At 68.4% G+C, this 114,221-nt stretch carries 110 protein-coding genes and 1 riboswitch (2 of these 111 running past the window's edge); of the genes, 82 read left to right on the plus strand and 28 right to left on the minus strand.

Going from position 1 to position 114,221, the window contains the following annotated elements; genetic code table 11:
• The 3 genes from ACFTS5_RS00255 to cofC all read right to left on the minus strand — a co-directional run.
• A protein-coding gene (locus tag ACFTS5_RS00255) for an NUDIX domain-containing protein (protein WP_378628239.1) crosses the window boundary here: on the minus strand, positions 1–85 show its 5' end (the start). The gene continues 836 nt to the left of window position 1, outside the view; 85 of the gene's 921 nt are visible here — the first part of the coding sequence; the start codon lies at positions 83–85; the stop codon falls past the left edge of the window.
• Positions 86–108: 23 nt separating this feature from the next.
• Positions 109–2,277 (minus strand): RNA degradosome polyphosphate kinase, encoded by a 2,169-nt coding sequence (locus ACFTS5_RS00260; protein ID WP_378626304.1) that lies wholly within the window; start codon positions 2,275–2,277, stop codon positions 109–111.
• A gap of 72 nt (positions 2,278–2,349) precedes the next feature.
• Positions 2,350–3,021: a 2-phospho-L-lactate guanylyltransferase gene (gene cofC / locus ACFTS5_RS00265; RefSeq protein ID WP_378626305.1), complete on the minus strand. Its 672-nt coding sequence runs from the start codon at positions 3,019–3,021 to the stop codon at positions 2,350–2,352.
• 31 nt (positions 3,022–3,052) lie between these two features.
• Here cofC and ACFTS5_RS00270 point away from each other — a divergent pair, with 31 nt between their 5' ends.
• Complete coding sequence (locus ACFTS5_RS00270; protein ID WP_378626307.1) at positions 3,053–4,048, plus strand: NAD(P)H-dependent glycerol-3-phosphate dehydrogenase; 996 nt, start codon at positions 3,053–3,055, stop codon at positions 4,046–4,048.
• 44 nt (positions 4,049–4,092) lie between these two features.
• Entirely contained in the window at positions 4,093–5,184 is a 1,092-nt protein-coding gene (locus ACFTS5_RS00275; RefSeq protein ID WP_378626309.1) for a D-alanine--D-alanine ligase family protein, read from the plus strand.
• 66 nt (positions 5,185–5,250) lie between these two features.
• Here ACFTS5_RS00275 and ACFTS5_RS00280 read toward each other — a convergent pair whose 3' ends face one another.
• The gene (locus ACFTS5_RS00280) at positions 5,251–6,006 is read right to left on the minus strand and encodes a DUF3515 domain-containing protein (protein WP_378626310.1); all 756 of its coding nucleotides are present in this window, start codon (positions 6,004–6,006) and stop codon (positions 5,251–5,253) included.
• A 119-nt stretch (positions 6,007–6,125) separates the two neighbouring features.
• Between ACFTS5_RS00280 and ACFTS5_RS00285 the strand changes: the two genes are divergently transcribed.
• Genes ACFTS5_RS00285 through ACFTS5_RS00295 form a run of 3 tightly spaced genes read left to right on the plus strand, consistent with a single transcriptional unit; the run spans position 6,126 to position 8,126 of the window.
• Positions 6,126–7,130, plus strand: a complete 1,005-nt coding sequence (locus ACFTS5_RS00285) for a thiamine-phosphate kinase (protein WP_378628240.1) — start codon at positions 6,126–6,128, stop codon at positions 7,128–7,130.
• A gap of 11 nt (positions 7,131–7,141) precedes the next feature.
• Positions 7,142–7,825, plus strand: a complete 684-nt coding sequence (locus ACFTS5_RS00290; RefSeq protein ID WP_378626311.1) for a uracil-DNA glycosylase — start codon at positions 7,142–7,144, stop codon at positions 7,823–7,825.
• A gap of 49 nt (positions 7,826–7,874) precedes the next feature.
• Positions 7,875–8,126, plus strand: coding sequence for a hypothetical protein (locus ACFTS5_RS00295; protein WP_266291645.1), 252 nt, complete (start codon positions 7,875–7,877; stop codon positions 8,124–8,126).
• A gap of 200 nt (positions 8,127–8,326) precedes the next feature.
• Here the strand turns inward: ACFTS5_RS00295 and ACFTS5_RS00300 are convergent, their stop codons facing one another.
• From ACFTS5_RS00300 to rpmB, 3 genes are all read right to left on the minus strand, one after another.
• On the minus strand, positions 8,327–9,115 hold the full coding sequence (locus ACFTS5_RS00300; RefSeq protein WP_378626314.1) for an enoyl-CoA hydratase/isomerase family protein: 789 nt from the start codon (positions 9,113–9,115) through the stop codon (positions 8,327–8,329).
• 9 nt (positions 9,116–9,124) lie between these two features.
• Positions 9,125–9,631: a GNAT family N-acetyltransferase gene (locus tag ACFTS5_RS00305; RefSeq protein WP_378626315.1), complete on the minus strand. Its 507-nt coding sequence runs from the start codon at positions 9,629–9,631 to the stop codon at positions 9,125–9,127.
• A 99-nt stretch (positions 9,632–9,730) separates the two neighbouring features.
• Complete coding sequence (gene rpmB, locus ACFTS5_RS00310) at positions 9,731–9,922, minus strand: 50S ribosomal protein L28 (protein WP_011210730.1); 192 nt, start codon at positions 9,920–9,922, stop codon at positions 9,731–9,733.
• A 313-nt stretch (positions 9,923–10,235) separates the two neighbouring features.
• On the opposite strand from rpmB, the gene ACFTS5_RS00315 reads away from it, so the two are divergent.
• Complete coding sequence (locus tag ACFTS5_RS00315; protein ID WP_378626316.1) at positions 10,236–12,152, plus strand: DAK2 domain-containing protein; 1,917 nt, start codon at positions 10,236–10,238, stop codon at positions 12,150–12,152.
• Positions 12,153–14,411, plus strand: a complete 2,259-nt coding sequence (gene recG / locus ACFTS5_RS00320) for an ATP-dependent DNA helicase RecG (protein WP_378626318.1) — start codon at positions 12,153–12,155, stop codon at positions 14,409–14,411.
• A gap of 13 nt (positions 14,412–14,424) precedes the next feature.
• Here recG and ACFTS5_RS00325 read toward each other — a convergent pair whose 3' ends face one another.
• Positions 14,425–15,849, minus strand: a complete 1,425-nt coding sequence (locus tag ACFTS5_RS00325; RefSeq protein ID WP_378626319.1) for a short-chain fatty acyl-CoA regulator family protein — start codon at positions 15,847–15,849, stop codon at positions 14,425–14,427.
• 353 nt (positions 15,850–16,202) lie between these two features.
• Between ACFTS5_RS00325 and ACFTS5_RS00330 the strand changes: the two genes are divergently transcribed.
• Genes ACFTS5_RS00330 through ACFTS5_RS00340 form a run of 3 tightly spaced genes read left to right on the plus strand, consistent with a single transcriptional unit; the run spans position 16,203 to position 19,787 of the window.
• The gene (locus ACFTS5_RS00330) at positions 16,203–17,726 is read left to right on the plus strand and encodes an MmgE/PrpD family protein (RefSeq protein ID WP_378628241.1); all 1,524 of its coding nucleotides are present in this window, start codon (positions 16,203–16,205) and stop codon (positions 17,724–17,726) included.
• A complete protein-coding gene (gene prpB / locus ACFTS5_RS00335; protein ID WP_378626320.1) occupies positions 17,726–18,640 on the plus strand; it encodes a methylisocitrate lyase in 915 nt (304 codons plus the stop codon). Before ACFTS5_RS00330 ends, prpB begins: the two co-directional genes overlap by 1 nt.
• A 4-nt stretch (positions 18,641–18,644) precedes the next feature.
• On the plus strand, positions 18,645–19,787 hold the full coding sequence (locus tag ACFTS5_RS00340; RefSeq protein WP_378626321.1) for a bifunctional 2-methylcitrate synthase/citrate synthase: 1,143 nt from the start codon (positions 18,645–18,647) through the stop codon (positions 19,785–19,787).
• An 85-nt stretch (positions 19,788–19,872) separates the two neighbouring features.
• Here the strand turns inward: ACFTS5_RS00340 and metE are convergent, their stop codons facing one another.
• On the minus strand, positions 19,873–22,143 hold the full coding sequence (gene metE / locus ACFTS5_RS00345; protein WP_378628242.1) for a 5-methyltetrahydropteroyltriglutamate--homocysteine S-methyltransferase: 2,271 nt from the start codon (positions 22,141–22,143) through the stop codon (positions 19,873–19,875).
• Between the two features lie 136 nt (positions 22,144–22,279).
• Positions 22,280–22,477, minus strand: a riboswitch (cobalamin riboswitch).
• A 290-nt stretch (positions 22,478–22,767) separates the two neighbouring features.
• Between metE and ACFTS5_RS00350 the strand changes: the two genes are divergently transcribed.
• Genes ACFTS5_RS00350 through coaD form a run of 3 tightly spaced genes read left to right on the plus strand, consistent with a single transcriptional unit; the run spans position 22,768 to position 27,215 of the window.
• The gene (locus tag ACFTS5_RS00350) at positions 22,768–26,166 is read left to right on the plus strand and encodes a pyruvate carboxylase (RefSeq protein ID WP_378626323.1); all 3,399 of its coding nucleotides are present in this window, start codon (positions 22,768–22,770) and stop codon (positions 26,164–26,166) included.
• On the plus strand, positions 26,163–26,726 hold the full coding sequence (gene rsmD / locus ACFTS5_RS00355; protein WP_378626324.1) for a 16S rRNA (guanine(966)-N(2))-methyltransferase RsmD: 564 nt from the start codon (positions 26,163–26,165) through the stop codon (positions 26,724–26,726). Before ACFTS5_RS00350 ends, rsmD begins: the two co-directional genes overlap by 4 nt.
• Before the next feature lie 3 nt (positions 26,727–26,729).
• On the plus strand, positions 26,730–27,215 hold the full coding sequence (gene coaD / locus ACFTS5_RS00360; RefSeq protein ID WP_056811926.1) for a pantetheine-phosphate adenylyltransferase: 486 nt from the start codon (positions 26,730–26,732) through the stop codon (positions 27,213–27,215).
• On the opposite strand, the gene ACFTS5_RS00365 is transcribed toward coaD, so the two are convergent.
• Complete coding sequence (locus ACFTS5_RS00365; protein WP_378626326.1) at positions 27,212–27,757, minus strand: GtrA family protein; 546 nt, start codon at positions 27,755–27,757, stop codon at positions 27,212–27,214. The two genes, coaD and ACFTS5_RS00365, sit on opposite strands and share 4 nt — an antisense overlap.
• 252 nt (positions 27,758–28,009) lie before the next feature.
• Here ACFTS5_RS00365 and ACFTS5_RS00370 point away from each other — a divergent pair, with 252 nt between their 5' ends.
• The 10 genes from ACFTS5_RS00370 (at position 28,010) to ACFTS5_RS00415 (ending at position 38,258) form a co-directional block, all read left to right on the plus strand.
• A complete protein-coding gene (locus tag ACFTS5_RS00370; protein ID WP_378626328.1) occupies positions 28,010–28,783 on the plus strand; it encodes a DivIVA domain-containing protein in 774 nt (257 codons plus the stop codon).
• Between the two features lie 98 nt (positions 28,784–28,881).
• Positions 28,882–29,487: a DUF177 domain-containing protein gene (locus ACFTS5_RS00375; protein WP_364401610.1), complete on the plus strand. Its 606-nt coding sequence runs from the start codon at positions 28,882–28,884 to the stop codon at positions 29,485–29,487.
• Positions 29,488–29,567: 80 nt separating this feature from the next.
• Positions 29,568–29,750, plus strand: a complete 183-nt coding sequence (rpmF, locus tag ACFTS5_RS00380; RefSeq protein ID WP_040708879.1) for a 50S ribosomal protein L32 — start codon at positions 29,568–29,570, stop codon at positions 29,748–29,750.
• A 24-nt stretch (positions 29,751–29,774) separates the two neighbouring features.
• A complete protein-coding gene (gene rnc, locus ACFTS5_RS00385) occupies positions 29,775–30,506 on the plus strand; it encodes a ribonuclease III (RefSeq protein ID WP_378626330.1) in 732 nt (243 codons plus the stop codon).
• Positions 30,507–30,509: 3 nt separating this feature from the next.
• Positions 30,510–31,370, plus strand: coding sequence for a bifunctional DNA-formamidopyrimidine glycosylase/DNA-(apurinic or apyrimidinic site) lyase (mutM, locus tag ACFTS5_RS00390; RefSeq protein ID WP_378626331.1), 861 nt, complete (start codon positions 30,510–30,512; stop codon positions 31,368–31,370).
• Between the two features lie 64 nt (positions 31,371–31,434).
• Positions 31,435–32,016 carry a dihydrofolate reductase family protein gene (locus ACFTS5_RS00395; protein WP_378626333.1) on the plus strand — a complete coding sequence of 194 codons (582 nt, stop codon included), beginning with the start codon at positions 31,435–31,437 and terminating at the stop codon, positions 32,014–32,016.
• Positions 32,017–32,021: 5 nt separating this feature from the next.
• Positions 32,022–33,059, plus strand: coding sequence for a PHP domain-containing protein (locus tag ACFTS5_RS00400; RefSeq protein ID WP_378626334.1), 1,038 nt, complete (start codon positions 32,022–32,024; stop codon positions 33,057–33,059).
• A gap of 94 nt (positions 33,060–33,153) precedes the next feature.
• Complete coding sequence (locus ACFTS5_RS00405) at positions 33,154–34,662, plus strand: PstS family phosphate ABC transporter substrate-binding protein (RefSeq protein ID WP_378626336.1); 1,509 nt, start codon at positions 33,154–33,156, stop codon at positions 34,660–34,662.
• Positions 34,663–34,947: 285 nt separating this feature from the next.
• Entirely contained in the window at positions 34,948–36,117 is a 1,170-nt protein-coding gene (locus ACFTS5_RS00410; RefSeq protein WP_378628243.1) for a glycosyltransferase family 4 protein, read from the plus strand.
• Positions 36,114–38,258, plus strand: a complete 2,145-nt coding sequence (locus tag ACFTS5_RS00415; RefSeq protein ID WP_378626337.1) for a glycogen debranching N-terminal domain-containing protein — start codon at positions 36,114–36,116, stop codon at positions 38,256–38,258. The genes ACFTS5_RS00410 and ACFTS5_RS00415 overlap by 4 nt, the downstream gene beginning before the upstream one ends.
• A gap of 53 nt (positions 38,259–38,311) precedes the next feature.
• Here the strand turns inward: ACFTS5_RS00415 and ACFTS5_RS00420 are convergent, their stop codons facing one another.
• From ACFTS5_RS00420 to ACFTS5_RS00435, 4 genes are all read right to left on the minus strand, one after another.
• Positions 38,312–39,181 (minus strand): potassium-transporting ATPase subunit C, encoded by an 870-nt coding sequence (locus tag ACFTS5_RS00420; protein ID WP_378626338.1) that lies wholly within the window; start codon positions 39,179–39,181, stop codon positions 38,312–38,314.
• Between the two features lies 1 nt (position 39,182).
• A complete protein-coding gene (gene kdpB, locus ACFTS5_RS00425; RefSeq protein WP_378626339.1) occupies positions 39,183–41,318 on the minus strand; it encodes a potassium-transporting ATPase subunit KdpB in 2,136 nt (711 codons plus the stop codon).
• Between the two features lies 1 nt (position 41,319).
• Positions 41,320–42,990 carry a potassium-transporting ATPase subunit KdpA gene (gene kdpA, locus ACFTS5_RS00430; RefSeq protein WP_378626340.1) on the minus strand — a complete coding sequence of 557 codons (1,671 nt, stop codon included), beginning with the start codon at positions 42,988–42,990 and terminating at the stop codon, positions 41,320–41,322.
• An 83-nt stretch (positions 42,991–43,073) separates the two neighbouring features.
• Positions 43,074–43,157: a potassium-transporting ATPase gene (locus ACFTS5_RS00435; RefSeq protein WP_067449012.1), complete on the minus strand. Its 84-nt coding sequence runs from the start codon at positions 43,155–43,157 to the stop codon at positions 43,074–43,076.
• A gap of 273 nt (positions 43,158–43,430) precedes the next feature.
• On the opposite strand from ACFTS5_RS00435, the gene ACFTS5_RS00440 reads away from it, so the two are divergent.
• The 10 genes from ACFTS5_RS00440 (at position 43,431) to smc (ending at position 54,552) form a co-directional block, all read left to right on the plus strand.
• Positions 43,431–43,595, plus strand: a complete 165-nt coding sequence (locus ACFTS5_RS00440) for a hypothetical protein (protein WP_378626342.1) — start codon at positions 43,431–43,433, stop codon at positions 43,593–43,595.
• Complete coding sequence (locus ACFTS5_RS00445) at positions 43,592–46,114, plus strand: ATP-binding protein (protein ID WP_378626343.1); 2,523 nt, start codon at positions 43,592–43,594, stop codon at positions 46,112–46,114. Before ACFTS5_RS00440 ends, ACFTS5_RS00445 begins: the two co-directional genes overlap by 4 nt.
• A gap of 121 nt (positions 46,115–46,235) precedes the next feature.
• On the plus strand, positions 46,236–46,907 hold the full coding sequence (locus tag ACFTS5_RS00450) for a response regulator (protein ID WP_378628245.1): 672 nt from the start codon (positions 46,236–46,238) through the stop codon (positions 46,905–46,907).
• Positions 46,908–46,997: 90 nt separating this feature from the next.
• The gene (locus ACFTS5_RS00455) at positions 46,998–47,441 is read left to right on the plus strand and encodes an OsmC family protein (RefSeq protein WP_378626344.1); all 444 of its coding nucleotides are present in this window, start codon (positions 46,998–47,000) and stop codon (positions 47,439–47,441) included.
• Entirely contained in the window at positions 47,438–47,773 is a 336-nt protein-coding gene (locus tag ACFTS5_RS00460; protein ID WP_378626346.1) for an acylphosphatase, read from the plus strand. The genes ACFTS5_RS00455 and ACFTS5_RS00460 overlap by 4 nt, the downstream gene beginning before the upstream one ends.
• A gap of 238 nt (positions 47,774–48,011) precedes the next feature.
• Entirely contained in the window at positions 48,012–48,551 is a 540-nt protein-coding gene (locus ACFTS5_RS00465) for a hypothetical protein (protein ID WP_378626347.1), read from the plus strand.
• Positions 48,552–49,715, plus strand: a complete 1,164-nt coding sequence (locus ACFTS5_RS00470; RefSeq protein ID WP_378626348.1) for a glutathionylspermidine synthase family protein — start codon at positions 48,552–48,554, stop codon at positions 49,713–49,715.
• A gap of 35 nt (positions 49,716–49,750) precedes the next feature.
• The gene (locus ACFTS5_RS00475) at positions 49,751–50,206 is read left to right on the plus strand and encodes a DUF350 domain-containing protein (protein WP_378626349.1); all 456 of its coding nucleotides are present in this window, start codon (positions 49,751–49,753) and stop codon (positions 50,204–50,206) included.
• Positions 50,207–50,293: 87 nt separating this feature from the next.
• Complete coding sequence (locus tag ACFTS5_RS00480) at positions 50,294–50,770, plus strand: DUF1707 domain-containing protein (RefSeq protein WP_378626350.1); 477 nt, start codon at positions 50,294–50,296, stop codon at positions 50,768–50,770.
• 155 nt (positions 50,771–50,925) lie between these two features.
• Positions 50,926–54,552: a chromosome segregation protein SMC gene (smc, locus tag ACFTS5_RS00485; protein WP_378626352.1), complete on the plus strand. Its 3,627-nt coding sequence runs from the start codon at positions 50,926–50,928 to the stop codon at positions 54,550–54,552.
• A gap of 29 nt (positions 54,553–54,581) precedes the next feature.
• Here smc and ACFTS5_RS00490 read toward each other — a convergent pair whose 3' ends face one another.
• A complete protein-coding gene (locus tag ACFTS5_RS00490; RefSeq protein ID WP_378626354.1) occupies positions 54,582–55,502 on the minus strand; it encodes an NmrA family NAD(P)-binding protein in 921 nt (306 codons plus the stop codon).
• Between the two features lie 123 nt (positions 55,503–55,625).
• Between ACFTS5_RS00490 and ACFTS5_RS00495 the strand changes: the two genes are divergently transcribed.
• Positions 55,626–56,399: a TetR/AcrR family transcriptional regulator gene (locus ACFTS5_RS00495; protein WP_378626355.1), complete on the plus strand. Its 774-nt coding sequence runs from the start codon at positions 55,626–55,628 to the stop codon at positions 56,397–56,399.
• Here the strand turns inward: ACFTS5_RS00495 and ACFTS5_RS00500 are convergent.
• Positions 56,383–56,772: a DUF2237 family protein gene (locus tag ACFTS5_RS00500; protein WP_019048221.1), complete on the minus strand. Its 390-nt coding sequence runs from the start codon at positions 56,770–56,772 to the stop codon at positions 56,383–56,385. The genes ACFTS5_RS00495 and ACFTS5_RS00500 overlap by 17 nt on opposite strands.
• A gap of 154 nt (positions 56,773–56,926) precedes the next feature.
• On the opposite strand from ACFTS5_RS00500, the gene ftsY reads away from it, so the two are divergent.
• From ftsY to ffh, 6 genes are all read left to right on the plus strand, one after another.
• Positions 56,927–58,441 (plus strand): signal recognition particle-docking protein FtsY, encoded by a 1,515-nt coding sequence (gene ftsY / locus ACFTS5_RS00505; protein WP_378626357.1) that lies wholly within the window; start codon positions 56,927–56,929, stop codon positions 58,439–58,441.
• A gap of 314 nt (positions 58,442–58,755) precedes the next feature.
• Positions 58,756–60,102 (plus strand): ammonium transporter, encoded by a 1,347-nt coding sequence (locus ACFTS5_RS00510; protein WP_378626359.1) that lies wholly within the window; start codon positions 58,756–58,758, stop codon positions 60,100–60,102.
• A gap of 5 nt (positions 60,103–60,107) precedes the next feature.
• Entirely contained in the window at positions 60,108–60,446 is a 339-nt protein-coding gene (locus tag ACFTS5_RS00515) for a P-II family nitrogen regulator (protein ID WP_067449485.1), read from the plus strand.
• Between the two features lie 91 nt (positions 60,447–60,537).
• A complete protein-coding gene (locus ACFTS5_RS00520; RefSeq protein WP_378626361.1) occupies positions 60,538–62,982 on the plus strand; it encodes a [protein-PII] uridylyltransferase in 2,445 nt (814 codons plus the stop codon).
• Between the two features lie 132 nt (positions 62,983–63,114).
• Positions 63,115–63,429 carry a hypothetical protein gene (locus tag ACFTS5_RS00525; RefSeq protein WP_245914691.1) on the plus strand — a complete coding sequence of 105 codons (315 nt, stop codon included), beginning with the start codon at positions 63,115–63,117 and terminating at the stop codon, positions 63,427–63,429.
• Between the two features lie 80 nt (positions 63,430–63,509).
• The gene (gene ffh, locus ACFTS5_RS00530; RefSeq protein WP_378626362.1) at positions 63,510–65,075 is read left to right on the plus strand and encodes a signal recognition particle protein; all 1,566 of its coding nucleotides are present in this window, start codon (positions 63,510–63,512) and stop codon (positions 65,073–65,075) included.
• Positions 65,076–65,178: 103 nt separating this feature from the next.
• On the opposite strand, the gene ACFTS5_RS00535 is transcribed toward ffh, so the two are convergent.
• Positions 65,179–65,970, minus strand: coding sequence for a 3-oxo-5-alpha-steroid 4-dehydrogenase (locus ACFTS5_RS00535; RefSeq protein WP_378626363.1), 792 nt, complete (start codon positions 65,968–65,970; stop codon positions 65,179–65,181).
• Positions 65,971–66,074: 104 nt separating this feature from the next.
• Here ACFTS5_RS00535 and ACFTS5_RS00540 point away from each other — a divergent pair, with 104 nt between their 5' ends.
• The 6 genes from ACFTS5_RS00540 to trmD all read left to right on the plus strand — a co-directional run bounded on the left by ACFTS5_RS00540 (position 66,075) and on the right by trmD (position 70,204).
• Entirely contained in the window at positions 66,075–66,893 is an 819-nt protein-coding gene (locus tag ACFTS5_RS00540) for a nuclear transport factor 2 family protein (protein WP_378626365.1), read from the plus strand.
• Positions 66,894–67,014: 121 nt separating this feature from the next.
• A complete protein-coding gene (locus tag ACFTS5_RS00545) occupies positions 67,015–68,109 on the plus strand; it encodes an amidohydrolase family protein (protein WP_378626366.1) in 1,095 nt (364 codons plus the stop codon).
• Between the two features lie 209 nt (positions 68,110–68,318).
• Positions 68,319–68,756 carry a 30S ribosomal protein S16 gene (rpsP, locus tag ACFTS5_RS00550; protein WP_378626367.1) on the plus strand — a complete coding sequence of 146 codons (438 nt, stop codon included), beginning with the start codon at positions 68,319–68,321 and terminating at the stop codon, positions 68,754–68,756.
• Positions 68,756–68,998: an RNA-binding protein gene (locus ACFTS5_RS00555; RefSeq protein WP_056811833.1), complete on the plus strand. Its 243-nt coding sequence runs from the start codon at positions 68,756–68,758 to the stop codon at positions 68,996–68,998. Before rpsP ends, ACFTS5_RS00555 begins: the two co-directional genes overlap by 1 nt.
• Entirely contained in the window at positions 68,999–69,523 is a 525-nt protein-coding gene (gene rimM, locus ACFTS5_RS00560; protein ID WP_378626368.1) for a ribosome maturation factor RimM, read from the plus strand.
• Positions 69,524–69,526: 3 nt separating this feature from the next.
• A complete protein-coding gene (gene trmD / locus ACFTS5_RS00565; RefSeq protein WP_378626369.1) occupies positions 69,527–70,204 on the plus strand; it encodes a tRNA (guanosine(37)-N1)-methyltransferase TrmD in 678 nt (225 codons plus the stop codon).
• 1 nt (position 70,205) lies between these two features.
• On the opposite strand, the gene ACFTS5_RS00570 is transcribed toward trmD, so the two are convergent.
• Together ACFTS5_RS00570 and ACFTS5_RS00575 are read right to left on the minus strand one after the other, a co-directional pair.
• The gene (locus tag ACFTS5_RS00570) at positions 70,206–70,574 is read right to left on the minus strand and encodes a VOC family protein (RefSeq protein WP_378626370.1); all 369 of its coding nucleotides are present in this window, start codon (positions 70,572–70,574) and stop codon (positions 70,206–70,208) included.
• 396 nt (positions 70,575–70,970) lie between these two features.
• Positions 70,971–71,816: a LuxR C-terminal-related transcriptional regulator gene (locus ACFTS5_RS00575; protein ID WP_378626371.1), complete on the minus strand. Its 846-nt coding sequence runs from the start codon at positions 71,814–71,816 to the stop codon at positions 70,971–70,973.
• 96 nt (positions 71,817–71,912) lie between these two features.
• On the opposite strand from ACFTS5_RS00575, the gene ACFTS5_RS00580 reads away from it, so the two are divergent.
• The 16 genes from ACFTS5_RS00580 (at position 71,913) to ACFTS5_RS00655 (ending at position 88,054) form a co-directional block, all read left to right on the plus strand.
• Positions 71,913–73,523, plus strand: a complete 1,611-nt coding sequence (locus ACFTS5_RS00580; RefSeq protein WP_378626372.1) for an AMP-binding protein — start codon at positions 71,913–71,915, stop codon at positions 73,521–73,523.
• Positions 73,523–75,136, plus strand: a complete 1,614-nt coding sequence (locus ACFTS5_RS00585) for an AMP-binding protein (protein WP_378626373.1) — start codon at positions 73,523–73,525, stop codon at positions 75,134–75,136. The genes ACFTS5_RS00580 and ACFTS5_RS00585 overlap by 1 nt, the downstream gene beginning before the upstream one ends.
• A gap of 98 nt (positions 75,137–75,234) precedes the next feature.
• Complete coding sequence (locus ACFTS5_RS00590; RefSeq protein WP_378626374.1) at positions 75,235–76,416, plus strand: alpha/beta hydrolase family protein; 1,182 nt, start codon at positions 75,235–75,237, stop codon at positions 76,414–76,416.
• 47 nt (positions 76,417–76,463) lie between these two features.
• Entirely contained in the window at positions 76,464–78,845 is a 2,382-nt protein-coding gene (locus tag ACFTS5_RS00595) for a Tex family protein (RefSeq protein WP_378626375.1), read from the plus strand.
• A gap of 28 nt (positions 78,846–78,873) precedes the next feature.
• The gene (locus tag ACFTS5_RS00600) at positions 78,874–79,752 is read left to right on the plus strand and encodes a hypothetical protein (protein ID WP_378626376.1); all 879 of its coding nucleotides are present in this window, start codon (positions 78,874–78,876) and stop codon (positions 79,750–79,752) included.
• A 157-nt stretch (positions 79,753–79,909) separates the two neighbouring features.
• A complete protein-coding gene (gene rplS, locus ACFTS5_RS00605) occupies positions 79,910–80,251 on the plus strand; it encodes a 50S ribosomal protein L19 (RefSeq protein ID WP_062986944.1) in 342 nt (113 codons plus the stop codon).
• 86 nt (positions 80,252–80,337) lie between these two features.
• A complete protein-coding gene (gene lepB, locus ACFTS5_RS00610) occupies positions 80,338–81,102 on the plus strand; it encodes a signal peptidase I (protein WP_378626377.1) in 765 nt (254 codons plus the stop codon).
• Positions 81,103–81,238: 136 nt separating this feature from the next.
• Positions 81,239–81,943 carry a ribonuclease HII gene (locus tag ACFTS5_RS00615; protein WP_378626378.1) on the plus strand — a complete coding sequence of 235 codons (705 nt, stop codon included), beginning with the start codon at positions 81,239–81,241 and terminating at the stop codon, positions 81,941–81,943.
• A gap of 46 nt (positions 81,944–81,989) precedes the next feature.
• Positions 81,990–82,295 carry a DUF2469 domain-containing protein gene (locus tag ACFTS5_RS00620; RefSeq protein ID WP_011210678.1) on the plus strand — a complete coding sequence of 102 codons (306 nt, stop codon included), beginning with the start codon at positions 81,990–81,992 and terminating at the stop codon, positions 82,293–82,295.
• Between the two features lie 91 nt (positions 82,296–82,386).
• Entirely contained in the window at positions 82,387–82,743 is a 357-nt protein-coding gene (locus ACFTS5_RS00625; protein ID WP_378626379.1) for a YraN family protein, read from the plus strand.
• A complete protein-coding gene (locus ACFTS5_RS00630) occupies positions 82,743–84,251 on the plus strand; it encodes a YifB family Mg chelatase-like AAA ATPase (protein WP_378626380.1) in 1,509 nt (502 codons plus the stop codon). Before ACFTS5_RS00625 ends, ACFTS5_RS00630 begins: the two co-directional genes overlap by 1 nt.
• Complete coding sequence (gene dprA, locus ACFTS5_RS00635) at positions 84,248–85,429, plus strand: DNA-processing protein DprA (protein ID WP_378626381.1); 1,182 nt, start codon at positions 84,248–84,250, stop codon at positions 85,427–85,429. Before ACFTS5_RS00630 ends, dprA begins: the two co-directional genes overlap by 4 nt.
• Positions 85,430–85,651: 222 nt before the next feature.
• Positions 85,652–86,575, plus strand: a complete 924-nt coding sequence (locus ACFTS5_RS00640; RefSeq protein WP_378626382.1) for a tyrosine recombinase XerC — start codon at positions 85,652–85,654, stop codon at positions 86,573–86,575.
• Positions 86,576–86,988: 413 nt separating this feature from the next.
• Positions 86,989–87,354 (plus strand): YidH family protein, encoded by a 366-nt coding sequence (locus ACFTS5_RS00645; protein WP_378626383.1) that lies wholly within the window; start codon positions 86,989–86,991, stop codon positions 87,352–87,354.
• Positions 87,351–87,650, plus strand: a complete 300-nt coding sequence (locus ACFTS5_RS00650) for a DUF202 domain-containing protein (RefSeq protein WP_378626384.1) — start codon at positions 87,351–87,353, stop codon at positions 87,648–87,650. The genes ACFTS5_RS00645 and ACFTS5_RS00650 overlap by 4 nt, the downstream gene beginning before the upstream one ends.
• Positions 87,651–87,712: 62 nt before the next feature.
• Entirely contained in the window at positions 87,713–88,054 is a 342-nt protein-coding gene (locus ACFTS5_RS00655) for a hypothetical protein (RefSeq protein ID WP_378626386.1), read from the plus strand.
• A gap of 31 nt (positions 88,055–88,085) precedes the next feature.
• On the opposite strand, the gene ACFTS5_RS00660 is transcribed toward ACFTS5_RS00655, so the two are convergent.
• The 3 genes from ACFTS5_RS00660 to ACFTS5_RS00670 all read right to left on the minus strand — a co-directional run bounded on the left by ACFTS5_RS00660 (position 88,086) and on the right by ACFTS5_RS00670 (position 90,043).
• Positions 88,086–88,598: a DUF1990 family protein gene (locus ACFTS5_RS00660; RefSeq protein ID WP_378626388.1), complete on the minus strand. Its 513-nt coding sequence runs from the start codon at positions 88,596–88,598 to the stop codon at positions 88,086–88,088.
• Positions 88,599–88,659: 61 nt separating this feature from the next.
• On the minus strand, positions 88,660–89,202 hold the full coding sequence (locus ACFTS5_RS00665) for a M23 family metallopeptidase (RefSeq protein WP_378626389.1): 543 nt from the start codon (positions 89,200–89,202) through the stop codon (positions 88,660–88,662).
• 103 nt (positions 89,203–89,305) lie between these two features.
• On the minus strand, positions 89,306–90,043 hold the full coding sequence (locus ACFTS5_RS00670; RefSeq protein WP_378626390.1) for a hypothetical protein: 738 nt from the start codon (positions 90,041–90,043) through the stop codon (positions 89,306–89,308).
• 416 nt (positions 90,044–90,459) lie between these two features.
• Here ACFTS5_RS00670 and rpsB point away from each other — a divergent pair, with 416 nt between their 5' ends.
• The 5 genes from rpsB (at position 90,460) to ACFTS5_RS00695 (ending at position 94,921) form a co-directional block, all read left to right on the plus strand.
• On the plus strand, positions 90,460–91,350 hold the full coding sequence (gene rpsB, locus ACFTS5_RS00675) for a 30S ribosomal protein S2 (protein WP_062989975.1): 891 nt from the start codon (positions 90,460–90,462) through the stop codon (positions 91,348–91,350).
• A 252-nt stretch (positions 91,351–91,602) separates the two neighbouring features.
• Complete coding sequence (gene tsf, locus ACFTS5_RS00680) at positions 91,603–92,427, plus strand: translation elongation factor Ts (RefSeq protein ID WP_358105503.1); 825 nt, start codon at positions 91,603–91,605, stop codon at positions 92,425–92,427.
• A gap of 168 nt (positions 92,428–92,595) precedes the next feature.
• Entirely contained in the window at positions 92,596–93,324 is a 729-nt protein-coding gene (pyrH, locus tag ACFTS5_RS00685) for a UMP kinase (protein WP_378607015.1), read from the plus strand.
• A gap of 49 nt (positions 93,325–93,373) precedes the next feature.
• A complete protein-coding gene (gene frr / locus ACFTS5_RS00690) occupies positions 93,374–93,931 on the plus strand; it encodes a ribosome recycling factor (RefSeq protein ID WP_101468579.1) in 558 nt (185 codons plus the stop codon).
• Positions 93,932–94,042: 111 nt separating this feature from the next.
• A complete protein-coding gene (locus ACFTS5_RS00695) occupies positions 94,043–94,921 on the plus strand; it encodes a phosphatidate cytidylyltransferase (RefSeq protein WP_378628247.1) in 879 nt (292 codons plus the stop codon).
• Positions 94,922–94,924: 3 nt separating this feature from the next.
• On the opposite strand, the gene ACFTS5_RS00700 is transcribed toward ACFTS5_RS00695, so the two are convergent.
• Entirely contained in the window at positions 94,925–95,296 is a 372-nt protein-coding gene (locus tag ACFTS5_RS00700) for a lipopolysaccharide assembly LapA domain-containing protein (RefSeq protein ID WP_378626391.1), read from the minus strand.
• A gap of 101 nt (positions 95,297–95,397) precedes the next feature.
• On the opposite strand from ACFTS5_RS00700, the gene rlmN reads away from it, so the two are divergent.
• Entirely contained in the window at positions 95,398–96,507 is a 1,110-nt protein-coding gene (gene rlmN, locus ACFTS5_RS00705) for a 23S rRNA (adenine(2503)-C(2))-methyltransferase RlmN (RefSeq protein ID WP_378626392.1), read from the plus strand.
• 44 nt (positions 96,508–96,551) lie between these two features.
• On the opposite strand, the gene ACFTS5_RS00710 is transcribed toward rlmN, so the two are convergent.
• A complete protein-coding gene (locus ACFTS5_RS00710; protein ID WP_378626393.1) occupies positions 96,552–97,355 on the minus strand; it encodes a transglutaminase family protein in 804 nt (267 codons plus the stop codon).
• A gap of 115 nt (positions 97,356–97,470) precedes the next feature.
• Here ACFTS5_RS00710 and ACFTS5_RS00715 point away from each other — a divergent pair, with 115 nt between their 5' ends.
• The 4 genes from ACFTS5_RS00715 to ACFTS5_RS00730 all read left to right on the plus strand — a co-directional run bounded on the left by ACFTS5_RS00715 (position 97,471) and on the right by ACFTS5_RS00730 (position 100,766).
• Complete coding sequence (locus ACFTS5_RS00715) at positions 97,471–97,893, plus strand: uL11 family ribosomal protein (RefSeq protein ID WP_378626394.1); 423 nt, start codon at positions 97,471–97,473, stop codon at positions 97,891–97,893.
• A 52-nt stretch (positions 97,894–97,945) separates the two neighbouring features.
• The gene (locus tag ACFTS5_RS00720; protein WP_378626395.1) at positions 97,946–98,527 is read left to right on the plus strand and encodes a hypothetical protein; all 582 of its coding nucleotides are present in this window, start codon (positions 97,946–97,948) and stop codon (positions 98,525–98,527) included.
• 93 nt (positions 98,528–98,620) lie between these two features.
• On the plus strand, positions 98,621–99,760 hold the full coding sequence (locus tag ACFTS5_RS00725) for a serine/threonine-protein kinase (RefSeq protein WP_378626396.1): 1,140 nt from the start codon (positions 98,621–98,623) through the stop codon (positions 99,758–99,760).
• A 43-nt stretch (positions 99,761–99,803) separates the two neighbouring features.
• Positions 99,804–100,766 carry a LysR family transcriptional regulator gene (locus tag ACFTS5_RS00730; protein ID WP_378626398.1) on the plus strand — a complete coding sequence of 321 codons (963 nt, stop codon included), beginning with the start codon at positions 99,804–99,806 and terminating at the stop codon, positions 100,764–100,766.
• A 63-nt stretch (positions 100,767–100,829) separates the two neighbouring features.
• Here the strand turns inward: ACFTS5_RS00730 and ACFTS5_RS00735 are convergent, their stop codons facing one another.
• On the minus strand, positions 100,830–101,099 hold the full coding sequence (locus tag ACFTS5_RS00735) for a DUF2631 domain-containing protein (RefSeq protein ID WP_378626399.1): 270 nt from the start codon (positions 101,097–101,099) through the stop codon (positions 100,830–100,832).
• A gap of 95 nt (positions 101,100–101,194) precedes the next feature.
• Here ACFTS5_RS00735 and dxr point away from each other — a divergent pair, with 95 nt between their 5' ends.
• The 5 genes from dxr to ACFTS5_RS00760 all read left to right on the plus strand — a co-directional run bounded on the left by dxr (position 101,195) and on the right by ACFTS5_RS00760 (position 107,789).
• Positions 101,195–102,388, plus strand: a complete 1,194-nt coding sequence (gene dxr, locus ACFTS5_RS00740; protein WP_378626400.1) for a 1-deoxy-D-xylulose-5-phosphate reductoisomerase — start codon at positions 101,195–101,197, stop codon at positions 102,386–102,388.
• Positions 102,389–102,535: 147 nt separating this feature from the next.
• Positions 102,536–103,732, plus strand: a complete 1,197-nt coding sequence (locus tag ACFTS5_RS00745; RefSeq protein ID WP_378626401.1) for a M50 family metallopeptidase — start codon at positions 102,536–102,538, stop codon at positions 103,730–103,732.
• Positions 103,733–103,845: 113 nt separating this feature from the next.
• On the plus strand, positions 103,846–105,000 hold the full coding sequence (ispG, locus tag ACFTS5_RS00750) for a flavodoxin-dependent (E)-4-hydroxy-3-methylbut-2-enyl-diphosphate synthase (protein WP_378626402.1): 1,155 nt from the start codon (positions 103,846–103,848) through the stop codon (positions 104,998–105,000).
• A gap of 87 nt (positions 105,001–105,087) precedes the next feature.
• Entirely contained in the window at positions 105,088–105,942 is an 855-nt protein-coding gene (locus ACFTS5_RS00755; RefSeq protein ID WP_378628249.1) for a GNAT family N-acetyltransferase, read from the plus strand.
• A 56-nt stretch (positions 105,943–105,998) separates the two neighbouring features.
• The gene (locus ACFTS5_RS00760) at positions 105,999–107,789 is read left to right on the plus strand and encodes a penicillin-binding transpeptidase domain-containing protein (RefSeq protein ID WP_378626403.1); all 1,791 of its coding nucleotides are present in this window, start codon (positions 105,999–106,001) and stop codon (positions 107,787–107,789) included.
• A gap of 52 nt (positions 107,790–107,841) precedes the next feature.
• Here ACFTS5_RS00760 and ACFTS5_RS00765 read toward each other — a convergent pair whose 3' ends face one another.
• Together ACFTS5_RS00765 and ACFTS5_RS00770 are read right to left on the minus strand one after the other, a co-directional pair.
• Positions 107,842–108,045: a hypothetical protein gene (locus ACFTS5_RS00765; protein ID WP_378626405.1), complete on the minus strand. Its 204-nt coding sequence runs from the start codon at positions 108,043–108,045 to the stop codon at positions 107,842–107,844.
• Between the two features lie 266 nt (positions 108,046–108,311).
• Positions 108,312–108,809, minus strand: coding sequence for a peroxynitrite isomerase (locus ACFTS5_RS00770; protein WP_378626406.1), 498 nt, complete (start codon positions 108,807–108,809; stop codon positions 108,312–108,314).
• A 115-nt stretch (positions 108,810–108,924) separates the two neighbouring features.
• Between ACFTS5_RS00770 and ACFTS5_RS00775 the strand changes: the two genes are divergently transcribed.
• From ACFTS5_RS00775 to ACFTS5_RS00795, 5 genes are all read left to right on the plus strand, one after another.
• Positions 108,925–110,271, plus strand: coding sequence for a TIGR03118 family protein (locus ACFTS5_RS00775; RefSeq protein ID WP_378626407.1), 1,347 nt, complete (start codon positions 108,925–108,927; stop codon positions 110,269–110,271).
• A 256-nt stretch (positions 110,272–110,527) separates the two neighbouring features.
• Positions 110,528–110,971: a hypothetical protein gene (locus ACFTS5_RS00780; protein ID WP_378626408.1), complete on the plus strand. Its 444-nt coding sequence runs from the start codon at positions 110,528–110,530 to the stop codon at positions 110,969–110,971.
• Between the two features lie 201 nt (positions 110,972–111,172).
• Positions 111,173–112,081, plus strand: a complete 909-nt coding sequence (locus tag ACFTS5_RS00785) for a thioesterase domain-containing protein (RefSeq protein ID WP_378626409.1) — start codon at positions 111,173–111,175, stop codon at positions 112,079–112,081.
• Positions 112,075–112,947 carry an ABC transporter permease gene (locus ACFTS5_RS00790; protein WP_378626411.1) on the plus strand — a complete coding sequence of 291 codons (873 nt, stop codon included), beginning with the start codon at positions 112,075–112,077 and terminating at the stop codon, positions 112,945–112,947. The genes ACFTS5_RS00785 and ACFTS5_RS00790 overlap by 7 nt, the downstream gene beginning before the upstream one ends.
• Positions 112,944–113,753: an ABC transporter permease gene (locus tag ACFTS5_RS00795; protein WP_378626412.1), complete on the plus strand. Its 810-nt coding sequence runs from the start codon at positions 112,944–112,946 to the stop codon at positions 113,751–113,753. Before ACFTS5_RS00790 ends, ACFTS5_RS00795 begins: the two co-directional genes overlap by 4 nt.
• Here ACFTS5_RS00795 and ACFTS5_RS00800 read toward each other — a convergent pair.
• On the minus strand, positions 113,747–114,221 hold the 3' portion of the coding sequence (locus tag ACFTS5_RS00800) for a helix-turn-helix domain-containing protein (RefSeq protein WP_378626413.1). The gene runs 404 nt beyond the window's last position; only the last 475 of its 879 coding nucleotides appear in the window; its start codon lies off the right edge, out of view; it ends in the stop codon at positions 113,747–113,749. The genes ACFTS5_RS00795 and ACFTS5_RS00800 overlap by 7 nt on opposite strands.

A 114,221-nucleotide genomic window follows, 5' to 3' on the forward strand; every position in this document is an offset into this window, starting at 1 on the left:
CGCCGATCTCCGGGCCGAGCGCGCCCGCACGCCACAGGACCGCCCCCGCGGCATGGATATTGGGCCGTACACGCGGGTCACGCAACGACGCGTCCTTGCTCTGTGCGCTCACGGCTGATCGGGGCGACGCCGACGCATGAGGAAGGCCTGGTGATCACGCACCTGGTCGGCCTCGACATCGGTCGGACTGGCCTGCCAGGTGCCGTCCGGCAGCAGGATCCAGCAGCGGGTCGCCGGATCGAGCGCCGAATCGAACACCTGCGCGAGCTGAGCGACGAGTTTGGGATCCTTCACCTGCACCATCACTTCGACGCGGCGGTCGAGATTGCGGTGCATCATGTCGGCGCTGCCGATCCAGGTCTGCTCCTGCGCACCGAATTCCATGACCCGGGAATGCTCGAGGAACCGGCCGAGGATCGACCGCACCTCGATGTTCTCGCTCAGACCCGGCACACCCGCGCGCAGGCCGCAGATGCCGCGCACCACGATCTGCACCGGCACACCCGCCTGGGAGGCCCGGTAGAGCGCGTCGATGATCTGCTCGTCGACGATCGCGTTGGCCTTGATCCGGATCCGGGCGGCCGCACCCTGTCCGGCCAGTTCGATCTCGCGATCGATCCGCTCGATGATGCCCGCGCGCACGCCCAGCGGCGCGACCATCAGGTTGCGGTAGTCCTCCTTGCGGGAGTAGCCGGTCAGCGAATTGAACAGGTCGGTGAGATCGGCGCCGATCTCCGGTGCGGCGGTGAACAACCCCACGTCCTCGTACAGGCGCGCGGTCTTCGGGTTGTAGTTGCCGGTGCCGATGTGGCAGTAGCGCCGGATCGTGGAACCCTCGCGGCGCACCACCAGGCAGGTCTTGCAGTGGGTCTTCAGGCCGACCAGGCCGTAGACCACGTGCACGCCCGCCTGTTCCAGCTCGCGCGCCCATTTGATGTTGGCCTGCTCGTCGAAGCGGGCCTTGATCTCGACCAGCGCGACGACCTGCTTGCCCGCCTCGGCGGCCTCGATCAGGGAATTGATGATGGGGGAGTCACCGGAGGTGCGGTAGAGCGTCTGCTTGATCGCCAGTACCTGGGGGTCGGCCGCGGCCTGTTCGATGAAGCGCTGCACGCTGGTGGAGAAGGAGTCGTAGGGGTGGTGCACCAGCACATCGCCCTCGCGGAGCGCGGCGAAGACGTTGCGCGGGGTCTCGCGCTCGCCGAAGGCCGCCGGAGTGGCCGGAACATACGGCGCGTCCTTGAGTTCGGGGCGGTCGACACCGTAGACCTGCCACAGGCAGGACAGGTCGAGCAGGCCGGGCACCTGGATCACATCGGCGGGGTCGACCTCGAGCTCACGTAACAGCAGCTCCAGCATGTGCTCGGTCATGTCGTCGGAGACCTCGAGGCGCACCGGCTTGCCGAAGCGGCGGCGGGCGAGTTCGCGCTCCATCGCCTGCAGCAGGTCTTCGTCGCGGTCCTCGTCGACCTCGAAGTCGGCGTTGCGGGTGATCCGGAACGAATGCGTCTCCACCACGGTCAGACCGGGGAACAGCAGGTCGAGGTGGGCGGCGATGAGGTCTTCCATCGGCAGGAACGCCGCGATCGCCGACGGCGCGCCGGTGCGGCGCACGCGCACGAAACGGTCGACGTTGTCGGGCACCTTCACGCGGGCGAAGTGCTCACCGCCGGTGCCGGTATCGCGCACGGTCACGGCCAGATTCAGGCTCAGGCCGGAGATGTAGGGGAACGGGTGCGCCGGGTCGACGGCGAGGGGTGTGAGGACCGGGAACACCTGGTCGGTGAAGTAGTTCGACAGGCGTTGGCGCTCATCGTCGTCGAGGTCGCTCCAGCCGATGATGTCGATGCCCTCGACGGCCAGCGCCGGGTTCACCGCGTCGATGAAGACCTTCGCGTGCCGCTCGGCGAGCTCCTGGGCACGGGCGGTGATCATCTCCAGCTGTTCCGACGGTGAGCGACCATCGGCCGAGCGCACCGACAGGCCGGTCTCGGCACGGCGTTTCAAGCCGGCCACACGCACCATGTAGAACTCGTCGAGGTTCGACGCGAAGATCGCGAGGAATTTGGCTCGCTCCAGCAACGGCAACGAGGCGTCCTCGGCCAGGGCCAGGACACGGGCATTGAAGTCGAGCCAGCTCAACTCGCGGTTGAGGTAGCGATCTCTGGGCAACCGCTGCGCGCTCGCGTCACCGCCCGAGGCGAGGGCGGCCGCAGGTGGCGGGGAAATCGGGGGCAGCTGCTTGATGGTTTCCGTATCGCTCACGAGATCAATCATCCCTCGAGGAACGGGCGCCGCGCATCACGACATTGCACGATTCGTTCCGACCGGTCCGATTGTGGCGATCAGCTAGCACACGGTGCGAACGGGATCACTTCTGTGCGATGAGAATCCGAATTCACGCAGGGTCGATGTGGTGAATTCGCCGACGCCGAGCGTGCGGACGAGCTCGAGATCCTCGGGGGTGTCGACATCGCAGCGCAGGCCGGGCCAGTGCCCGAGCAGCGGCACGGCGCCGTCGTCGCGGTGTGCGCGCGCGGAATCGGCGCCGAAGCGGGGCGACAGCGGTGCGGTGGTGTCGCGGATCAGCAATGCGGCGGTGCCGGTACCGGTGTGATCGATCACCACCGATCGCGCGCTGACGGCGACGGCGAGCACGTCGGCCAGTTCGGACGGGCGAAGAGCGGGCAGATCCGCCTGCAGCGCGAGCAGCGCGGTGGGTCCGTGGCGATCGCGCACGTGGGCGGCGCCCGCCGCGAGCGCGGTGTTGAGCGGGTCGGCACCGGCCGGTGGCTCATCGATCACGTGCGCGCCGAGCTCGTGCGCGCGGGCGGCGACCAGCGGATCGGGAGTGACCACGGTCAGCGACGACAGCTCGGGCACCGCGGTGGCGGCAACGGCGGTGTCGGTGAACATGGCGAGCACGAGCTGGGCCCGCTGCTCGGTGCTCAGCACGTTCGCCAGCCTGCTCTTGGCCCGGCCGATGTGTTTGACCGCCATCACGGCGTGCACGGTGTGCATGGTTCCGATCCTTGCATGGCATATTGGGCTGATGACGAGGGCGGCGGTTATGGGTGCGGGGTCGTGGGGTACGGCGTTCGCGAAGGTGTTGGCCGAGGCGGGGACAGACGTGACGATCTGGGCCAGGCGGCCCGAGGTGGCGCAGGCGCTCGACACCGAGCACCGCAATCCGTTCTACCTGCCCGGCGTGCAGTTGCCGCCGGTGCGGGGAACCGATGACCATCGGGTCGCGCTGGACGGGGCGGATCTGGTGGTGCTGGCGGTGCCGTCGCAATCGTTGCGGGCGAATCTGGATCTGTGGAAGGGCGATATCGGGTCCGACGCCACGCTGTTGAGTCTGGCCAAAGGGATCGAGACCGGCACGCTGCTGCGGATGAGTCAGGTGATCGCGGAGGTCACCGGGGCCGAGCCGGGGCGCATCGCGGTGTTGTCGGGTCCGAATCTGGCGCACGAGATCGTCGAACGTCAGCCCGCGGCGACGGTGATCGCCTGCTCCGACACCGAGCGGGCCGGGGTCGCGCAGCGCGCGTGTGCCACCGGGTACTTCCGGCCGTACACCAATACCGATGTGATCGGCTGCGAGATCGGCGGTGCGTGCAAGAACGTCATCGCGCTCGCCTGCGGCATCGCGTCGGGAATGGGATTGGGCGACAACACGGCGGCCAGCCTGATCACGCGCGGGCTCGCCGAGGTGATCCGGCTCGGGGTGGCGCTGGGCGCGCAGCCGGTGACGCTGGCCGGGCTGGCGGGTGTCGGCGATCTGGTGGCTACCTGTACCTCGCCGCTGTCGCGCAACCGGTCCTTCGGGTACGCCCTCGGTGCGGGCGGCACGATGAGCGCCGCGCAGGAAGCGACCAATGGGCAGGTGGCCGAAGGTGTGAAGTCGTGCACATCGGTGCGGGCGCTGGCCGCCGAGCACGGGGTGGAGATGCCGCTGACCGACGCGGTGCACAGGGTGTGTCATGAGGGGCTATCGGTGAGCGAGGCGGTCGGCAGCCTGCTCGGCAGGCGGATCAAGCCCGAGTAAGGGCGATAGCGCCATGGCGGCGAGAACCTACTACGGTGACGTTCATGACGGAACGGATCAGGGTGGCTGTGGTGTTCGGCGGGCGCAGCAGCGAGCACGCCGTCTCGTGCGTGTCGGCGAGCAGTGTGCTGCGCAACCTCGATCCCACCCGCTACGAGGTGGTGCCGATCGGCATCACCCCGACCGGCGGCTGGGTACTGGCCGACGGGATCGGCGAGCTGGCGCTGAGCCACGGCGTGCAACCACAGGTCGACGCGTCGGGAACCGCCCTCACGCTCGCCGCTGACCCCGGCCGCTCCGGTGCGCTGGTCGCTCTCGACTCGAGCGACGTCCTCGGCAATGTCGATGTCGTGTTCCCGATCCTGCACGGGCCCTTCGGTGAGGACGGCACGTTGCAGGGCATGCTCGAACTGGCCGGGATTCCCTATGTCGGCGCGGGCGTGCTGGCCAGCGCGGCGGGCATGGACAAGGAGTTCACCAAGAAATTGCTGGCCGCCGAGTCGTTGCCCGTCGGCGTGCAGGTCGTGCTGCGGCCGGGCACCGAGACCCTGTCCGAGGCCGACCGGGCCCGGATCGGCCTGCCCGCCTTTGTGAAGCCCGCGCGCGGCGGCTCCTCGATCGGCATCACCAAGATCACCGATTGGGCCGATCTCGCCGCGGCCATCGCCGCCGCCCGCGCGCACGACCCCAAGGTGATCATCGAAGCGGGCATCGTCGGACGCGAAGTCGAGTGTGGCGTACTGGAATTCGCCGACGGTGAGGTGCGTGGCAGCGTCGTCTCCGAGATCCGCATGCCCGATGCCGACGCGGCCGCGCCCGAGTTCTACGACTTCGCCACCAAATACCTCGACGACGTGTGCGAATTCGACGTGCCCGCCAAGCTCGACGACGACGTCGCCGACGAGATCCGGGAGCTGTCGGTGCGTGCGTTCCGCGCGCTGGACTGCCAGGGGCTGGCGCGGGTCGACTTCTTCGTCACCGAGAACGGTCCGGTGATCAACGAGATCAACACGATGCCCGGCTTCACGCCGATCTCGCAGTACCCGCGGATGTGGGAAGCGACCGGTATCGACTACCCGACGCTGGTGTCGACGCTGATCGAGACGGCGCTCGCGCGCGGAACCGGGCTGCGGTAGTTCTGTTCGGCCGCAGGGCTTTCGGCGGGGTCGTGCACGAAAGCTCTACGGCGCCAGTCGATTAGCTCAGAGTTCGCCCGGAGTCGGTTCGCGTGCGGGCAGATTCGCGGTGATGATGTCGGACACGGTCTGCACCCCGCTGGTGCCGGAGCCGTCGGGGACGGTCAGTGCGATGTAGGTCTCGCGGTCGACGGCGAACCAGGTGCCGGTCTTGCCGACCTCGTCGCGGATTTGGAACCACTTCACGCCGTCGATCACCGTCAACGGTGACGCGCGGTTGAACTCGAGGGGGCGGTCGAGGCCGCAGCGCAGCGTGATGGGGTCGCCGCCGTCGGGGAGCTGCCAGGCGCGGGTGGCCGGCGGGGCGGGTTCGACGAGGGTCGACTTGGTGTAGTCGCCGAGATCGGCGGGCAGGGCCGGGAGCAGTGTTTGACAGGCGGGGCCGTCGGCCGCGGGAGCCGGAACCGGGCCGAGGGCGAGGGGTTCGCGTTCGACCGGGGCGCGCAGGGCGATGAAGGCGGCGACCAGGACGGCGACGATCAAGACGACGGGCAGGGCGACCGCGGTGGCGATCAGCGCGGGGGAGTGGTGTGACTCGAGGTCGGCATCGTCGGAGTCCTCGTCGCCGGAATCCGAATCGTCCGCGTCGCTGTCTGTGTCGTCGGCGAGGCCGGGCTCGACGGCGGGTTCCGGGTGGACGTCTTCGCCGGACGACGGTGAGTCGTCGGACGTCGGCTCAGCGTCGGACGAAATCGCGTCGGCAGCGGCGGTGTCGTCGGGAGCGGTCGCCTCGTCGCGATCCTCCGGTGTCGAGTCCGCCATAGCTGTGTGGTCCTTCCGTTCGCTGGTCCGCCTGCACCGTCGGTGGTGCCCGATCGCCTCCGAAAGGGTACCGTCGGGGCGATTTCGTCGGTCAGCAGCACAGCGGGAAGGGGTCGGTCATCAGCGAGGACAGCCGTCCGCAGACGGTGCGTGAGCTGGGCGAGTTCGCCTTGATCGACCGGATCAACGCCGGTCGGGAGCAGGCCGCGCACGTGCTGCTCGGCCCCGGTGACGACGCCGCGCTGGTCGCGGCGCCCGATGGGCGGTTCGTGGTGAGCACCGACATGCTCGTCGAAGGCAGACACTTCCGCCTCGACTGGTCCTCGCCCGTCGACATCGGCCGCAAGGCGATCGCCCAGAACGCCGCCGATGTGGTGGCGATGGGCGCGCGGCCTACCGCGTTCGTGGTCGCGCTCGGCTGCCCGGCCGACACCCCCGTGTCCGTGGTCGAAGGGATCGCCGACGGAATGTGGATCGAGGCCGGCCGCGCCGGGGGTTCCATCGCGGGCGGCGACCTGGTGCGCAGCGATCAGCTGGTCGTCTCGGTGACCGCGTTCGGCGACCTCGGCGGACAGCCCGCGATCACCCGCTCGGGCGCGGTGGCCGGTGACATCGTCGCCGTGGCAGGCGAACTCGGCTGGTCCGGCGCCGGGCTGGCCGTCTTGACCGGCGACGCGGACCTCACCGATCCCGAGTTCACCTACGCCCTTGCGACACATCGTGTTCCGCAGCCGCCGTACGCGGCGGTGATCGACGCGTTCGGCGCGCACCCCCCGACCGCCCTGACCGATGTCTCCGACGGACTGCTCGCCGACCTCGGGCATGTCGCCGCCGCCTCGCACGTCGCGATCGACGTGCACAGCGCGGCACTGACCGACCCCGAACTGTCGGCCCTCGCGAAATTGCTCGATGCCGATGCCGCGCAATGGATTCTGGCCGGCGGCGAAGACCACGCCTTCGCCGGAACCTGGCCGGCCGAGGTGGCGCTCCCCGCGGGCTGGCGGCCGATCGGCATAGTAACCGCAGGCAGTGGCGTCACGGTCGACGGCGTGGCACCCACCGGCGGCACCGGCTGGGAATCGTTCCGTGGGGCGGACGCCACGCCCACCGGCGACGAACGATAGGTTGTGCGGTCATGGGTGCCAAACCACTGTCGGAGATCATCGATCCGGGCTGGGCCCGGGCACTGGAGCCGGTCACCGACCGCATCAGCGAAATGGGCGAGTTCCTCCGAGAAGAGAACGCGGCGGGCCGCGGCTATCTTCCCGAAGGGGAGAACGTGCTGCGCGCGTTCCAGCGCCCGTTCGACGCGGTGCGCGTGCTGATCGTCGGCCAGGATCCGTACCCGACACCGGGCCACGCGATGGGACTGAGTTTCTCTGTCACACCGCAGGTTTCGCCGGTTCCACGCAGCTTGTCCAACATCTTCGCCGAATACAGCAAGGACCTCGGCTTCGATACGCCGACCTGTGGAGACCTGAGCCCCTGGTCGGATCAGGGTGTGCTGCTGCTGAACCGGGTACTCACCGTCACCCCCGGCGCGCCCGCCTCGCACCGGGGCAAAGGCTGGGAAGCGGTCACCGAGCAGGCGATCCGGGCGCTGGTCGACCGTGACGAGCCGCTCGTGGCCGTGCTGTGGGGCAACGACGCCCGCTCACTGAAGCCCACACTCGTCGCCGCCGAGGTGCCCTACGTCGAATCGGCGCACCCCTCACCGCTTTCCGCCTCGCGCGGGTTCTTCGGTTCACGACCGTTCTCCCGGGTCAACGAACTGCTCGACGAACTCGGCGCCGACCCCGTCGACTGGCGGCTGCCCTGACCCGGGGCGTCGCCCGCACCAGAAGAGAATGATGAAGGAGCACAACCCGATGCACATCTCCACCGTTCGCGCTGCCCTCGCGACCGCCGCCGTCGCCGCCGCCATCACCGCGGGCGCGGGCTCGGCCACCGCCGCAGGCCTGCAGCTCGAGCCCTACAACGAGCAGGCCGCGCCGGTGGCCACCACTCAGGTCGGCGAGGAATGGACCTCCACCGGCACCTCGACCATCTCCTCGGGCGTGAACGCGAAGGTGACCTGCCTGCTGCAGAACACCTTCAGCGCCCTCGGTGCTGCGTGTTAGAGCGGCTGGCGCCGCGGGGTTTTCGGCCCTGAGGGCCTCGCATCCGAAGGGCGATACTGCGCCTTCGGCGTTCCGTCTCGCCCTTCGGATGCGAGGCGGCCGAAAACCCGTGGTGGCTGACACCCGGCGTGGCGTTGGTCGCGCCGGGTGGTCAGTTCAGTCGCGGGAGTTGGTGACTTCTACGTCGGAGTTGGTGGCTTCTAGGTGAGGCCGACGTAGTTCGGCTTGCGCTTGCCTACGAAGGCGTCGACGCCTTCGCGGCCGGTGTCGCTGTTCGCGGCGGCCGAGATGCTGTCGCGTTCGGCGTCCAGCTGCTGGTCCAGAATCGCTGTAGGCGACTGGGCCAGCAGTTTTTTCATGGCCGAGTAGGTGGCGCGGGGGCCGTTGACGAAGGTCTGTGCCAGCCGGAGGGCTTCGGCGCGGATGTCGTCGTCGGCGACCGTGCGGCTCAGGATGCCGAGGCGGACGGCTTCGTCGGCGTCGAGGACGGCGTCGGTGAGCAGGATCTCGCTGGCGCGGCCCAGGCCGACGATGCGGGGGAGCAGCCAGGACATGCCGCCGTCGGGGGACAGGCCGATGCCGGGGTAGGCGGGGCGCAGTTTCGTGGAGGGCCCACCGATCGCGATGTCGGCGGCGCAGACCAGGCTCATGCCCGCACCCGCCGCCCAGCCCTGCACCGCGGCGATCACGGGAACGGGGGCGGCCGCGAGCGCGCGGACGAACTCGTGGAGTTCGTCGGCCAGCTGGTGCAGATAGGCGCCGCGGTCATCGGCCCCGGCGAAATTGCGGACATTGCCGCCTGCGCAGAAGTTCGCGCCCGCGCCGGTGAGCAGGATCGCGCCGACCGACGGGTCGAGGGCGCGCAGGGCCGCGGTGCCCGCGTTGATCAGGTCGAAATCCATCGAGGTGCCCGCGGCGGAGGTGGCGATGGTCAGCTGGAGCACGCCGTCGATGATCTCGGCGGCGGCGACCGGTTCGGTGGTACTCATGGCGTCACATTAACCCGGCTCGCGTCGCCACAATTGTTCGGGCAGCAGGGTGAACGGGTCGGTGCGGCGGTTGCCGGTGTCGGTGAAGCCGTGCCTGCGGTAGAAGGCGTGGGCACGCGGATAGTCGGCGAAGACCCAGAGGGTGCACGGCGATCCGGGTGCGGCCGCGTCGATCAGGGCGTCGGCGATGCCGGTGCCGTGCCAGGCGCTGCGGACGTAGAGCGCTTCGAGTTCGGCCTCGGTGGACGGGCACCGGTCCGCCGGGCGGTCGGGTACGGGCCGATCCCGCCCGGCGGCGAAACCGACCAGGCGGTCGCCGGCCAGCGCGACCGGCAATCGGTGGGTGCCCGCGGCACGACGACGTTCCCAATTGATCGCGGAGCGTTCGAGGTCGAAGCCGTCGAGGATGTGGCGGGGGACGAGCGCACCGTAGGCCTCACGCCAGCTGGCGATGTGGCACGCGGCGAGTTCGGCGACCCGGTTCGCCGTGAGCGGCGCGATCCGCCAGTCAGACACGGCGCGCTCGTTCGACGGCGCGGGGCCGTTGTACGACAACGCCCCGGATCACCCACGAGGGGTGCCGGGGCATTGTCGGCAGAATGTACGGGCTGAAAATCAGCCGCGGACGACCTTGCCCGCCTTGAGGCAGGAGGTGCACACGTTCATCCGGCGGGTGTTGCCAGGGGCAACCTGCGCACGCACGGTCTGGATGTTCGGGTTCCAGCGACGGTTGGTGCGCCGGTGCGAGTGCGAGACCGACTTCCCGAAACCGGGGCCCTTGGCGCAGACGTCGCAAACGGCAGCCATGTCGCGAGCTCCTTCATGTCATAAGCGGACAGCGGCGCACGTATGCCCGCTGAACCGGAAACTGATGTCGTCAAATGCCTTGCCGACTGTCGTCGGCCAGCGCAGACCCACGTGGGCCGCACAAAGCAACCCTGCAAGACTAGCGGGCCGGGCCTCGAAGTTCCAAACCGGGTATCCCGGTCGACCTGCCGAGCACAGCCCGGCTGAGGGCCCGTCCGAGGTCAGCGTACCCCGGTCGGTAGCTGCCGCTAACCTGGCGTGCGTGCTCGGCGCGCGGGTACGCAGAACGGGGAGCGAGGTGGCGGTGGCGCACGTGCGGGAGTCTCTCGACGGCCCCGATCTGCTGGTCTGGGCCCGCGGTTGCCGCACCGACCTGGAGCTACGCCGCGCGGAGATCGACGCGCTCAACGTGTTCCCCATCGCCGACGCCGACACCGGGACCAACCTCCTCGCCACCATGCGAGCCGCGGTCGCGACGGCCGAGCGGGCCGTGCTCGACGCGGAGGACGCCACGTCCCACCGCGTCGCCCAGGCCTTGGCCCGCGGTGCCACCACGGGCGCGCGCGGAAACTCGGGCATCATCCTGTCGCAGGTCCTGCGCGGGATCGCGGAGGCCGTTGTCGCTGGTCCGTTGACCGGTGTGCGGCTGCAGGAGGCATTACGGCGGTCGGCCGTGCTGGTGCGCACGGGACTGAGTGCCCCGGTCGAGGGCACGATCCTGACGGTTCTCGACCGCGCCGCCGCCGCGGCCGCCGAGGTCGCCGAACCCTCCCTGGAAGAGGTGGCCCGCGCCGCCGCCGAAGGTGCCGCGCGGGCACTGAGCCGGACTCCGACCCAGCTGGGTGTGCTGCGCGCGGCGGGAGTCGTCGACGCGGGGGCGCGCGGGCTGCTGGTGTTGCTCGACTGCCTCGTGACCGAGGTCTGCGGTGAGGCACCCGCGCGAGTCAGGTACACGCGGGGCGAGCGGGCGGACCAGGGGCCGCATCGGCGGCCGGACGACGGCAACGAGCAGGCAGTGACGCTGCCCGGCGGGTCCGGTGACATCGATCACGGACACGAGGGGGAGGCCGATTCCGACGGCCGGGAGCGCCGGATACTCGACACCCGCGACGACCACGATCATCGTGATCGGGACGCTGATCCACATTTCGAGGTCATGTACGTGATCTCCGGCACCGACGAGACCGCCGCGGGTGGGCTGCGCGATCGACTCGCCGTTCTCGGTGATTCGGTGGTGGTGGTCGGCGACGGTGACAGCACCTGGTCGGCCCATGTGCACTGCCGCGACGCGGGGGCGGCGATCGAGGCCGGGCTCGCGGTGGGCACGGTGACGAGCATTCGGATCGAGAGTTTCGCGGTGACCGCACCCCACCGCGGCCACCACGAGCACGGCACCGACTGGCTCGCCACTCAGCACGCGCGGGGCAGCGACAGCGCGCGCGACGCCTCCGCGCTGTGTGAGGCGGTTGCGAGTGGTACTGGCAATCGACTGTCCCGTCCCGTGGGCCGAGACGTCGTATCCGCCACCGGAGATGGCCGCGCCGTCGGCGACCACACCGCCGGCGATGTCCTCGCGGACCGCGGCGTCCTGGCGGTGGTCGCCGGCGCTGCCGCCACGCGCCTGTTCGAAGACGCCGGCGCGGTGGTGTTGCGCGGGGATCGGCAGGTCGATACGAGCACTCTGCTGACCGCGATTCGGCGGATGCCACATCGTGAAGTGCTCGTGTTGCCCAACGGCGCCCTGCCCGCGCAGGAACTCGTCGCCGTCGGTGTGGCCGCCCGTGACGGGTCGCGTGATGTGTTGTTGCTGCCGAGCGCGTCGATGGTGCAGGGCCTCGCGGCGCTGGCGGTGCACGATCGCGGACGGATCGCGGTGGATGACGCGTTCGCGATGTCGGAGGCTGCGGCGACCATGCGGTGGGGTGCCCTGCGGGCTGCCCGGGTGCGGGCCCTGACGATGGTCGGAATGTGTTCTCCCGGTGACGGACTCGGGCTCGTCGGCCAGGATGTGGTGGTGATCGACCCCGATGTGGTCGGCGCGGGACGCATCCTGCTCGACCGGATGCTCGGTCTCGGTGGGGAATTGGTGACGCTGCTGATGGGCGCCGATACGGGGCCCGAGCTGGCGCAGGTGCTCGCCGAGCATGTGACGGCCGGTTTCCCCGGCGTCGAGGTGGTCGTGTATTCCGGTGGACAGCAAGCGGATCTGGTGCAGATAGGGGTCGAGTAGATGGCGACGTTGAGTGACCGGCTCGACCATGTGCTGGGCGTCAAGGCGGCCGACCGGCTGACCGAGGCGTTCGACATGACCACCGTCGAGGATCTGCTGCGCCACTATCCGGTGCGCTACGCCACGCAGGGTCAGCCCCTCACCGAGGAGGAGCCGGAGGAGGGTGCGCACATCACCGTCATCGGTCGCATCACGAAAACCGAACTGCGCCCGATGAAGAACCGGCGCGGCTCCCTGCTGAAGGTGCAGCTCGACACCGGCGCCCAGCGTCCACTGGAAGCCACCTTCTTCAACGGCGACAAGGTGCGGTATCTGGTGAAAGAAGGTGTGCGAGCGATGATGTCGGGCACCGTGCACTGGTGGCGTCCCGACCGCTGGAACCTCTCGCACCCCGACTACCTGATCCTGCCCGACAAGGCCGAAGCCGGCGTGGAGGAACTCACCTCCGTGCGCGGCAGCGGCGCGCTGCGCGGGCTGGCGCAGAGCGCGAAAGGCGCGGGCGGAGTGGATGCCTCGTTCTTCGAGCGCGAATTCGTCCCCGTGTATCCGGCGACCGCGAAGGTCCAGAGCTGGGACCTGCTCGCCTGCATTCGCCAGGTACTCGACCAGCTCGACCCCATCGACGACCCGCTGCCCGCCGACCTGCGCGAGGAGCGCCGACTGCTTCCGCTCTCGGAAGCGCTGCGCCTGATCCACCTCCCTGAGCACAAGCTCGATATCGAGAAGGCCAGGGACAGGCTTCGTTTCGATGAGGCGCTCGCCTTGCAGCTCGTGCTGGCCGAACGCCGCCACGAGGTGGAGGGCCGCACCGCCCCCGCCTGCCCGCCCTCGGCCGACGGCATCGCCGCCACCTTCGACGAGCGCTTGCCGTTCGAGCTCACCGAAGGCCAGCAGCAGGTGCTCGCGGAGATCTCCGAAGACCTCTCCCGCACCCGCCCGATGCACCGCCTGCTGCAGGGTGAGGTGGGTTCGGGCAAAACGATCGTGGCGCTGAACGCCATGCTCCAAGTCGTGGACTCGGGGCGTCAATGCGCCCTGCTCGCGCCGACCGAAGTCCTCGCCGCCCAGCATTATCGGTCGCTGCGGTCGATGCTCGGCGACCTCGGCAACGCCGGCGAACTCGGCGCCGCGGAGAACTCGACGAAGGTCGTGCTGCTCACCGGATCGATGTCGACGGCCGCGAAGAAGGCGGCCCTACTGGACGCGATGACCGGTGAGGCGGGCATCGTCATCGGTACCCACGCGCTGATCCAGGATGCCGTCGAGTTCTACGACCTCGGCCTCGTGGTGGTCGACGAACAACACCGCTTCGGAGTCGAACAGCGAGACGCGTTGCGTGCCAAGGCGAAAGACGGCATCAGCCCGCACCTGCTGGTGATGACCGCGACCCCGATCCCGCGCACCATCGCGATGACGACACTCGGCGATCTCGAAACCTCCACGCTCACCCAGCTGCCCAAGGGCCGTTCACCGATCGTGTCGAAAGTTGTTCCGCGCAAACTGCACCCGGGCTGGGTGGATCGTGCCTGGGAGCGCATCGTCGAGGAGGTCGGCCAGGGCAGACAGGCCTATGTCGTCTGTTCGCGCATCGGCGAGGATCCCGACGCGCCACCGGCCAAGGGGAAGAAGGCAGAGAAGGAAGGGCCGACCACCGCGGCCGCCGTGGAGATGTACGAGACGCTGAGCGCCGGTCCGCTCTCCGGTGTGCGCGTCGGGCTGCTGCACGGCAGGCTACCGTCCGACGAAAAAGACCACGTGATGCGCCAGTTCAACGACGGCGCCATCGACGTGCTGGTCTGCACCACGGTCGTCGAGGTCGGTGTCGACGTGCCGAACGCGACCGTCATGGTGATCGTCGACGCCGACCGGTTCGGGGTGAGTCAGCTGCACCAGCTGCGCGGTCGCATCGGCCGAGGCAAGCATCCGGGCCTGTGCCTGCTGGTCACCGATGCCGCGCCGGGCGGGACCGCGATGGCGCGGCTGGAGGCGGTGGCGGCGACGACCGACGGCTTCGAACTCTCGGTGCTCGACCTGCGGCAGCGCCGCGAAGGTGACGTCCTCGGCTCGGCGCAGTCCGGTACCGCCCGGTCGTTGCGGTTGCTCTCGCTGCTCGACGACCTCGAGGTGATCACCGCCGCACAGGAACTCGCCCGCCAGGTCGTCGCCGAGGACCCGGGTCTGGTGAATCATCCGGGCTTGGCGGGCATGATGCACGCCGCCGTCGACGGCGAACGCATCGAATACCTCGCCAAGTCCTGACACCCGCGCGGTATCAGCGAGGTAGACGCGGGTACGGCAGGTCGGTGCTGGTGTGTTCGGTCACCGACAGCGGCCGCCCGATCTGCGGGAACGCGCGTTGCGGGCACGACGGTCGCTCGCACACCTTGCACCCGGCCCCGATCGGCACCGCGACCTGTGGATCGTCCAACTGCAGCCCCTGTGAATACACCAGCCGGTCGGCGTATTCGATGTCGCAGCCGAGTCCGATGACGAAGTTCTTCGACGCCGCCCCGAATCCCTGCGCGGCGGCGGGGGTGGTGCGCGCGATCCACAGGTACCGGCGGCCGTCGGGCATCTCCGAGATCTGGGTGAGGATGCGTCCGGGGTGCGCGAACGCCTCGTGGGTGACCCACAGCGGGCAACTGCCGCCCACGCGGGAGAAGTGGAACGCGGTGGCGGACTGGCGTTTCGAGATATTGCCGGCCCGATCGGTACGCACCAGGAAGAACGGCACGCCGCGCTGACCCTGCCGCTGCAGTGTGCTGAGCCGATGGCAGACCGTCTCGAAGCCGACTTCGAACCGCAATGCGAGCAGGTCGACGTCGTAGCGCAGTTCCTCGGCCGAGCGCAGGAACCGGCCATAGGGCAGGATCAGCGCGCCGGCGAAGTAGTTGGCCAGCCCGACCCTGGCCAAGGTGCGGGATTCGCCGGTGAGCGCCCGGGATTCGGCGAGCACGTTGTCGATCTCGCGGCCGTAGAGCAGCAGGCCGAGGGTGGTCGCGATCTGGAAGGCACGCTGCCCGGGGCGCAGTCGCCTGGCCAGGGTGAGGGTTCGGGTGTCGGGGTCGTAGTGGCGTTTCGGGATGGCCGGGTCGGCGCCGTCGCCGCGGACCAGCACCGTGACGCCCGCGCGTTCCTCGGCGATCCTGGCCAGCTGACGATCCAGCGAGCCGATGCTCAGACCGGATTCCTCGAACAGCTGCTCGGCGGCATGGTCGAGGGTCGAGATGTGGTTGCGGTGGTCGTAGAAGAAATCGCGTACGTCCTCGTACGGCATGGGGGTGCCCGGCGCGCCGGCCGGTGTGTCGACGCGTGAGGACAGCAGGTCGAGCTGGTCGGTCGCCGCGCGCAACCGCCGGTGCATCGCGATGACGATGCGCGCCACCTCGGGCAGCCGGGTCGCCAGTTCCTCGACCTCGGTGATCGGGGCGGTGTCGCCGCCGCCCGCGGCTTCCACCAGTACCTCGTGCAGGTCCGAGACCAGCCGCGCGTCGGAGTCGGCGGCGAAGAACTGCACGTCCAGGTCGAAGGTCGAGTTGAGTTTCAGCAGAACAGGAATGGTCAGCGGGCGCTGATCACGCTCGAGCTGATTGAGATAGCTGGGTGAGAGGTCCAGCGACTTCGCGAGCGCTGCCTGGGTCATCCGCCGTTCTTCGCGCAGCCTTCGTAGCCTGGCCCCCGCGTACATCTTCCGCACGTCGCAGATCCTAACGCGAGCTGTTCGCAATGTTTGCTCAAAGTGGCGAATGCCTCGGGAGAAGTCCAGTCCCGCAAGGGATTTTACCTGTGTCTACCCGTGCGTAACATGCGAAGTCGCGGTCGGCGGCAGGTGCGACCTCGGGCTGCGGTGACCGAATTGCCGCCGAGGGTGCCCGCGCGTTCTCTGCGTGGTTGCCGGGAGAATCAACCATAGCGCTTCGGTATCACCGTTCCGGCGGTGATCGCCGATCTTCGCAATAGTTGCTGATCTGTCGCCCATCGCACGCAAAAATACGCTTGTTCAGCCCATATCCAGCGATAGATCCAGTGCGTAGCGTGCGAACCATGGCAATGAAAACCCATATCGTTCGCAGCGTCGGGGCCGCCGAGGACTTTCCGCGGTCACAGCATCTGGCCACGCTGATCGCCGAGGTGGCCACCGATCCGGTGGCGGTGACCGGCGAGGTCACCGACATGATCGTCAACCGCATCATCGACAACGCCGCGGTGGCCGCGGCGTCGGTCCTGCGCGGTCCGGTCCGCACCGCCCGCGCGCAGGCGTCGGCCCATCCACTGTCCGCCGCCTCGTCACGCCACGGCGCCACCGTCTTCGGACTGCCCGGCGCGCAGCGCGTTTCACCCGAGTGGGCGGCGTGGGCGAACGGGGTCGCGGTGCGCGAGCTCGACTTCCATGACACGTTCCTCGCGGCGGAGTACTCGCATCCGGGCGACAACATCGCGCCGATTCTGGCCGTCGGCCAGCACACGGGCCGGTCCGGCGCCGAGCTGATCCGCGGGCTCGCCACCGGCTACGAGATCCAGATCGACCTGGTGCGCGCGATCTGCCTGCACGAACACAAGATCGACCACGTCGCTCACCTCGGCCCGTCGGCCGCCGCGGGCATCGGCACGCTGCTCGGTCTCGATACCGAGACCATCTATCAGGCCGTCGGCCAAGCAGTGCACACCACGACTGCCACCCGGCAGTCCCGTAAGGGCGAGATCTCCAGCTGGAAGGCCTATGCCCCGGCGTTCGCCGGGAAGATGGCCGTCGAGGCGGTCGACCGGGCGATGCGTGGTGAAGGTGCGCCGGCGCCCATCTGGGAGGGTGCCGACGGCGTGATCGCCTGGTTGCTCGGCGGCACCGATGCCGAATACCAGGTGCCGCTGCCGACTCCGGGCACGGCCAAGCGCGCCATCCTCGACAGCTACACCAAGCAACACTCCGCCGAATACCAGAGCCAGGCCCCGATCGACCTCGCCCGCCGACTGCGCGAGCGGATCACCGACACCGCCCGCATCGCCTCGATCGTGCTGCACACCAGCCACCACACGCACTACGTGATCGGCACCGGATCCGGCGACCCGCAGAAGTTCGATCCGCACGCCAGCCGCGAGACCCTCGACCACTCGCTCCCCTATATCTTCGCGGTCGCCCTCCAGGACGGGACCTGGCATCACGAGCGCTCCTACGCGCCCGAGCGCGCCCAGCGACCCGACACGGTGGCGCTGTGGCGCAAGATCTCCACGGTCGAGGATCCCGAGTGGACGCGCCGCTATCACGCGACCGACCCGGCCGAGAAGGCCTTCGGCGCCCGTGCCGTGGTGACTCTCGACAACGGCGAGGTGATCGTCGACGAACTCGCGGTCGCCGACGCGCATCCACTGGGCGCGCGGCCGTTCGCGCGCGAGCAGTACGTCGAGAAGTTCCGCGTCCTCGCCGACGGTGTCGTGACGCCCGCCGAACAGGACCGTTTCCTCGATGCCGCCCAGCGCACACCGGAACTCGGCGCGGAGGAGCTCGATCAACTGAGCTTCACCGTCGACCCCGCGCTGTTCGACCGGCTGCCCACCGCACGGGAAGGACTGTTCTGATGACTGTTGCCGGATTGCTCGCCGCGCACACCACTGCCGCGCAGAAGCGCGCGAGTTTCCGCGCCGGGCTGGCCTCCGGGCGCCTGCAACGACTGCCGGGAGCGGTGAACCCGCTGGTGGCCAAGCTGATCCAGGAGATCGGATTCGACGGCGTCTACGTATCGGGCGCGGTGATCTCGGCCGAGCTGGCACTGCCCGATATCGGCCTGACCACGCTCACCGAGGTCGTCGAGCGTGGCCGCCAGATCGCCCGCGCCACCGATCTGCCCGTCCTCATCGACGCCGACACCGGCTTCGGTGAACCGATGAACGCCGCCCGCACCGTGGCCCTGCTGGAGGACGCGGGCCTGGCAGGTTGCCATCTGGAGGACCAGGTCAACCCGAAACGATGCGGCCATCTCGACGGCAAGGCGGTCGTCGACACCGCCGAGATGGTGCGCCGCATCCGGGCCGCGGTGGCGGTGCGCCGTGATCCTGACTTCGTGATCTGCGCCCGCACCGACGCGCGCGCGATCGAGGGTCTCGACGCGGCGATCGAGCGGGCGAGAGCCTACGTCGACGCGGGCGCGGACCTGATCTTCACCGAGGCGCTGGCCGAGGAGGCCGAGTTCGCGAAGTTCCGTGCCGCCGTGGATGTCCCGCTGCTCGCGAACATGACCGAATTCGGCAAGACGCCGTTGCTGAGCGCGCGGACACTGACCGACCTCGGCTACAACGCGGTGATCTACCCGGTCACCACGCTGCGCCTGGCGATGGGCGCGATCGAAGACGGTCTGCGCGAGATAGCCACGGCTGGAACGCAATCAGCACTACTGGACCGGATGCAGCACCGGTCTCGGCTCTACGAACTGCTCGGCTACCGGCACTACAACGCATTCGACTCCGGCATCTTCGACTTCACGGTGAGTGAGTGACGCCATGACCAGCGGACAGACAACGCAACCCGCCATCGCCAAGGGTTTGGCCGGGGTGGTGGTCGACACGACGAGCATCTCCAAGGTCGTCGCCGAGACCAACTCGCTGACCTACCGTGGCTACCCGGTACAGGACCTGGCCGCGCGCTGCGGTTTCGAGGAGGTCGCCTACCTGCTGTGGTACGGCGAACTCCCCGACGACGGTCAGCTGCAACTGCTCTGCCAGCGAGAACGGGCCCAGCGCCGGATCGATCGGTCGGTGCTCGCCCTGCTGGAGAAGATGCCGCAGACCTGCCACCCGATGGACGCCGTCCGCACGGTCGTGAGCTACCTCGGCACCGAGGACGCGGCCTCCGAGAGCACGAGTGAGCGCGAAAGGCTGGACTCCGCACTGCGATTGACCGCGCTGCTGCCGACGGTGATCGCGACGGCGATGCGCAGGCGCCGGGGGCTCGACCCGATCGCACCGCACTCCCAGCTCGGTTTCGCGGAGAATTTCCTGTACATGTGCTTCGGCGCGGTACCGGATCCGCGGATCGTGCGCGCGTTCGAGATCTCGCTGATCCTCTACGCCGAGCACGGTTTCAACGCCTCGACCTTCGCCGCTCGCGTGGTGACCTCCACCGGCTCGGACTCCTACAGCGCCATCACGGCGGCGATCGGCGCCTTGAAAGGGCGGCTGCACGGCGGCGCCAACGAGGCGGTGATGCACACGATGCTGGAGATCGCCGACCCCGCGCACGCGAAGGCGTGGATCGCCGAAACCCTCGAGGCCAAGCGCAAGGTGATGGGCTTCGGGCATCGTGTGTACCGCAACGGCGACTCCAGGGTGCCGACGATGAAGGCGGCCCTCGACGAGGTCGCGGCGGTGACCGGGGGACAGCACTGGGTCCGCATGTACGACGAACTCGCCGCCGCGATGGCCGAGAAGACCGGCATAGCGCCGAATCTCGACTTTCCGGCAGGGCCTGCCTACTACCTGATGGGCTTCGACATCGAGATGTTCACGCCGATCTTCGTGATGAGCCGGATCACCGGCTGGACCGCGCACATCGCCGAGCAGTCGGCCGCCAACGCGCTGATCCGGCCGCTGTCGGAGTATCACGGCGTGGCCCAGCGTGCGGTTCCGGTCGCCAGGGCGAGCTGAACCGAGCCACTGCCCCGGACGGAAATCTCCGTCCGGGGCAGTGGTCTGTGTGCCGCTCACCGTCGCGGTGGTCAGCTCCCGTCGGTCAGCGCAGTGCCGCGGCGGCCGTCACCAGATTGCGCAGCGACGCCTCGACCTCCACCGGTCCGCGGGTCTTCAGGCCGCAGTCCGGATTCACCCAGAGCCGTTCGGCCGGAACGGCTTTCAGCGCTGCGGACAGGGAGATCGTGATCTCCTCGACCGACGGCACCCGCGGCGAGTGGATGTCGTAGACGCCAGGCCCGACACCGAGCGCGAAACCGGCCGCGTTCAGATCGTCGAGGACCTCCATGTGCGAGCGCGCCGCCTCGATCGAGGTGACATCGGCGTCCAGGCCCGCGATCGCCGAGATGACCTCGCCGAACTCCGAGTAGCACAGGTGCGTGTGCACCTGGGTGGTGTCGGCGACGCCCGCGGTGGCGAGACGGAACGAGTCCACCGACCACCGCAGGTAGGCAGGCTGTTCGGCCGCGCGCAGCGGCAGCAGCTCGCGCAGGGCGGGCTCGTCGACCTGGATGATCCGCGCGCCCTGGGCTTCCAGGTCGACGGTCTCGTCCCGGATGGCGAGCGCGACCTGGCGGGCCGAGTCGTCCAGCGGCTGGTCGTCGCGGACGAACGACCACGCCAGAATGGTCACCGGGCCGGTGAGCATGCCCTTGACCGGCTTGGTGGTCAGCGACTGGGCGTACCCGATCCACGACAGCGTCATCGCCTCGGGCCGGGTGACATCGCCGAACAGGATCGGCGGACGCACGCAGCGGGTGCCGTAGGACTGCACCCAGCCCGCCTCGGTGACGGCGAAACCGTCGAGCAGTTCGGCGAAGTACTGCACCATGTCGTTGCGTTCGGGTTCACCGTGCACCAGCACGTCGAGACCGAGCTTTTCCTGCAGGGTGATCACGTCGGCGATCTCGGCCCGCATCCGCCGCACGTACTCGGCGTGGTCGATCTCGCCCTTGCGCAGCGCGGCACGGGCCAGCCGGATGGTCGAGGTCTGCGGGTAGGAGCCGATGGTGGTGGTCGGCAGCACCGGCAGGTCGAGGTGATCACGCTGCAGGGCGCGACGCTCGTCGGCGGGGGAGCGGGTCAGGTCGTTCTCGTCGAGCGCGGCCAGCCGGCCGCGGACCTGGTCGTTGTGCAGACGCGGATCGGTCCGGCGTGAGTCGGCGGCGGCGCGGGCCGCGGCCAGCTCGTCGGCGACGGCGTCGGCACCCGCGGTGAGGGCGGTGGCCAGGACGCGCACCTCGCCGACCTTCTCGGTGCCGAAGGCCAGCCACGAGCGCAGCCGTTCGTCCAGCCCGGTCTCCGGGGTCAGCGAATACGGCACGTGCAGCAGCGAGCACGAACTCGACACCGCCACCGCGTCGGCGCTGCCGAGCAGGTCGTCCAGGGTGCCGAGGGTGGCGTCGAGGTCGGCGCGCCAGATATTGCGGCCGTCGACCACACCCGCCACCACGAGCTTGCGGGACAGCGCGGGCAGTGCCGCGACCGCCGAGACGACGGCGCCCGCCGTGAAATCGAGAGCGATACCCTCGATTTCGGTGTCGGCCAGCGCCGCCAGTGCGGCATCGGGGTGCCCGAAGTAGGTGGCGACCAGGATCGCGGGGCGGTTCTGCGCGGCCGACAACGCACCGTAGGTCTGGCCGACCAGAGCGAGCTCCGCCTCCGTCAGGTCGGTGACCAGCACCGGCTCATCGATCTGTACCCACCGCGCGCCCGCGTCCGCCAGCTGGGCCAGCAGGTCGAGGTACAGCGGCACGAGCTCGGGCAGCCGCTCCAGCGCGGCGCCGTCGACGGCCTTGGCGAGCTTCAGGAAGGTGATCGGACCGATCACCACCGGCCGTGCGGGGACCCCGAGCTCGATCGCCTCGTCGAGTTCGGTCAGCAGCTTGCCCGGGTGCAGGGAAAAGGTGGTGGCCGCGTCGATTTCGGGCACCAGGTAGTGGTAGTTGGTGTCGAACCACTTGGTCATCTCCAGCGGAGCGACCGCGTCGGTGCCGCGCGCGGCCGCGAAATAGCGGTCGAGCGGATCGGCGATTGCGGCGACCCGCGCCGGCAGTGCGCCCAGCAGCTCCGCGGTGTCGAGCATCTGGTCGTAGTAGGAGAAGGTGCCCACCGGCACCGAATCCAATCCGGCCGCGGCGAGTTCGGTGAGCTGGGCGCGACGGAGCTGACGGCCGACCGCGTGCAGATGCGCGGCATCGGCGCGGCCCGCCCAGTAGGACTCGGTGGCGCGCTTGAGTTCCCGGTTCGGGCCCACTCGCGGTAGACCGAGAACCGTTGCGGTGAACGGGGTATGCGAAACAGTCACGGAGATTCTCCAGTGTCGTGCAGGGAGAGCCGCCGCCTTTTCGCGGGCACACGCCACACAGCCGACAGAGTCGCGAAAAGATCCGACAGGTCGGCATCGGTGGTCCGCGCGCCCGATCCACGAGGCGGTGGCCGCCGGATACGGCGTATCCGGCACAGTCGGCAGGTCTTCGGACTCGCGGGCACCGGTCGTGTGATCGACCGACCTACTGGCCGTCGCTTCCCAGGCGTGCAGCCCAGTGCTGATGACGGCGGTCGTTCCTGCTCACCGCTGCGGGACAGTCCCGGATTCTCACCGGGTTCCCTCTCACCCGATGCGGAACATGATCCGCACCCGGGTTTCGACGCCTGCGCGGGAGGTCGGGGCTCCGACTCTTCCACCGCGCACGCGAACCAGCTGCCCGCTCAGCATAGGCCCTCAGCGGGGCCACGGGTCACCGCCCCATCCCGAACACGGCCGTGACCTGCGGTTGCGCCCACGCCGTCCGTGCGCACCGCGCACCGCTGCGCACGGTGAGATGTGACGGCCCGATGAACGCAACTTCGCAGGTAGGCAGGTGTGCGGTGTGAAGATTGCTGCGAAGCCACCTTGCGTGTCCGGCCCCGGCTCGTGGCCGGGTACCGTAGGCCAATGTTCTCGAAAGTCTTGGTCGCAAATCGTGGTGAGATCGCTATCCGTGCCTTCCGCGCGGCCTACGAACTCGGCATCGGAACGGTCGCGGTGTTCCCGTACGAGGATCGCAATTCCGTGCATCGCCTGAAGGCGGCCGAGTCCTATCAGATCGGCGAAGAGGGTCATCCCGTTCGCGCGTATCTGTCGATCGAGGCCATCATCGACGCAGCGGTGGCCGCCGGCGCCGACGCGATCTACCCCGGCTACGGCTTCCTGTCGGAGAACCCCGACCTCGCCGCGGCCTGTGCCGCCGCGGGCATCACCTTCATCGGCCCCACCGCCGAGATCCTGGAGATGGCGGGCAACAAGGCCACGGCCATCGCGGCGGCGAAGGCGGCCGGACTGCCGACCCTGAAGTCCAGCGAGCCCTCGGCCGATATCGACGAATTGCTCACCGCCTCGGCCGAACTCGAATACCCGATCTTCGTCAAGGCCGTCGCCGGTGGCGGTGGTCGTGGCATGCGCCGGGTGGCCGCACCCGAGCAGCTGCGTGAGTCGATCGAAGCCGCGTCGCGCGAAGCCGAGTCGGCGTTCGGCGATCCGACGGTGTTCCTCGAGCAGGCGGTGGTGAACCCGCGCCACATCGAGGTGCAGATCCTGGCCGACCAGCACGGCAATGTCATGCACCTGTTCGAGCGGGACTGTTCGCTGCAGCGTCGCCACCAGAAGGTGATCGAGCTCGCGCCCGCCCCGAACCTGTCACCGGAACTGCGCGAGCGTATCTGCGCCGACGCGGTGGCCTTCGCCCGTCAGATCGGCTACATCAACGCGGGCACCGTGGAGTTCCTCCTGGACGAGCGCGGCAACCACGTGTTCATCGAGATGAACCCGCGCATCCAGGTGGAGCACACGGTCACCGAGGAGATCACCGACGTCGACCTGGTGCAGTCGCAGCTGCGCATCGCGGCGGGCGAATCCCTCGCCGACCTGGGGCTGAGCCAGGAGACGGTGCAGATTCGCGGCGCCGCCCTGCAGTGCCGCATCACCACCGAGGACCCGGCCAACGGCTTCCGCCCCGACACCGGCCGCATCACCGCCTACCGCACCCCCGGCGGCGCGGGCATCCGCCTCGACGGCGGCGCGAACCTCGGCGCCGAGATCGGCGCCTACTTCGACTCGATGCTGGTGAAGCTCACCTGCCGTGGTCGTGACCTGCCCGCCGCGGCCGCGCGTGCCCAACGCGCACTGGCCGAATTCCGCATTCGCGGCGTGACGACCAACATCCCGTTCCTGCTGTCGGTGCTCGACGACCCCGATTTCCAGGCGGGCCGGGTGACCACCTCGTTCATCGACGAGCGTCCCGAACTGCTCACCTCGCGTGGGTCGGCCGACCGTGGCACCAAGATCCTGACCTATCTGGCCGACGTCACCGTCAACAAGCCCAACGGTGACCGCCCGACCACGGTGTACCCCTACGACAAGCTGCCCGCTGTCGACCTCACGCTGCCGCCGCCGGACGGTTCGCGCCAGCGTCTGCTCACTCTCGGACCGGACGGCTTCGCGAAGGCCCTGCGCGAGCAGAAGGCGCTCGGCGTCACCGACACGACCTTCCGTGACGCACACCAGTCGCTGCTGGCCACCCGTGTCCGCACCAACGGTCTGCTCGGTGTGGCGGGTCATGTCGCGCGGCTGACCCCCGAACTGCTCTCGATCGAAGCCTGGGGCGGCGCGACTTACGATGTGGCACTGCGGTTCCTGCACGAGGACCCCTGGGAGCGCCTGGCCGCGCTGCGCGAAGCCGTGCCGAACATCTGCTTGCAGATGCTGCTGCGTGGTCGCAACACCGTCGGTTACACGCCCTACCCGGAACAGGTCACGCGCGCTTTCGTGTCCGAGGCCGCCACCACCGGTATCGACATCTTCCGCATTTTCGACGCGCTCAACAACGTCGACCAGATGCGCCCGGCGATCGACGCGGTTCGCGAAACCGGTACCGCCGTAGCCGAAGTGGCGCTCAGCTACACCGGCGACCTGCTCGACCCGAACGAATCGCTCTACACCCTCGACTACTACCTGAAGCTGGCCGAACAGATCGTCGACGCGGGCGCGCACGTCCTCGCGATCAAGGACATGGCCGGCCTGCTGCGCGCCCCCGCCGCCGCGAAACTCGTGACCGCACTGCGCAGTAACTTCGATCTGCCGGTGCACGTGCACACCCACGACACCCCCGGCGGCCAGCTGGCCACCTACCTGGCGGCCTGGCAGGCCGGGGCCGACGCGGTCGACGGCGCGTCCGCGGCCATGGCGGGCACCACCTCACAGCCCGCGCTGTCGGCGATCGTGGCCGCCACCGCGCACACCGATCGCGACACCGGTCTGAACCTGCAGAACGTGTGCGATCTCGAGCCGTACTGGGAGGCGTTGCGCAAGGTCTACGCGCCGTTCGAGTCGGGTCTGCCCGCGCCGACCGGTCGTGTGTACACCCATGAGATCCCGGGTGGTCAGCTGTCGAACCTGCGTCAGCAGGCGATCGCGCTCGGCCTCGGTGACCGGTTCGAAGAGGTCGAGGCCAAGTACGCGGCCGCCGACCGGCTGTTGGGTCGCCTGATCAAGGTGACCCCGTCGTCCAAGGTCGTCGGTGACCTCGCGCTCGCCCTGGTCGGCACCGGTGTCGACATCGAGGACTTCGCCGCCGATCCGGGCCGCTACGACATCCCCGATTCGGTGATCGGCTTCCTGCGCGGCGAGCTCGGCACCCCGGCCGGTGGCTGGCCGGAGCCGTTCCGCAGCAAGGCGCTGGCCGGGCGTAACGAGCCCAAGCCCGAGACCCCGCTGAGCCCGGCGGATCAGAAGGCGCTCGACGGCTCGTCCGCCGAGCGTCGCGCCACGCTGAACCGGCTGCTGTTCCCCGGCCCGACCGCCGAGTTCAACGCCCACCGTGAGAAGTACGGCGACACCACCGGGCTGTCGGAGAACCAGTTCTTCTACGGCCTGCGCCGCGGCGAAGAGCACCGCGTGCAGCTGGAGAAGGGCGTCACCCTGCTCATCGGCCTCGAGGCGATCTCCGAGCCCGACGAGAAGGGCATGCGCACGGTGATGTGCATCATGAACGGGCAGTTGCGCCCGGTCGCGGTGCGTGACCGGTCCGTCGCGTCCGAGGTGCCCGCGGCGGAGAAGGCGGACAAGAACAACGCGGGCCACATCGCGGCACCGTTCGCCGGTGTGGTCACCCTGGCGGTGTCCGAGGGCGACGAGATCCACGCCGGCGACACGGTCGGCACCATCGAGGCGATGAAGATGGAAGCGGCCATCACCGCGCCGCGCGGTGGCGTGGTGGGCCGGATCGCGACCACCAAGGTGGCCCAGGTCGAGGGCGGCGACCTGCTGGTGGAACTGGTCGCACGCGAGTCGGAATGACACGCATCGTCGCGGGTGTGGCGGGCGGGCGGCGCTTGAAGGTGCCGCCCGCCGGTACCCGGCCCACCTCCGATCGGGTGCGCGAAGCGCTGTTCAGCGCGATCGACGCCCGCCTCGATCTGGACGGGACGCTGGTCCTGGACCTGTACGCGGGCTCGGGGGCGCTGGGATTGGAAGCGCTGTCGCGCGGGGCGCAGCGGGCGCTGCTCGTCGAGTCCGATCGCAAGGCGGGCGAAGTGGTGCGCGCCAATATCGCCGAGCTCGGTCTGCCCGGTGCCGAACTGCGGCTCGGCAGCGTGTCCTCGGTGCTGAAGCAGGCCGCGCCGAGGGCCTACGACGTGGTGTTCTCGGATCCGCCCTACGACGTGAGCACCGACGACGTGATCGCCGACCTCACCGCGCTCGCGAACAACGGCTGGCTCGCGCCGGAAGCGCTGGTGGTGGTGGAACGGTCGAGCCGGTCACCCGAGATCACCTGGCCCGCAGGCTATGTGGCGTTGAAGACACGCAAATACGGGGAGACCAGAGTCGAGCTGGCCGAGTTCGGTGCTAGCGTCTGAGGTATGGCTGCAGCACTGTGCCCCGGCTCCTTCGACCCGGTCACCAACGGTCACCTCGACGTGTTCGCTCGCGCGGCCGCCCAGTTCGACGAGGTGATCGTCACCGTCAACGTGAACCCCAAGAAGCAGGGCATGTTCACCGTCGAGGAGCGCATGGAACTGCTGCGCGAATCCGTCGCCCACCTGCCGAATGTGCGCGTCGCCTCCTGGCAGGGCCTCACGGTGGACTTCGCCAAGCAGGAGGGGATCAGTGCGATCGTCAAGGGCCTGCGTGACGCGGGCGACTTCGGCTACGAGCTCCAGATGGCCCAGATGAACCACAAACTGGCCGGCGTGGACACCTTCTTCATCGCCACCAACCCGTCGCTGAGCTTCCTGTCCAGCTCGCTGGTCAAGGAAGTGGCGGCCTACGGCGGCGACGTGAGCGACATGCTCCCGCCCGCTGTCCACAAGCGTCTGCTGGACCGCCTGGCCGAGCGCAAGGGCTAGGAAGTCGCGGGCAGGCGGAACAGTCCACGCAGGGCGAGGAATCGCATGCCGCCGACCGCGGCGGTGATGGCCAGGACCGTCAGTGCCTGCGTGATGTCACCCAGTCCGGGTGCCCAGAAATCCAGTCCGGCCAAACACGCGGTGGTGATCGCGAGTCCGATCAACGCGATCCCGCCACCTTCCCACTGCGCCGTGAACCAGGTGACCCGGTCGGTGGCGTGGAACGTGAGCTGACGGTGGAATTCGTTGGCGATGACCGTGCTGACCACCGATCCGGCCACATTGGCGATCAGCGGGCCGATGCCGTGCATCGCGAAGAACAGCAGCACATAGGCGATATTGCTCGAGCCGCCGACGAGGGCGAAGCGGAAGAGCTGGGGAAGCGCGCGATCGCCGCGCAGGTACGTGAGCGCGCCCTCGAACTGCGGGCGCAGCGCGGGTGCGACTTCACTCGGCGTCACCACGGGGAACGGACCGGTCCAGGGAGTGAACATGCCCGCGACGTGCGACACCGGACTCCTAGGAGTTTCCAGGAGGGTCATGTTCGACTCCGATCCCAAATGAACAGACGTCGAGGAGTACAACAGCGAAAAAGTTGCGGTGCTTCCCGGCGGACGGCGTTGTCGTGCTTACCGATGGTAGCCGAAGTGGAGGGCTGCACTCCACTTGATATCTGTGCGATCTTGGACACTGTCGCGACACACCGCGACGACATTCGGCGCAGCCGCCCCGGACAGGCACACTGGGCGTCGGCGGTAGTGGTTTCGCCGTGAGTCCGCAGGAGGGTAGTGAGCATGTATCGCGTATTCGAAGCACTCGACGAACTGGTCGCCATCGTCGAAGAGGCGCGTGGCATCCCGCCGACCCGCAGTTGCATCGTGCCGCGCGGCGATGTCCTCGAGCTGCTCGACGACGTCCGCGACGCGCTGCCCGGTGAACTCGACGACGCCCAGGACGTGCTCGATCACCGCGACAAGATCGTCGGCGACGCCCGCAGCGGTGCCGAAACGACGGTCACCACGGCCAATGAGCAGGCACGCACCACCATCGACAAGGCGCGCGCCGAGGCCGATCGCATCCTCGCCGACGCCAAGGACCACGCCGACCGGATGGTCGCCGAGGCCACCGCCCACGCCGACCGCCTGGTGACGTCGGCCCAGGCCGAGGCCGATCAGGTCGTCGCCGACGGCAACGCCGAGTACGACGAGCTCACCGCTCGCGCCCAGATCGACGCCGACCGGGCCATCGAAGCGGGTAAGGCCTCCTACGAGCGTTCGGTCGCCGACGGGAAGGCCGAGCAGGCCCGCCTCGTCGCGCAGACCGAGGTCGTTCGGGTCGCGCACGCCGAATCCGCCCGTCTGATCGACGAGGCCCAGGCCGAGTCCGATCGGGTGCGCACCGAATGCGACGACTACGTCGACGAGCAGATGGCCGATTTCGGCAACAGGCTCGCATCCATGGAGGAGACGCTCAACACCACCCGGCGCTCGATCACCCGCGGCCGCCAGCAGATGCGCGGCGCACCAGCCGCCGAATACCCGGAATACGCTGCCGAGCACCGGCGCTGACCTGTCCTGGCGCCCAGCGCGCGTTTTGAGTTCCGGCGGGGTCCTGCCGTACTGTGGAGTGGTTGCCCATTATCCCCTCGACGGTAAGTGAGTCCGTGATGTCCGCCGGTTCCGGTTCGTCCGCGCGTCCACGCAAGACCAGTGGTCCTGTGTCGGAGGCGGGCTTTGTGCTGGATGTCCGCAATCTCGGCCGTCGGCCGGGAACCATGCGGGAGCTGCGTCGCACGGTCACCGACCACGAGCGGCTGGGTCTCGACCTGATCGCCATCCCGGCCGATGCCGAGGTGGAACTCGATCTGCAATTGCAGGCGGTCTCGGAGGGTGTGCTGGTCACCGGCACGGCGTCCGGGCCGACGGCCGGGGAGTGCTCGCGCTGCCTCGAACCGTTCGAGGACCAGGTGGAGATTCGTCTGACGGAGTTGTTCGCGTATCCGGACAGCACCACCGAGCAGACGACCGAGGATGCCGAGGTCTACCGCATGGAAGACGACCTCGTCGACCTCGAGCCGGTGATCCTCGACGCCATCGGGCTGGAGCTTCCGCTGCAGCCGCTGTGCTCGCCGGACTGCGCGGGCCTGTGCCCCGAGTGCGGTGTGCGGATGGCGATTGCGGGTCCTGATCATGGGCATGAGATACTGGACCCTCGCTGGGCGAAGTTGGCGAATTTTGCCACTGACGAGCCCGGTACCGGCGACCCCGCCTGAGGGTTCCACCACCAAGACCAAACCGCTGCCGCGGCATCTGATGCCGGTGTAGTCAGCGAAAACCAAGAGGAGAAGTAGCCGTGGCTGTTCCCAAGCGTCGGATGTCGCGTTCCAACACCCGGTCGCGGCGCAGCCAGTGGAAGGCCACCGCGCCGACCCTGGTCACCTGCCCGAACCGCGCGTGTGGTGAGAAGACCCTCCCGCACATCGCGTGCCCGTCCTGCGGCACCTACAAGGGCCGCCAGGTCACCTCTGCAGTCTGATCGTTGTAGATCATTCCTAGCAACGTGACAGCCAGTAAAGACAATGTAGGCGCGGCGGATCACGCCAGCCTGCTCACCGCCCTCGGTGTCGACGTACGACCGGAGCTTCTGCGCCTAGCGCTGACGCACCGGTCGTACGCGTACGAGAACGGCGGTTTGCCGACCAACGAGCGCCTGGAATTCCTCGGCGACTCGGTACTCGGCCTCAGCATCACCGAGCGCCTGTATACCGAGCATCCGGAGAAATCCGAGGGTGAACTCGCGAAACTGCGCGCCAGTGTGGTGAACATGCACGCGCTCGCCGAGGTGGCGCGTGGTCTCGGCGACGGCGGTCTCGGTCAGTATCTGCTGCTCGGCAAGGGCGAAGAGCTCACCGGCGGCCGCGACAAGCCGAGCATCCTCGCCGACGGCATGGAGTCGTTGCTCGGTGCGGTGCACCTCGAGCACGGCATCGAAACCGCGCGCGGTGTGGTGCTGCGGCTGTTCGCCGATCTGCTCGAGCGCGGCCCCCGCATGGGCGCCGGCCTCGACTGGAAGACCAGCCTGCAGGAGCTCACCGCCGAACGTGGTCTCGGTGTGCCCGCCTACGAGATCACCTCCACCGGACCGGACCACAACAAGGAGTTCACCGCCACCACGGTGATCGCCGGTCATCCGTACGGTTCGGGCATCGGCCGGTCCAAGAAGGAAGCCGAGCAGAAGGCTGCCGGTACGGCCTACAAGGCGTTGACCGCCGAATCCACAGACAACGCCTGACCCGTGCCCGAACTGCCCGAGGTCGAGGTTGTCCGGCGCGGTCTCGCCGATCACGCCGTCGGCCGGGCGATCGATACCGTCACCGTCACCCACCCGCGGGCCGTGCGCAGGCACGCCGCGGGTGGTGCTGATCTGGCGGCCCGGCTCACCGGGTTGCGGATCGACTCCGCGCAGCGCCGCGGGAAGTATCTCTGGCTCACCTTCGACGAGCCTGACACCGCACTGGTCGTGCATCTGGGCATGAGCGGTCAGATGCTGGTGCAGCCCGCCGACGCTCCCGTCGAGAAACACGCGCACATCCGGGCCGTGCTCGGTGACGGCGCCGAATTGCGCTTCGTCGATCAGCGCACCTTCGGCGGCTGGGCGCTGGCCGACCTCGTCGAGGTGAACGGGACCGTGGTGCCCGATTCCGTGGCCCATATCGCCCGCGATCCGCTCGACCCACTGTTCGATCGCGAGGCCGTGGTCGCGGCCATCCGTGCCAAGAACACCGAGATCAAACGAGTGCTGCTCGACCAGACGGTCATCTCGGGCATCGGCAATATCTACGCCGACGAAGCACTGTGGCGGGCCGGACTGCACGGCACCCGCGTCGCCGCCGAACTCACCCGCCCGGTCGTGCGTACCCTGCTCGACGGGGTCAGCGCGGTCATGACCGAAGCGCTGGCCGTCGGTGGCACCTCCTTCGACGCCCTGTACGTGAATGTGAACGGCGAATCCGGCTATTTCTCCCGGTCACTGGCCGCTTACGGGCGTGAGGACGAACCGTGCGATCGGTGTGCGACGCTGCTGGTGCGGGAACAGTTCATGAATCGGTCGTCGTTTTCCTGTCCGAAGTGTCAACGGAAGCCGCGCCGCCGCTGATCCGGGCACGCTAACGTTTCCTCTGACAGGTCGTGACAGACCGGGTCCGTGCAGGGAGGACGTTATGCGCAAGCTGACCTATTTCGTGGCATCGACAATCGACGGTTTCATCGCCGCCGAGGACGGAACGCTGGACTTCTTCCCGGTAGGCGGTGATCACGGGCCCGCGATCATCTCGCAGTACCCGGAAACCCTGCCCACCAAGGTGCGCGAGGCGCGCGGGATCGCGGCGGGCAACATCTACTTCGACACCGTGATCATGGGCCGCAAGACCCACGACTTCGGGGTACGCACCGGCACCGCCAGCCCGTACGAGCACCTGCGCCAGTACGTGGTGTCCACGACACTGCCCGAATCGCCCGCTCCCGGCGTGGAATTGATCGCCGAGGATCCGGTCGCCGCGGTGCGTGAGCTCAAACGCGAAGACGGACTGGGGATCTGGCTCTGCGGTGGCGGTGAACTGGCGCAGGCGCTGCTGCCCGAGATCGACCAGGTGTTCCTGAAGCTGCACCCGGTGGTCCTCGGCACCGGCAGGCCGCTGTTCGGCGGCGGGGCGAAACTGCCCGCGCCGGAGAAGTTCCGGGTGATCACCAGCCGGGTGTACGCCGACGGCGTCGCGTTCCTCAAGTACGGCCGGATCAAGTAGCCGCGATGACATCGGCGGCGAGTCCGGGTCCGGTGGCGGCACTGCGCGAGGTCGGGTTCTGGCTCGAACGCGGTCGTGCCGAAACACACCGGGTGAAGGCTTACCGCCGGGCCGCCGATGTCATCGCCGGGCTCGCCGAGGACGAGGTGGCCACGCGCGCACGCGAACACAGTTGGCGTGAGCTCGCCGGAATCGGGCCCAAGACGGCGGCCATCATCGAGCAGGCATGTGCCGGTGAGGTTCCCGGCTATCTTGCCGAGCTCCGCGCACAGGCGAAGCCGATCGCGCCCGCGGGCGAAGAACTGCGCAAGGCGCTGCGCGGTGATCTGCACACCCACTCGGACTGGTCCGACGGGGGAAGCCCGATCGCCGAGATGATGGGCGTCGCGGCCGCGCTCGGCCACGAATACTGTGCGCTGACAGACCATTCGCCGCGTCTCAAGGTCGCCAACGGCCTGTCCGCCGACCGGCTGCTGCGCCAACTCGACGTGATCGCCGAACTCAACGAGCAGATGGCGCCGTTTCGCATCCTCACCGGTATCGAGGTCGACATCCTCGACGACGGCACCCTCGACCAGCGGGCAGATCTGCTCGAACGCCTGGATGTCGTTGTCGCCAGCGTGCACTGGCACCTGCGCGACGACAGCGACACCATGACCAAGCGCATGGTCTACGCCGTCGCGAACCCCCATGTCGATATCCTGGGCCACTGCACCGGTCGCCTGGTGGAAGGGTCTCGCGGCACCCGTCCGGAGTCGTCGTTCGACGCCGAACTCGTCTTCGAAGCCTGCCGTCGCTACGGCACCGCTGTCGAGATCAACAGCCGCCCCGAACGCCGTGATCCACCCGGGCGTTTGATCGAGCTGGCCGTCGAGATGGACTGCTTGTTCTCCATCGACACCGACGCGCACGCGCCGGGCCAGCTGGCCTGGCAGGGGTACGGATGCGAGCGCGCGCTGGCGCACGGGGTGACGGCCGAGAAGGTGATCGATACCTGGCCGGTCGAGGAGCTGCTCGCCTGGTGTTCGGAATCGAATGGGTGAAGTCTTGCCCAACAACTGATTTCGATCTCCGATCGGCCGAATCCCGCCTGGTACACATCAACTCGCTGATCGAACTTGTTTAGTGGGGGGATTGATGGATATTCCGGTGGAGCTCATCCTGTCCGCGATCGGCCTCGTAGTGGCCTCGGCGGCGTTCGTCCGCGAATTCGTCCTGGTCGGGCGGCGTCGGCTGGGGTACCGCTTCCAGATGGACACGCCGGTGACCGGCGAGACGGACACCGCGTCGCTGGTCGGTGCCTTGGCGAATCTGAGCACCCCGGAAGCCGGTGGGCCACAGCTGGACCTGGCCAAGCTGTCGGTGGTGCTGGTCCGCGTCGAGAACAGCGGCACGCTCGCCATCGACCCCGACGACTACACGATGAGTGGAACCGATCCACGTGTCGGACTTCATGTCACGTTCCCCGGCCGTGAGGTCATCGGTCTGGCGGTGACCGAGCTGGACGGGCCGCTCTCCGACAATCTCGGCCCCGGATCGGGCATCGGCAAGCGGGCCAGAGGCGAGGGCGAGAACTTCGCCGGCATCATCGATCTGCCGAAGGTGCAGCTCGAACGACGCCAGCACTACAAGATTCTGGCGGTGCTGAAGCGGGTACACGGTGACGGGGAGCCGGCGGAACCGGTGCTGACCGGGCGGGTCAAGCGGGGCAAGGTCGTCGAGACCACGAGTCACTCCGGCCCGTCGAAGAAACTGATGGCGCTGACGGGATTCCTGGTCGCGCTGATCGCGGTGCAAGCGGTACTCGCCCTGCAACCGGACCCGCCACCGCGTGACTGCGCGGAGGGTGAGCTCACCCTGGTCGGTTCCACCGCGATGGCGCCGATGATTCGCACGGCCGCGCAGAACTACGCAAAGACCTGCACCGGAGCGAAATTCACCTTCGACTTCGCGGGAACCTCCAACGGGCTCGTCGAGCTGGTCCAGACCGGCCCGACGCAGGAGATGCTCGCGATCAGCGATGGTCCCAAGGGCAACGGCTTCGACAAACTGATCGAGTATCAATTGGCTCTCAGTTCCTTCTCGATCGTGACCCACCCGGGTGTCGAGCTGCCGAATCTCACGACGCAGCAGGTCCGTGATCTGTACCGGGGAAACATCAAGAACTGGAACCAGATCGGTGGGCCCGATCAGCCGGTGGTGCTGATCGACCGGGAGGCGGGTTCCGGTACCCGAACGGCGCTCGAGAATCGGTTGCTCGAAGGTAACCGCAAGGTGTTCCCGTTCATCCCGTGCGCCGGAAGGCCATCGGAGGGCGAACAATGCGAGGTCAAGACCACCGAGGGGGTGGCATCGTTCGTCGCGCGGACCCCAGGCGCGGTGGGGTACATGGAGACTTCGGCGGTCAGCGGCGAGGTGAAACTCGTCGCGCTGGACGGGGTCAGCGCGTCGGAGGACACCATGAAGATGCGGACATACCCGCTCACGGTGGTGGAGTACGCCGATACACACGGGCAGGTGGCCGGTGATTCGCTAGCGGCTCAGTTCATCGACTACCTGATGCACGGTCAGGGCAGGGCCACTATTCGGGAGTTCGGCAATATTCCGTGCCTCGATTCGGTTGGACAGGCAATCTGTACGCCGTAGACCGCCTCTGACCGCGTAATCTCCTGCCGTGGTAGGGAATCGATATAGAACATTTCCAGCAACACGCTGGTTTACTCTGCGGTAGCGGGGTACGTTCCTTGACGGCCCCTCTGTTCAGACGGGCACCCGAAACGGTGCGCATCGCGTCTGGCCAGGCCAACCATGCCCCATGGACGGCGGTGAAGCTCTCGTCTCCACCTCCGCCGAGGCGGCCATCTCTTGTTCGCGCAAGTGTTGCGAGGTTGCGTCCCTGGAAGGAAGGTCATGAGTACAGACACGTCGGCAATGTCGCCGACCGGTTTGTCCGCGTCCGATCTCTATTCGATCGATCACCACGGTGGTCCCTTGCGGATCGCGATGGTTGTTCCACCGTATTTCGACGTTCCACCCAAGGCCTACGGCGGCGTCGAGGCCGTAGTCGCCGATCTGGTCGACTCCCTGTGTGAGCGCGGCCATCACGTCACCCTGTTCGGTGCGGGTGTCGACGGTACCCAGGCGGATTTCGTTCCGCTGTGGGACCGGATCCAGCCCGAACGGCTGGGCGACCCGTTCCCGGAAATCGTGCACGCGCTGCGGGTGCGCCGCGCCATCGAGCGGCTGGCCGATACCGAAGGCATCGACCTGGTCCACGACCACACGTTCGCAGGCCCGCTGAACGCGCCCGCCTACGCCAATCTCGGGCTGCCGACAGTGGTCACCGTGCACGGCCCGGTGCAGGACGACTGCTACCGCTATTACAAGGAACTGGGCGAGGAGTGCTCGCTCGTCGCGATCAGCGACCGTCAGCGCGCGCTGGCGCCCGATCTGCCGTGGGCGGGCCGGGTCCACAACGCGCTGCGTCCTGATCAGTGGCCGTTCCAGACCGAGAAGCAGGACTACGCGCTGTTCCTCGGCCGGTTCAGCGACGACAAGGGCCCGCATCTGGCGCTGGACGCCGCCCACGCCGCCGGCATGCCGCTGATCCTGGCGGGCAAGTGCAGTGAGCCGCCGGAGAAGGCCTATTTCGAGAAGTTCGTGCAGCCGCGGATGACCGATCAGGATCAGATGTTCGGTCTCGCCGACGCGGCCGCCAAGCGTAAGCTGCTCTCCGGAGCTAAGTGTCTGCTGTTCCCCATTCGATGGGAGGAGCCGTTCGGCATGGTGATGATCGAGGCGATGATCTGCGGTACGCCGGTGGTCGCGTTGCGTGGCGGTGCGGTGAGCGAAGTGGTGGTCGACGGGGTGACCGGGCGGATCTGTGACGATCCGGCCGAGTTGCCCGAGGCCATCGCCGAAGTTCAGACCTACGATCCTGCGGTCTGCCGCAAGCACGTGGTCGACAACTTCAGCGCCGACACCCTCGGCCGCGGCTACGAGCAGGTGTACCGGGAACTGCTCGCCCGCACCACGATCGGGTACGACACCGCGTATGCGATGCCGATGCCCGTCGGGGTGGCGGCCAACGGGCGCGCATGAGCACCGACAGCGCCTCGGCGCCGAGCCCCCTCAACGCGGGGGAACCCGCGGGGCTCGGTGGCGGCGGCGGCAACATCACCCTTGTCGAAGGCGGCACGTTCTGCCTGTCCGACCGGCTCGGCGATATCGAGCCGGGTAAGCCGCAGGGCCTGTTCTTCCGTGACGCCAGGGTGATCTCGCGCTGGGAGCTGATGATCGACGGCAAACGGCCCGAGGCGCTGTCGGTGTTGAGCCCGGAGGCTTTCGCGGCACGGTTCGTGCTACGCAGGCCGCCGCAACAGGGTCGGGCCGACAGCACCCTGCTCGTGGTGCGCGATCGGCTCGTCGCCGAGGGCATGCACGAGCTGATCACGCTGGAGAACATGAGCCGTGAGGCGACAGCGGTGGTGCTCGAACTGCACGTCGACGCCGATTTCGTCGACCTGTTCGCGGTGAAGGAAGGCCGGACCCACGGGCGCCGGGCGGAGATGACCACCACCGACGGTGAATTGCTGTTGCACGACCGCGCCGATCTGTCGCGTGGGCTCGCGCTCACCTCGACCGTCGAGCCGATGGTGTTGCCCGGCACCATGATCTGGCGGGTCGTGGTCCCCGCGGGCGGACGCTGGCAGACCGAGATCACCGCCCAGCCGGCGGGCGCCGCGCAACGCCCGCAGATCGCGGGGACACCGGGCGAGCGATATCGGGCCAGCGAGCCCGTGCGCAAGATCCAGGCCTGGCGAGCCACCGCCACCGATATCTCCGCGGATTCGGGCCTGCTCAACCAGATCCTGCGGCGCACCGAAAGCGATCTCGGCGCCTTGCAGATCCACACCGATTCGGGCACCAACCGGCCCTTCGTGGCCGCGGGTGCGCCGTGGTTCATGACGCTGTTCGGCCGGGACTCCCTGCTCACGGCGTGGATGTCGCTGCCACTGGAAACCGATCTGGCACTGGGCACTTTGCAGCAGCTGGCCGAATTGCAAGGGCAGACGATCGATCCTCTCGTCGAAGAGGAGCCGGGCCGGATCATGCACGAGATGCGGCGCGGTCCCTCGGTCGGGCAGGTGCTGGGCGGACAGATCTATTACGGAACCGTCGACGCCACACCGCTTTTCGTGATGCTGCTCGCCGAATGTCTGCGATGGGGCGCGGATCCGGCGTCGATCGCCACCCTGCTGCCCGCGGCCGACGCCGCGATCAGCTGGATCACCGATTTCGGTGACCGCGACGACGACGGTTTCGTCGAATACGTGCGCGCCACCGATCGCGGCCTGATCAATCAGGGCTGGAAGGACAGTTTCGACGGAATCAACGACGCCGCGGGACATATCGCCGAGGCCCCGATCGCGCTGGCCGAGGTCCAGGGATATGTGTACGCGGCGTTCCTGGCCCGTGCGGAGCTCGCCGACCAGTTCGATGACCCCGAGCTGGCCGTGCGAATGCGGGAGCGGGCCGACGAGTTGCGAACCAAGTTCGCCGAACAGTTCTGGCTACCCCATTACGGGTGGTACGCGGTGGCCTTGGACGGACGTAAACGGCAGGTCGACGCGCTGACCAGCAATGCGGCACACTGTCTGTGGTCGGGCATCGCGACCGACGAGCACGCCGAGATCCTCATCCGCAATCTGTCCCGGGCGGAGATGGATTCGGGCTTCGGGCTGCGGACGTTGGCTTCCGATATGGGCGCCTACAACCCGATGAGTTACCACTGTGGGTCGATCTGGCCGCACGACACGGCGATCGCTGTCGCCGGGTTGATGCGATACCAGCATGTGCCGGGCGCGGTGGAACTGGCGACGAAGCTGTCGGGTGGTCTGCTCGATGCCGCCGCGGCGTTCGACGGCCGGTTGCCCGAGCTGTTCTGTGGCTTCCCGCGTGCGAGATTCGCTGCGCCCGTGCCGTATCCGACGTCGTGTTCGCCCCAGGCCTGGGCCAGTGCGGCGCCGTTGCTGCTGGTTCGGTCGTTCCTCGGGCTCGATCCCGATGTGCCGGCCAGGACATTGACGCTGCGGCCGCAGATTCCCCCGGCCTGGGGGTGTGTGCGGATGTCGGAGTTCCGGCTCGGCGACGGGGTGACGGTGGATCTCGAGGTGTGCGGCTCGGCGGTGACCGTGACGGGCTTGCCCGAGGGCTGGGCTCTGATCACCGACGAGGAGTAGAGCGCGGAATCGGGGCCGCAACCTGCGATGGTTGCGGCCCCGATCGCTGTGCTTCAGCCCGCGAACGGGTAGCGGGCGTCGAGATCGAGGTTGAGTTCGACGACGTTCACCCGTGGCTCACCGAGGAATCCGAGCGTGCGCCCGTCGGTGTGCGCGGCGAGTAGTTCGCGCACCTGGGCGGCGGTGATGCCGCGCGCCTTCGCGACCCGCTCGACCTGGATGGCCGCGTACTCGGGGGAGATGTGCGGGTCGAGTCCGCTGCCGCTCGCGGTGACCGCGTCGGCGGGGACCGTGGCCTCGGCCGGTGCGTCGCCGAGGATCGGGATGATCCGGCCGACGGCGTAGTCCTCGCCCTCCTTCGCGCACTCCACGGGGACACCGCGGAAGGTGGTCAGGAACGGTCGCGCGGGGCAGAGTTCGTTGACACTGACCACCTGCACCGGCTGCGACACATCACCGTCCGCGTCACGCGGCCCGATCACCGAGAGCACGGCGCCCACACCACTTTTCGTGCAGAACCGGCGGGCGCCGTCGACCCCCTCACGGTCGCCGACCTCCTTCGACCGGGTGCACACGGTGGTCAGCAGGCTGGTGCGGTCGGCGGTGTCGACGATGTCCTCCGGGCCGAGATTGCTCGCGGCGGTGGACAGCGGGTCGTAGCCCTCGCCCGCGGCCGAGGGACGGCTCTGGAAATACTGCGTCATCGCCTTGCCGTCGGCATCGGTGAAGGACTGCCCGATCAGGCTGGAGCCCACCAGTTCTCCGTCCCGCTCGAGGAGCGAGCCTTCGGCGTTCTCGTTGAGCCCCGGCAGCTGGGCGATCGCGAAAACAGCGACGGGATAGACGATTCCGGTGATCACGGTCAGCACGAGCAGGGCGCGCAGCGCGGCCAGGTGCTGCCGGATCCAGGTCGACATGCGCATTTCAGGCCATCCCGGGGAGAAGTTGGACGAGCAGGTCGATGAGCTTGATCCCGGCGAACGGCGCGATGATGCCGCCGAGGCCGTAGATCGTCAGGTTGCGGCTCAACAGCGCCGAGGCATTGCTCGCCCGGTAGTTGACACCGCGCAGCGCCAGCGGGATGAGCGCCACGATGATGATCGCGTTGAAGATGACCGCGGACAGGATCGCCGACTGGGGGCTGGCCAGGCGCATGATGTTGAGCGCGTCCAGACCGGGGAACAGCGCCACGAACAGCGCGGGAATGATCGCGAAGTACTTGGCGATGTCGTTGGCGATGGAGAACGTGGTGAGCGCGCCACGGGTGATCAGCAACTGCTTGCCGATCTCCACGATCTCGATCAACTTGGTCGGATCCGAGTCCAGATCGACCATGTTGCCCGCCTCTTTGGCGGCCGAGGTGCCGGTGTTCATGGCCACACCCACGTCGGCCTGGGCGAGCGCGGGGGCATCGTTGGTGCCGTCGCCGGTCATCGCGACCAGGCGGCCGCCGTCCTGTTCGGACTTGATCAGGGCGAGCTTGTCCTCCGGCGTGGCTTCGGCGAGGAAGTCGTCCACGCCCGCCTCGTCGGCGATCGCCTTGGCGGTCAACGGGTTGTCGCCGGTGATCATCACGGTGCGGATGCCCATGCGGCGCATCTCGTCGAAGCGTTCCCGCATGCCGTGTTTGACCACGTCTTTGAGGTGGATCACCCCGAGCAGCCGCGGTGTTCCGTCGCGGAGCTCACCGACCATCAGCGGGGTGCCCCCGGAGGCGGAGACGCCGTCGACGATCGCGGCTGCCTCGCTCGGAATCGAACCACCCTGGGCGCGAACCCAGTCGGAGACAGCGCCGGCCGCGCCCTTGCGCAGCTGGTGCCCGTCGGCGAGGTCGACACCGGACATGCGGGTCTGTGCGGTGAACTCGATCCACGTCGCGCCCGGCAGTTCTCCCGCGCTGCGTTCGCGCTTGTTGAACACCTCCTTGGCGAACACGACGATCGAGCGGCCCTCCGGTGTTTCGTCGGCGAGGCTCGACAGTTGTGCCGCGTCGGCCAGTTCGTCGTCGAGAACGCCGGGCACCGGGATGAATTCGGCGGCTTGCCGGTTGCCGAGGGTGATGGTGCCGGTCTTGTCGAGCAGCAGGGTGTTCACATCGCCCGCCGCTTCGACCGCGCGACCGGACATGGCCAGCACATTGCGTTGCACGAGGCGGTCCATGCCCGCGATGCCGATGGCCGAGAGCAGCGCGCCGATGGTGGTCGGGATGAGGCAGACGAGCAGCGAGACCATCACGATGCCGGTGATCCCGTGCGCGTCCAGCGCCGACGTGTCCGGCACGCCGGGGTTGTTCGACTTGGCGAAGATCGCCAAGGGTTGCAGGGTCGCCACCGCGAATACGAAGATGATCGTGAGCGCGGCCAGCAGGATGTTGAGCGCGATCTCGTTGGGCGTCTTCTGCCTGCTCGCGCCTTCGACGAGCGCGATCATCTTGTCGATGAAGCTGGCGCCCGGCTCCTGGGTGATCTCGACGACGATCCGGTCCGAGAGCACCGTGGTGCCGCCGGTGACCGCGCAGCGATCGCCGCCGGATTCGCGGATGACCGGTGCGGATTCACCCGTGATGGCCGATTCGTCCACGGACGCGATGCCTTCGACGACGTCACCGTCGCCGGGGACGACCTGACCGGCCTCCACGACCACGAAGTCACCGCGCCGCAGTTCCGTGGCGGCGACGCGCTCTTCGATGATCCGGCCGCCGGGTGTCCAGTCCGCCAGACGACGAGCGACGGTGTCGGTCTTGGCTTTTCGCAGCGTGTCGGCCTGCGCTTTGCCGCGCCCTTCGGCGACGGCCTCGGCCAGATTGGCGAACACGACGGTGAGCCACAGCCAGACGACGATGGCCCAGGCGAAGAAGGTCGGGTCGCCGATCGCCAGGATCGTCGACCACACCGCGCCGATCTCCACGATCAGCATGACCGGGTTCTTCCACAGGGTGCGTGGGTCGAGCTTGCGGACCGCGTCGGGCAGTGAGGTGAGCAGCAGCTTCGGGTCGAGGACGCCCTTGCGCACGCCCTTGGTCCGCGGCGTGACCGTGGGTTGGAGTGTGGGAGTTGTCATGTCAGTGGATTCCTTCGGCGAGCGGCCCGAGCGCGAGAGCGGGCAGGAAGGTGAGCGCGACCAGGATCACCGTGACGCCGACGACCATGCCGACGAACTGCGGCCGGTGCGTCGGCAGCGTGCCGATCGACGCGGGAGTGGTGCCCTGGCGTGCCAGCGATCCGGCCAACGCCAGCACGAAGATGATCGGCAGGAACCGCCCGAACACCATCGCCAGACCGAGCGCGGTGTTGAACCACTCGGTATTGCCGGTGAGGCCGGCGAAGGCCGAACCATTGTTGTTGGCCGCGGAGGTGAAGGCGTACAGCACTTCCGAGAGTCCGTGCGGGCCGCTGTTGAGCATGCTCGCCCGCTGCCCCGGCAGTGCCATCGCGACGGACGTGCCGATCAGCACGATCAGCGGGCTCACCAGGAAATAGGAAGCGGCCAGCTTGATTTCGCGCGGAGTGATCTTCTTGCCGAGGTACTCGGGCGTGCGACCGACCATCAGACCGGCCACGAACACCGTGATCACCGCCAGGATCAGCATGCCGTACAGACCGGAGCCGACACCGCCGGGCGCCACCTCGCCCAGCTGCATGTTGAACATCGTCATCATGCCGCCGAGGCTGGTGTAGGAATCGTGGAACGAGTTCACCGCGCCGGTCGAGGTGAGGGTGGTCGCGCCGGCGAAGGTGGCCGAATCGGCCACGCCGAACCGGGTTTCCACGCCCTCCATCGACGCGCCGATCGCGGTCGGCACCGTGCCGTGGGCCCGCAGCTGGAAGAAGTTGGTCAGCGTGATGCTGGTCAGGGCGATCGTTCCCATCACCGCCACGATCGCGTAGCCCTGCTTGGTGCTGCCGACCATCCGCCCGAACGTGCGCGGCAACGAGAACGCGATCAGCAGGAGCAGGAAGATCTCCAGGAAGTTCGTCCACGTGCTCGCGTTCTCGAACGGGTGCGCGGAGTTGGCGTTGTAGAAGCCGCCACCGTTGGTGCCCAGCTCCTTGATGACCTCCTGGCTCGCGACCGGACCACCGGTCAGGGTCTGCTGCGCGCCGCCGACGGTCTGGGCGACCTGATCGTGCAGGTGGAAGTTCTGGATGACGCCACCGGCGACCAGCACGATCGCGAAGACGAACGCGATCGGCAGCAGGATGCGCAGGGTGCCGCGCACCAGGTCGACCCAGAAATTGCCCAGCTCACCGGTGTGGCGGCGGGCGAAACCGCGCACCAGGGCCACCGCCACCGCCATGCCCACGGCCGCGGAGACGAAATTCTGCACCGCCAGACCGGCCATCTGCACCAGGTGTCCCTGGGTGGACTCGCCGGAGTAGTTCTGCCAGTTGGTGTTGGTGACGAAGCTGACCGCGGTGTTCCACGCCAGCGCCGGGGTCATCTCGGTGCCCGGGTCGTTCAGGTGCAGCGGCAGCGCGCCTTGGACCAGCTGGAAGAAGAACAGGAACAGGATGCCCACGGCGGAGAACGCCAGCACACTGCGCGCGTAGATCGGCCAGGTCTGCTCGACCTCGGGCTTCGCGCCGATGGCACGGTAGATCAGCCGTTCGACGCGAGAGTGCTTGCCGGCGTTGTACACCCGGAACATGTAGTCGCCGAGCGGCACGTGCACCAGGGCCAACGTGATCACCAGGGCCGCCACGAAGGCGATGCCCGCGGTTGTCGTGTTCACCTAGAACCTCTCGGGGAAGAGCAACGCCGCGACCATGAAGACGGCGACGATAACGGCCAGGACCAGACCGACAAGGTTCGCGATCACAGCTTCTCCACCCCCCGCTGGATCAGGCCCAGCAGCGCGAAGATCGCCACGGTGAGCACCGTGAACACCACGACAGACATTTCCAACCTCCTCGACGCCCCGAGGTGAAGCGCCGAGGTGAGTGAAACGCCGATTTCGGGCTCGGCGCGGTTTCCTTACGACTCCTTAGCGCCCTGCGGCGCCGCCTTTGCGGAATGTTGACGCACGCGGCCGTGCGGATGCCGTCAAAGCGGGGCCGATAGCCGTCAACACTCCGTAAAGATCGAGATCAGGCGAATTCCGGCGCGGTAGACAGTGATGTACCGGCAGGCGAAAGGCGCCGCCGGACCCAGTTCGCGGAAAGTGAGATCGCGGTGTCTGTTGTGACCCTTGCGGTGATCGGAGGTTTCGTCGGATCGCTGCTGTTGATCCGGGTGCTCGGTCGGCACAGCAGCGCGCACGCACCGATGGTGAGCGTCGGTGTGTTGCCGGTGCGACCGCCGGTTCCGGCGCGCAGGCACGCGATGATGGACCGGTGAAACGCGGACAACTGCGCATCTACCTCGGTGCGGCGCCGGGCGTGGGCAAGACCTACGCCATGCTCGGCGAAGCGCATCGGCGGTCCGAACGCGGCCGCGATGTGGTGGCGGCCGTCGTGGAGACGCACGGGCGCAAGAAGACCGCCGAACTGCTGGACGGCATCGAGCGCATTCCGCCCAAGACCGTTTCCTATCGAGGGACCGAGCTACCCGAACTCGATGTCGACGCGGTGCTCGCGCGCAAGCCCGCGGTGGTGCTGGTCGACGAGCTGGCGCACACGAACGCACCGGGCAGCGTGCACGAGAAGCGCTGGCAGGACGTGGAGCAACTCCTGGCCGCGGGTATCGACGTGATCTCCACGGTGAACGTGCAGCACCTCGAGAGCCTCAACGATGTGGTCCAGCAGATCACGGGCATCGAGCAGCGCGAGACGGTGCCCGACGCGGTGGTACGCGGCGCCGATCAGGTGGAACTGGTCGACCTGACACCGGAGGCGTTGCGGCGCAGGCTTTCCCACGGCAATGTCTACGCCGCCGACAAGGTCGACGCGGCGCTGCGCAACTATTTCCGCCCCGGCAATCTCACGGCGCTGCGCGAACTCGCGCTGCTGTGGCTGGCCGACCAGGTCGACGCGGCGCTGGCCAGATACCGGGCCGACCACAAGATCACCGAGTTGTGGGAGGCGCGCGAGCGCGTCGTCGTCGCGGTCACCGGTGGTCCCGAATCGGAGACGGTGGTGCGCCGGGCCGGGCGGATAGCGTCCAAGTCCAGTGCCGACCTGGTCGTCTTGCACGTGGTGCGCGGCGACGGGCTGGTCGGGGTGTCGACCGAGCGGATGACCAAGCTGCGCGATCTCGCCGCCGGTCTCGGCGCCTCGCTGCACACAGTGACCGGTGACGACGTGCCTTCCGCGCTGCTCGATTTCGCGCGTGAGGTCAACGCCACCCAGCTGGTGCTCGGCACCTCGCGACGCTCGCGCTGGGCGCGGATGCTCGACGAGGGCATCGGCTCCACCGTGGTGCAACGCTCGGGCAAGATCGATGTGCACATGGTGACCCACGAGGAGGCCGGCCGCGGGGTGCGCAGGCATTGGCTGCGTCCGCGGCGGCCGGTGAGCGCGTGGCTCGCGGCTGTGGTCGTGCCGGTCCTGGTGAGCGTGATCTGCGGGGTGTTCCTCGACGGGTGGTTGCAGCTGGGCGGGCTCAGCGCGATGTTCTTCGTCGGGGTGGTCGCGGTCGCGCTGTTCGGCGGTGTCGTCCCCGCCGGTTTGTCGGCGTTGCTGTCGGGGTTGCTGCTGAACTGGTACTTCACCGACCCGCGCTTCAGCTTCACCATCGCCGAGCCGGACAACTTCGTCACCGTGGTCGTGCTGCTCATCGTCGCGGTGGCCGTGGCGGCGCTGGTCGACGTCGCGGCCAAGCGAACACTGCAGGCGCGCAAGGCATCGCGGGAAGCGGAGCTGCTGACGATGTTCGCCGGATCCGTGCTGCACGGCGCCGACCTGCCCAACCTGCTCGAGCAGGTTCGCGAAACCTATGGCCAGCGCGCGGTGAGCGTGCGGTGCGGGGATCAGATCGTCGCCGCGGTCGGTACAGACCCACCGACGCGTCCGGCCGATGCCGAGACCCTCATCGAAGCCGGAGACGCGCAGAGCCATTTGCTGCTGGCCGGGCGGGCGATCGACTCCACCGACCGGCCGGTGCTCAACGCCGTCGCCAACCAGGCGGTCGGGCTGGTGCGTCAGGCTCGGTTGGCCGAGGAAGCCAGTGCCGCGGCGGCGCTCCTGGAAGCCGACCGGCTGCGCCGCGCGCTGCTGTCGGCGGTCAGCCACGATCTGCGCACCCCGCTGGCCGGTGCGAAAGCGGCCGTGTCCAGCCTGCGCAGCGACGACATCGAATTCTCGGCCGAGGACACCGGCGAATTGCTGGAAGCGATCGAGGAGTCTGTCGACCAGCTGACCGCGCTGGTGGGTAATCTGCTCGACTCCTCGCGACTGGCGGTCGGCGTCGTGACGCCGCAGCTGCGACAGGTGTACATGGACGAGGCGGTGCATCGCGCGCTGGTCAGCGTCGGCATGGGCACCCGCGGCCTGCGCCGGGCGGCGATGGACCGGGTGAAGGTCGAGGTCGGTGAGGTGTCCGTGCTCGCCGACAGCGGCCTGCTCGAACGCGTGCTGGCCAACCTGATCGACAACGCCCTGCGGCATTCCGGTCGCGAATCGCCCGTGCGGGTCACCGCCGAACACGACGGCGAGCGAGTGTCGATCGCGGTCGTCGACATCGGCCCCGGCGTCCCGTCGGGCACCGAGGAGCAACTGTTCGAACCCTTCCAACGCCTCGGCGATCGCGACAACACCACCGGCGTCGGCCTCGGCCTGTCAGTCGTCCGCGGCTTCGTCGAAGCGATGAGCGGCACCGTGCACGCCGAGCCGACCCCAGGCGGTGGTCTGACGATGCTCGTCGACCTACCGTCCGGCACACCCGCAGCGGCGCCAGAAGTCGACTCCCGAGGAAAGTGAGCACATGGGTAACTCATCGGGGACGGGCGAACCAGTCGACGCGCAGGACGGTCGGCCGCCGACGCTGCGTGACGACGCGCGTGAGTCCGGCTCGAAGACGCGGGGAGGCGGCACAGTCAAGGTGCTGGTGGTCGATGACGAGCCGCAGATCGTGCGAGCTCTGCGCATCAACCTGTCCGTACGCGGCTACGAGGTGATCACCGCGGGCAACGGGGCCGCCGCCTTGCGCGCCGCCGCCGAGAAGCATCCCGACGTCGTCATTCTCGATCTGGGCCTGCCGGATCTGGACGGGATCGAGGTGCTGGCCGGACTGCGCGGGTGGACATCCGCGCCGGTGATCGTGCTGTCGGCGCGCACGGATTCCGCCGACAAGGTCGAGGCGCTCGACGCGGGCGCCGACGACTATGTCACCAAACCGTTCGGGATGGACGAACTGCTGGCTCGGCTGCGGGCGGCGGTTCGGCGTGGGGCCAGCGCGACCGACGCCGCCGAACCGGTGGTGGTCACCGACTCGTTCACCGTCGACCTCGTCGCCAAGAAGGTCACCAAGCAGGGTGCGCCGGTGCACCTGACGCCCACCGAGTGGGGCATGCTCGAGATGCTGGTGCGCAATCGCGGAAAGCTGGTGGGGCGCAAGGAATTACTGCGTGAGGTGTGGGGGCCTGCCTATGCGACCGAGACCCACTACCTGCGCGTCTACCTCGCGCAGTTGCGGCGCAAGCTCGAGGACGATCCGGCCAACCCGCGCCATCTGCTCACCGAGGCGGGGATGGGATACCGCTTCCAGGAATGAGCGTGCGCCCGGTCACGTGCCCGGAATGCCGGGAGTGGCGTGGACGTTCCCAGGCGTGGATCGTCCTCGAGCGAATGGCAGGATCAAGGCATGGCTGAGCAGACCGCACCCGTGAACAATGCCCCGACCGAACTGTGGGTCGAGCGCACCGGAACCCGCGCCTACACCGGGCGCAGCAACCGCGGCGCGGAGGTCTTGATCGCCTCCCAGGGTGTTCCCGGTGCCTTCACTCCCGGTGAGCTGCTCAAGATCGCCCTCGCCGGGTGCACCGGGCTCAGCTCCGACCTGCCGTTGTCGCGTCGTCTCGGCGACGAGTTCGACGCCACCATCCGCGTCTCCGGTGACGCCGACCGGGAGAACGAGCTCTACCCGCAGCTCGACGAGGTCCTCGAACTGGATCTGTCCGAACTCGACGAGGCCGCCCGCGAACGACTACTGGTCACCGTGCAGCGTGCCGTCGACAAGGTGTGCACCGTGGGTCGCACGCTCAAAGCGGGCACCAAGGTGACGTTGACGTTCAACATCGACGCATGAGCGAGGAGCCGGTTCGGCTGAGCGCGTGGGTGCACGGGTACGTGCAGGGCGTGGGATTCCGGTGGTGGACGCGGTCGCGCGCACTGGAACTCGGCCTGGTCGGCTACGCGCGCAACCATCGCGACGGTCGCGTCCACGTTGTCGCCGAAGGGCCACGAACGGCGGGCGAGAAATTGCTGGAACTGCTACGGTCCGGCGAAGCGCCCGATAGCTCTCGCGCCATCGGGCACGCGACACATGGTCTGTCCGGGCGTGCTCCTGGGCGGGTGGACCTGGTTGTGGAAAGCTGGGAGCCCGCGCGGGGCGACCTGACCGGATTCGAGGAGCGCTAGTGGTGACTTCGGGGGCTAGGGGGCGGCAGCGGTGAGCACACAGAACCCCGGACCGCCCGATCGACCGGAACAACCCTCGAACGGCGAGCCGGGCAGGTCCCCGTGGACGCCACCCGATCCCGGCGCGGGATGGTCCGCACCGGATGCGGGTTCGACCCCGTCCGAGCCCGGCGCAGGGGCGACGCCGCCTGCTTTCGGCACTGGCGGGCATCCCGTCGGCCAGCCGCAACCAGGCCGGATGTCGCGGCAGGAACCCGGCGTCACCCAGCCGCGTCCGCCGACGGTCGGCGAGGCGCGCGCCAGGGACAAGGCCCGCAGGCAAGCCGAAGAGGCCGAGCGGGCAGCAGCCGCGGCGGCCGAGGAGAAGCGGCGCAACCGTAAACGCGTGATGATCGGCGGTGTCGCCATCGTGGGCGTCGCCGCGCTCGTCGGCGGCGGTTACCTCGCCTACCGGGCGATCACCGCACCCGACCAGGTGACGGCCTCGTGCGTGCAGATCGACGAGAACGGGCAGGAAGTCGTTGTCCCCGACGACAAGTGCGGCGACGGCAAGACCAATTTCCGCAGTGACAGCTCCAGCGGCGGCCACGGCGGCGGACTGCTGATTCTGGGCTGGCCGCAGTATCGCTACCACTACGGCGGCACACCGACGATCGGTAAGCCACCCACGGGCGGCACCTCGGTGAAGCCGCGCAATGCCCAGATCACGACCAAGAGCGGCACCACGGTGCAGCGCGGCGGACTCGGCAGCAAGTCGACCGGCGGGAGTGGGTCGTAGATGCGGCGCAACAAGAGCACACCACGCCGGGACTGGCAGCAGATCATCGAGAAGCAGGGACTCGTCTACGGCGCGCCGGGGCGCGATGCCAGCGGTCAGCCGCGCCCGTACTGGGACGAGTCGGTGCACTACGAGTTCTCGATGGACGAGATCCTCGCGCTGGAAGCCGACGTGGAACTGCTGCAAACGATGTGTCTGCACGCCGTCGAGCACGTGGTACTCACCGAGCGCTTCGCCGATTTCGGTCTGCCGGAATGGACGTGGGGCCCGATCGCCGAATCATGGCGTCGCAGTGACCCTTACGTGTACGGCCGCTTCGACCTGCGCTACGATGCGCGCCGCCCGGCCAAACTGCTGGAATACAACGCCGATACCCCCACCTCGCTGCTCGAGGCCGCGATCATCCAGTGGCACTGGTTGCAGCAGGTGTATCCCGGTGGCGACCAATGGAATTCGCTGCACGAGAAGCTGGTTGAGCGCTGGACCGAACTGCGCGGCGTGCTGCCCGGTACCGAACTGCACTTCACCTGGTCGGGCGCCGACGCGACCGGCGAGGACAACGTCACCACCGCCTACATGCAGGAGACGGCGGCCGAAGCCGGTTTCGACACGGTCGCGCTGCCGATCGAGGAAGTCGGTTTCGATACCGAGCTGAACCGGTTCGTCGATCTGGCCGAGGCGCCGATCGAGGCGATCTTCAAGCTGTATCCGTGGGAGTGGATCCTCGACGACGACTTCGGCAAGCGCGTGGTCGGCAGCCTGCCCGCGACCGCGTGGATCGAACCGCTGTGGACCACGTTGCTGAGCAACAAGGCGATCCTGGCGATCCTGTGGGAGATGTATCCCGGCCACCCCAACCTGTTGCCCGCTTACCTCGACAACCCGCACGAGCTCACCGAATACATTCGCAAACCCAAGCTCGGCCGCGAGGGCGCGAACATGACCATCGTCGGCCCCGGTATGGAGACCGCGACCGGCGGCGTCTACGGCGCCGAGGGTTTCGTCTACCAATTGCTCGACCCGCTACCGGAATTCGACGGGATGCGTCCGGTGCTCGGCGCCTGGGTCGTGGGTGACACCGCGGCGGGGCTCGGCATTCGGGAGACCGCCGGCCTGATCACCGATGACGGCGCCGCGTTCGTGCCGCACCGCATCGTCGACTGACACCTGACCTCACAACATTGTTCGAAAGGACCACGATGACCGCCCTCGCCCTGGAATCGGGTTATTGGAGTGCGCTCGGTGAAGGCGTCGGCGCCATCATCCTGTACTGCCTGATCGGCCTCGTCCTCATGCTGATCGGCTTCTTCGCCATCGACCTGACCACGCCCGGCAAGCTGCGCGACCTGGTGGTGGCGGGTAAGCCGAACGCGATCATCGTCTCGGCGGCCGGGATGATCAGCATGGCGTTCATCGTCGTGTTCGCGGTGCTGGCCACCGGCGGCAGCGGCAAGCTGTCGGAAGGGCTGATCGCGGCCATCGTGTACGGCCTGGTCGGCATCATCGCGCAGGTGATCTCGGTCCGGGTGATCGAGAAGGTCACCGGCATCGACATCGGCCGCACGCTGCACGCCGAGACCTACACCCCCGAGGTTCTCGTCGTCGCCGCCGCGCACTTCGCGCTGGGTCTCGTGGTGGCCTTCGCCATTCTCTGAGCGAGGGTGAGCGGTTGACATCGCACTGTGGAGGGTGGACGCTGGAAACCAGCACTCCACCGTGGATGTGACCGAGAGGACGTCGGCATGGATATCACCCCGGGTACGCGCGCGTCCGATGCCGAACGCAACGCGATCGTCGCCCAGCTGGGCACGCATCTGGCCGACGGCAGGCTCGACCTGGGCGAATACGATCTGCGCGTGGCCAAGGTCTACGCGACCACCACGCGCGACGAACTCGCCGTCGTCCTGTCCGACCTGCCCGCGCTGACGAAACAGCAGCAAGCGGACGCACCGGTCGAACGCGCGCCCGGGACGCGCTTCCCGATCTGGCAGCGCATCGAGGCGGGCAGCTGGCTCGGCGTCAGCGTGATCGTGCTGGTCATCTGGGGTCTGATCTCGCTCACCGCGGGCGAGCTCACCTACTTCTGGCCGATGTGGGTGATCGGCCCGTGGGGCGCGGTCCTGGTCTTCCGCGTGATCACCGGCTGGGAAGCGAGCCCTGGTACCGCAACCCATATCCGTCAGCTGCAGAAGCAGATGAAGCACATCAACCCGCACTGACCGCAAACCTGCCGCTACGTCCGCTAGGCTTTCGCGAGCACATGGGTAACTCGTCGGGAACCGGCTGCCCGAGTCACCCCCATCACCGCTGGCCGCGTGCGATGCCTGCACGCACCTAGGTCTGGCCTGAGTCGCGGAGAGGCGGACGAGTTCTCTTGCATCTGAAGAGCTTGACGTTGAAGGGTTTCAAGTCCTTCGCGTCTGCCACCACTTTGCGCTTCGAACCGGGCATCACCTGCGTCGTCGGGCCGAACGGGTCCGGTAAGTCCAATGTCGTGGACGCGCTGTCGTGGGTGATGGGCGAGCAGGGTGCCAAAGCGTTGCGGGGCGGGAAGATGCAGGACGTCATCTTCGCCGGGACCGTCGGGCGGGCTCCGCTCGGGCGTGCCGAGGTGACACTGACCATCGACAACTCCGACGGCGCGCTGCCCATCGACTACGCCGAGGTGTCGATCACCCGGCGGATGTTCCGCGACGGCGCGGGCGAGTACGAGATCAACGGCAGCACGTGCCGGCTGATGGATGTGCAGGAACTGCTGTCGGACTCGGGTATCGGGCGCGAGATGCACGTCATCGTGGGTCAGGGCAGGCTGTCGGCGATCCTGGAATCGCGACCGGAGGATCGGCGCGCGTTCGTCGAAGAGGCCGCGGGCGTGCTCAAGCACCGCAGGCGCAAGGAGAAGGCGGTCCGCAAGCTCGACGCGATGCAGGCCAACCTCGCCCGGCTCACCGATCTCACCACCGAACTGCGCCGCCAGCTCAAGCCGCTCAGCCGCCAGGCCGAGGTCGCCCGCCGCGCGCAGACCGTGCAGGCCGACCTGCGCGACGCCCGGCTGCGATTGGCCGCCGACGACCTGGTCACCCGCCGCGGCGAGCTGGAATCCCAGCTCAGCAAAGAGGCCTACGCCCGCGAACAGCAGATCAACGTGCAGACCGAACTCGACGCCGCCAACGCCGCACTGGCACAGCAGGAGTTCCAGCTGTCGCGGCTGAGCCCCAGCGCCGAGGCCGCCGCGCAGACCTGGTTCCAGCTCTCGGCGCTGACCGAACGGGTCAACGCCACCATCCGCATCGCCAGCGACCGGGCCCGGCATCTGCACACCGAGGCGCCGGTCGGCACCGGACGCGACCCGGACCAGCTCGAAGCCGAGGCCGACCGGATCGAAGCCGAAGAGGCCGAACTGCGGTACGCGGTCGAGATGGCCACCGAGACCCTCGAAGCCGCCCGCGAAGCCCTCGCCGAGCGGGAACACGCCGCCAAGGCCGCCGAGCAGGCGCACCTGGCCGCCGTGCGCGCGATCGCCGACCGGCGCGAAGGGCTGGCCCGGCTGTCGGGCCAGGTCGACACGTTGCGCACTCGCGCCCAGTCCGTGGACGCCGAGATCGCGCGGCTGTCCGTGGCCATCGCCGACGCCCGGCACCGCGGTGAGACCGCGCAGGTCGAATACGACTCGGTGCAGGACGAACTCGGTGAACTCGACGCGGGCGAGAAGGGTCTGGACGCCCAGCACGAACACGCCGTCGCCGCCCAGGAACTGGCCGACGAGCGCGTGCGGGAACTGCGGGAACTCGACCGGGAGGCGAGCAAGCTGGTCGCCCGGCTCGGTGCCCGCATCGAAGCGCTCGGGATGAACCTGGCCCGCAAGGACGGCGCGGCCTGGCTGCTCGAACACGGGGTGAGCGGGCTGGGCGGACGGCTGTCGGGCCTGTTGCGCGTGCAGTCCGGGTTCGAGGCCGCGGTGGCCGCGCTGCTCGGTCCGCTCGCCGATGCCATCACCGCCGATACCGCGACCACCGCCGACTCGGCGGTGCGGGAATTGCGCAGCGGTGACGGTGGCCGGGTGGCGTTCGTCTTCGCCACCGACGCGGCGATATCGGCCGAGCGTTCCGCGTTGCCCGCCGGTGCGCAGTGGCTCGCCGACGTGCTCGAAGGCGACGAGCAGGTACGCCCCGCGCTGGCCGCGCTCACTGCCGACGTGGTGGTCGTCGACGATCTGGCGACCGCTACCGAGCTCGTCGCCCTGCGCCCGGAACTGCGGGTGGTCACCCGCGACGGCGATCTGGCCGGTGCGGGCTGGATCGTCGGCGGTTCGGAACGGATGCCGAGCCAGCTCGAGGTCCAGGCCGATATCGACACCGCCACTGCGGAATTGGCGGCCGCGCAACGGCGGGCCGAGGAGCTGGAGGCCGCGCTGGCCGGCGCGCTGGCCGAACAGACCGACCGCAAGGACGCCGCCGACCACGCGCTGATGGCGCTGCACGAATCCGATCAGGCGCTGCTGGCGATCTACGACCGGCTCGCCCGGGTCGGGCAGAACGCCCGTGCGGCGCAGACCGAGGGGGAGCGGCTTTCCACCCAGCGCGCGGAAGCCGAAGCGGCGCGGGAGAAGTCGCTCGCCTCGCTCGCCGAACTCGAGGACCGGCTGCGGCACGCCGAGATCGAACACGACGGCAGCGACGACAGTTACGGCGCCGCGAGCACCGAGACCGCGGGCTATGCCCGTGAGGAAGCCGCCGCCGCGCTCGCCGAGGCCCGGACCATGGAGGTCGAGGCCCGACTGTCGGTGCGCACCTCGGAGGAGCGCGCGGAATCTGTTCGCGGCAAAGCGGATGCGCTGCGCAGGGCGGCCCGTGGGGAGCGGGAGGCCAGAGCTCGCGCCGAACGCGCGCAGGCCGCTCGGCGCCAGGCTGCCGCTGTCGCCGCAGCCGTCGCCGAATCGGGTACCGAGATCAAGAACGAACTCGAGCAGGTCGTGGCCGCCGCCGCGGCACGGCGTGACGAATTGGTCCGTCGCCGTGGCGAATGCGCGGCCGCGCTGGAACAGGTGAAGGAACGCGCACGCGCGCTGAACACCCAGCTGACCCAGCTCACCGACGCCGTGCACCGCGACGAAGTCGCCAAAGCCCAAGCGGCACTGCGCATCGAACAGCTGGAGACGACGATCTCCGAACAGTTCGGCATCGCGCTCGCCGACCTCGTCGCCGAATACGGGCCGGACGTGCCGTTGCCGCCCTCGGCGCTGGAGCTGCACGAGTACGAGGAGGCCAAGGAGCGCGGCGAGCAGGTCAGCGTGCCGCAGCCGATGCCCTACGACCGGCCGACCCAGGAGCGCCGCGCCAAACGCGCCGAGAAGGACCTCACCACTCTCGGCAAGGTCAATCCCCTTGCGCTGGAAGAGTTCGCGGCCCTGGAAGAGCGCTACACCTTCCTGGCCACCCAGCTGGAGGACGTCAAGAACGCGCGCAAGGACCTGCTCGACGTGGTCGCCGAAGTCGACGCCCGCATCCTCCAGGTGTTCACCGAGGCCTACGCCGATGTGGAACGCGAATTCGTCGGCGTCTTCGGGAAACTGTTCCCCGGCGGCGAGGGCAGGCTGGTGCTCACCGACCCGTCGGACATGCTCACCACCGGCATCGAGGTCGAGGCGCGCCCGCCCGGCAAGAAGGTGAAGCGCCTCTCGCTGCTCTCCGGTGGCGAGAAGTCGCTCACCGCGGTCGCGTTGCTGGTCGCCATCTTCCGCGCTCGCCCCTCCCCGTTCTATGTGATGGACGAGGTCGAGGCGGCCCTGGACGACACCAACCTGCGCCGCCTCATCGGTCTGTTCGAGCAGCTGCGGGAGAAGAGCCAGCTGATCGTCATCACCCACCAGAAGCCGACCATGGAGATCGCCGACGCCCTCTACGGCGTGAGCATGCGCGGCGACGGCATCACCCAGGTCATCTCCCAGCGGCTGAACCGGGCCGAGGTCACCGACCCCGACCCGGTCCCGGCCTCTGCCTGAGGTCGGCGCTCGCGCGGCCGGACGGATTCTCAGCCGAACCGGGTCGCCGGGACCGCGGAGTCGATCCGGTCGATGATCCGCGCTGTGCCGCCGCGGGCGAGCCAATTCCGCAGGGAGGTCAGCTCTGGGTACAGGGCGCGCAAGGCGGGGATGTCGGCGTGCCAGCCGCCGGTGTCGCGGATCAGCCGCCAGGTGTTGCCGAGCTGGGGGCCGATCGCGTCGGCTTCCTCCTCGGTGACCTCGCGGTAGTGGACGGGGCGACCGATGGCGGCACCGATGGTAGCGGCCGCGTCGACGGGCGTGATGGCATCGCCCGCGAGCTCGAGGATGCGGGTGTGCCAGCCTTCGGGGTCGGCGAAGGCCAGGGCAGCGAAGGCGGCGATGTCATCGACGGCGATCATCTGGAGCGGGCGATCGGCGGGGAACAGGTGCGGGTGTTCGCCGCCGTCGCGGATACCGTCGACAGGGGAGCCGTGCAGGAGGTAGTTCTCCATGAACCGCACAGGGCGCAACACCGTGTAGCGCAGACCGGACGCGGCGAGAGCCTCTTCGATCTGCCGTTTGCCCTGCTGGCCCCATGATTTCGCATCGCCCATCGTCGCGACGCCAGTGAACACGATCTGTTCGGCACCGGCGGCGCGGGCCGCGTCGATCATGGCGATACCGCGGCGGGCCTCGGTGTCCTCGCCCCAACCCTCGACGCGGTAATCGGCTGGGGGAACGAGAAATACGGCTCGGGTTCCGGTCGCCGCCACCCGCAGGGACGCCGCGTCGTCGAAGTCGCCGACCGTCAGTTCGGCGCCGGCATCGGCCAGTGCGCGGGCGGCGGGGGAGTCGGGGTCGCGCACCAGCGCGCGAACCGGGTGGCCTTCGGCGAGCAATCTGTGGGCGGTGGCGCCACCCTGCTTGCCCGTCGCGCCGGTGATCAGAACGGGAAGTGCTGACGTCATTGCGGAGGAGCTCCGTTTCGTGATCGATCGTGTGCCTACAATCGGGTCGGTCGACCCGTATTCCGGACGGTACGGGTGGTCGCACCCGGTTGGCCAGGTCCGGAGCAGGAAAGGCGTAACGAAATGACGGATGAGGACGGCGTGGAACCGGCGATCCGGTCCGACGCGCGCCGCAATCGCGCGCTGATCCTGGCTGCCGCGCAGCGTGCGCTCGCCGAACGCGGCGCCACCGTCTCGCTGGCCGAGGTGGCCCGCCGCGCCGGTGTCGGCGCGGGCACTGTCCACCGGCATTTCCCCACGAAAACCGATCTGCTGGAAGCGGTTATGCAACAGCGCGTCGACCGGCTGGCGGCGCTGGCCGCCGACCACCTCACCGATCCGGATCCGGGCGCGGCCTTCTTCGCCGTGTGCACCCACGTCATCGTGACCACACCCGGCAACAAGGACCTCTGCGACCTGGTGCAATCCGACGACGGCTGGCCGCGTGCCCTGCTGCGCGGAGCGGGCAACCGCTTCCATCGCGCACTGGGCGCGCTGCTGGCCTCGGCTCAACGTCAGGGCGCGGTCCGGCGCGACGTGGTCGTCACCGATGTGCTGGACATCTTCACCGGATGCGTTGCGATCCAACGACATCGCCGCGCCCGGGACCCACTCGCCCCGGCCGTCGCGCTCATCCTCGACGCCCTGCGCGCTCACCCGTCACCCGTAACGGAACATCCGACAATGAACCGTAACGAAACGGCGGAAGGTAACGAAACTTCCGCACCCTGCGCCGTCTGCGGCGCACCCGTCCGGAAACCGGCCACCGGCAGGCCGGCCCGCTACTGCTCCCCGGCCTGCCGCCAGAAGGCCCACCGCCTCCGCAACGGGTCGCGGCCCCTTACAGCAGGTCGCTGACGTCGTCGGGGACGTCTACGGCATATTTGCGCAGGATGTCCATGGAGATGACCTCCAGCGCGTTCTCATGGGTCGCGGCCAGCACCACGGGTGCGGCTACGCCGTCCTCGTGGGCGTGCAACCAGCGGACCGCCACCACACACCAGCGGTCGCCCGGTTGCAGCCCGGGGAAGTTGTTCTCTGGGCGTGGGGTGCTGAGGTCGTTGCCGATGGAGGCCTGATGCTCCAGGAATTCCGCCGTCACGACGGTGCACACGGTGTGGCTGCCGAGATCCTCCGGACCGGTGCTGCAGCAGCCGTCCCGGTAGAAGCCCGTGAGAGGATCGGTGCCGCACTCTTCCAGCGGCCCCCCAAGCACGTTTCGATCGGTCACTCCGCCGATCCTATGGGGCAACCGCCAGAAGTTCCGCAGGACAACGAATCTGTAGTGTTTCCGCCATACGGCTACAGGCCCGCGATCGGGCCGCCGACCCGCCGCGCAGACGCCGCCGACGTGCGGCAACTCCCCGCCCGAATAGACTCGCCGGGTGAGTTCGCAAGCGTGGATCCTGATCGCCGCGATCGCCGCCGTCCTGTTGGTGGCGCTCGTCGCGGGTTTCGTCCTGTACAAGCGACGCCAGATTTCGCTGGCCCCGCCCGAGCCGGACAAGGAGTTGACGGACCGCTCCGGTGGTTACACCGCGTCCGGTGGATTCAGCTTCAGCCAGGGCGGCTCGACGGCGACCGTGCCGAAGCCCGAACCCGTTCCCGAACGCACCGATACCGATGGTCAACCGCACGTCGGCGACGACGCCGCGGTCCCGCGTGACGCCCCGCGCCGCGGGATCACCGATGTTCCGCTGCCCGAGGGCGATGTCGCCGTCGACGAGCCCGTGGTCGTCCCCGACGACGCGTCCGCCCTCGACACGGTCGCACCTGCCGAGCCTGACACCGAGACCGCGGACACGGCCCCCGCGAAGACCGCGCCGACCGACCCGGCTGTTACCGAAGTCGAGCCCGCGGATACATCCTCGACCGAGGCTCCCGCCGCACCGGCCACCGAGACCGCACCCGCCCCGGCCGAGACCGCCCCGGCCGAACTCGACGCCACCACCACCGCGATCGACGAGATCGACCCCACCACCGGCCGCCTCGTCCGACTGCGCGGTCGCCTAGCCCGTTCCCAGAACGCGGTCGGCAAGAGCCTGCTCGGCCTGCTCGGCGGCGGCGACCTCGACGAGGACTCCTGGGAAGAGATCGAAGACACCCTGGTGCTGGCCGATATCGGCACCGCGAGCACCGCCAAGATCGTCGAACGCCTGCGCGAGGAGATGGCCTCGCGCAGCGTGCGCACTCCCGAACAGGCTCGCGCCGCCCTGCGTGACGTGCTCATCGAGGCGCTGCGTCCCGAGCTCGACCGTTCCATCCACGCCCTCCCGCACGGCGACAAGCCCGCGATCCTGCTCGTGGTCGGCGTCAACGGCACCGGTAAGACCACCACCACCGGCAAACTGGCCCGCGTGCTCGTCGCCGACGGACGCCGGGTGCTGCTCGGCGCCGCCGACACCTTCCGCGCCGCCGCCGCCGATCAGCTACAGACCTGGGGCGAACGGGTGGGCGCCGAGACCGTGCGCGGTAAAGAGGCCGCCGACCCGGCCGCCGTCGCCTTCGACGCGGTCACCGCGGGCATCGACCGGGGAGTCGACGCGGTCCTCGTCGACACCGCGGGCCGCCTGCACACCAAGACCGGCCTGATGGACGAGCTGGGCAAGGTCAAGCGGGTCGTGGAGAAGAAGGGCGAGGTCGACGAGGTGCTGCTGGTCCTCGACGCGACCGTCGGCCAGAACGGCCTGATGCAGGCCCGGGTGTTCGCCGACGTCGTCGACATCACCGGCGTGGTCCTCACCAAGCTCGACGGCACCGCCAAGGGCGGCATCGTGTTCCAGGTGCAGCACGAACTGGGTGTGCCGGTGAAGCTCGTCGGCCTCGGCGAGGGCGCCGACGACCTGGCGCCGTTCGAGCCGGGCGCGTTCGTCGACGCGCTGCTCGGGGGTACCGCGTAACGGTCCCGCCGATGCCCGCCCGATCCAGCGATCGGGCGGGCATCGCTGTTTTCCCGGGCTGACATCACTGTTTCCGGACAGTGGTGGTGTGGGGAATCGCCGCGCGAACTCGCGGCGAATCGCACATCCGTACCAACCTCACCGTGAGCTGACAGGCTCGTGCCAACCACGCGAAACGTGGATGCAACACAACAGCGCTATCCGTTCACTCAGGTGAAACACCACAGCTCAACGGATGAAACACCGAGTGGCGACCCTTCTGTACAGGTCCTTTTGCCGTCATCGGCAGGGCCCGAGATGAGGAGGAACACAAGGTGGCATTTCCACTGATCGGCGCACCGGACGCCGGTGACACCGCCTGGATGCTGGCGTCAGCGGCCCTCGTGCTGTTGATGACGCCGGGTCTGGCGTTCTTCTACGGCGGTATGGTCCGTGGCAAGAACGTGCTGAACATGATCATGATGAGCGTCTCCGCGATGGGCCTGATCACCATCCTGTGGTGTCTATACGGCTTCTCGATGGCGTTCGGCGAGGACAAGGGAAAGCTGGTCGGTGACCCGCTCCAGTACTTCGGCCTCAAGGGCGTCCTGGGCGGCGACTATCTAGCGACTACCGACCCCGCGGCCCCCGCCGCCATCCCGCTGTTCGGCACGATCCCGCTCTCGGTGTTCGTCGCCTTCCAGCTCATGTTCGCGATCATCACGGTCGCACTCATCTCGGGCGCGGTCGCCGACCGCTTGAAGTTCGGGTCGTGGCTCGTATTTGCCGGAATCTGGGCCACGGTCGTCTACTTCCCCGTCGCGCACTGGGTGTTCGCCTTCAGCGGCTACACCGGTGAGAACGGCGGCTGGATCGCCAACAACCTCAAGGCGATCGACTTCGCCGGTGGTACCGCGGTCCACATCAACGCCGGTGCCGCCGGTCTGGTGCTCTGCCTGATCCTGGGCAAGCGCAAGGGCTGGCCGAAGACGCCGTTCCGCCCGCACAACCTGCCGTTCGTGATGCTCGGCGCCGGTCTGCTGTGGTTCGGCTGGTACGGCTTCAACGCGGGTTCGGCGCTGAGCGCCAACGGTGTCGCGGGTGCCACCTTCCTCACCACCACGATCGCCACCGCCGCCGCCATGATCGCCTGGCTGCTCGTGGAGAAGATCCGCGACGGTCACCCGACCTCGCTCGGCGCTGCCTCGGGCATCGTCGCCGGTCTGGTCGCGATCACCCCGGCCTGTTCCTCGGTCAACGTGGTCGGCGCCCTGGCTGTCGGTGTCGTCTCCGGTGCGCTGTGCGCCCTGGCCGTCGGCCTGAAGTTCCGCTTCGGCTTCGACGACTCGCTCGACGTCGTCGGTGTGCACCTCGTCGGTGGTCTGGTCGGCACGCTGATCGTCGGACTCGTCGCTACCAGCGAAGCTCCCGCGGGTGTCGATGGACTGTTCTACGGTGGTGGGGTCGAGCAGTTGAAGCTGCAGGCCGTCGGTGCCTTCGCCGTTCTCGCCTACTCGCTGGTCGCCACGGCCGTCATCGCGTACGCGATCAAGTTCACGATCGGCCTGCGCGCCAGTGAAGAATCCGAGTCTGCGGGCCTGGATGAGTCCGAGCACGCGGAAACCGCTTACGATTTCGCTGCTGTGGGTGGCACGGCACGCACGCTCGTCAAGGAGGCATGACGAACATGAAACTGGTTACGGCAATCGTCAAACCGTTCACGCTCGAAGATGTGAAGTCCGGGCTGGAACAGGCAGGCGTGCTCGGCATGACCGTCAGCGAAGTCCAGGGATACGGCCGGCAGAAGGGCCACACCGAGGTTTACCGCGGTGCCGAGTATTCGGTGGACTTCGTGCCCAAGGTCCGGGTCGAGGTCGTCGTGGACGATGCGTCGGTCGAGAAGGTCGTCGAGGTGATCGTCGAAGCCTCGCGCACCGGCAAGATCGGTGACGGCAAGGTGTGGGTGACCCCGGTGGACACCATCATCCGCGTCCGTACCGGCGAACGCGGAAGCGACGCACTGTAATTCGGTAGGGCACGCACGATAAATCGATCGAGCGGCGGCCCCGCTCCCACCGGTGAGACTGATCCGGTCGGGGCGGGGCCGCCCGCATGAAATGGTGGTGTGGGCTGTGGCACAGCGGAACGGTGGTATTCAGAACAACGGAGCGGCGGACCTGGTCAAGGCCAGGGCGCAACTGCTCGACGGAGCGGGCACCCGCAATCCGCGGCTCGATCCGGAATCGCTGCGCGAGGCCTTGGTCGACCTGTTCGAACTGTGGCTCACCAGTAAGGGCAACGAACTCGGCATCACCGCCGACAGCGGCCTCTCGCTCGTCGCGGTGGGTGGACTCGGCCGCCGCGAGATGCTGCCCTACTCCGATCTCGACCTCGTGCTGCTGCACGACGACGTCGACCCCAAGGTGGTCTCGGCGGTCGCCGATCAACTCTGGTATCCGCTGTGGGACGCCCACATCAAGCTCGACCACAGCGTGCGCACCGTGCCGCAGGCGCTGCGGGTGGCCGCCGACGACATGATCGCCGCGCTCGGCCTGCTGGAGGCGCGCCACATCGTCGGCGACCAAGACCTCAGCAATCTGCTCATCGGTGGCGTGCGCCGGGAATGGCGCACCGGTATCCGGTCCCGCTTCGACGATCTGATCGCCCAGACCACCGCGCGCTGGCAGCGCAGCGGCGAGATCGCCCATCGCGCCGAACCCGATCTCAAGAACGGTCGCGGCGGGCTGCGCGATATCCAGCTGCTCGACGCGCTCTCGATCGCCCAATTGACCGACGCCATGCCGGGATTGGGTCCCGAGGTCCCCGGCGGCGGCCTGAAACAGGCACACCGCAGGCTCCTCGATGTGCGCACCGAACTGCACCGCGTCGCAGGCCGGGCCCGCGATCAGCTGCGCGCCCAGGACGCCGACGAGATCGGCGCCGCGCTGCGCATCGGCGACCGCTTCGATCTCGCCCGGACATTGACCGATTCGGCGCGTACGGTGAGCTATTCGTGCGACGTCGGTCTGCGCACGGCCGCCAACGCGTTACCGCGGCGCGGCCTGGCCAGACTGCGCCGCATGCCGGTGCGCCGACCACTCGATGAGGGGGTGGTCGAGCACTCCGGCGAGGTCGTGCTCGCCAGAGACGCCCGCCCGCAGCGTGATCCCGGGCTGATCCTGCGCGTCGCGGCGGCGTCGGCGCAGACCGGGCTGCCGATGTCGGCGACCACGCTCAACCGGTTGTCCGAGGACGCGCCCGAACTGCGCGAACCGTGGCCCAAGGACGCGCTCAACGATCTGCTCGTCCTGCTCGGCGCGGGCCGCGGCAGCATCGACGCGGTCGAGGCGCTCGATCGAACCGGATTGTGGGGCAGGCTCTTTCCCGAATGGGGTGCGGTCCGCGATCTGCCGCCGCGCGATGCGATGCACACCTGGACCGTCGATCGGCACCTGATGGAGACGGTCGCCTACGCGAGCAGCCTGAGCACCAGGGTCGCCCGGCCCGACCTGCTCGCGCTCGGCGCGCTGCTCCACGACATCGGCAAGGGGCGGCAGGGCGACCACAGCATCGTCGGCGCCGAGCTGGCCACCCATATCGGCCGCAGGCTCGGAATGTGGCCTTCGGATGTGCGCACCCTCAGCGCGATCGTGCGCCACCACCTGCTTCTGCCCGACACCGCGACCCGGCGCGACCTCGACGACCCGGCGACCGTGCAGCACGTCGCCGACGCGCTCGGTGGTGACGTCGGCCTGCTCGAACTGCTGCACGCGCTCGCCGAGGCCGACTCGATGGCGACCGGCCCCGGAGTATGGGGCGATTGGAAGGCCTCGCTGATCGGCGAGCTGGTGCGCCGCTGCCGGCTCGTCATGGCGGGCGAGCCGCTGCCACAACCGGAACCGATCGACCCGGAGCTCCTGGACAAGGCCAGGGCAGGCGGCGTGCACGTCACCCTCGCGCCCGGTGACGGCAAGCACACCTTCGTGGTGACGGTGATCGCCCCCGATGAGCCCGGCCTGCTCTCCGACGCCGCCGGTGTCCTGGCACTGCACTCGTTGCGGGTGCTCTCGGCCGCACTGGGCAGCGCGGGGGACTCGGCGATCAACACCTTCGTGGTGATGCCGAAATTCGGCGATCCGCCGGACGCGGGTCTGCTGCGTCAGGAACTCATCCGGGCCTCCACCGGCGCGCTCGACCTGCCCGCGGTGCTGGCCAAACGCGAAACCGACGCTGTCGGGACCGGGCCCGGCCGGTACGCGCGCGCCGCGCCGCGCCTGATCTGGTCACCGAGCAGCACTCCCGGACAGGTGATCCTGGAGCTGCGCGCCGACGACCGGATCGGTTTGCTGAGCAGGCTGGCCGGTGCGTTCGCCGCGACGGGAGCCAATGTCCGATGGGCCAAGGTGGTCACGATGGGCTCGGCTGTGGTCGACGCCTTCTGCCTCGATCTGGGCGACACCGACAGCCCAGCGCTGCGCGACCGGATCGAAAAGGCCGTCCTGGACGTGGTTCCGCGGCCCGCGCCCACCCCGCCGCCGACCGAAACAGCCGACGCCGACTGATACCGCAAGGACACGGTTTACTCACTGATTGCTATCAGGTTGCTACACAGCGTCCTCGCGGCCCGATAAGTCGATATGGGACCTATAGCATTCCCCTGGTCCGGCTGTCACTCGTACGAGGGGAGCTGATCCGTGGCTATCGAAGTCGTTTCCGCGTCGATGATGACCAGCGACGCGACCGCGCACATCGCGCGGTGCGTCGGTGGTGACCTGTGGGTGGTTTCGTGGTTGCCGGGTCGCACCCTCAGTGGTGCGCAGGCGCTGGCCGCGATGACCATCGCCTCGACCGCCGCCCACCACGCCGACAGTGCCGATTCCGAATGGCTTCGCATCGAGGCGCTCTCGCGGGAACTCGGCCTCACCGGCAGAGAAGCGGTGTATCTGGTGGACATCGAATCCCACGAGTTGCGCCGCACGGCGCCACCGCACGTGCAACATACCGAATAACCTCCATTACCCTGGGAGGGCAAGAGACGTCCGGCTTCGGTCAGACGACCTGAGACCCTTTCAGATCAGGAGCGCGATCGGTGTTCGAATCCCTGTCCGACCGGCTTACCGGTGCACTGCAGGATCTGCGCGGTAAGGGGCGTCTGTCACCGGCCGACATCGACGCCACCGCGCGCGAGATCCGCCTCGCACTTCTCGAGGCCGACGTCGCGCTGCCCGTGGTGCGCGGCTTCATCGCCAACGTCAAAGAACGCGCCAAGGGCGCGGAGGTCTCCGGCGCGCTCAATCCCGCGCAGCAGGTCGTCAAGATCGTCAACGAGGAACTCGTCGCGATCCTGGGTGGCGAGACCCGTCGCCTCAATCTCGCCAAGAACCCGCCGACGGTCATCATGCTGGCCGGTCTGCAGGGTGCGGGTAAGACCACTCTCGCGGGCAAGCTGGCCAAATGGCTCAAGGGTCAGGGGCACCAGCCGTTGCTGGTGGCCTGTGACCTCCAGCGTCCCGGCGCGGTCACCCAGCTGCAGGTCGTCGGTGAGCGCGCGGGTGTGCCCGTGTTCGCCCCGCACGGCGGCACCTCCATCGGTGGCGGCGAAAACCCGCTCGGGATCACCGCGGCCGACCCGGTCGCCGTCGCCGCGGCCGGTATCGAAGAAGCCAAGGCCAAGCAGTACGACGTGGTCATCGTCGATACCGCCGGTCGCCTCGGTATCGACGCCGAGCTGATGCGCCAGGCCGCGGGCATCCGCGATGCCGTGCAGCCCGACGAGACGCTGTTCGTGCTCGACGCGATGATCGGTCAGGACGCGGTCAGCACCGCCGAGGCCTTCCGCGACGGCGTCGGGTTCACCGGTGTCGTGCTCACCAAGCTCGACGGTGACGCCCGCGGTGGTGCCGCTCTGTCGGTGCGCAACGTCACCGGCGCGCCGATCATGTTCGCCTCCACCGGTGAGAAGCTCGAGGACTTCGACGTCTTCCATCCCGACCGGATGGCCTCGCGCATCCTCGGCATGGGCGATGTGCTCACCCTCATCGAGCAGGCTGAACAGGTCTACGACGCCCAGCAGGCCGAGGAGACCGCGCGCAAGATCGGCAGCGGCGAGCTCACCCTCGAGGACTTCCTCGACCAGATGCTGGCCATCCGCAAGATGGGCCCGATCGGCAACCTGCTCGGCATGCTGCCGGGTGCGGGCCAGATGAAGGACGCGCTGGCCGCGGTCGACGACAAGCAGCTCGACCGGGTGCAGGCGATCATCCGCGGCATGACCCGTGCCGAGCGGGACAACCCGAAGATCATCAACGCCTCGCGCCGCCTGCGCATCGCCAACGGTTCCGGCGTGCAGGTGTCCGAGGTCAACCAGCTCGTCGACCGGTTCTTCGAAGCCAAGAAGATGATGGCGATGATGGGCAGGCAGATGGGCATGCCGGGAGCTCGCCGCGGCAACAACAAAAAGGGCGGCAAGAAGGGCAAGAAGGGCGGGCGTGGGCCCACGCCGCCGAAGGTGCGCGGCGGGTTCCCCGGCATGCCCGCCGGGATGCCGGGCCTGCCGCCGGGCATGGATCTGTCGAACATGCCGCCCGGCCTCGATCAGCTGCCGCCCGGCCTGGACGGCATCGATCTGTCCCAGCTGAAGTTCCCCAAGAACTGAGTTGTCGGCGCGCTGGCGCGCGCGTGTCCGCGGCCCTGAGGGGCCGCGGACCGGCCACTTCGTGGCCGCCGCTCCCTCAGGGTCGCGGGTGGTGGTCGGTGTGTCAGATCACGCCGGGGATCAGCGCTTTCCGGTTCGCTGGGTAGTCGGCGAACTTCTCCCGGTACCAGCGGTGGGTGGCGAAGGCGCGCGGCACCAGGTTTCCCGCGGTGATCAAGAAGATCGCGACACCGGCCAGCGACCAGGTGAGCAGGGCGAACCCGGCCCAGGCGATCAGCTCGCCCAGGTAGGCCGGGCTGCTGACGAAGCGGAAGCCCGCGCCGTGCGGGATGCGGTATTCGGCGGCGCCGGGGTTGTTCTTGTCCCGCAGATTGCGCACGATCGCCTCGGATCGCACCAGCAGCCCGAAGCCGCACAGGTACACGACCAGGCCGATCAGGAAGCGCGGATCGGTGAGCCAGGCGGTGCCGTACTGGTTCTTGTAGTCGTTGCTGAAGAACGCGCCGTTGAGATAGCCGTGCAGGGCCGTCACGAACACGCCCGCCGCGACCACCGAGACATTGAAACTGCTCGTCTTACCCGGCACCTGCCGGATGGAGAGCGGGAAGAACCAGCCGCGATTGCCGTAGTGCAGCAACCAGATGGCGGCCAGCACCAGCGGCACCGGCTCGAAACGATCGGGGCCGCTGAGGTAGAACACCGCGAACACCACAGTCGCGGGCAGCTCCATCAGCCACCAGCCCAGCTTGGGGTTGAGATTGAAGCCGACCTTGTTCGACGCGAAGCGGCCGTAGGGGCTCTGCGCGAACAGCCCGCCGACGATCACGAACGCGGCGAAGGCGAAGGCGATGGTCAGCACGGTGTCGTAGGTGGTGTTCCCGGTGTACCAGTCCATCGAGATCCTCTTGTCCAATAGGCGCCGCGCACGATCGCCGACGCAAAACTAGAACACGTTCTATCATGGATCGCGGAGGGTGAGCGTGACTATGGAGGACCTACATGTCGTTGGATCGGACCGCCGAGGACCTGCTGGCGGCGGTGCGGGAGTCACCGCGCGCGGTGGCCGCGCACGACAAGACCGCGTGGGTCGGGTTGTTCGCCGAGCAAGCCGCGGTGCACGACCCGTACGGCTCGCGCGAGCACATCGGCCCGGACGCGATCTCGCGTTTCTACAACGTCTTCATCGCGCCGAACTCCATCGCCTTCCGCGTTGACCGCGACATCGTCGCCGGCTACACGGTGGTGCGTGACCTGCACATCGAGACCACGATGTCGACGGGCGCCACCGTCACCGTGCCGATGCATCTGCGCTACGACCTGGTCGACACCGACGGCGGCTGGCGGATCGCCCGGCTCGCCGCGCACTGGGAGCTGGGGGTGATGATCGCGCGCCTGCTGCGCACCGGCCCGTCCGGACTGCTCGCGGGAGCGAAGCTCGGGCCGCAACTCGTGGGCGAGCTCGGCATGGGCGGTGCGATGGGCATGATGCGGGCGCTGCGTGGCATCGGTGGGTCCGGCAAACGCGTCGTCGGCCGGCTCTTCGCCGCTGTCGCCTCGGGCGACACAGGGGGCGTGCGAGCGCTGCTCGATGAGCGGACGGTGGTCGAGCTGCCCGCCGGACATCCGGTCTCGGTGGCGGAGTTCGCCGACCGTGCGCGAGACATGGAGTGGGACAAGATGATCGCCGCGGGTCGCACCGTCAGCGTGAGCGTGCGGGTCGGTGCGTCGCGCGGTGTGGCCTTCGTCGACTTCGCTCCGGACCGGCCGCGGATCACCGCTGTGCGGGTCTTTCTCGACGGCGATCCTTCGGGCGACTGACGGCTGGCCCGGAGGTGGCGGGCCGGCACCTGGTGCTGCCGTGGTGGTGGGGGCATCGGGACTGTGCGTGCGCCGATCGTGCGCGGTAGGTTCGGACCCAGGCCGACGACTGGAGGTTCGAGTGCATCTGCGTGGTGTGGTTCTCCCCGAAGACCGGGAGCGCGACCTCTGGGTCGTCGACGGCGTCGTGACGTTCGAGCCGGTGCGCGATGCCGAGACTTTGTGCAGCGCGGGGTGGATCGTGCCGGGCCTGGTCGACGCGCACTGCCATGTCGGCATCCGCTACGGCGGCGGGGACGAGACCCACGACGGCGCGATCGAGCAGGCCGAGATCGAACGCGACGCGGGGGCGCTGCTCCTGCGCGACGCGGGCTCGCCGATCGACACCCGCTTCATCGACGAGCACGCGGAGCTGCCGCGGATCATCCGCGCGGGTCGTCACATCGCCCGCCCCAAGCGCTACATCCGCGAACTCGGCATCGAACTCGACGACGAGCGCGACCTGCCCGAGATCGTCGCCGAGCAGGCCCGCTTCGGTGACGGCTGGGTGAAGATCGTGGGGGATTGGATCGACCGCTCCGTCGGCGACCTGCGCCCGCTGTGGAGTGACGACATCCTGAAGCAGGCCATCGACGCCGCCCACGCGAACGGGGCAAGGGTCACCGCCCACGTGTTCGGTGAGGACGCCCTGCCGGGCCTGATCAACGCGGGTATCGACTGCCTCGAACACGGCACCGGCATCACCGACGACACCATCGAACTGATGGTGGCCAACGGCACCGCGCTCGTCCCCACCCTGATCAATATCGACACCTTCCCCGGCATCGCCGACAGCGCCACGAAGTTCCCGGTCTACGCCGCCCACATGCGCGACCTGCACCGCCGCGTCCGCGACACCGTCGGCAAAGCCCACGAGGCGGGCGTCCCGATCTACGCGGGCACCGACGCGGGCGGCTCCATCCGCCACGGCCGCATCGCCGACGAGATCACCGCCCTGTCCGGCGCGGGCCTGTCACCTCACGAGGCTCTCGGCGCCGCCTCATGGAACGCCCGCACCTGGCTCGGCCGTCCCGGTATCGACGAGGGCGCCCCGGCCGACTTCGTCGTCTACGCCCACGACCCCCGCGTGAACCCGCGGTCGCTCACCGACCCACAATGGGTCGTGCTGCGCGGCCTGGTCGTGAAGACCCCCGATCCGGTCACCGGACACCGCTGAAATGGCGTTGCGCGGCGATAGCGGAGGCGATTTCCGGCCGCGGCGGGTCGTCTGGCAGAATGAACCCTCGTCCTTCCTGGACAGTGTCAGCCCGTCTCCGGTTACGTACCGCGCGGCGGTCACGCACTCATGCGCGAAACCGGACCCGCAGACCATGTGGGTCGCCGAATCGCGTGGTGACCAAAACTACTGAAAGAAGACTGAACAGCATGGCTGTCAAGATCAAGCTCACTCGTCTCGGCAAGATCCGCAACCCGCAGTACCGCGTCGTCGTCGCCGACGCCCGCACCCGTCGTGACGGCCGGGCCATCGAGTCCATCGGCCTGTACCACCCGAAGGAAGAGCCTTCGCTGATCCAGATCGACGCCGAGCGCGTCGCGTACTGGCTCTCGGTCGGCGCGCAGCCCACCGAGTCGGTGCAGCGTCTGCTGGAGATCACCGGCGACTGGCAGAAGTTCAAGGGCCTGCCGGGCACCGAGGGCACCCTGAAGGTGAAGGCCGCGAAGACCTCCAAGCTGGACCTGTTCAACGCCGCGCTCGCCGCCGCCGACAACGCGCCCACCACCGAGGCCGTCACCCCGAAGAAGAAGGCCGCCAAGAAGGACGAGGCTGCCGCTGAGGAAGCCGCCACCGAGGCTGCCGAGTAATGACTGCTGTTGTTGCCGATGCCGTCGAACATCTGGTTCGCGGCATCGTCGCCAACCCTGACGACGTCCGTGTCGAGCTGCTCACCGGACGTCGTGGACGCACCGTCGAGGTCCACGTCCATCCTGAAGACCTGGGCAAGGTGATCGGGCGCGGTGGTCGTACCGCGACCGCGCTGCGCACCCTGGTCGCCGGCATCGGCGGCCGTGGGATCCGGGTCGACGTGGTCGATACCGACGCCTAGATGGAACTCGTCGTAGGTCGGGTCGCCAAGTCGCACGGTGTGCGCGGCGAACTCGTCGTCGATGTTCGCACCGACGAACCGGACGTCCGGTTCGCGCCGGGCGTCACACTGCGCGGCAGGATGCCGAAGTCCTCGGCGACCCGTGACTACACCGTGAAGTCGGCCCGAGAGCACTCGGGCCGGCTTCTGGTGTTCGTCGACGGGATCGACGATCGCACCGCCGCCGACGCCCTGCGTGGCACGTTGTTCGTCGTCGACAGCGATTCGCTGCCGCCGTCGGAGGATGACGACGCCTTCTACGACCACGAACTCGAAGGCCTCCGGGTCGAGTTCACCGACGGCACCCTCGTCGGCACGGTCACCGAGGTGCTGCATTCGGCCGCGGGCGAACTGCTGTCGGTGCGCGCCGCCGACGACGGTCGCGAGATTCTCATTCCCTTTGTCACCGCCATCGTGCCGACGGTTTCGCTCGCCGATGGACTGGTTGTCATCACGCCGCCCGAGGGCCTGCTCGATCCGGAGTAATTCGTGCAACTCGACGTCGTCACGATCTTCCCGGAGTATCTCGAGCCGCTGCGGACCGCGCTGCTCGGCAAGGCTGTCGACAAGGGCCTGATCTCGATCGGCGTGCACGATCTGCGCCACTGGACGCACGACGTGCACAAATCGGTCGACGATTCGCCCTACGGGGGCGGTCCCGGCATGGTCATGAAGCCCACCGTCTGGGGCGACGCCCTGGACGAGGTGTGCCCGGACGACGCACTGCTCGTCGTCCCCACGCCGGCCGGTGTGCCGTTCACCCAGGCCACCGCGCAGCGCTGGGCCACCGAGAAGCACCTCGTGTTCGCCTGCGGGCGCTACGAGGGCATCGATCAGCGCGTGTTCGACGATGCCGCCCGCCGCGTCCGCGTCGAAGAGGTGAGCATCGGCGACTACGTCCTCATCGGCGGCGAGGCCGCGGTGCTCGTGATGACCGAGGCCGTCGTGCGTCTGATCCCCGGCGTGCTCGGCAATCAGCAGTCCCACCAGGAGGATTCGTTCTCCGACGGACTCCTCGAAGGTCCCAGCTACACCCGGCCGGTGTCGTGGCGTGGCCTCGAGGTGCCCCCGATCCTGCTGTCGGGCGACCATGCCAAGGTCGCCGCGTGGCGGCACGAACAGTCATTGGAACGCACGGCGCAGCGCCGTCCCGACCTGCTGCCCTGACCTATCCCGCGATCACGCGGGTGGTGATGCAGAACGGGTGGCCAGCGGGGTCGAGCAATACCCGCCAGCGCGGATCCGGTTGTACCGGTGCGGGTTTCGCGCCGATCGCGAGGGCGTGCTGTTCGCACAGATCCAGGTCGGCGTCGGCGGCGAGGTCCAGGTGCACCGCGGCGGTGCCGGGCCACTGCGGCGGGTAGTAGTCCTCGACGCGTTGCGCGGCGACCGTCAGTCCCGACGGGATACGGATCCCGACGCTGTGCGCGTCGTTCCACAGGACACGGCCACCGAGCAGCCCGAGGTAGAAGCGGGCGAGGGACTCGGGGTCGTCACAGTCCAGTGAGAGGCCGGCCAGTTGAAAAGGCTCCGTCATCGAAGCGACGCTACCGGGCCCGACGGGGACCGAGATTGTTTTGCCCTAAAGACATTTGGGTATCCATCCCGGTCGTTCTTTGTGCGATCGTCCATAGTGAGGGTTGCTGGTTCCATCCGGAATGGGTTCGGTCCCAGCGTCCGTCGGCGGGGCCGGGTCGGACGCGACAAGGTTGAGCGGACTGTGCGCCGATGTTCCCAGTACAGGCACTGCGTCCCTTGATGATTGGGCGCTGCCCGAGTGAGCGCTCGGCGACCTTCGGTGTGGGGTGTCGCGCCCACGGTGTGAGACCTTGCCGGTCCGCTCGGCCGCGCCGGAGGCATTCCGGTAGATCCGGCGGCCGAATGACGGTGATATATCCCACATCTGGCGTGGGGGGTGAAGGGGTCGCGGCAGTCAGGGCAGCAGGCCGTGCCGCCGCGCCCGAGCCACCGCCTCGTGCCTGGTGCCGGCATCCAGCTTGCTCATCGCCTGCCGCAGGTAACTCTTGACGGTCTCGGCGCCGAGCGAGAGTCGAAGCGCGGCTTCCTGATTCGTGCAGCCGAGGGCGATCTGGGCGAGAACGTCGAGTTCGCGCCGCGACAGCCGCGGCGCATCGCCGACGGACTCGCCGGTCAACACTCCGGTCAGCCGTTCGCACACCCCGGAAAGCCGGTCGCGCAGGGCGAGATCGCCCGTGGTGGTCGCGAGGGCGCGAAGCTCGGCGTGGATCTCGCGCAACTCCTCGGTCGCCGCGGGCGTGGTCGCCGTCGGCGGTGTCGCGAGCTCGAGCAGCCGGACCCGCCGGTCCACCTCGTCGCGGACGGCGATCTCCGCGGCCAGTCGCTTACCCGCCTGCAGGATCACCTCGGCGGTGCGGTCACCGAGGGGGCCCGTGCCGCGAGTGGCGGCGTACAGCACGGCGCGAGGTCGGTCGGCGACCAGCACCGGCACGGCCATCACCGACCGCAACCCTTCGCCGACGACCGCGGCGTCGTAGTGGTGGGTGATCGCGGACGAGCCCCGATAGTCGGCCACCGACGCGGGCCTGCGGTACTCCATGGCCTGCCCGCCGAGCCCGGAGGTGCGCAGCACCGACAGCCCGCGCAGACCGGTGGTGACGGTGCCGACGAACTCGGTGAGCAGCAGGGTGTCCTCGTCCACCGCGCCGCCGAACACCACCGGGACGCTCGCCCGTCCCGCCACCCAGCGGATCTCGGCGCGCAGCGCGTCACCGTCGCGCGGGCGCAACAGGGAAGTCATGGATCACCCCTTTTCGGGGGTAGTGGGGCACGTGAGCTATGCCACATTCTAGGACAGACCCGGTGGCCGATACCCGGGTGATGAGGAGAAGCTGCGATGACTACCGATCTGGACGCGCGGGTGCGCGACCTGCTCGACCACTACGACCGACCAGAGTCCTGTGCGGCCGATCTGCTCTGCGATCGGCACCCGGCCGGGCATATCGCGTTCACGGTGATCGAGTCCGATCTGCGCGCCTACGACCTGACCTACGGTGAGCTGCGGGAGCGCTCGGCCCGGTTCGCCGCCGCGCTGGCCGAACTCGGCGTCGAACCCGGCGATCGGGTGGCGACGTTGATGGCGAAATCCGTCGAGCTCGTGGTGGCGCTGCTGGGGATCTGGCGGCGCGGCGCGGTGCACGTGCCCTTGTTCACCGCGTTCGCGCCACCCGCGGTCGAGTTCCGGCTGAGGGCGAGCCACGCGAAAGTCGTTGTCGCCGACGCCGACCAGGCGCCGAAACTCGCGGCGACCGACTACCGAACAATCGTCGTCGGCGCCGAGATTCCCGGCACGCTGCGCTTCGGCGATCTGCTCGACGGGTACGGATCCGACGATCCGCGCGCGCGGCCGGTGGCGGTCGGTGGTGACGGCCTGCTGGTCCAGCTGTTCACCAGCGGCACCACCGGCACCCCCAAGGGGGTGCCGATCCCCGTGCGCGCGCTCGCGTCCTTCCACGCGTATCAGGAGTTCGCCCTGGACGTGCGCCCCGAGGACGTCTTCTGGAACGCGGCCGATCCGGGCTGGGCGTACGGCCTCTACTACGCGATCCTGGGGCCGCTGGCCACCGGCATGCGCAGCCTGCTGCTGCACGCGGGGTTCTCGGCGCCACTCACCTGGGACGTGTTGCAGCGCTTCGGCGTCACCAACTTCGCCGCCGCGCCGACCGTCTATCGGGCGTTGCGCGCCGACAGCGCCGCGGCTCCGGAGAGCTTCGCCCTGCGCCGGGCGTCGTCGGCGGGCGAGCCGTTGACCCCGGACGTGGTGGCCTGGTCGCAGCGGACACTCGGGGTCGCGGTGCGTGACCACTACGGCCAGACCGAGCACGGCATGGTGATCTGCCACGCGTGGCACCCCGCCCTCGATATGGCCGTCCCGCCCGGTTCGATGGGCAGGCAGCTCCCCGGGTGGTCCTGTGCGGTCCTCGCCGAGGACGTCGACACCGAGGCGGCACCCGGTGAGATCGGCCGGGTCGCCATCGACACCCACCACAGCCCGCTGCTCTGGTTCCTCGGCTACCTCGACGATCCGGAGCGCACCGCGAGCCGATTCACCGCCGACGGACGCTGGTATCTGACCGGTGACGTCGGCTCCCGCGATACCGACGGCTGTTTCCGCTTCAGCTCCCGCGACGACGACGTGATCATCATGGCGGGCTACCGGATCGGCCCGTTCGAGGTCGAAAGTGTGCTGGTCCTGCACGAGCAGGTCGCCGAGGCCGCCGTGGTCGGGATGCCGGACGAACTGCGCGGGGAGGTGCTGGAAGCCTTCGTTGTGACCCGCACCGGCACCGAGGGCAGCGCCGAGCTGGCAGCCGAACTGCAGCAGCTGGTCAAGGACGAGTTCGCCGCCCACGCCTATCCGAGAAGGGTTCATTTCGTGGACAGCCTGCCCAAGACACCGAGTGGCAAAGTGCAGCGATTCCTGCTGCGCGGCAAGGAGATCGGCTGATGTCCGAACTCAGCTACAGCTGCGGTCCCGCCGAGGTCGCGCTGCTCGGTGACACCATCGGCGCGAATCTGGACCGCGCCGTCGCGGCCCACCCCGCGCGTGACGCGCTCGTCGACTGCCCGGCGGGGCGTCGCTGGACCTACCGCGAGGTGGGTGCGGCGGTCGACGCCGTCGCGACCGGTCTCGCCGCACACGGCATCGAACCCGGTGACCGGGTCGGCATCTGGGCACCCAACTGCGCGGAATGGTTCCTCGTGCAATACGCCACCGCGAAGATCGGTGCCATCCTGGTCAACATCAACCCCGCCTACCGCACCAGCGAACTCGAATACGTTCTCGTCCAGGCCGGGGTACGCACGCTGATCGCCGCACCGGAGTTCAAGAGCTCGGACTACGTCGCGATGATCGAGCAGGTCCGGCCGAATTGTCCCGCGCTGGAGCAGGTGCTGATTCTCGGCACCGAGCCGTGGCGGCAGGTGGCCGAGACCGTGCCGGACAGGCAGCGGCTGGGTGCGATCGCCGAGACGCTGTCGGCCGACGACCCGATCAACATCCAATACACCTCGGGAACAACGGGTTTCCCGAAGGGCGCGACGCTGAGCCACCACAACATCCTCAACAACGGATTCTTCGTCGGCGAACTGTGCGGATACACCGAAGCCGACCGGGTCTGCATCCCGGTTCCGTACTACCACTGCTTCGGCATGGTGATGGGCAATCTCGCGGTCACCTCCCACGGTGCTACCGCGGTGATTCCGTCGCCGTCGTTCGACCCGGCCGCAGCGCTGGCCGCTGTCGCCGCGGAACGCTGTACCTCGCTCTACGGTGTGCCGACGATGTTCATCGCGATGCTGGCCGAACTCGATTCCGGCGCCGACTACGACCTGTCGAGCCTGCGTACCGGCATCATGGCGGGCTCACCGTGCCCGGTCGAGGTGATGAAACGGGTGATCGATCGGCTGGGGATGAGTGAGGTCTCCATCTGCTACGGCATGACCGAGACCTCACCGGTGTCCACACAGACCCGTCACGACGACAGCATCGACCGGCGCACCGCCACGGTTGGCCGGGTCGGCCCGCATCTCGAGGTGAAGGTGGTCGATCCGGAGACCGGGCGCACCGTGGCGCGCGGCGAACCGGGCGAACTGTGCACCCGCGGCTACTCGGTGATGCTCGGGTACTGGGAACAGCCCGACAAGACCGCCGAGGCGATCGACGCCGCCCGCTGGATGCACACCGGCGACATCGGCGTCATGGACGCCGACGGCTACCTCGCGGTCACCGGCCGGATCAAGGACATGGTGATCCGCGGCGGCGAGAACATCTACCCCCGCGAGATCGAGGAGTTCCTCTACACCCACCCCGATATCGTCGACGCCCAGGTCATCGGTGTCCCGGACGCCAAATACGGTGAGGAGCTGATGGTCTGGCTCCGGCTCCGTGAGGGCGCGACACCCCTCGACGCCGACGCCGTCCGCACCTTCTGCGCCGGACGCCTGGCTCACTACAAGATTCCCCGCTATGTGCACGTGGTCGACGAGTTCCCGATGACGGTCACCGGCAAGGTTCGCAAGGCCGAGATGCGCGAAATGGCCAGGGATATCCTCGGTTGAGCGGCTGGGGCGCACCATGACTCGATCCGTCGCGGGCACCGGCGCTTCTTGCTAGCGTGTTCGCGACGGGCGGTCGTTCGGGCTGGTACCGAATAGTGATGGGGGAGACGGTGTTCCGTCGTGTGGTGATGGTGTCGATGTCGGTCTGCGCGCTGGTCGCGTCGAGTGTGGGTGGTGCCGACGCCGGGCCGGCCGGGGTCGGCGTTCTCCCGAGTCCCAGCGCGACTCTGCCGGTCGGCGCCACGACGCTGCACCTGGTCGACGACGCACGGCCGGATCCGTTCCAGCCCGACCGGTCGAGAGAACTGATGGTTTCGGTGTTCTACCCGGCGACCGAGGTGGATCGCTACCCGCGTGCGCATTACGCGTCGACCGAACTGATCCCCGGACTGGAGGACGAACTCGGCATCGAGCTGCCCGGCGCCCTGACTCACGCCCACCGGGAGGCGCCCGCGCAGGCGGCGAGCGCCTACCCGGTTGTGCTGTACACCCCCGGCGCCGGTGTCTCGCGGATTCTGGGCACCGGGCTCGCCGAGGACCTGGCGTCGCGCGGCTACGTGGTGGTGACCGTCGATCACACCTATGAAACCGGTCCGGCCGTCGAGTTCCCCGGCGGCCGGCTCGTGCGGCCCGCCCCGGCGCCCAACGGTTTCGACACCGCGATCCGCGAGAAGTACATCGCCGCACGGCTGCTCGATCTCCGGTTCGTTCTCGACTCCCTCGCCGGGCTGGCCGCGGGGACCGACCCCGATGCCGAATCCGACCCCCTACCCACCGATCTGGGGCGGGTGCTCGACCTGAACCGGGTCGGCGCCGTCGGACATTCGTCGGGTGGGTACACCGCCGTCGAGGCCATGCACGGGGACCGTCGCATCGACGCGGCCGTCGACATGGACGGGCAGATCGGGGTGGACGAGGCATTCGGCCGCGCGGTGACCGAGGGCGTCGACCGGCCCACCCTGGTTTTGACCAGCGAGCAGATCGAGGAAGTCGGTGACGCGAATCCGTCCCTCGACGCGTTCTGGCGGGGGGCCACCGGCTGGAAACGTCATCTGGCCATAGCGGATTCGGCGCACTACGACTTCACCGACATGCCGTCGCTGGTACCCGCCGTCGCCCGGCCCGCCGCGTCGACCTACATCGGCGCCATCGATCCGGATCGCATGGCATCGCTCGTGCGGGGCTACGTCGCGGCGATGTTCGACAAATTCCTGCGCGAGCGCACCGACACCGTGCTGGATCGTCCGATCACCGAACCCGAGGTGCGGACAGTTCGCTGACCTGGGTGCCAGCGAGGTGTCGGTCATGAGCTGTAGTCTCTGCGGCTGTGACGACAGCGCCCGAGATCGCCGACAGCACGACCACCATCGCCAGCGTAGGCAGGCGGATCGCCGATGAACTGGGGGTGCGCGAGACCCAGGTCCGCGCCGCCGTCGAACTGCTCGACGGTGGTTCGACGGTTCCGTTCATCGCGCGCTACCGCAAGGAGGTCACCGACGGCCTCGACGATGCTCAGTTGCGCCAGCTCGAGGAACGGCTCGGGTATCTGCGTGAGCTCGACGAGCGCCGCGGCGCGATCATCGAATCCATCCGCGGCCAGGGCAAACTCGATCCCGCTCTGCACTCGCAGCTCATGCTCGCCGAGACCAAGGCGCGCCTGGAAGACATCTACCTGCCGTACAAGCCCAAGCGCCGCACCAAGGCGCAGATCGCGCGCGAGGCCGGACACGAGCCGGTGGCCGACGCGCTGATCGGCGACCCGAGCACCGATCCGGGCGTCTACACCGCCGAACAGCTCGACGGCGCCCGCTCGATCCTGGTCGAGCGCTTCGCCGAAGACGCCGACCTGGTCGGTGAGCTGCGTGAGCTGATGTGGAACCGCGGCCAGATCACCTCCACGGTGCGCGCGGGCAAGGAGGAGGCGGGAGCCAAGTTCTCCGACTACTTCGAGTTCAGCGAGCCCTTCCACAAGCTGCCCTCGCACCGGATCCTGGCGCTGCTGCGCGGGGAGAAGGAAGAGATGCTCACACTGCATCTCGAAGCCGACACCGAAGAACCGGCACCCGGCGAGCGCACCCTCTACGAGGGCCGCATCGCGGTCGCCTTCGGCATCGCCGACAAGGGCCGTCCGGCCGATTCCTGGCTGCTCGACACCGTCCGCTGGGCCTGGCGCACCAAGCTCGCCGTGAGCCTGGGTATCGACACCAGGATGCGGTTGCGCCAGGCGGCCGAGAAGGACGCGGTCGACGTGTTCGCCGCGAACCTGCGCGACCTGCTGCTCGCCGCACCCGCGGGCACCCGCACCACCATGGGCCTCGACCCCGGATACCGCACCGGCGTGAAGGTCGCCGTCGTCGACGCCACGGGCAAGGCCGTCGCGACCGAGGTGATCTACCCGCACAAGCCGCAGGGGCAGACCGAGAAGTCCCTCGCGGTGCTGGCCGCGCTCGTCGCCCGCTTCGGCGTGGAGCTCATCGCCATCGGCAACGGCACCGCCTCGCGCGAGACCGATGCCCTCGCGGTGGAACTGATCTCGCGGATTCCGGAGAACAAGCCGACCAAGATCGTGGTGTCGGAGGCGGGCGCCTCGGTGTATTCCGCGTCGGCCTACGCCTCGGCCGAATTGCCCGACATGGATGTGTCGCTGCGCGGCGCGGTCTCCATCGCCCGGCGTCTGCAGGACCCGCTCGCCGAGCTGGTGAAGATCGATCCGAAGTCGATCGGCGTCGGCCAGTACCAGCACGACGTATCCGAGACGCTGCTCGCGCGCTCGCTGGGCGCGGTCGTCGAAGACGCGGTGAACGCCGTCGGTGTCGACGTGAACACGGCTTCGGTGCCGCTGCTCTCGCGCGTGTCGGGTGTTTCCTCGTCGGTGGCGGAAAGCATTGTGGCCCACCGCGATCAGAACGGGCCTTTCGCCAGCCGCAAGGCCCTGCTCGAGGTTCCGCGCCTGGGGCCGAAGGCTTTCGAACAGTGCGCGGGCTTCCTGCGTATCCGCGGCGGTGTCGACCCGCTGGACACCTCCGCCGTGCACCCCGAGGCCTATCCGGTGGTGCGCCGCATTCTCGAGCACACCGGCCGGGAGATGGCCGAGGTCATCGGCAACACCAGCACTCTGCGCGCGTTGAAGCCCGGCGACTTCACCGACGAGAAGTTCGGTGTGCCCACCGTCAGCGACATCATCGCCGAGCTGGAGAAGCCGGGTCTGGACCCGCGTCCGGAATTCAAGACCGCCGAGTTCGCCGCGGGCATCGAGAAAGTCGCCGATCTGAAGCCCGGGATGGTGCTCGAGGGCGTCGTGACGAATGTGGCCGCGTTCGGCGCGTTCGTCGATGTCGGCGTCCATCAGGACGGTCTCGTGCACGTGTCGGCACTGTCGCACACCTTCGTCAAGGATCCGCGCGAAGTGGTGAAGTCCGGTGACGTGGTGAAGGTGAAGGTTCTCGAGGTCGACGTCGCCCGTCAGCGGATCGGGCTCACCCTGCGGCTCGATGACGAGCCGGGCAAGCCCGCGCAGGGGGACAATCGTGGGGGTGGCGCGCCGCGCGGGCAGGGTCGTGGACAGCAAGGCGGTCGTGGTCCGGCACCTGCCCGCAACCAGGGACAGGGGCGTCAGGGCAACGGCGGCGGTAACCAGCGCAAGCAGGCTGCGGCACCGAGCGGTTCGATGGCAGACGCCCTGCGCGCGGCTGGTTTCGGCAACAAGTAGGTAGCGACTCGACGACAGGGCGGGCGGCATGCGACGGTGGCTCGAAGAAGAGGTGATCGCGCACGGCCGCCTGCCCCTGCTCTGTTTCCTGCTGGGATTCATCCTCGGCTTCGTGGTGATCCGGGTGAGTGTGCGGATGATCCGGGCCAATGTGCGCTGGTGGCCGGGCAATGTGAAAGCCGGCGACACCCACATCCACCACATGGTGTTCGGCGTGATCACCGTGCTGCTGTCCGGCATCGGGCTGATCGCCACCGCCGAGGACTCCACCCAGGTCACCTCGAGCGTGCTGGCCGCGATCTTCGGGATCGGCGCCGCGCTGGTACTCGACGAATTCGCGCTGATCTTCTATCTGCGTGACGTCTACTGGTCCGAGCAGGGCCGAACCTCGGTGGACGCCGTCTTCGTCGCCTTCGCCGTGACCGGTCTGCTCTTGCTCGGCGTCCAACCGGCGACGTTTCTGGACTACGACGACTTCCGGGCATCGCGCGGTGTCGGGGTGCGGGTCGGGGTGGTGATCACGATCACGGTGAATCTGGTGCTCGCCGCGATCGTGATCGCCAAGGGCAAGATCTGGACCGGGCTGTTCGGCATGTTCTTCACGCCGCTGCTGCTGGTCGGCGCGGTGCGGTTGAGCAGGCCTGGCGCCCCGTGGGCGCGCTGGCGCTACGGTCACCGGCCCAAGACCATGAACCGGGCGGTCGCGCGGGAGCGGCGCTATCGTCGCCCGGTCATCCGCGCGAAGATCTTCATCCAGGACCTCATCGCGGGCAAGCCCGACGTCGAGCACGCGCGCACGGCAGCCGAGGCGGAGTTGGCGCGGACCGTCGTCCCGGCGCCCTCGGCACCGCCGCCGCATCCGCACCTGCTGCCGCGCCGCCGGGCCGACCAGACCGACGAGCAGTGAGGCCCGATTTCGATCAGGGCTACCCGGTCTGGCACAATGAACCGGTTGCCTTGGACGAGTCATGTCCGAGAGCACTCCTGTTCTGAGCATGAACCGGTCGAGCGCGCGAGTGCCGCCAGGTTCCTCTGTTCACGCAAAGAATCCGAAAAGGTGGAAAATGAACACCCTTGATTTCGTCGACGAGAAGTCGCTGCGTAGCGATGTCCCCAACTTCCGTCCGGGCGACACCCTGAACGTGCACGTGAAGGTCATCGAAGGCTCGAAGGAGCGCATCCAGGTCTTCAAGGGCGTCGTGATCCGGCGTCACGGCGGCGGCATCGGCGAGACCTTCACGGTCCGCAAGGTGTCCTTCGGCGTCGGTGTCGAGCGCACCTTCCCCGTGCACAGCCCCAACATCGACCACATCGATGTCGTGACCCGCGGTGACGTGCGTCGCGCCAAGCTGTACTACCTGCGCGACCTGCGCGGCAAGGCTGCCAAGATCAAGGAAAAGCGCTGATCTCGCAGTAGCACTTCGCAGTACCAGAATTCTTCAGGTAGCCCGGTACCCGACTCACGTCGGGGTGCCGGGCTACTCTGTTCGGCGTGGCAGACGAAAGTGGGTCGGTGTCGGTGTCCGATTCGGGCGACGAAGGCGGGCGGCGCAGAAAAAAGCGCGGCGACAAGAAGCAGCGCCCGTTCTGGCAGGAGCTGCCGATACTCGTCGTGATCGCGGCTGTGATCGCCGCGCTGATGGTGACTTTCGTCGGTCGGCCGTATGTGATCCCCTCGCAGTCGATGGAGAACACGCTGCTGATCGGGGATCGCATCTACGTCCAGAAGATCAGTTATTACGGCTCCGAACCCGGACCGGGCGACGTGGTGGTGTTCGTCGGGCCGCCGTCGTGGAACGGGCACTACAAGTCGGTGCGTTCGGACAACACTGTCGTGCGCGGTCTGCAGAACTTCCTGTCCTATTTCGGGCTGGTCCCGCCGGACGAGAACGATCTGGTCAAGCGCGTGATCGCGGTCGGCGGGCAAACCGTGCAGTGCTGCGATCCGCAGGGTCGCGTCATGGTCGACGGCAAACCGCTCGACGAGCCGTACATCAAGAAGGACTACCCCTGGTACACCGACCGTCCCAACGCCGTGTACCCGGCAGGCCGGGTGTTCGGCCCGGTGAAGGTGCCGGAGGGCAATCTGTGGGTGATGGGCGACAACCGCAACGAGTCGGCTGATTCGCGCGCCCACGTCAGCGACGATCTCCAGGGCACCGTGCCGGTGGACAACGTCCGGGGCAAAACGGTGTTCAAGATCTGGCCGCCGAACCGGATGGGCCCAGTGAAGACCCAGAACGCGCAAGAGAACTGACACGATGAGGACGAGTGTTCTGTGCCCAGTGAAGACTCAGAACGCGCAAGAGAACTGACACGTTGAGGAGGGATGTTCCGGGGCGAACACGCACCCGGAACACCCGGTCGAACTGACGCGACGGGACAATCGAACTGTGGGGCAGGATCGGACCAGCTGGCCGCCGCGGATGGTGATGCGCCGGGCGGCGGGACTACGCACGCTCGAGGCCGCGCTCGTGCGCGGTGGCCTCGCGCCGGTGGCCGGTGTCGACGAGGCGGGGCGCGGACCCTGCGCGGGTCCGCTGGTGGTGGCCGCGTGCCTGCTGGCGCCCAAGGCCTACGACAAGCTCGCCGGGCTCGACGACTCCAAGAAACTCACGGAGGCGGCTCGTGAGGAGCTGTTTCCGGTGGTTCAGCGGTTGTCGCTGGCCTGGAGCGTCGTGGTGGTACCTGCGTGGGAGATCGACTCGATCGGGATCCACGTCGCCAATATCGAGGGCATGCGCCGAGCCGTGGTCGGTCTCGAACGCACCCCCGGCTACATCCTGACCGACGGATTCAAGGTCCCCGGCCTGCCCGCACCGTCACTGCCGGTGATCGGCGGCGACGGCACCGCGGCCTGCATCGCGGCCGCGAGCATCCTGGCGAAGGTGACCAGGGACCGGATGATGGTCGAGCTCGACGCGCAGCTACCCGGCTACGGTTTCGCCGCGCACAAGGGCTACAACACGCCCGAGCACACCGCCGCCCTGCGGCAGCTCGGACCGAGCACAGAACACCGCCGTTCCTGGCGGAATGTGCGCGAGCTCGAGGTGCCCGGAGGTAGCCGAGTGGCTACTCGCGCGGCACATGCGCGATGATGTCACCAATGAACGCGGCGCTGCTAGCAGGAGGACGTCCCACCCGATGAGTGCTGAGGACCTCGAGAAGTACGAAACCGAGATGGAACTGTCGTTGTACCGCGAGTACAAGGACATCGTCGGCCAGTTCTCGTACGTCGTGGAGACCGAACGGCGCTTCTACCTGGCCAATTCGGTCGAGCTGCGTCCGCAGAACGCCGACGGCGAGGTGTATTTCGAAGTGCGGATGAGCGATGCGTGGGTGTGGGATATGTACCGCCCGGCACGGTTCGTCAAGCACGTTCGGGTGATCACGTTCAAGGACGTGAACATCGAGGAGCTGGAGAAGCCGGACCTGCGCCTGCCGGAGTAGTTGTCCACAGGGGCGCGGTTATCCACAGGATTTCTGTTTGCCCAGGTCGCGGGGGACAGCCACGTGAGCGTCTGTGGCCATGCTTTCGCTCATGGCACACAAACAGGCGCTCGGGGCGTACGGGGAGAAGCTGGCCGCGCAGTATCTGTGCGAGTCGGGGATGGAGATCGTCGCCCGCAATTGGCGGTGTCGATACGGTGAGCTGGACCTGATCGCCCAGGACCCGTCGATCACCGCGTTCGTCGAGGTGAAGACGCGGTCGGGCCTGGGGTTCGGAACTCCGGCCGAGTCGGTCACCTTCAGCAAGCAGCAGCGCATCCGCCGGCTGGCGCTGCTGTGGCTGGCCGAACAGGACGGGCCGTGGCGGCGGATCCGCTTCGACGTCGTGTCGGTTCTGATGCCGCGGGGGCGCGGGCCGGTCATCGAACATCTGACCGGCGCGTTCTGATGGCGCTCGGACGGGCGCTGTCGGTCGCTGTGACGGGGGTCGACGGGCAGCTCGTGGAGATCGAGGCCGATATAGGTCAGGGTCTGCCCTCGGTGAATCTGGTCGGTCTGCCCGATACCGCCCTCCAGGAATCGCGCAATCGGGTGCGTTCGGCGGTGGCCAATACGGGGGAGAAGTGGCCGGACGGCCGGGTGATCCTGGCCCTCTCGCCTGCGACACTGCCGAAAGTGGGCAGCGTCTACGACCTCGCACTGGCGGTTTCCGTGCTCGACGCCTCCGGGGCGGTGCCCGGCGAGCGGCTGGTGAAAACGGTGCTGCTGGGGGAATTGGCGCTCGACGGGCGGGTTCGGCGGGTGCGCGGGGTGCTGCCCGCGGTGATCGCGGCCCGTCGGGCCGGGCTGCCCACGGTGGTCGTGCCCGCCGAGGCGGTGGCCGAAGCGGGGCTGGTCGAGGGAATCGAGGTGCTCGGGGCGACGAGCCTGCGGGCAGTGGTGGCGTGGCTGCGCGGGGAGGGCCGGCTGCTCGAACCCGACGGCGTCGTGCCGGGGACACAGGTCCCGTGCGGTGACCTCAGCGATGTCGTCGGGCAGGACGAGGCCCGCTGGGCGCTGGAGGTCGCTGCGGCAGGCGGGCACCATCTGCTGCTCACCGGGCCGCCCGGAATCGGCAAAACGATGTTGGCACAACGTCTTCCGGGGTTGCTGCCGCCGCTGTCGGAAGCGGAGTCGCTGGAAGTGACCGCGATCCATTCGATGGCGGGATCGCTGTCGGCCGAGCAGCCGTTGCTCACGGTGGCTCCCTTTGTCGCGCCGCATCATTCGACATCGGTCACCGCCATGATCGGCGGTGGTTCCGGCATGGCCGGTCCCGGCGCGGTCAGCCGGGCCCATCGCGGGGTCCTGTTCCTCGACGAATGCGCCGAGATCGGCACGAAAGTCCTGGAGGCACTGCGGACTCCGCTCGAAGAGGGGGAAGTGCGCATCGCCCGGCGCGACGGCGTTGCCCGGTACCCGGCCCGCTTCCAGCTCGTCTTGGCGGCCAATCCCTGTCCGTGTGCTCCGGCACGCGATGTGGACTGCATCTGCGCGCCACTGGCACGGCGCCGCTACCTGGGCAAACTGTCGGGGCCGTTGCTCGACCGCATCGATATCTGGGTCCAGATGCACGGGCACGCCGGTGCGACGTTCGGCGACGAACAGGCCGAGAGCAGCAGCACGGTGGCCGAACGCGTGGCCCGGGCGCGAGCCCGCGCGGCGCAGCGGTGGAGCGAGGACGGGTGGGCGACCAATGCCGAAGTGCCGGGCCACATTCTGCGGAAGCGATTCACGTTGCCGCGGGAAGCGATCGCGCCGATCGAGACGGCCTTACGGCTGGGCCGCATGTCGGCCCGTGGCGCCGACCGGGCCATCCGGGTCGCCTGGACGGTCTGCGATCTGCGCGAAGGGGAGCGGCCCACCGTGCAGGATGTGATGTCGTCGTTGAACTTCCGGCAGCGAGGCGCGCAATGAGCGAATCGCGTGCGGTCGGCGAGGTGGTGGACCTCGACGGTGATCCGGACGAGCGCCGACTCGCCTGGGTGTACCTGTCGCGGGTGGTGCAGGGGCCGTGTGCGCCACTGTCGGCCTTGATCGCCTCGGTCGGGGTGTGCGAGGCCGCGCGTGCTGTCCGTGAGCACGAGTTGCCCGCGGCACTGCGTGGTCCCACCGCGATGCGGCGTGAGATCGACTCGGCAGCAGCGGATCTGGAGACGATCGCGCGTCTGGGCGGGCGGGTGATCACTCCCGACGACGAGGAATGGCCGGGCTGGCGGATGCTCGGACTCGATCAGCTCGACAGCGAGCGTGATCGCGAGGCGGCTGTGCCGCTGGTGCTGTGGGCGCGGGGTCCCCTCTCGCTCCACAGCGCGTCCGAACGCGCTGTCGCGGTAGTCGGTTCGCGGTGTAGCAGTGGATACGGGTTGCAGGTGGCGAGCGAGATCGCGTGCGACCTGGCAGGCCGGGGCTGGACGATCGTCTCCGGAGCGGCCTTCGGCATCGACGCGGCGGCGCACCGGGCGGCCCTCGCCGTCGGTGGAACCACCGTCGCGGTCCTCGCCTGCGGTGTCGATCGTCCCTATCCGGCGCAGCACGACCGCCTGCTCGCCGCCATCGCCGAAAGTGGTCTGGTCGTCAGCGAATACCCGCCGGGTATCTCGGCGCAGAAACATCAGTTCCTGGCGAGGAACCGGTTGATCGCGACGCTCGGGGACGGGGTTCTGGTGGTCGAGGCAGGGTTACGCAGTGGCGCTCGCAACACCGTGAAATGGGCCCGCAGACTGGGCCGGCCGGCCATGGCTGTGCCGGGACCGGTCGGGTCGGCCTCCTCGGCAGGCTGTCATCGCATGATCAGAGACGGCGAGGCGCTGCTGGTAACCCGAGCCGACGACATCATCGACGAAGCGGGTCCCCTCCGTCTCCCCGTCAGCGCAGGTGGCACGGCGGACCTCGCCGGACACCTGCGCGGTGCTGAAGCTGAGATCTACGCGGCGCTACCCACCATCGGCTCGCGTCTACCTCGCGAACTGTCGCAGCAGTCCGGCTTGGACCTGGCCACGGTTCGAGCGGTCCTGCCGAGCCTGGAGCTCGCCGAACTGGTCGGCTGCGATTCCGGTGGGTGGTTTCGGACCTCCGGTCGGCGAGCCAGCTGACGTGGTGAGCGCCCAGCAGGGTGACGTGTGGACATCGGCGGGCCGGGCGAGCGCAGGGTCTGTCCCGGCTGCGCGGCGATCGTCGAGTGGTAGGGCAACTGAGTGCTTCGCCGGCAGGGCGGCGACGGGTGCGCAGACGGGCAGTTCGGCGCAGCGGACCGTTCGGTCGGCTCGGCGGCGTGGTGGGTTGCGTGGGGGACCGGGAAGGGTGACGGTTGGGTCATGGATGTGTTGCCCGATGACCTGACCGCGTTGCTCACCGAGTTCGGACGGCATCTGCGGTTGGGCCGGAATCGGTCGGCACATACGGTGCGCGCGTATCTGGGGGATGTTCGGTCGCTGCTCGAGCATCTGTACGCGCGGTCGGCGGATTCGGCGGTGCGGGAGCTGGATCTGCCGCTGCTGCGGTCGTGGTTGGCCGAGCTGGCGGCGGCCGGGGTGGCCCGGACGACCCTGGCTCGGCGGGCATCGGCGGCAAGGACTTTCACCGCGTGGCTGACCGAGACCGGGCGACTCGGTGTCGACCCGGGGCTGCGCCTGCAGGCTCCGAAAGCCCATCGCGTGTTGCCCGCGGTGCTCGGCCGCGGTCAGGCCGAACAGGCCATGGTGGCGGCGGAATCCGGGGCGGCGCAGCAGGATCCGATGGCGCTGCGGGATCGGCTGGTGGTGGAGTTGTTGTACGCCACCGGGATTCGTGTCAGCGAGCTGTGCGGTCTCGATCTCGACGACATCGACCGGGAGCGCCGCCTGGTGCGGGTGCTCGGCAAGGGCAACAAGGAGCGCTCGGTACCGTTCGGTGGTCCGGCCGACACGGCGCTCGAGGCCTGGCTCCGGGCCGGCCGTCCCTCGCTGGTCAACAGCAACTCGGGCCGCGCCTTGTTCCTCGGCCAGCGTGGTCGCCGCCTCGACCAGCGCCAAGCGCGCGCCGTCGTCCACGACGTCATCGCCGCGATCCCCGGCGCTCCCGACATGGGCCCGCACGGCCTGCGCCACAGCGCCGCCACCCACCTCCTCGAAGGCGGCGCCGACCTACGCGTCGTCCAGGAACTCCTCGGTCACGCCAGCATGGCGACCACCCAGCTCTACACCCACGTCTCCGTAGAACGCCTCAAGCGAGTCCACGACCAAGCCCACCCCCGCGCCTGACCGCGTCGAGTCGGTCTTCGGCCCGGCCGCCTTCGATGGCTGATCGTGCCGAGTGGGTTCTCGGCCAGGCCCCGTGCGCGGCCGATTGGCTAGAGCGGTCAGGGGCCGCCCCCTGCGACTGGTCGCCTTGAAACGGGTTCACACTTTCCCCGCGTCGGCAGGTGACCTTGGTCGGCCCGCAGCGTGCCGATTCTCGTGTCCGGTCTGGGGAAGTTGGCTCCCCGGAACAGTGCCGCTCCGGAAGTTCCTCGGACGGCCGGGAACCCTCACACGTCCCTGTCATGGAGTGCGCACGATCGGCGCCGCGCTGTCGCCGCACAGATCAGCGGCGACAACACGATCGACGCCGCGCTCATGCGGATCATCGGTGGGTGGATCGGGGTAGCGCATGATGGGGGCAGGAGGTGGTGGTCGTGACGTTGCCCGAGGTCGGGGCCGAATCGGACGACGGCGAGGAAGAGGTCGACTATCGGTTCACCCTCGCTAACGAGCGGACGTTTCTGGCGTGGATCAGGACCGCGATCGGTCTGCTCGCCGGCGGCGTCGCGGTGCACACCCTCGTGCAGCCGACTCGGCTGGCCGGATTCGCCGGTGCCATCTCGATGATCTGCCTGATCATGGCGCTGGCCGTGGCCCTCGCCGCCTTCCGGCACTGGCGCCGGGTCGATCTCGCGATGCGTTCCGGGCGACCGTTGCCCGGAACGGTCCTGGTTCCCGTGTTGTCGGCCGGTGTCGCGATCGTCGCCGTGCTCGCCTGCGTGGCGGTCGTGCTGTCGTGACCGCACCGACCCTGGCGATGGAGCGCACCGCCCTGGCTTGGCGGCGCACCGCTCTCGGAGCGGCCGGCTGCGCCCTGCTCTTCGTGCACGAGGCGACTGTCGACGGTTGGCCGACATGGCCGGTCCCTTTCGCCGCTGCTGCGGTCGCCCTGCTCGTGTCCGGAGTCGGCTGGTCGCGTGGCCGCGCACTCGATCGCGGACGCTCTGGCACCGCGCACCGATTCGTCGCGACCACCACCCTCGCTGTCGCGGCCGTCTCCCTCATCGCGGCGGTCACCGTACTGCTCAACGGGTAGCTCGCGCTCGCCCTGCGACGTACTCGGCACCGGGGGCGTTCTCAGAAAATAGTGTGGTGGACGTGACTTCCCTGCGTGAGCGGCTGCGTGCCGCCTTGAAACCTGCGATGAAGGCCCGCGACCTCGGTGCGGTCACGGCGCTGCGTTCGGCGCTGGCGGCGATCGACAACGCGGAGGCGATCGATGCCGCTGACGTACGAGCCGGCGCCATGGAGGAAAGCCCAGTCGGCCTCGGTGCGGCCGAGGCTGTTCGCCGCGACCTCACCGAGGTCGAGATCGAAGCGATCGTCCGTCGAGAGATCGACGAAAGACGTTGCGCGGCAGCTGAATATGACCGACTCGGCGCGATCGATCGCCGCGATCGGTTGAGCGCCGAAGCCGACACGCTGGCCACGCTGCTCTGATGGCCGTACCCGTGCCGGCCGGGCCGCGACGTCAGTTGCTGGTGGGCAAGGTGTTCAGGTAGCGATGGGTGAACCAGCGCTGGATCAGCCGGGCGACGGGTCCGCCGAGACGGACGTACCAGGCGCCCGGCCGGGAGAAGGCGGTGATCAGGCCGTAGACGGTGTCGTCGGTCGGGTCGTATTCGACGGCGAACAGTTCCTCGCCGACCTCGGGGTGCCCCGGCAGGGTGCCGTAGGCGAAACCTCGGCGGTCGGGTTCGTCGAGGACGTAGACGACGCGGCAGGGCGCACTGATGTTCAGTGGCCCGATGCGGAGAACGACCGTCAACTCGGTTCCGGGCTGCGCGGTTTCGGTGTCGGCGCCGCGAAAGGTGCCGACGCCCTTCTGAATTCCGAAGTCGAGAATATGGGCGGCCGCGCGCTCGAACAGATCGCGGCCGTGGCCGATCGGCCGTCGATTCCGGAACCGGTGGTACCCGTCGGGCATCGTGGCGCGGGTGGCGCCCACGTCGGGATAGGTGAAAGGCGCTGATTTCTCGGACACGCCTCGATTCTCGTCCGCGACCGGCTGCCGCGGGGGCGGGGTGGCGGAGCGTTTCGTCACATCACGGTTCCAACGGTTTCAGCCGGACCGGCACCTCGTGCAGGAGTCCCAGCGGGTCGACGTATTCGCGCCGGTTGTGGGCGCCGGATTCACGGCGGGCTCCCCAGTGCAGGCACACGGCGGCCGGACACCCCTCGTGTCCGGCCACCAGCGTGCCGATCGCCGTGCCCCTGACCACCCGGCTCCCCACCGCGACCTTCGCCGTCACCGGTTCATAGGTGGTGCGCAAGCCGCCCGGATGATCGATGGACACCACCGGCTTGCCCGCCACTTCCCCCGCGAACACCACGATGCCGTCCCCCGCCGCCAGCACCGTCTGCCCGGCGCTACCCGCCAGATCCACCCCCCGATGCCCCGGCAGCCAATTCCGCTCCGGCTTGTCGAACCGGCGCTCCACCGTCGGCCGCGGCCGCAACGGCCAACCGAACGGCCCCGATTCCGCCGCCTCGGCGGGCACCGCCCCACTGAGCACAATCGCCACCAGGCAGACGACACCCAGCACCCTCCCGAGAATCGTCCACGTCCGGAGCGCCGCTTGCCGCATCGTCGAGGATGTGCGCGGCCGCCGACCGCGACCGGTCCTGCCCGGCCACGCCGTGTTGTCGGGCCGCGGGCGATCGGCAGGGAACCTTTCGAACATCGAGGCCTCAGCGGTGAGGTCGTGGTGTCGGCACACGCTGCTGCCCGGCCAGCGACCGCAGCATCTCCCGCAGGACTGCGGGGAGTTCGGCCGCTGATCCACTTCCGCCGCCCGCTCGCACCACGATCTCGATCTCCGACCGAGCCCCCGCACTCTGATCGATCCCCTGCGGCCGCGCCGGAGCGGAGCCGAGATCGTGGACCGTCACCCGAACCGGAACTGGTGCGGGAACGAGTTCGCGTCGAGGCACGGTCACCGGAACCGCGGTCGATTCCCGGCCGCACGAGACAGGGCCGGACGGGCGCTCCCGCGGCTGCACAGGCGCGGCGCTCCTGCGCACACCTTCCGGCGTCGGCCTCGGCGGGAGTTCCACAGCCACCGCTGCTCCCAGGTTGATTTCGACGGCTACGTCCGCCGCCGGTCTGCCCGGCGAGGTCGGCGCGCTCTGAGGATTCGGCACGGGCGGTGCTATCGGCACAGCGCCGGGCGCGGCCGCACGCTGCGCCGGGCGAATCACCTGGCCGACGCCCTCGGGTGGGTGGGCCAGGACGACAGCCCCGCGCACTCCGGCGCATACGGACGATGATCCACTGTGAGGGGAGAGCGTCGGCGCGACGTCGGCGGCGGAAGGTCGGACTGCGCCCGGAGCGCCGCTCTCGGGGTGTGCCGCGGCCGGTGCGGCAGCGATTCCCGCCGCGCAGAGCAGCGGAAACGTCGTGATCAGGGTGCGTGTCAAAGTGTTCATGCCCCAACTCTGGGCGCCGGACAACCCCACCGGGACAACGACTTCGAGAATGTGGACAACTTGCCCGCATGTGGATATCGCGTACTTCATCCGCGAAATGGGCGGTCGTTGCGCAGGGGCGATTTCGGACCTGGCCCTGCTCCGCGTAGACTGAACAAGCGGTTTGTGCTCAGCAGCCAATGCGTGTGCACAGCACGGACCGACTTCGCGCGCCACCCGTGCTCGTCCATCCGGTCGTCGCTCGCAATGCAGACGGTCCGCGAGGGCATGTCAGCGCGAGTTCTCCAGCGGATGAACAGGGAAATCGTCGGCTGGTCCCGGATTCTTCGAATCGGGTCCGGCGGTTTCGGTGGCGCCAGGGCAGTCGATCGCCGATCGACCGCGACAACCGGCAACGAAAGAGAGATACGAAGGCTATGCCTGTCGTAACTATGAAGCAGCTGCTCGACAGCGGCGCGCACTTCGGCCACCAGACTCGTCGGTGGAACCCGAAGATGAAGCGGTTCATCTTCACCGACCGCAACGGCATCTACATCATCGACCTGCAGCAGACGCTGACCTTCATCGACAAGGCCTACGAGTTCGTCAAGGAGACTGTCGCCCACGGTGGCACCGTCCTCTTCGTCGGTACCAAGAAGCAGGCCCAGGAGTCGATCGCTTCCGAGGCGCTGCGCGTCGGAATGCCCTACGTCAACCAGCGTTGGCTGGGTGGCATGCTCACCAACTTCTCCACCGTGCACAAGCGCCTGCAGCGCCTCAAAGAACTCGAGGCGATGGAGCAGACCGGTGGCTTCGAGGGTCGTACCAAGAAGGAAATCCTCATGCTCACGCGTGAGATGACCAAGCTGGACCGCACCCTCGGTGGTATCCGTGACATGGCCAAGGTTCCCTCGGCCATCTGGATCGTCGATACCAACAAGGAGCACATCGCCGTCGGCGAGGCGCGCAAGCTGAACATTCCGGTCATCGCGATCCTGGATACCAACTGCGACCCCGACCTGGTCGACTACCCGATCCCGGGTAACGACGACGCGATCCGTTCCGCCGCACTGCTCACCAAGGTCGTCGCTTCCGCGGTGGCCGAGGGCGTGCAGGCCCGCGCGGGCCAGGCTTCCGGCGACGCGAAGCCCGAAGCCGGCGCAGGCGAGCCGCTGGCCGAATGGGAGCAGGAGCTCCTGTCCTCGGCGACCCCGGCTGCCGAAGCCGATGTCGCTGCCGCGACCGAGGCCCCGGCCGTCGAGACCCCGGCCGAGGCCGAGGCCGAGGTCAAGGCCGACCCGGCACAGCACACCCCGGCCGACTTCTGAGCTGACCGGTAGCGCACTGTTCACCTTGCCGACCCGTCTGAATTCAGATGTGGTCGGCAAGGTGGCGTAATACCCGAACAAGTAAGTGCATGGCCTCGGCCGAGATGTCTTTTCCGTGGTTTCTCGGCCGCCTCGATCTGGACTGACCAGAGGGTGCGACGAAGGAGTGCCCGCCGGGAGGGAAGATCGAGGCCCACAGGGCCGAGAAACCTGCGGCGCCAGCCGCCAAAAATTACAGGAGGCTCGCCCCCGATGGCGAACTACACCGCTGCTGATGTGAAGCGGCTCCGGGAGCTCACCGGCTCCGGCATGATGGACTGCAAGAACGCGCTGGCCGACTCCGACGGCGATTTCGACAAGGCCGTCGAGGTGCTGCGTATCAAGGGCGCCAAGGACGTCGGCAAGCGCGCCGAGCGTGCGACCGCCGAAGGCCTGGTCATCGCCAAGGACGGCGTCATGGTCGAGATCAACTGCGAGACCGACTTCGTCGCCAAGAACGCCGAGTTCCAGCAGCTGGCCGACACCATCGTGACCGCGGCCGCCGCGGCCAAGCCGGCCGACCTGGACGCCCTCAAGGCGCTCAAGCTGACCGACGGCACCGTTGACGACGCCGTGCAGGCGCTGTCGGCCAAGATCGGCGAGAAGCTGGAACTGCGTCGCGTCGTGTCCTTCGACGGCCCCGTCGCCACCTACCTGCACAAGCGCGCTTCGGACCTGCCGCCCGCCGTCGGCGTGCTGGTGGAGTACGAAGGCACCGGCGACGCCGCTGCCGACGCCGCGCGTGCCGCGGGCATGCAGGTCGCCGCGCTCAAGGCCAAGTACCTGACCCGCGAGGAGGTGCCCGCCGATGTCGTCGACAACGAGCGTCGCATCGCCGAGGAGACCGCGCGCGAAGAGGGCAAGCCCGAGGCCGCGCTGGCGAAGATCACCGAAGGCCGCGTCAACGGCTTCTTCAAGGACGTCGTGCTGCTCGAGCAGTCCGCCGTCACCGACTCCAAGAAGACCGTCAAGGCGCTTCTGGAAGAGGCGGGCGTGAACGTGAAGCGTTTCGCTCGTTTCGAGGTCGGCCAGGCCTGATCCGCCTGAACTTCACGAATAGCCTCTTCGGCGCGGTGTGATACCGCACCGGAGGGGCTTTCCTCATGGATCGACCGACCCCACTTCCGGGTGACCGCAACCTGATAGGGCAGGATGGATGCCGCCTGCTCGCCCCGCTCTCGACCTCGCCGAAGGAGACCGACACCCATGACCGACCCGGGTAACGACCGCCCTGGATACAACCGGGTGCTGCTCAAGCTGGGTGGGGAGATGTTCGGTGGTGGCGGGGTGGGCCTCGATCCCGACGTCGTGCAGACCGTGGCCGAGCAGATCGCCGAGATCGTCGAGACCGGCGTGCAGGTGGCCGTGGTGATCGGCGGCGGCAACTTCTTCCGCGGCGCCGAACTGGAGGAGCGCGGCATGGAGCGGGCGCGCTCCGACTATATGGGCATGCTCGGCACCGTGATGAACAGCCTCGCCCTCCAGGATTTCCTTCAGCAGCAGGGTGTGGACACCCGCGTGCAGACCGCCATCACCATGGGCCAGGTCGCCGAGCCCTACCTGCCGCTGCGCGCCAAGCGCCACCTCGAGAAGGGCCGCGTCGTGATCTTCGGCGCGGGAATGGGCATGCCCTACTTCTCCACCGACACCACCGCCGCTCAGCGCGCGCTGGAAATCGGCGCCGACGTGGTGCTGATGGCGAAAGCGGTCGACGGTGTGTTCGACGCCGATCCGCGCGTCGACCCGAATGCGAGCATGTTCACCGAGATCACCCACAAGGAAGTGATCGAAAAGGGCCTGAAGGTGGCCGATGCCACCGCTTTCAGTCTCTGCATGGACAACCAGATGCCGATGCTGGTGTTCAATCTGTTGATCAAGGGCAATATTGCCCGCGCGGTCGCCGGTGAACCCATCGGCACCCTGGTTCGGTCGTGACCCCGCACCCGCGGACGATGACGATGACGACGCTGTGGAGGATTCGGTCGTGATTGATGAAGCGCTCTTCGATGCCGAAGAGAAGATGGACAAGGCCGTCACGGTGGCGAAGGACGACCTGGGCAGCATCCGTACCGGTCGCGCCAACCCTGGCATGTTCACCCGTGTGCTGATCGAGTACTACGGCTCGCTCACCCCGATCACCCAGGTCTCGAGCATCACCGTGCCCGAGCCGCGCATGGTCGTGATCAAGCCCTACGAGCAGAGCTCGCTGGGCCTGATCGAGAACGCCATCCGCAACTCCGACCTGGGTGTGAACCCGACCAACAACGGCGACATCCTGCGCATCTCGGTGCCGCAGCTCACCGAGGAACGCCGCCGCGAGATGGTCAAGATGGCCAAGAGCAAGGGCGAGGACGCCAAGGTCTCGATTCGCAACGTCCGCCGCAAGGCGATGGACGAACTCGGTCGCATCCAGAAGGATGGCGAAGCGGGTGAGGACGAGGTCGGGCGCGCCGAGAAGGAGCTCGACAAGACCACCGCCAAGTACGTGGCCCAGGTCGACGAGCTGGTCAAGCACAAGGAAGCCGAACTGCTCGAGGTCTGAGCGCCAGATCTCGCCAGTCCCGCTCGTGCGGGGGATGAACGGAACGACGAGTTGAGCGACGGGACAATCGTGGCCGAAGACGCCGCCGCCACCGGGGCGGCACCGGATCCCATGCCGGACAAGGTCGAGGAGACCGCGGCCGCGCCGCAGGACGAGCAGCCGCCCGCCCCGACCTCACGGGCCGGGCGCAATCTGCCCGCGGCACTGGCAGTCGGGCTGACGCTCGGGCTGTCGTTGATCGCGATCCTGTTGTTCGTCCCGAAGGTGTTCATCGCGGTCGCGGGCATCGGCGTCGGCGTGGCGACCTGGGAGGTCACCAAGCGGCTGCGCGAAGCCGATGTGCTGGTGCCGCGGATTCCGCTGCTGGTGGGCGGTCAGGCGGTGTTCTGGCTGGGCTGGCCGTGGGGGGCGAGCGGGGTGCTCGGCGCGTTCGCCGCCACCGCGCTGGTGTGCATGGTGTGGCGTCTGTTCGACCACGGCCTCAGCACCGCGCCGAAGAACTTCCTGCGTGACACCGCGATCGCGGTGTTCACCCTCACCTGGATTCCGTTGCTGGCCGCGTTCTCGACGCTGCTGCTGCTCGAACCCGACGGCAATCTACGGGTGCTCACCTTCATGATCCTGGTGGTGTGCTCCGATGTCGGCGGCTACGTCGCCGGTGTGCTGTTCGGCAGGCATCCGATGGTGCCCGCGATCAGCCCGAAGAAGTCGTGGGAGGGATTCTGCGGGTCGCTGGTGTTCAGCGTGATCGGCGGTCTGCTGACCGTCACGCTGCTGCTCGAGGCGAACTCGATGATCGGTGTGGTGCTCGGTGTCGGCCTGGTGGCCGTGGCGACCATCGGTGATCTGATCGAGTCGCAGATCAAGCGGGAGCTCGGCATCAAGGACATGGGGACGCTCCTGCCGGGGCACGGGGGAATCATGGATCGCCTGGACTCGATGCTGCCCTCGGCGTTCGTCTCCTGGCTGGTACTCAGCGCGCTGATCTGATCGTCAGGGCCTCTTGGCGGCGTGCCGCAGTTGCAGGATGCGGACTCCGCCGACCAGGCCCATCACCAGCGCCCCCGCGATCACCGACAGCAACACGGTGACGCCGAGCGGCAGTTCGAAGTGCCAGAACAGCAGGTTGGTCCGGACCTTGTCGAGATTCTGGATGATGAAGATCAGCAAGACGATGCCGAGCAGGGCCGCGGCCAGCAACGCGATCCAGGTGTAGCCGGTGCGCGATCCGTGCACGGCGTCGCGCGGAGCCGGTGTGGTAGCAGGCTTCGCCGGTTCGGCGGGCTTGTTGTGCTTGCCGGTGAGATCGGTCGGCGGCGGGTCGTGTTCGGCCGGTGACGCACCGGATTCTGCGTGTGTACTCATAGTTCGATCATTGCCGACTGCTATGGCTCGTGCACGCATCTTGTCGATAACGTTGCCCGGCGTGGTGACCACGACGGTGCGTTTGGGACAATGGTGAAACTATGGCCATCTCCCTGCCCCTCGTGTTCGATGCCCCGCGCCGCGGCATGCCGCCGCGCCACCTCGCCGATCTCGATTCGGACGAACGCAAGGCCGCGGTGCAGGAGCTGGGATTGCCGAAGTTCCGGGCCGACCAGCTGGCCCGTCAGTACTACGGCCGCCTGCAGTCCGATCCCGCCCTGATGACCGACCTGCCCGCCGATGTGCGCGCGAAGGTCGGCGAGACGCTGTTCCCGCCGCTGCTGTCGGTGGTGCGCAATATCGCGTGCGACGAGGGCGACACCCGCAAAACGCTGTGGAAGGCGCACGACGGGACGCTGCTGGAGAGCGTGCTCATGCGTTACCCCGACCGCAACACGCTGTGCATTTCCAGTCAGGCCGGGTGCGGGATGGCGTGTCCGTTCTGTGCGACCGGGCAGGCGGGGCTCACCCGCAACCTGTCGACCGCGGAGATCGTCGACCAGGTGCGTGCCGCCGCGGCGTCCTTGCGCGACGGCGAGGTGCACGGCGGTCCGGGCCGGCTGTCCAACATCGTGTTCATGGGGATGGGCGAGCCGCTGGCCAACTACAAGCGGGTGGTGAACGCGGTTCGCCGGATCACTTCGCCTGCTCCCGACGGGCTCGGCATTTCGCAGCGGTCGGTGACGGTGTCGACCGTCGGCCTGGCGCCCGCGATCCGCAAACTGGCCGACGAGAACATGTCGGTGCGCCTGGCGGTGTCGCTGCACACCCCCGACGACGAACTGCGCGACACCCTGGTGCCGGTGAACAATCGCTGGTCGATCGCCGAAGTGCTCGACGCCGCACGGTATTACGCCGACAAGTCCGGGCGTCGCGTGTCGATCGAGTACGCGTTGATCCGCGATATCAACGACCAGCCGTGGCGTGCGGACCTGCTGGGCAAGAAACTGCACAAGGCGCTCGGTCCGCTCGTGCACGTGAACCTGATCCCGCTCAACCCGACACCGGGCAGCGAGTGGGATGCCAGCCCCAAGCCGGTCGAGAAGGAGTTCGTGCGCCGCGTGATCGCCCAGGGCGTGTCGTGCACGGTGCGCGACACCCGCGGCCAGGAGATCGCCGCCGCCTGCGGTCAGCTCGCCGCCGAGGGTTAGACGGCGCTCGTCGCCGTTCACGGGCTCGGAGGACGTGCTCGAGCTCAGACGATGCTGCTCGGTGCGATGAAGTCGTCGTAGGGGAGTGGGCCCGCGACGAAGGCGTTGACCGACATGAAGTTCAGGGTGATGTCGCCGCCGTGGTTGTCCAGGAAGGCGATATCTGAGGCGTCGCGGCCGGTGGCGATGCGTACCAGGCTCGAGCGCGGCGCGAGGCCGGTCGGGTCGTAGGTGCGCCACTCGCCGTCGATGTAGGCCTCGCAGACGGCGTGGAAGTCCATCGGCACACAGCCCGGCGCGTAGACCGCGGCGACCCGGGCGGGGACGCCGACGGCGCGCAACAGCGCGACCATCAGATGCGAGAAGTCGCGGCAGACTCCGGTGCCGGAGAGCAGCGTCTCCACCGCACCGTCGATGGGCGTGCTGCTGCCCGAGACATAGGTGATCCGTCTGCCGATCCACGACGAGACGCGGTTGGCCACCTCGGGATCGGCTATGCCGTAACCGAATTCGGCCGCCGCGAAGCCCAGCAGCTTGTCCGACTCTGCGTAGCGGCTCGGCCGCCGGTACAGCGCGAGGTCGTAGTCGGAAGGCGGCGCGAGGACGGCGGTGCCCAGGACGGTCGCCTGATAGTCGATCCGGAGGGTGCCCGCGCGCACGTCGAGCACGTGGATCCGGGAACCGTGCGGACCGACCACTTCGCGTGGCGTGCAGAACTCGCCGTCGAGCGAGCATGTCATGGACTCGATGAGATCGAGTCCTGGCTGGCGGGCGACAGCGATCTGACACTGCAGCACCGAATCGGCATGGACCGCGACCTCCAGGCGAGCGGAAACGTCCCGTTTCACGCCCACAGACTGACAGGCGAATCGGGATCAGGCGAACCGAACCGCACGAGCGGGTTGCGGCCCAGGCGTTATCGTCGTGGGACCGGATCGACGCGTGCGTCCGAGATCGTTGACTATGGCGCGCGAAACAGCCTCTGTCACAGTCACTCTCGAGCTCGAAGCGGGCAATGCCTCGCTGATGGTCCTCGGCAAGATGCTCGGTCCGACCGGCGTTGCGCCCTTCGAGGTCAAACGGCGCTACGACGCCGCCACCGCGGATCGACGTGGCGAGATCATTCCGGCCGCCATCACGATCGACGCCCGCAAACGCTGGACGATGCGGCTCAAGACCCCGCCGACCGCGTCCTTGATCCGCAAGGCTCTCGGCCACCCCGGCTCCCCGCAGCCCGGGCACAAGCCGGTCGGCGCGATCAGCCGGGACCAGTTGCGCCGCATCGCGATCCGCAAACTTCCCGACTTGAACACCACCGATGTGGAGGCGGCGATGCGCATCGTCGCGGGTACGGCGCGATCGATGGGTGTGCGCGTGGAGGAGTGAGCTGGGGTGTAGTGCCCTGTACTCGCGCCCAATCGGCCGGGTCGCTGTCGCGGTGTTGCTGACCTTCACACTGATCATCGGCGGCGCCGTCACCTGGGTGTGGCAGGACGAGAGCACCTGGATATCGGACATGCTGGAACGGTCGCGTGCGCACAAAGATCTGGCCGCGATGTCGCAGGCATTTCCCCAGATGGTGCCGACCGGATTCGCGGACGGCCCTGGATTCGAAGGCCGCGAGTGTTCGGCGTACGCGAACACGAAGATTCGGAACGAACTCTTGTGGGAGCTGACGTTTCAGCAGGCAGACGCGAAATGGTCGTGCGGCAGCCTGCAAAGTGCCGATACCGACTACTTCTTCTACGCCTTCGCGACCGCGGCGGACGCGGTCGAGGCCGTGAATCGGTTTCGTGGTGAGACCGGTGACAAAGGAAACGCGTCGTCGGGGTCGCGGACCGACCACCATCGTGAACAGACCTACAACGGTGGATACAGTGGCTCCGCCGTGGTGTCCACCTTCAGCGATCCCGCGCGAGAACGGTGGGTGCTGGTATTCCAGCGCGGCTCGGCTTTCACCACAGTCGAGGCCGACATGCCTGTTCTCCTCGCCGACATCGCCCGCTTCCCACTGGGTTGAACCCGCCACCCGGCGGTGTACTGCACCGATTCGCGGGTCCTGCGTTTGGTAGGGTCCAGGCCGTCGGACGAAGAGCGAGATTCGGGGGTCAGAGTGGTTTCTGACGGGACGGTGTTCGCCGGCTACACGATCGACCGGCAGCTGGGTCAGGGCGGGATGGGGTCGGTGTATCTGGCCAGGCACCCGCGTCTGCCCCGATGGACGGCACTCAAGCTGCTGAATCGGGAGTTGTTCTCCGACAAGGAGATCCGGGCCAGGTTCGAGCGCGAAGCCGACCTGGTCGCCCAGCTCGACCACCCCAATATCGTCACCGTGTTCGACCGCGGCGTCGAGGGCGATCAGCTGTGGATCAGCATGCAGTACATCGACGGGATCGATGCCTCCTCGCTGGATCCGCATTCCCTGCCGCCGGACCGGGCGCTGCAGATCATCGGTGAGACCGCCGCCGCGCTCGACTACGCGCATCGCGCGGGGGTACTGCACCGCGACGTCAAGCCCGCCAACATCCTGCTGGCGCGTTCCAGCAGCCAGGAGCGGGTGTATCTCACCGACTTCGGCATCGCACGGCTGCGCGACGATTCGGGTCATCTCACCGAGACCGGATCGTTCACCGCCACGCTGGCCTACGCCGCACCCGAGCAGCTCACCGGCGCCGCACTGGATCACCGCGCCGACCAGTACTCCCTCGCGTGCACGCTCTACACATTGCTGACCGGCAGCGCACCGTACGAATCGACCAGCCCGGCCGCGGTCATCACCGGGCATCTGCAAGCGCCGCCACCCCCGATCAGCCCGCGTCGCGCCGGCCTGCCGCCGGTGCTCGACGCTGTGATGGCGCGTGCGCTGGCCAAGCGGCCCGCCGACCGGTTCACCTCGTGCGAGGAGTTCGTCGACGCCGCCCGACGGGCGGTGCGCACCGGAACCACCGGCGCCCGCCCGATCGCCCGGCCCACCTCGGGGGCGCACGCGCAGCCGTTCGTCGGCATGCAGCCCATGCGCCCGGTGAGTTCGACGGGCACTCCCATCCCGCAGTACAACCCCGCTCCGATGCCCCCACGGATGCCTCAGCCGCAGTACGCGCCCACGCCGCAGTATTGGCAGCCGCAACCGGCGCCGATACCGAATCCGCCGCCGCAACGGGGCGGCTGGGGATCGGCGCTGGGCACCTACGCGGTCCTGTTGGTCGTCGTCATCGTGATCGCCGGCGTGATCGCGCTGCTGGCCAACCTCTGATCGGCTCGTCGACCCGATCGGCGGGTGCCATATTCTGGTCAGAATGAGCGACTTCGACGTCACCGCCGCCGACTCCATCGACCTCGACCGGTTGCGTCGTTTCGTCGCGGTCGCCGAGGAGTTGCACTTCGCCCGCGCAGCCAAGGCGCTGCGGATCCCACGGCAGGCGCTGAGCGCCACCGTGATCGAGCTGGAAGAAGAGCTCGGCACCCGCGTCTTCGTGCCGGGCGCTTCGCCGACCCAGCTCACCGACGACGGCACCGCGCTGCTCGCGCGTGCCAGGGACCTGATCCGGGTGCGCGAGCAGGCCGAAAGGGAGCAGAAGCCCGACGCGCCCGCGAGCCTGCGGGTGGGGTTCGTGCCGGGGGTCACGGTGTCGAAGTGGGCGCGGATCTGGGGCGAACGGCTACCCGACCACCCGCTCGAGGTCGTCGGCGTCGCGCAGGGCGAGCAGGAGTCGGCGCTGCGCGAGGGGCGAGTCGACCTGTGCTTCGTCCGGCTGCCCATCGACCGGACCGCGACCAACGCGATCGCGCTGTGGCAGGAGACGCCGGTCGCGGTCGTGCAGAAAGACGACGCGCTGTCCCTGCTCGAGACGATCAGCCCGGCGGATCTGGCCGACGAGACGATCCAGGCCGGCGCCGACCTCGATCAGGCCGTCGACACTCTCGCCTTGGTCGCCGCCGTGGGTGGCGCGGCGATCATGCCGCAGTCGATCGCGCGCCTGCATCACCGCCGCGACCTGGTCTACCGCCCGATCAGCGACACCGAGTTCACCGAGATCGCGCTGGCATGGCCTGCCGGGACCGACAGTGATCTGCTCGAGGAGTTCGTCGGCATCGTGCGCGGCCGCTCGGCCAACAGCTCGCGCGGCGGGGTCGCGGAACCGGAGCAGCGCGCCGCGGCGCCCGCGCGCAAACCCGCGGCGAAGAAGCCCGCGGCCAAGAAACCGGCGCCGAAGAAGCCGGTCGCGCGTGGCCGCAAACCAGCCCGCCGCGGCCGCTGACACACGAAAACGCCTGCGGCGCATGGTGATTGCCGCAGGCGTGGACGTATTGTCGTCGAAGAACTACTTCGGCATCCGCCGGGTGAGCGAATCGACGACCAGGATGAGCGCCATCACGCCGGCCAGGCCGACGAGGAAGATGTCCTCGACATGACCCTGGTGGTTGCCGATGGTCATCCCGAGCAGGGCCACGACGACGACCCAACCCGCGATGCGGAAGGTCTTGCGCGACTCACCGCTCCAGCCCCATGCTGCCGAGGGCACCTCGGCGGGGTCGACGCTGGTGGCGACGGCACGCTCGGTGCTGGCTTTATCGAGGTCCGTGGCTGCCACGATCGCTCCTAAGGGCTCGAGTTCTGGTTGGGCGAGTGAGCATATCGTGGCATACGACCGTCCGTCGTAGCCAGCAGCCCTGCCACAATGGGCCCGTGTCCCACCCCGCAACGCGTGCCGCGCACGCCAGTTCCCCGTCCACCGATCGGGTGAAGGTGCTGCTTCTCGGCAGTACCGGTTCGATCGGTACCCAGGCGCTCGAGGTGATCGCCGCCAACCCCGACCGCTTCGAGGTGGTCGGGCTGGCGGCACGCGGCGGCAACACCGCCCTGCTCGCCGAGCAGATGACCGCCACCGGCACCCGCAATGTCGCCGTCGCCGATCCCGCCGCCGCCCAGGCGCTCGGGCTGGCACTCGGCGGCCCCGACGCCGTGACCGAACTGGTCCGCCGCACCGACGCCGATGTCGTGCTCAATGCCCTGGTGGGTTCGCTGGGTCTGGAACCCACGCTGGCCACCCTGCACGCGGGCACCCGCCTGGCGCTGGCGAACAAGGAATCCTTGGTCGCGGGCGGCTCCCTGGTGACGCGGGCGGCCGCGCCCGGCCAGATCGTGCCCGTCGACTCCGAGCACTCGGCGCTGGCCCAGTGCCTGCGCGGCGGTCGTGCGGAAGAGGTCGACCGGCTCGTGCTCACCGCGTCGGGTGGACCGTTCCGCGGCTGGAGCACCGAGATGCTCGAATCGGTGAACCCCGCGGAGGCCAAGACCCACCCGACCTGGTCGATGGGCCCGATGAACACCCTGAACTCGGCCTCGCTGGTGAACAAGGGCCTGGAACTGATCGAGACGCACCTGCTCTTCGGTGTGCCCTACGACCGCATCGACGTCACCGTCCACCCCCAGTCGATCGTCCACTCGATGGTCACCTTCACCGACGGCTCGACCCTGGCCCAGGCCAGCCCCCCTGACATGAAGCTCCCCATCGCCCTGGCGCTGGGCTGGCCCGACCGCATCCCCGGCGCAGCCGCCGCCTGCGATTTCGGCACCGCCTCCACCTGGACCTTCGAGCCGGTCGACGACGAGGTCTTCCCCGCCGTCCGGCTGGCCAGACAGGCAGGGGAAGCGGGCGGCAGCGTCACCGCGGTCTACAACGCCGCCAACGAGGTCGCCGTCCAAGCATTCCTCGACGGCAAGATCACCTTCCCCGCCATTGTGCGCACCGTCACCCGCGCGGTAGAGGCCGCCGACCGCTGGCATGCCGAACCCGATACCCTGGACGACGTCCTCGCGGCCGACCGCTGGGCACGGGAGTACGCCGCGAAGACCATCGACGGTGAAACAACGTCCTGACCTGACGACCACAACGAGACCACCACGTTTTCGGCCGCCCCGGATCCGAGGGGCGAGACGGAACGCCGCAGGCGCAGTATCGCCCCTCGGATTCGGGGTGACGAGGCCGAAAACACGCGGCGCCAGCCGCCAAAGAGAAGGGCCCACATGGTTTTCGCGCTGGGGTTCGCACTGTTCGCGCTCGGCATCACGATTTCGATCGCGCTGCACGAGTGCGGGCACATGTGGGCCGCGCAGGCCACCGGCATGAAGGTGCGCCGCTACTTCATCGGCTTCGGGCCGAAGGTGTTCTCGTTCCGTCGCGGTGAGACCGAGTACGGGCTCAAGGCGCTGCCGCTGGGCGGCTTCTGCGACATCGCGGGCATGACGGCGCTCGACGAGCTCGAACCGGAGGAGGTCGACCGGGCGATGTATCGCCAGTCGACCTGGAAGCGCCTCGTCGTGATGTTCGGCGGCATCGGCATGAACTTCCTGCTCGGGTTCGTCTTGCTGATGGTCCTCGCGATCGGCTGGGGCCTGCCCCAGCTCGAGCAGCCGCCTGCCACCGCGCTGGGCACCATGAGCTGTGTCGCGCAGGAGACCCCGCAGAAGACCCTCGCCCCCTGCACCGGCGACGGACCCGCCCAGCGCGCCGGTTTGCGGCGTGGTGACGTGGTGAAGGCCGTGAACGGCGTCGAGGTGAGCACCTGGGCGCAGTTCCAGGCCGAAACCCAGAAGCAGACCGGCACTTTCACCTACACGATCGAACGCGACGGCACCACGCTGACGGTCCCGGTCACCCCGGAACGGGTCGTGCGCTCGCCCAAGGAAGGCGCGAGTCGTGAGGTGAGCGCGGTCGGCGTCGGCCCCGACTACGCCGAGCCGAAGCAGTACGGCCCGATCGCGGCGATCCCGGCCACCATCTCGTTCACCGGTGATTTCTTCGTCGAGACGGTGAAGTCGCTCGCCAAGATGCCGCAGAAGGTGTCGGCGCTGTGGGAAGCGGTTACCGGCGGCGAGCGCGATCCGGAGACCCCGGTCAGCGTCTACGGTGCCAGCCGCATCGGTGGCGAGACCGCCGAACGTGGCCTGTGGGGCATGTTCATTATGGTGCTGGCCAGCTTGAACTTCTTCCTGGGAGCATTCAACCTGCTGCCCCTGCTGCCGCTGGACGGCGGGCACATCGCGGTGGTGCTCTACGAGAAGATCCGCAACACGGTCCGCGGCTGGCTCGGCAAGGCCCCTGCCGGTCCGGTCGACTATCTGAAGCTGCTCCCGGTGACCTATGTGGCGGTAGTGATCGGTGGTGCGTTCATGGTGCTGACCTTGGCCGCCGATATCGTCAACCCGATCCGTCTGCCCTGAGGTGAGACGGCCGGTGTCATGCCCCTCACAGGGCGCCCCGTTACCCTGCGCGACTAAGCTCGGCAACAACAACCAGGTCGATCCGCGAAACGTACGAAAGAAGGCAGCCGAACGTGACCAGCACAATCGGATTGGGGATGCCCGCCGCCCCCGCTGCTGTTCTCGCACCCCGGCGCAAGACCCGCCAGCTGATGGTCGGCAATGTCGGCGTCGGTAGCGATTCGCCGATCTCGGTGCAGTCGATGACCACCACCAAGACCCACGACATCAACGCCACGCTGCAGCAGATCGCCGAGCTCACCGCCTCGGGCTGCGACATCGTGCGGGTGGCCTGTCCGCGCCAGGAAGACGCCGACGCGCTCGCCACGATCGCGAAGAAGTCGCAGATCCCGGTGATCGCCGACATCCACTTCCAGCCGCGCTACATCTTCGCCGCCATCGACGCGGGCTGCGCCGCGGTGCGCGTCAACCCGGGCAACATCAAGGAATTCGACGGCCGCGTCGGCGAGGTGGCCAAGGCCGCGGGCGCCGCGGGCATCCCGATCCGCATCGGCGTCAACGCCGGTTCTCTGGACAAGCGGATGCTGGAGAAGTACGGCAAGGCCACCCCCGAAGCGCTGGTCGAGTCCGCGCTGTGGGAGGCGAGCCTGTTCGAGGAGCACGGCTTCGGCGACATCAAGATCTCGGTCAAGCACAACGACCCGGTGATCATGGTCGAGGCCTACCGCCAGCTCGCCGCGCAGAGCGACTACCCGCTGCACCTCGGTGTCACCGAAGCGGGCCCGGCGTTCCAGGGCACGATCAAGTCCGCGGTGGCCTTCGGCGCGCTGCTCAGCGAGGGCATCGGCGACACGATCCGCGTGTCGCTCTCGGCCCCGCCCGCCGAGGAGATCAAGGTCGGCGGCCAGATCCTGCAGTCGCTGAACCTGCGCCCGCGCAAGCTCGAGATCGTGTCCTGCCCGTCGTGTGGACGCGCCCAGGTGGACGTGTACACCCTGGCCGACGCGGTCGCCGCCGGTCTGGACGGCCTGGAGGTGCCGCTGCGCGTCGCGGTGATGGGCTGCGTCGTGAACGGGCCCGGCGAGGCACGCGAGGCCGACCTCGGTGTCGCCTCCGGTAACGGCAAGGGGCAGATCTTCGTCAAGGGTGAGGTCATCAAGACCGTGCCCGAGCATCTGATCGTGGAGACCCTGATCGAAGAGGCGATGCGCATCGCCGAACAGATGGACGCGGAGCCGGGTGCGGAGCCCGTTGTCTCTGTGAGCTGAACCGACCTCCGTACACGGTCATCCGCCGGATTCGGCGGACCCGTACCGCTCGGCGTGCTTTCGTGGCAGGCTTGTGCCGTGCGGAGTCTGCTGGAGCCGACGCGACGGTCCAAAACCGCTCCCGCGCGCCCGGTGGCCGTGCGAGATCTCGGTGAGGTGCTGCGCGTCCTCGACGCCGACCCGGTGGCGTCGTGCATGATCGCGGCCCGGGTGCAGGAATTCGGGATCGACTCCCGGACCGGTGCCGGTGAGCTGTGGAGCCGCGGCGGACCGGCCGACTCCCTGTGTTTCTCCGGCGCCAATCTGGTGCCGCTGCGCGGTGACCAGCAGGCATTGCGCGCGTTCGCCGATCGGGCAGGCCGCTGGCCGCGGGTGTGTTCCTCGGTGGTCGGCAGGCAGGAACTCGCACTCCCGCTGTGGGAGATGCTGCTCCCGAGCTGGGGCCCGGCCAGGGAACTGCGCGCCGATCAGCCCCTGCTGGCACTGGCCAGGCCGGCCGCCGCGCGCGCCGACGGGGGAGTGCGCCGCGTGCGGCCCGACGAGATCGACCGCTATCTGACCGCCGCGATCGCGATGTTCATCGAAGAGGTCGGCATCGACCCGCGCACGGGCGACGGTGGGCGCGGCTATCGGCGGCGGATCAAGAATCTCATCGAATCCGGTAGGGCCTGGGCACGTTTCGAGGACGGTGAGGTCGTCTACAAGGCCGAGATCGGCGCGCTGTCGCGACGCACCGGCCAGATCCAAGGCGTGTGGGTGCATCCCGAATTCCGGGGTGCGGGTGTGGGGACCGCCGGGACCGCCTCGGTCGCCAATGCTGTTGTGGCGACAGGCCGTACGGCGAGTCTCTACGTCAACGACTACAACCGCGTCGCCCGCCGCGCCTACAGCCGGGTGGGATTCCGTCAGATCGCTACCTTCGCAACCGTCTTGCTGGACTGAAACTTTGGCGCGTGGCGCCGAGGTCGAGGGGCTTTTCGCCGCTACCATCGGTGCCGATGAGGACACGGATGCTCACCACGTGCGCGGTGGCCGCCCTCGCTGTCGCGGCGACGGCCTGTTCTTCCGGTGCCCAGGGGCCGGTGCCCGCCGCCGACGCCTTCGCCGAGGCATTCGCCGAACACGATCTCCCCGCGGCCGCGGCGCTCACCACCGCACCCGAGAAGGCCGCGGCGGCACTGACTTCGACGTGGCAGGCGTTGCAGGCGGAGAAGTTGTCGATCCGCACCGGCGACGCGCGCGTCAACGGTGACACCGCGACGGTCGACTACACCTACGAGTGGACCCTGCCGAAGGGTCGTCAGTGGACCTATTCCGGCGAATTGCAGATGGGCCGCAGTGACGGGCGCTGGCTGGTCCGCTGGAGCTCCGCCGACATCCATCCCAAACTCGGCGACACCCAGAGCATGGAGTTGCGCACCCGCCCCGCGCCGCGCGCCAGGGTGAACGAGGCCGCGGGCAGCGACGTGCTGGTCCCCGGCAAGGTCTCGCGGGTGAAGTTCACCGTGGCCGACGCTCCCGACCCCGGCCGCGTCGCCGGTGCGCTTGCCGCGGCGCTGAGCCGCATCGACCCCGTCGCCTACACCCCGCAGTCCATCCTCACCGCGGCGCGCAAGACCGACGGCGCGCACACCGTGATCCTGCTCAACGAGTACGAGGCCGAGACCATCGGCGGCGAACTGATCGGCCTGCCCGGCGTGACCCTGACCCAGGAGTGGGACATGGTGCCCACCGACCGTAAATTCGCGCCCGACCTGCTCACCCAGGTCCGCAAGACGGTGATCGCCGAGGTCGACGGCAAGGCGGGCTGGAGTGTGGTCACCCGCAACGCCGACGGCGCCGATCTCGATGTGCTGCACGAGGAAGCGGCCGAACCGGCGCCGTCGTTCGCGCTGAGCATCGACCGGTTCGTGCAGAATTCCGCCCAGCACGCGGTCGACCTGCGCACCGAGCAGGCGATGATGGTGGTGCTGCGCCCGTCGACCGGTGCGATCCTCGCGGTGGCCCAGAACAAGTTCGCCGACCGCGACGGTCCGGTGGCCACCAGCGGTCAGTACCCGCCGGGCTCGATCTTCAAGACGGTCACGGCGTCGGCGGCGATGGCCTCCGGGCTGGCCACGCCCGACACCGTACTGGCCTGTCCGAGCAGCACCATCATCGGCGAGCGCACCATCCCCAACTACAACATGTTCACCGTCGGTGAAGTGCCGATGGCCACCGCCTATGAACGCTCGTGCAACACCACCTTCGCCAGGCTGGCCAGCAAGCTCGAACCCGACGCGCTCACCGAGGCCGCGGCGCGTCTCGGCGTCGGCCAGGACTACAAGGTCGAAGGTCTACCGACCGTGTCCGGGTCGGTGCCGAAGGCCGAGGGGCTCGTCCAGCGCGCCGAAGACGGCATCGGCCAGGGCCGGGTGGTGGTGAGCCCGTTCGGGATGGCCGTGATGGCCGCGACGGTCGCGCACGGTGCCGCGCCGGTGCCGTATCTGATCGCGGGCAGGCCCACCGAGATCACCGGCGATCGGCCCGCGATCGCGCCGGAGGTGGTCGAGGGGCTGCGTTCGATGATGCGCATGGTGGTCACGGGTGGCACGGCCGAACGCATCAGGGATCAGGGTGAGGTCTACGGCAAGACGGGCGAGGCCGAGGTCGACGGTGGATCGCACTCGTGGTTCGTCGGCTATCGCGGGGATATCGCGTTCGCGACACTGCTGGTGAAGGGTGGCAGTTCCGACAACGCGGTGGCCGTCACCCGGGACATGTTCGCCGCACTACCCGCCGGCTACTGAGTACGCCGGTCGAACGGGTAGCGGGCACTACGGGACTCGTGATGGTGTCGGGTCAGTCGGCGTTCTCGGTCGCCAGCAGACCCCGCACCACCGCGAGCGATGTGCTGTCGGTGTGGGATGACGCCGTGTCGTGCAGCACGTTGTAGCTGACAACGGGCTCGGGTGCGGCGGTGGCCGCGCTGTCGAGGACGTCGATGGCGGCCGCGCCGCCGAGGATCATCCCCGCTGTGGTCAAGATCAAAGTAGAACGCCTCATGGTTCGTCTCCCTCATTCAGGGTTTCGACGTGTTCGCGGGGCAGGTCGTTCGATTGTCTGAGGATTAGCTGATGCACCACCGTAGAACGGCGGTTACTTCGGCAACAGGCGACGGCAGCAAGCGACACACAATTGTTGCCCTATGTGCGGGCGTGTTCGAACACAACTGCTACCGGGCCGTGATGAAAAGGTGAATTATCGGTTTCGATCCGGCAAATGCACTGATCAAAGGTCATGTTCGGGTAACTCGCCGAATTGCACGTGCCTCAGCCGCGTTGCAGAGTCGCCGCTAGATGATGCTGCAAAGATTCGCCGACCGCCGCCATCCGCAGCGTGTACTCGATGGTGTCGCCGGTGACATGGAATGAGCGTCCGACGGCGGTAACCGGCTTTGCCGATTCGCTCAGACCGATATTCGTGGAGTTCAATTCCAGACGAATTCCGTCCACCGTTTCGGTGATCGTGCCCTCGCAGATCTCGGTGATTCCGGTCGGATGGGCGAGTATCAGTTCGACCCGGCCCGGCGCCGGACTGCGCAGGTAGCCGGTCTCCGCGTGCAGCGGCCTGCCGTCGGCGCCTGCCTTGGTCCGCTGCTTGTAGGTGAGGAACGGCCGGCCCAGGTGCCCGAAGGTGATCTCCTCGACGTAATCGAAGGATTCGATGGTCGGGTATTCGCCCCTGCCCCGACCGCGCCAGGTGCCGAGTAGTGGTGCCAGGGCAGCGATGTCGGGGTGCGGGGCGATGTTGGGGGAAGGTTCGACCACGGCCGACAGCGTAGCCCTGTGCTTCCTGCGACGGTCACGGCACACCGCCGCATCAGCCACGATAAGGTCAGCCTCGCCTGAACGCCGTCCGGCGGAAGGTCGAAAGGACAAGAACGTGAACGGACATGTGAGGGGCGCCCGCGGGGTGCGGTCCGGGCTGGTGCGCGGTGCGGTACTCGGCGCGGCAGTGTTGCTCGCCGTGGCGTGCTCGAACACCGAGCCCTCGAACGACGATGTGGCCGCGCTGGACGGTAACCGCTACGGCCAGACCAACCTGGCCGCCGACAAGGACTCCTATCACGCCCAGTTCACGCTGCCCGGCATGGTCAACGCCTGGGGGCTGGCAGATCGGCCGAAGGGCGCCGGTGGGCATTTCTGGGTCGGCGCGGGCGGCAAGTCGTTCCAGTTCCTCGGTGACGTGCAGTCGTCTTCGGATCCCAAGCTGCAGAAGCTGACCCAGGACCAGCTCAAGCTCGTCGGCGTCCCCGGCGCCGATGCCGACACCTCCGACAAGAGCATCGGCAAGGTCACCGGCGTCGTGTTCAACCCGGCGCCGATCACCTCGGATCTGTTCGCGGTGCGCGACCAGTGGGTCGATGTGGACGGTGTGCCGATCCCGCTCGGCGGTTCCTCGCGCTTCATCTTCGCCACCGACTCGGGCAAGATCTCGGCCTGGACCGAGCAGGCCCCCGACGGCGCGATCGTGCGCCGCGACGGCGGCGCGAACCAGGTGTTCGACGGTTCCGCGCAGGGCATGGCCTTCTTCGGAATCGCGCTGGCGCCCTCGGGTGACAAACTGCTGGCCGCCGATTTCGGTGCCGACCCGCAGGTTCGCACCTTCGACAAGTTCTGGCAGCCGGTCGCGACCACCGGTTTCGCCAACCCGTTCGCCACCGGCGAGGTGATCGACGCGTCCTCGCCCGAGAAGGGCAAGAAGGCCAGGCCCGGCGATCCCGCGCCGTTCAACATCACCACCCTGGGCAGCCGGGTGTTCGTGTCCTACGCCGTGACGCAGCCCGACGAGAACGACCCGAAGGCCTTCGACAAGGCCGAGGAAGCCTCGCTCGACGCCGACCAGGACAAGGATTCCCACGGCAAGCCCGACAAGGGCAAGGTCGCCGAGTTCGACGGCGCGGGCAAGCTGGTTCGCATCATCGACGACGGCGGCAGGCTCAACGCGCCGTGGGGTGTGGCGATCGCGCCGTCGAACTTCGGCGCGCTGTCGGGCAAGCTGCTGATCGGCAACTTCGGTGGCCTCGGCCGGGTCCTCGCCTACGACGACACCACCGGCACCTTTGTCGACTATCTGCGCGACGGTGAGGCGAAGCCGGTCGAGATCGCGGGCCTGTGGGCGTTGATGTTCGGCAACGGCGAAAGCCTGGGCGACGCGAACGCCCTCTACTTCACGGCAGGTCCCGAAGACGAGAAGGACGGCCTCTTCGGCAGCCTGCGCGTGCAGTAGGCAAGCTCGGGGGCGGGGCGGACAAGGGGCGGCGAAGCGGACAATGTGGATGTCCGTGCCGATTCGCTTCCGCCGACGGGCCGTTGTAGGGGACAGTGGTGGCGGAATGGTTGCCGGGTGGATGCGATCGGTGTCCACCCGGCCTGTTCCGTCCGCACGCGATGGCACCTCCACCGGGGTGCCGTGCCCGAGCCGGAGGAGTGCCAGATGAAGGTTTCGCGCGTTGACGTCGGCGGTTCGGCGGGGGAGCGGTGAAATGCGGCACGCGGCACGAGAGTCGATGCTGCCCGGCAAGGACGTGCTCCTCGCGGCGTTCCGTGGTTTGCCACACGATGACCACCCCATCCTCGATGCCGCCGGGGAGCTGGCGCTGCTGCATCAGTTGCGCGAGCATTCCCCGCTGAGCGAGTCCGAGCGCATCGACCGGCGCCGGGCCCAGTTGATGCGCGCGATCGACCGCTGGGTGATCCTCGCCGCCCCCGTTCCGCACGCCGCGGCGGACGAACACTGCGAAACTCTCGGCGGCCTGGTCGATCGTCTGGCCAAGCACTGTTCCCAGGCGTTCGTCGCCCTGGCCGGCGCCCCCGTGTCGGTCTGCTACGACGAATGGGTCCGCCTCGACGACCTCGCTGACAGCTATGAGCGCCTGATCGACGATCTGTGGTCCGGTGCGCGCAGCCTGCCCGCGAACACGTATTGACACCAAGGGTGGATTCACCGCCACCTGGGTGGGCGAGACCGGGCCCCGGGGATGGTTGGGGCCGGGGCCGTCCCGCGCGACAGTGGAACTCACACCCTCTGTGGTCGGGTCGGCGAAGGAGTTCGGATGCGCGGTCGGTCTGCGGCGGAAGCCCCCGAAAGTATTGGGCTGCTGGGGGTTTCGCGCGACGTATCATTTGTTGTGGGCACTGTTGACGATCCGGCCGATCTGCCGTCCGCCTGCGGGTGGACAGCAGGTCGGCCCGATTCCTGTTCGGCGGAGTCGGCCGTCGGCGAGCGTGCCGATTCCGCGGCCACGGCGTTGGTGCTGCCGATCCGCCCGCGCACCACCTACGTCGACGGCGCACCGCTGTTCTGCCTGGCCGGAGAAGCGGTCCTGGCCTGGAACTATGTGGGCCTGGTCGCCCACCTCGATCCTCGCGTCCCGATCTACGGCCTGCAGGCGAGCGCCGAACCGCGCACGATCCGCGACTACGCCACCCGCTGTTCCGCCGAGATCCGCCGCATCGCCCCGCACGGCCCGTACCAGCTACTCGGTTGGTCCGCAGGGGGTTTCGTCGCCCACGAAGTCGCGGTTCGGCTCCGCGCGGCAGGCGAGCGAGTTCGCGTCGTCGTTCTCGCCACCGACCCCGAAGCCCCCGCCCCGGCGCCGCTGCCGGCCGACCGTATCGCCTCGCTGCTCTGCGCCGACGGCCCGGCCTTCGACGCAGCTGCGGAAGGCGCGACAACCACGACCTCCGACGACAACGCCGCGGCGATCAACGCCGCGACGGCGGGAACGATCGACATCACCGGCGACGATCTCGACCGCCTGGCCGGCCTGAGCGCCACTGCCGCACGCATGGTGTCCGGACACCGACCCTCGTGGCTCCTCGGCGACCTCACCGTGTGCATCCCGGGCCGGGAACCCGGCGGCACCGATCGCCTCGACCCCGGTGCCACGGTTCGCCGGTGGCGCCCCTACGTCGAGGGTGCGGTCACCGGCTTCGTCCTCGACGCCACCCCGGACGAACTCACCGCACCCGATGTCCTCCCCGAGATCGCCCGCATCCTCGCGACCGCCCCGCCCTCCGCGCGCACGACATGCTGACCGGGTTCCCCGGCACCACCGCGCGCGTCGACCACGATGGGGGCGTGCCGACCGCCGACGAGCTCACTTCCGACCGCGCGCCGACGGTGGCGTTCACCCAGTGGTGGGTGCTCGCGCGACGGCTGATCCGCCCGGCATGGCGCACCGGTGAGATCCTCACCGCCCTGCTCGCCCCCGCGGTGTTCACTCTCGGCTTCTACGTCCCGCTCAACCTCGTGATGACCGTCTACGGGCACGGCCTGAGCAGCTACGCCCAGTTCCTGATGCCGATGATCGTCATGCAGGCCGTGGCGTTCTGCGCCATCTCGGCCACGTTCCGTGCCGCCACCGATGCCCGTGACGGCCTCGACGTCCGGTTCGCGACTTTGCCGATGCCACGCTGGGTCCCGTTCGCGGCCAGGATCACCGTGGCCGCCCACCGTGCGGTGATCGCGGTCGGCGCCGCGCTCGTCTGCGGCGCCGTCATCGGGTTCCGCTTCTACGGAAGCTGGTGGCACACAGTCGGTTTTCTCGCGTTCTCGCTGCTGATCGCGACGGCCCTGTGCTGCGGTGCCGATCTGCTCGGCAGCGTGTCCGCCAGTCCCGAGGCCACCACCCAGATCCTCGTCCTGCCCCAGCTGATCTTCGGCATGGTGTCCACCGGCTTCGCGCCCGCGAGCCAATTTCCTGGCTGGATCCAGGGTTTCGCCCGCAATCAGCCCGTCTCCCAGTTCGTCGACGGCCTGCGCGCGCTGGCGGGCGATTCCACCGGCGACGCGGGCACCGTCGACCTCGCGACGCTGGGCCCCGGCCTGGCCTGGGCGCTCGGCATCCTGGTGGTCTGCGGCGGTCTGTCCTGGCGTCATGCCGCCCGGCGGGCCGCATGACGACCCTTCCCCTGCCCGCTCTCGCACGGCACAGCGAGTCGCTGCGAATGCTGCTACCGCAGACGGCGATCCAGACCCGGCGCCTGCTGACTCGCTGGACTCGAGACCCGTTGACCGTGATGCAGGCCCTGCTCTTCCCGGCGCTGCTACTGGTGATGCTCAATGCCGTACTGGGCAAGCAGGTGTCGTCGTTCGCGGGCGCCGACGCCCTCTACGGTTCGGTCCCGATGGTCGCACTGGTCGGGGTGATGTCGGGTTCCCTGGCCGGAGCCGTCACCCTGGGCCGCGAGCGCGACGAAGGACTGCTCTCCCGATTCTGGGTGCTGCCGGTCCATCGCGCCTCGGGTCTGCTGTCGCGCGTCCTGGCCGAAGGCGTCCGGATCCTGGTGTGCACCATGGTGATCTTCGCGGTCGGCATCGCACTCGGATTCCGCTTCACCCAGGGCCTGCCTGCCGCGATCGCCCTGTTCGCCATCCCGGTGCTGTACGGACTCGGCTTCGCGACGATGGTCACCGCACTGGCGGTGTACACCGCTAAAGCCGCACTGGTGGAGGTGGTTTCGCTGGGATCGTCGTTGCTGATGTTCTTCAGCACCGGATTCGTCCCGCTCGCCGCCTATCCCGGTTGGGCACGCCCGATCGTGGAGCACAACCCACTCACGCACGCCATCGACACCATGCGCGGACTCTCGCTCGGCGGGCCGGTGCGTGGCCCGCTGCTGGCCACTCTGGCGTGGTCGCTCGGCGCGATCGCGATCTTCGCCCTACCGGCCGCGATCGGTTTCCGCCGGGCCAGCCGCTACTGAGCGGACGTGGAGCGGGTGATCGCGTCCCGTGCCTCGGTGATCAGCTTCGCCGAATCGCGGGGACTCAACGCCATCGCCCGCAGCTGGTCGAAGATCACGCCGAAACGGCGGATCTCCGAGTGCCCCTCGACCAGATCGTGCACGGACATACTCTCCACGTACACCAGTTCGGGGTCGACGGGATTGCGGAAGTCGAGCAGCGTGAACGAGCCCGCCATGCCGGGGTGCGCGCCCGCGTCGAACGGAAGTACCTGCAGGATCACGTTCTTGCGCTTGGTCTCGTCGAGCAGCCGGTCGAGCTGGCCCGCCATCGTCGCGGGTCCACCGACCACCCTGCGGATCGCCGCCTCGTCCATCACCACCCACAATTCCAGCGGGTCGTCCTTGGTCAGGTTGATGGCGCGATCCATGCGCGCCTGCGCCCGGCTCTCCATCACCGAGGCATCCAGGCGTGGCATCGAGGTGTCG

The sequence above is a fragment of the Nocardia sp. NPDC056952 genome (genome assembly GCF_042674185.1).
Taxonomy (GTDB): Bacteria; Actinomycetota; Actinomycetes; order Mycobacteriales; family Mycobacteriaceae; genus Nocardia.

Excerpts from the sequence above, each read along its gene's own strand:
- ACFTS5_RS00275 (WP_378626309.1), top strand. The coding sequence starts at position 4,093 with ATGACGGAACGGATCAGGGTGGCTGTGGTGTTCGGCGGGCGCAGCAGC.
- ACFTS5_RS00470 (WP_378626348.1), top strand. The coding sequence starts at position 48,552 with ATGCGGCGCAACAAGAGCACACCACGCCGGGACTGGCAGCAGATCATC.
- ACFTS5_RS00330 (WP_378628241.1), top strand. The coding sequence starts at position 16,203 with ATGAAAACCCATATCGTTCGCAGCGTCGGGGCCGCCGAGGACTTTCCG.
- ACFTS5_RS00280 (WP_378626310.1), bottom strand. The coding sequence starts at position 6,006 with ATGGCGGACTCGACACCGGAGGATCGCGACGAGGCGACCGCTCCCGAC.
- ACFTS5_RS00290 (WP_378626311.1), top strand. The coding sequence starts at position 7,142 with ATGGGTGCCAAACCACTGTCGGAGATCATCGATCCGGGCTGGGCCCGG.
- ACFTS5_RS00350 (WP_378626323.1), top strand. The coding sequence starts at position 22,768 with ATGTTCTCGAAAGTCTTGGTCGCAAATCGTGGTGAGATCGCTATCCGT.
- ACFTS5_RS00495 (WP_378626355.1), top strand. The coding sequence starts at position 55,626 with ATGACGGATGAGGACGGCGTGGAACCGGCGATCCGGTCCGACGCGCGC.
- ACFTS5_RS00795 (WP_378626412.1), top strand. The coding sequence starts at position 112,944 with ATGACGACCCTTCCCCTGCCCGCTCTCGCACGGCACAGCGAGTCGCTG.
- ACFTS5_RS00465 (WP_378626347.1), top strand. The coding sequence starts at position 48,012 with ATGTCGCGGCAGGAACCCGGCGTCACCCAGCCGCGTCCGCCGACGGTC.
- ACFTS5_RS00715 (WP_378626394.1), top strand. The coding sequence starts at position 97,471 with ATGGCGCGCGAAACAGCCTCTGTCACAGTCACTCTCGAGCTCGAAGCG.
- ACFTS5_RS00295 (WP_266291645.1), top strand. The coding sequence starts at position 7,875 with ATGCACATCTCCACCGTTCGCGCTGCCCTCGCGACCGCCGCCGTCGCC.
- ACFTS5_RS00745 (WP_378626401.1), top strand. The coding sequence starts at position 102,536 with ATGGTTTTCGCGCTGGGGTTCGCACTGTTCGCGCTCGGCATCACGATT.
- ACFTS5_RS00665 (WP_378626389.1), bottom strand. The coding sequence starts at position 89,202 with ATGCGGCAAGCGGCGCTCCGGACGTGGACGATTCTCGGGAGGGTGCTG.
- ACFTS5_RS00515 (WP_067449485.1), top strand. The coding sequence starts at position 60,108 with ATGAAACTGGTTACGGCAATCGTCAAACCGTTCACGCTCGAAGATGTG.
- ACFTS5_RS00480 (WP_378626350.1), top strand. The coding sequence starts at position 50,294 with ATGGATATCACCCCGGGTACGCGCGCGTCCGATGCCGAACGCAACGCG.
- rimM (WP_378626368.1), top strand. The coding sequence starts at position 68,999 with ATGGAACTCGTCGTAGGTCGGGTCGCCAAGTCGCACGGTGTGCGCGGC.
- ACFTS5_RS00580 (WP_378626372.1), top strand. The coding sequence starts at position 71,913 with ATGACTACCGATCTGGACGCGCGGGTGCGCGACCTGCTCGACCACTAC.
- ACFTS5_RS00765 (WP_378626405.1), bottom strand. The coding sequence starts at position 108,045 with ATGAGGCGTTCTACTTTGATCTTGACCACAGCGGGGATGATCCTCGGC.
- ACFTS5_RS00670 (WP_378626390.1), bottom strand. The coding sequence starts at position 90,043 with ATGAACACTTTGACACGCACCCTGATCACGACGTTTCCGCTGCTCTGC.
- ACFTS5_RS00375 (WP_364401610.1), top strand. The coding sequence starts at position 28,882 with ATGTCCGCCGGTTCCGGTTCGTCCGCGCGTCCACGCAAGACCAGTGGT.
- ACFTS5_RS00400 (WP_378626334.1), top strand. The coding sequence starts at position 32,022 with ATGACATCGGCGGCGAGTCCGGGTCCGGTGGCGGCACTGCGCGAGGTC.
- ACFTS5_RS00575 (WP_378626371.1), bottom strand. The coding sequence starts at position 71,816 with ATGACTTCCCTGTTGCGCCCGCGCGACGGTGACGCGCTGCGCGCCGAG.
- ACFTS5_RS00300 (WP_378626314.1), bottom strand. The coding sequence starts at position 9,115 with ATGAGTACCACCGAACCGGTCGCCGCCGCCGAGATCATCGACGGCGTG.
- prpB (WP_378626320.1), top strand. The coding sequence starts at position 17,726 with ATGACTGTTGCCGGATTGCTCGCCGCGCACACCACTGCCGCGCAGAAG.
- cofC (WP_378626305.1), bottom strand. The coding sequence starts at position 3,021 with ATGCACACCGTGCACGCCGTGATGGCGGTCAAACACATCGGCCGGGCC.
- ACFTS5_RS00790 (WP_378626411.1), top strand. The coding sequence starts at position 112,075 with ATGCTGACCGGGTTCCCCGGCACCACCGCGCGCGTCGACCACGATGGG.
- ACFTS5_RS00370 (WP_378626328.1), top strand. The coding sequence starts at position 28,010 with ATGTATCGCGTATTCGAAGCACTCGACGAACTGGTCGCCATCGTCGAA.
- ACFTS5_RS00570 (WP_378626370.1), bottom strand. The coding sequence starts at position 70,574 with ATGACGGAGCCTTTTCAACTGGCCGGCCTCTCACTGGACTGTGACGAC.
- ACFTS5_RS00460 (WP_378626346.1), top strand. The coding sequence starts at position 47,438 with ATGAGCGAGGAGCCGGTTCGGCTGAGCGCGTGGGTGCACGGGTACGTG.
- ACFTS5_RS00540 (WP_378626365.1), top strand. The coding sequence starts at position 66,075 with ATGTCGTTGGATCGGACCGCCGAGGACCTGCTGGCGGCGGTGCGGGAG.
- ACFTS5_RS00590 (WP_378626374.1), top strand. The coding sequence starts at position 75,235 with ATGGGGGAGACGGTGTTCCGTCGTGTGGTGATGGTGTCGATGTCGGTC.
- ACFTS5_RS00600 (WP_378626376.1), top strand. The coding sequence starts at position 78,874 with ATGCGACGGTGGCTCGAAGAAGAGGTGATCGCGCACGGCCGCCTGCCC.
- ACFTS5_RS00520 (WP_378626361.1), top strand. The coding sequence starts at position 60,538 with ATGGTGGTGTGGGCTGTGGCACAGCGGAACGGTGGTATTCAGAACAAC.
- coaD (WP_056811926.1), top strand. The coding sequence starts at position 26,730 with ATGGCTGCAGCACTGTGCCCCGGCTCCTTCGACCCGGTCACCAACGGT.
- ACFTS5_RS00620 (WP_011210678.1), top strand. The coding sequence starts at position 81,990 with ATGAGTGCTGAGGACCTCGAGAAGTACGAAACCGAGATGGAACTGTCG.
- rpsB (WP_062989975.1), top strand. The coding sequence starts at position 90,460 with ATGCCTGTCGTAACTATGAAGCAGCTGCTCGACAGCGGCGCGCACTTC.
- ACFTS5_RS00415 (WP_378626337.1), top strand. The coding sequence starts at position 36,114 with ATGAGCACCGACAGCGCCTCGGCGCCGAGCCCCCTCAACGCGGGGGAA.
- ACFTS5_RS00630 (WP_378626380.1), top strand. The coding sequence starts at position 82,743 with ATGGCGCTCGGACGGGCGCTGTCGGTCGCTGTGACGGGGGTCGACGGG.
- ACFTS5_RS00535 (WP_378626363.1), bottom strand. The coding sequence starts at position 65,970 with ATGGACTGGTACACCGGGAACACCACCTACGACACCGTGCTGACCATC.
- tsf (WP_358105503.1), top strand. The coding sequence starts at position 91,603 with ATGGCGAACTACACCGCTGCTGATGTGAAGCGGCTCCGGGAGCTCACC.
- ACFTS5_RS00490 (WP_378626354.1), bottom strand. The coding sequence starts at position 55,502 with ATGACGTCAGCACTTCCCGTTCTGATCACCGGCGCGACGGGCAAGCAG.
- pyrH (WP_378607015.1), top strand. The coding sequence starts at position 92,596 with ATGACCGACCCGGGTAACGACCGCCCTGGATACAACCGGGTGCTGCTC.
- ACFTS5_RS00640 (WP_378626382.1), top strand. The coding sequence starts at position 85,652 with ATGGATGTGTTGCCCGATGACCTGACCGCGTTGCTCACCGAGTTCGGA.
- rplS (WP_062986944.1), top strand. The coding sequence starts at position 79,910 with ATGAACACCCTTGATTTCGTCGACGAGAAGTCGCTGCGTAGCGATGTC.
- ACFTS5_RS00340 (WP_378626321.1), top strand. The coding sequence starts at position 18,645 with ATGACCAGCGGACAGACAACGCAACCCGCCATCGCCAAGGGTTTGGCC.
- ACFTS5_RS00700 (WP_378626391.1), bottom strand. The coding sequence starts at position 95,296 with ATGAGTACACACGCAGAATCCGGTGCGTCACCGGCCGAACACGACCCG.
- ACFTS5_RS00455 (WP_378626344.1), top strand. The coding sequence starts at position 46,998 with ATGGCTGAGCAGACCGCACCCGTGAACAATGCCCCGACCGAACTGTGG.
- ACFTS5_RS00695 (WP_378628247.1), top strand. The coding sequence starts at position 94,043 with ATGCCGGACAAGGTCGAGGAGACCGCGGCCGCGCCGCAGGACGAGCAG.
- rlmN (WP_378626392.1), top strand. The coding sequence starts at position 95,398 with ATGGCCATCTCCCTGCCCCTCGTGTTCGATGCCCCGCGCCGCGGCATG.
- ACFTS5_RS00435 (WP_067449012.1), bottom strand. The coding sequence starts at position 43,157 with ATGTCTGTCGTGGTGTTCACGGTGCTCACCGTGGCGATCTTCGCGCTG.
- ACFTS5_RS00475 (WP_378626349.1), top strand. The coding sequence starts at position 49,751 with ATGACCGCCCTCGCCCTGGAATCGGGTTATTGGAGTGCGCTCGGTGAA.
- ACFTS5_RS00395 (WP_378626333.1), top strand. The coding sequence starts at position 31,435 with ATGCGCAAGCTGACCTATTTCGTGGCATCGACAATCGACGGTTTCATC.
- ACFTS5_RS00555 (WP_056811833.1), top strand. The coding sequence starts at position 68,756 with ATGACTGCTGTTGTTGCCGATGCCGTCGAACATCTGGTTCGCGGCATC.
- recG (WP_378626318.1), top strand. The coding sequence starts at position 12,153 with ATGGCGACGTTGAGTGACCGGCTCGACCATGTGCTGGGCGTCAAGGCG.
- ACFTS5_RS00405 (WP_378626336.1), top strand. The coding sequence starts at position 33,154 with ATGGATATTCCGGTGGAGCTCATCCTGTCCGCGATCGGCCTCGTAGTG.
- kdpB (WP_378626339.1), bottom strand. The coding sequence starts at position 41,318 with ATGACAACTCCCACACTCCAACCCACGGTCACGCCGCGGACCAAGGGC.
- rpsP (WP_378626367.1), top strand. The coding sequence starts at position 68,319 with ATGGCTGTCAAGATCAAGCTCACTCGTCTCGGCAAGATCCGCAACCCG.
- ACFTS5_RS00780 (WP_378626408.1), top strand. The coding sequence starts at position 110,528 with ATGCGGCACGCGGCACGAGAGTCGATGCTGCCCGGCAAGGACGTGCTC.
- ACFTS5_RS00420 (WP_378626338.1), bottom strand. The coding sequence starts at position 39,181 with ATGCGCATGTCGACCTGGATCCGGCAGCACCTGGCCGCGCTGCGCGCC.
- ACFTS5_RS00585 (WP_378626373.1), top strand. The coding sequence starts at position 73,523 with ATGTCCGAACTCAGCTACAGCTGCGGTCCCGCCGAGGTCGCGCTGCTC.
- ACFTS5_RS00270 (WP_378626307.1), top strand. The coding sequence starts at position 3,053 with ATGACGAGGGCGGCGGTTATGGGTGCGGGGTCGTGGGGTACGGCGTTC.
- ACFTS5_RS00365 (WP_378626326.1), bottom strand. The coding sequence starts at position 27,757 with ATGACCCTCCTGGAAACTCCTAGGAGTCCGGTGTCGCACGTCGCGGGC.
- dprA (WP_378626381.1), top strand. The coding sequence starts at position 84,248 with ATGAGCGAATCGCGTGCGGTCGGCGAGGTGGTGGACCTCGACGGTGAT.
- ACFTS5_RS00410 (WP_378628243.1), top strand. The coding sequence starts at position 34,948 with ATGTCGCCGACCGGTTTGTCCGCGTCCGATCTCTATTCGATCGATCAC.
- ACFTS5_RS00730 (WP_378626398.1), top strand. The coding sequence starts at position 99,804 with ATGAGCGACTTCGACGTCACCGCCGCCGACTCCATCGACCTCGACCGG.
- rpmB (WP_011210730.1), bottom strand. The coding sequence starts at position 9,922 with ATGGCTGCCGTTTGCGACGTCTGCGCCAAGGGCCCCGGTTTCGGGAAG.
- ACFTS5_RS00260 (WP_378626304.1), bottom strand. The coding sequence starts at position 2,277 with ATGATTGATCTCGTGAGCGATACGGAAACCATCAAGCAGCTGCCCCCG.
- ACFTS5_RS00625 (WP_378626379.1), top strand. The coding sequence starts at position 82,387 with ATGGCACACAAACAGGCGCTCGGGGCGTACGGGGAGAAGCTGGCCGCG.
- ACFTS5_RS00760 (WP_378626403.1), top strand. The coding sequence starts at position 105,999 with ATGAGGACACGGATGCTCACCACGTGCGCGGTGGCCGCCCTCGCTGTC.
- rsmD (WP_378626324.1), top strand. The coding sequence starts at position 26,163 with ATGACACGCATCGTCGCGGGTGTGGCGGGCGGGCGGCGCTTGAAGGTG.